Genomic DNA, 111,438 nt, shown 5'->3' with positions numbered 1-111,438 from the left:
GCCAATACGGCCGAGTTCGATGCTTTCCGTGGGCAGGTCACGCGCAATATCAACACCCTGCAGAGCCAGATCCAGAACCTGCAGGATCAGATCAGCGCACGGCCTTGAGCCTGCACGATCAACTGTGGGAGCCGGCTTGCCGGCGATGGCGGCCAGGCAGACGATGCAAGACTCACCGGCCTCATCGCCGGCAAGCCGGCTCCCACAGGGTTGGCGGAATTTTTCCTGTCGATAGCGACAGGAAATTTTTGCCTTCAGGGCACTCGTCGAGGGTTTTGCGGTCTGATCAGGTGTAGGCGGGCGATTGGCCCGCCTACGTCGGTCAGCGTCGCTGTCCGATGCCTTTTCGCGGTCCGGGAGGCCGCCATGCACCCTCGAATCCTTCTCGCTGCAAGCCTGTCCCTGGCGCTGTCCGCGTGCGTGCCCTACTACGATGAAGGGCCTACCTACTACCGTTCCGATGTCTACACCGCACCGGCACCGGCCTATTACTACGGCGGCGGTTCCTACTACCGCCGTGACTACTATGTGCCCGGACCACGCTATTACGCGCCGGCCTACCGCCCTTATCCGCACCGGGGTTGGGAGCGGCATGAGCATCGGTGGCGCGGTGACGACGATGATGGCGGTCACGGTCGCCACGGCCGCGGTCATGATCATGGCGGTCGGGAGGACTAGCGGGACAACGCGAGGCGCTGCTCAGTAGTCTGACAAGTCCGCCAGCGGATGGCGTCCCTCCCAGGCCTTGTGGAAATGCGCCTCGACCACCGCTTCCGGCACGGCGCCGATATCCGGCCAGTGCCAGCGCGGTTCGCCGTCCTTGTCGATCAGTCGCGCCCGCACGCCTTCACTGAATTCCGGGTGACGGCAGCAGTTGAGGCTCAGGGTGTATTCCATCTGGAACACCTGCGCCAGGGACAGGTGCCGGGCGCGAGCGATCTGTTCCCACACCAGGTGCGCGGTCAGCGGGCAGCCTTCCTTGAGCTGCCTGGCTGCCCGGCCCAGGCGTTTGTCGGCGTCTTCGACCAGCTGCGCAATGGCCTTCCAGGCACAGCGCACATCGCCGACATCCAGCAGCGCATCGATGCGTTCGCGCAGCGGCAGCCACTGGGCCGCCGGCTGTTGCTCCCGGGCCTGATGTTCCAGTGCCTTGAGCAGGCTGTTGAGTTGTATCGCCGTCTGTTCCTGCCAATTGAGCCGCAACAGCCCTTCGATCAGTTCTTCCTGCTGGTCGTCGGCCAGTAGCCGGTCGGCCAGTCCCAGGTCGATGGCGTCGCGACCGTTCATCTGCGCGCCGGTGAGGCCGAGGAACAGCCCCAGCTTGCCAGGCAGGCGCGACAGAAACCAACTGGCGCCGACATCCGGGTACAAGCCGATGCCGATCTCGGGCATTGCCAGACGGCTGCTCGGGGTGACGATGCGGATGCGCGCGCCTTGCAGCAGGCCCATGCCGCCGCCGAGGACATAACCATGGGCCCAGCACAGCACGGGTTTGGGATAGGTATGCAGGCGATAGTCGAGTCGATACTCCGAGGCAAAGAACACGCTGGCCAGCGGCGGCACCGCCCCGGGATGCGCCTGGCACGCCTGCGCCAGGCTGCGCACCTCGCCCCCGGCGCAGAAGGCCCTGGTGCCGTTGCCGCGCAGCAGCACACAGACAATGTTCGGATCCCGCGCCCAGGTCTCCAGGCGTTCGTCCAGATCCTGGATCATCGGCAGTGAAAGCGCATTGAGGGTGTGTTCGGCGTCCAGTGTGGCGATGCCCAGGCAGGCGCCGTCGATACCGGTGAGTTCTTCGAAATGCAGGTTCATCGTGACCTCGCTACTCGTTGAATACACAGTATGATCCTTGTGTGGGAAAGTGCCGGTTCTGTGTCGGATCAATTGACAAGCGTGATGGGCTTTCCTAGTGTCCGCCCCATTGTTATTTCCGGACACGATAATGACCGACGACGACCGCATCAAACTCGAGCCCAGCTGGAAGCAGGCCCTGCGTGAGGAGTTCGACAAGCCCTACATGAGCGAGTTGCGAGAATTCCTGCGCCAGGAGTATGCCGCCGGCAAGGAGATCTACCCGCCGGGCCCGCTGATCTTCAATGCCATGAACAGCACGCCGCTGGACAAGGTGAAAGTGGTGATCATCGGTCAGGACCCCTACCACGGTCCCGGCCAGGCCCACGGCCTGTGCTTTTCGGTGCAACCGGGTGTCCCGGCGCCACCGTCGCTGGTCAATATCTATAAAGAGCTGCAGCGCGACCTGAACATCGACATCCCCAACCACGGCTACCTGCAAAGCTGGGCCGAGCAGGGGGTGTTGCTGCTCAACACCACCATGACCGTGGAACGCGGCAATGCCGCGTCACACGCCAATCGTGGCTGGCAATTGTTTACTGACCGGATCATCGAGGTGGTCAGCGAGCGCCAGGACAAACTGGTGTTCCTGTTGTGGGGCGCCCATGCCCAGGGCAAGCAGAAGCTGATCGATGCGACCAAGCACCTGGTGTTGAAGTCGGTGCATCCGTCGCCGTTGTCGGCCTATCGCGGTTTTATCGGCTGCGGGCATTTCAGCCGGACCAACAAGTTCCTGGAACAGAACGGCTTGACGCCGATTCAGTGGGCATTGCCGCCGCTCTGAGCCCAGATCACTGGATCAGGCCGAACTCCTTGGCCAGCACCTTGTAGTCGGCGACCTGTTTCTTCACGTAGGTGTCGAGTTCCGGGCCGGTCATGGCGAAGGGGAACAGCGCGCGTTGGTCGCGCAGCTTGGCGAACTCTTGCGAGGCCAGGAGTTTGTCGAAGGCGGCTTTCCACCAGGCGTAGTCTTCGTCGCTGACCTTGGGCCCCAGGTAGAAACCGCGCACCACCGGCCAGACGATGTCGTAGCCTTGCTCCTTGGCGGTGGGGATGTTCTTCATTTCCGGCCTGTCCAGGCGTTGTTCGGCGAACACCGCCAGCAGGCGCATGTCGCCGCTCTGGATGTACGGCATGGAGTCGGAAGTGTCGGTACTGCCGACCTGGGTTTGCCCGCCCAGCAAGGCCGTGATGATTTCGCCACCCCCTTCGAGGGCCACGTAACGCAGGTTGCGCGGGTTGATCCCGGCAATCTTGGCGATCAGCGCGGCCTGCATCCAGTCTTGGCCACCAATGGTGCCGCTGAAACCGATGACCACCTTGCTCGGGTCGGCCTTCAGTGCCTTGACCAGGTCGGCGAGGGTTTTATACGGTGAGTCGCTTTTCACCGCGATGGCGCCGTAGCTGGTACCAACGGTGGCCAGCCAGCGCACGGCGCCTTCATCGAAACGGCCGAACTTGCCTTGCGCCAGGTTCAGCAGCGAACCGCTGGACCAGGCCACCAGGGTGTTGGCATCGGCCGGGTGCTGGGTGATCACGGCGTTGTAGGCCACGGCTCCGACGCCACCGGGCATATAGGTGACGCGCATGGGCGTGCTGAGGATTTGTTCGTTGAGGAGCGCGCTTTGCGCCAGCTTGCAGCTCAGGTCGAACCCACCGCCGGGGGCGGCTGGGGCGATGCATTCGGGGTGTTTGGGTTCGGCGGCGAAGAGCTGTCCGGCAAGCAGTAAACACCCGGCGGCGAGGGCGAAGGTGCGTAATGGCGGCATGGTGGAGTACTCCGTTATTGTTCTTGTGCGGGCGCCACCACGTTGAAGTGCTTTCGGCTTCAGGGGGGGGTAGCTGGCAGTGCTCGTAACTTCCCGTTAAGGGATTATAACGGTTCAACCTTTCACTATGCTTTCAGTGTGATAGGCCCTGTAAACAGAGGCGGTGATGGCTAGCGGTGGTTTGTTTATCCGGTAGACTCCGGCCCCGGAAGGGCGTTTGACGTCACCCTTGTCGAGGTAGGAAAACCATGCGTGTGCTTCTGGTCGAAGACCATCCCCAATTGGCTGAAAGTGTGGCCCAGGCGCTCAAGAGCGCGGGGTTGACCGTGGATGTGCTGCACGATGGGGTGGCCGCTGACCTGGCATTGAGCAGTCAGGAATACGCCGTGGCGATTCTTGACGTGGGCCTGCCGCGGCTGGACGGGTTCGAGGTGCTGGCCCGTTTGCGTGCACGGGGCAAGAACCTGCCGGTACTGATGCTGACCGCGCGCAGTGATGTGAAGGACCGCGTCCATGGGCTGAACCTGGGGGCGGACGATTACCTGGCCAAGCCGTTCGAGCTCAGCGAGCTGGAGGCGCGGGTCAAGGCGTTGTTACGGCGCAGCGTTCTGGGCGGTGAGCGTCAGCAGCGTTGCGGTGCGTTGGTCTACGACCTGGACACCCGGCGTTTTACCCTCGGCGACGAACTGTTGACCCTGACGTCTCGTGAACAGGCGGTGCTCGAAGCGCTGATTGCCCGACCCGGTCGGGTGATGAGCAAGGAGCAGTTGGCCGCGCAGGTCTTCGGACTGGACGAGGAGGCCAGCACCGATGCCATCGAAATCTACGTGCATCGTCTGCGCAAGAAGCTCGACGGCCAGGCGGTGGCCATCGTCACCTTTCGCGGTCTCGGCTATCTGCTCGAGCATCGCGATGCATAAGGCCGGCAGCCTGCGCTGGCGGCTGCTGCGCAACCTGATGCTGTTGCTGGTGGTGTTGATGCTCGCCAGCGGTTGGAGTGCCTACTACAATGGTCGCGAGGCGGCGGACACGGCTTATGACCGCACCCTGCTGGCCTCGGCGCGAACCATTGCCGCGGGCCTGTCGCAACACGACGGCAGCCTGAGCGCCGATGTACCGTATGTCGCTCTGGACACTTTTGCCTATGACAGCGCCGGGCGGATCTACTATCAGGTCAACGACATCCACCGGCAGTTGATTTCCGGTTACGTAAACCTCCCTGCACCACCGCCCGGCACGCCGCGCACCGATGACTATCCGGCGCTGGCGCGGTTCTACAATGGCCAATATCGGGGGCAGAAGGTGCGGGTGGTGAGCCTGCTCAAGGTGGTCAGCGAGCCGAATATGAACGGCACGGCGGAAATTCGCGTGGCCGAGACCGTTGAGGCCCGGGAGCACATGGCCCGCAGCCTGATGGCCGACACGCTGTTGCGCGTGGGGATGCTGGCGCTGGGGGCGCTATTGATGGTGGGGTTTGCCGTGAGCGCGGCGTTGCGTCCGCTGGAACGTTTGCGCGCGGCTGTGGAGGAGCGTCAGCCGGATGATCTGCGGCCCTTGCCGCTGGTGGAGGTGCAGCATGAGCTCCAGCCGTTGGTGCGCTCGCTCAATCACTTCACCGAGCGCCTGCGTCGACAGTTCGAGCGCCAGGGGCAGTTTATCGCCGACGCCGCCCATGAGTTGCGCACGCCGCTGGCCGCGCTCAAGGCGCGTCTTGAGCTGGGCTTGCGAGCGACGGAACCGACGACCTGGCGCGAGACCCTGGAGATCGCGACTCAAGGCACGGATCGCCTGACCCATCTGGCCAACCAGTTGCTGTCGCTGGCGCGGATCGAGAATGGCGCACGGGCGATTGCCGAGGGCGGCGCGCAATTGCTCGATCTCAGTCAGCTTGCACGGGAGCTGGGCATGGCGATGGCGCCCCTGGCTCATGCGCGGGGCGTGGCGTTGGCGCTGGAGGCCGATGAGCCCGTGTGGCTACGAGGGGAGCCGACCTTGCTCAACGAACTGTTGAGTAACCTGGTGGACAACGCCCTGGCCCATACGCCGTCGGGCGGCAACGTGATCCTGCGGGTCGGCTTGCCGGCGGTGCTGGAAGTGGAGGACGACGGACCGGGGATTCCCCAGCCGGAACGTGAGCGGGTGTTCGAGCGTTTTTACCGGCGCCATCAGCAGGGCGTCGGCGCGGGGCTGGGACTGGCGATTGTCGGCGAGATCTGCCGGGCGCACCTGGCGCAGATCAGCTTGCATGATGCCCGGCCACACGGCTTGAAGGTTCGTGTGAGCTTTATCGCCGCTTCCTGAGCGCACCACCGAACCTACCTGTAGGAGCCGGCTTGCTGCGGGCGGCGTTCCGACGATGGCGGCCGCAAGATCGATGCAAGACTTACCGGCCTCATCGCCAGCAAGCCGGCTCCCACGGTCGTCCGTTGTCGACCGCAGATTTCGGTCTGGTGGTCTTTAGCGGAACATCTCCCGCGCTTCGTTGAGCTGTTCAGCGAGCGCGCTGCTCTCCGGGTCCAGCCCCAGCTTGATAAAGGCCTTCAGGTTGCCCAGCGCCATGTGCGCAAAAGGATGCGTCGTGCCCTGATGGCAGAACACACTGGCGATCTGCACCAGGTCGACATAGTCGATGCCCTGGCTGTCGCGCTCCAGGTTCAGGTACTGCCCGGGCAGCTTCGCCAGCATTTCCGGAAACTCCCAGACCTTCAGCAGCTCGTCGCCCAGCAACGGGTGAATGCTGTCGATCACGTGATCCAGGCTCAGCGGATCGGCCAGCAACTCGTAGTGGTCCTCGGCATAGGTCAGGATCGGCAGGACCCCGATCTGGTGCACCAGCCCGCCGAGCGCCGCCTGGTCCGGCTTGAGCAGGGTGAAGTTGCGGCACAGCACGTAGCTGACACCGGCGATCTCCAGGCTCTTGCGCCAGACCTCGCGCATTTTCTGTTCCACCACCTCGGAGCGGGCATGGAAAATCTGCTCCATGACCAGGCCGATGGCCAGGTTGCTGCTGTAGTTGACCCCCAGCCGGGTGATGGCGGTGTGCAAGTCGGTGACTTCCTGGCTGGCCCGCAGCAACGGACTGTTGACCACCTTGATCAGGCGCGCCGACAACGCGGTGTCGCCCCCGATCACTTTGCTCAAGGTGCTGACGCTGATCTCGGGATCTTCGGCCGCCTTGCGAATCTTCAGGGCCACTTCCGGGAGCGTCGGCAGAACCAGGTCATCGTTGTCGATAGCCTGAACCAAATCCCGTTGGACCTTTTCCGCCAGCTTGTTCATTTCAATTCTCTAGGGCGGTGCAGTTAACGCTGGATTTCGCTGTCGCGGTCCAGTTGATAGGGCAAGTCCAGCAGTGTCAGGGACGGACCTTGCAGATCGCCCAGGTGGAGATCGCCTTCCTCCGCCGCTTCGGCTTGCAGCACGGCCAGCAGTTCAATGCCATTCTCCGCCCGGGCGGAGATCACCACTTCACCGATGGCGCTGCCATGGGAAGGGGCGAACAGCTCGCTACCCGGCGCCGGCAGTTGCTCGGCCCCCAGGGCCAGGCGATACAGGCGGCGTTTGAGCTTGCCCAGGTACTGCATGCGGGCGACGATCTCTTGCCCGGTATAACAGCCTTTCTTGAAGCTTACGCCACCGACCGCCTGCAAGTTGAGCATTTGCGGGATAAACAGTTCGCGGGTCTGGGGCATGACCTGGCCGATACCGGCCCGCACCTGGCCCAGCAGCCAGGTGTTCAGATCGGCTTCGCGCAACCGGCCCGCCAGTTGCTCACGCACTCGGCCGGCCTGGTCCGCCGGGGCCCAGATTTCGCTGCGCCCGGGGGAAACCCGTACGGCGATCAGGCCGTCCGCGCGGACCATGGCGTCGGTCTGCGTCGGCAGCTCGAGGCCTAGGCCGCGCAAGGTGTCGTCGGCATCGCCAAGCCCGAAGCGGACCCAGCCGGCGCTTTCGTCGGTGAGTTTGGATTTGGAGAACACGGCGTATTTTTTCAGGTCCGCCAACTGCGGTTCCAGCAGCTCGGTGGCCATCGCCAGCAACACGCCGTCACTTTCGAGCAGGATGCGGAAGCTCGATTGCATGCGGCCTTTTTGCGTGCAGCGGGCACCGAGGCCGGCCTGGGTGTCACTCAGGTAGTTGAGGTTGCAGGTCAACTGGCCCTGGAGGAACTTGGCGGCGTCGGTGCCGCGGACGGCAAGAACGCCTTCGTGGGTCAGCGTACAGAAAAAAGCGGAATCGGCCATGGGTCATCGCAGCGGAAAAGGGATGGGAGACATCATAGTGGGGCGCCTGGCAAATGGGTAGTTCACAACAGCGCCGCCACCCCCGACCAAAGCCGGCTGTCCGCACGCGCGCAGGGCTGTATACTGGTGCGCAAATTTGAGGAGCGCTCCATGGTCGAAGATGTAGAACTCAATCGTCTCTATTGGCACAGCCGTCGCGGCATGCTGGAACTGGACGTGCTGCTGGTGCCGTTCGTCAAGGAGGTGTACCCGCATCTGAGCGAGGCCGACCGCGAGTGCTATCGCAACCTGCTCGAATGCGAGGACCAGGACATGTTCGGCTGGTTCATGGAGCGCTCCGAGTCGGAAGATCCGGAATTGCAGCGCATGGTTCGCATGATCCTGGATCGTGTCCAGCCCAAGTAATTCGTTCGAATGCCACTGGCGGGCCTCACGGCTGTTGTCGGCGGCGTATCTCGGGACCCAGGGCCTGGCGCTGGGTTCGCTTTGTCTGCTTGATATCCCGCTCTGGGCGAGCCTGCCCGGGGCTTTGCTGTGCCTGTTCCATGGCGCCTGGGTGCTGCCGCGACAGATACGGCTGAACCATCCGTCGGCTTTTACCGGATTGCGCCGCGACGAGCGGGGTTGGCAGCTGTGGAGCCAGTCCGGCGGCTGGCAGCCGGTGCGCTTGTGCCGTGACAGCCTGGCCTTGCCGTGGTTGGTGCTGCTGCGCTTTCGCCTGCCGGGCGAGCGTCGGGTGCGCGCGCTGTGCGTGCCCTTCGATGCGCAGGCGGCGGATGTGCACCGACGCCTGCGCGTGCGCTTGAAGTTCAGCCGGCGTAGGTGGGCGGCACCAGGATAGTGTCCAGCGCTTCGGGCAGCAGGTCCGGGTAGTCGAGGGTGTAGTGCAGGCCCCGGCTTTCCTTGCGCTCCATGGCCGAGCGAATCATCAGTTCGGCGACCTGGGCCAGGTTGCGCAACTCGATCAGGTCACGGCTGACCTTGTAGTTGCTGTAGAACTCATCGATCTCGTCCAGCAGCAGGCGCACCCGATGTTGCGCCCGCTGCAGGCGCTTGTTGGTGCGCACGATGCCGACGTAGTCCCACATGAAGCGCCGCAGTTCGTCCCAGTTGTGCGCGATGATCACGTCCTCGTCGGAGTCGGTCACCTGGCTGGCATCCCAGCTCGGCAGGGCGACCGGCAGCGTGACCTGCGGCAGTTGCTGGAGGATATCGGCCGCCGCCGAGCGGGCGTAGACGAAACACTCCAACAGCGAGTTGCTGGCCATGCGGTTGGCCCCGTGCAGGCCGGTGAAGCTGGTCTCGCCGATGGCGTACAGACCGGGCACATCGGTGCGTCCCTGCTGGTCGACCAGCACGCCGCCACAGGTGTAGTGGGCCGCGGGCACCACCGGGATCGGGCCTTTGGTGATGTCGATGGAGAACTCCAGGCAGCGCTCGTACACCGTCGGGAAATGCGTCTTGATAAAGGCTTCGGGCTTGTGGCTGATATCCAGGTACACGCAGTCGATACCCAGGCGCTTCATTTCATGGTCGATGGCCCGGGCGACGATGTCCCGTGGCGCCAGTTCGGCCCGAGGGTCGAAGCGCGGCATGAAGCGTTCGCCGTTGGGCAGCTTCAGGTGCGCGCCTTCGCCGCGCAGGGCCTCGGTGATGAGGAAGCTCTTGGCCTGCGGGTGATACAGGCAGGTGGGGTGGAACTGGTTGAACTCCAGGTTCGCCACCCGGCAGCCCGAGCGCCAGGCCATGGCGATACCGTCGCCGCAGGCACCGTCGGGGTTGCTGGTATAGAGATAGACCTTGGCCGCGCCACCCGAGGCGAGGACGGTGAAGCGCGCGGCGTAGGTGTCGACCTCGCCGGTGCCGCGATCGAGCACGTAGGCCCCCAGGCAGCGGTCGCCGGCCAGGCCCAGGCGTTTTTCGGTGATCAGGTCGATGGCAACCCGTTGCTCCAGCAACTCGATATTGGGGCGTTGGCGGGCTTGGTCCAGCAGGGTCTTGAAGATCGCCGCGCCGGTGGCATCGGCGGCATGGATGATGCGTCGATGGCTGTGGCCGCCTTCGCGGGTGAGGTGAAATTCGAAACCGCCGTCATCGGCGCGGGCGTCTTCGTCCCGGGTAAAGGGCACGCCCTGGTCGATCAGCCACTGGATGGCCTCGCGGCTGTGCTCGACGGTGAAACGTACGGCATCTTCGTGGCACAGGCCGCCGCCGGCGTTGAGGGTGTCCTCGACGTGGGACTGCACGGTGTCGGTGTCGTCCAGCACCGCGGCGACCCCGCCCTGGGCCCAGAAGGTCGAACCGTTGGCCAGGTTGCCCTTGCTCAGTACGGCAATGCGCAGGTGGCTGGGCAGGGTAAGCGCCAGGCTCAGGCCGGCGGCACCGCTGCCAATGACCAGCACATCGTGTTGAAAATGTCGGCTCATCTGAAACATCCGAAAAAAGCGCCCGGGACAACTGCCGGGATCCGCCCGAAAGGCCACTAGTATATGGCTGGGGGGACCGGCACAATAGCCGGGCCTTTGTGGCATTGTGAAAGGGCTGTGGGCGCTGAGTGTGCGCCAGTCCAGGCCGCCGTGCATGTGGTTTTGCAGGGTAAGGCGATGATTTTTCAGCTTATGACCCGGGCTCAGGCAGCCAGGGTCAGAACGGCTATCATAATGCTATTACCTGCAGGGGGTTCCGGGAACTTTTACGGTGCTCGGGGCTCCCATGCAGGGTGCCTGAAAGAAGGGGACAGCGTCGGCTTTATGCGGGGTTCGTGATACGGCCCGGGCATAGGAATTCGACGACCAGATTATTCACGCAGTCGGCGATGGCCGTGCTGCGTTTTTCGTGTGTGTCCGTTCGGCGGACCGCAGGAAACTTGCTTGAAGGGGGAGAACTTTTGCCAGAAGCCCGAGTCTATGTTTGCAAGCCTGGTCAATTAGCGATGCGCGCCTCCTTCAGGTCCTATGAGGAGTGTTCATGCTAACCCAGGAAGAGGATCAGCAGCTGGTCGAGCGCGTTCAACGCGGCGACAGGCGGGCATTTGATCTGCTGGTGCTGAAATATCAGCACAAAATTCTCGGGTTGATCGTGCGATTCGTGCACGACACCCATGAAGCCCAGGACGTTGCACAAGAAGCCTTTATCAAAGCCTACCGTGCATTGGGCAATTTTCGCGGTGACAGTGCCTTCTACACCTGGCTGTACCGCATCGCCATCAACACGGCGAAGAACTACCTGGTTTCCCGCGGTCGCAGGCCACCAGACAGCGATGTGAGTTCCGAGGATGCGGAGTTCTACGACGGCGATCATGGACTCAAGGATCTCGAGTCACCAGAGCGTGCATTGTTGCGGGATGAGATCGAAGGCACCGTCCATCGGACCATCCAGCAATTGCCAGAAGATTTGCGTACGGCGTTAACTTTACGTGAATTCGACGGTCTGAGTTATGAGGACATTGCCTCCGTGATGCAGTGTCCGGTGGGCACCGTGCGCTCCCGGATTTTCCGCGCCCGGGAGGCCATCGATAAAGCCCTGCAGCCGTTGTTGCAGGAATCCTGAGACAGCGGCGACAGCCCAAGCAAGAGAGGAACCGCCATGAGTCGTGAAGCCCTGCAGGAATCGCTGTCCGCGGTGATGGATAACGAAGCGGACGAACTGGAACTACGTCGGGTGCTCAATGCCCTTGACGATGCCGAGACCCGCGCCACGTGGTCTCGTTACCAGATCGCCCGGGCAGTGATGCACAAGGAACTGTTGGATCCGCGTCTGGATCTCGCCTCGGCCGTTTCCGCGGCGCTGGCCGGTGAAGATGTCCCGGCGAAAAGCACTCGTGGTCCCTGGCGTACCCTGGGTCGCCTGGCCGTGGCCGCTTCGGTCACCCTGGCCGTTCTGGCCGGTGTCCGCCTGTACAACCAGGATGACATTGTTGGCGCCCAACTGGCCCAGCAATCGACCCAGCCGGGCCTGGTTGCCCCGACTGCCAAAGGCCCTGCGGTATTGGCCTGCTACACTGAAAGCAGCGACCAGACGACCGGCCCTATGGCTAATGGCGTGCTGCAGCAAGGCCAGTCGGGTTGGCACGACCAGCGTCTGCCAGGCTACCTGCGCCAGCATGCCCAACAAGCCGCCCTCAAGGGGACTGAAGGTGCTCTGCCTTACGCCCGTGCAGCCAGTCTGGAAAACCGCTAAGGAGGATCATGCGCGCGCTACCTCTTCTAACGCTGCTGCTCAGTGGCTGGTGGATGCTTCCAGCCCAGGCCGATGAGGCCCAGGACTGGTTGAGTCGTCTTGGGCAAGCCGAGCAGCAGCAGAGCTTTCAGGGCACTTTCGTTTACGAGCGCAACGGTAGTTTTTCTACCCATGGCATCTGGCACCTGGTGCGAGAGGGCAAGGTTCGTGAGCGCTTGATCCAGCTCGATGGCTCGGCACAAGAGGTTGTTCGCGTCGATGGTCACACCCAGTGCGTCAGTGGTTCACTGGTGGCGGGGCTCGGCGATATGCCGGACTCCCATACCCGTTCGCTGGATCCGCAACTACTCAAGACCTGGTACGACATCGCCGTCATCGGCAAGTCACGCGTGGCCGGTCGTCCGGCCGTGGTGGTATCGCTGACCCCGCGTGATCAGCATCGCTATGGTTTCGAATTGCACCTGGACCGTGAGACCGGCCTGCCCTTGAAGTCATTGTTGCTCAATGACAAGGGGCAGTTGCTGGAGCGCTTCCAGTTCACCGAATTGAATACCGCCCAGCCCCCCGAGGAAAGCCAGGTACAGCCCGGTGCCGAGTGCAAGCCGGTGGTCCTGCTGAGCAATCAGGCCCAGGCCAAGGTGCAGGCGCTGGGGGCCGCGAACACCCAGCTGTGGCATTCGGACTGGCTGCCGCCGGGCTTCGAACTGGTCAGCAGCACGGCTCGCGTCGACCCGGCCACCAAGGTCCAGGTCAGCAGCCTGATGTATGACGATGGCCTGTCGCGTTTTTCGGTGTTCCTCGAGCCCCTGAACGGTGCCTCGGTAACGGACTCCCGTGCCCAGTTGGGGCCGACGGTGGCGGTTTCCCGGCACCTGACCACGCCTGGTGGCGATATCATGGTCACGGTGGTGGGGGAGATTCCCATCGGCACCGCCGAACGGATTGCACTGTCCATGCGCTCCGGCGACGCCCAGGTCAAGCAGTGAGTGACTGATGCAGGAGCGAGCTTGCTCGCGATGAACTCCAGGACGCTGCGGTTTACCAGGAGGTGTGCGTTATCGTTGACCTGCGCCGCAAGTGCAGGTGCAGGTGCGGGTGCGGGTGCAGAAATGTTTAGTGATCAAATTCATTTGCAAATATTCCCAAGTTTTCCTATAGGTCAGAGCCTCTCGGCTCTGGCCTTGTTTGTCGTTCCCGGTCCGGAAGTCCCGGCGCGTCATGCCCGGGGTTTGCAGGGGCCTATCGCTTAATCATGCTCGTTGTTCACGGGAGCCCTATGTCGATACCACGCTTGAAGTCTTATCTGTCCATTGTTGCCACCGTCCTGGTGTTGAGCCAGGCGGTGACCGCTCATGCCGTTGAGTTGCCCGACTTCACCCAACTGGCGGAGCAGACCTCGCCGGCGGTGGTCAACATCAGTACCACCCAGAAGCTGCCGGACCGCAAGGTCTCCGACATTCAGGGCCTCGAAGGCCTGCCGCCGGAAATCCAGCAATTCTTCCGCGGCTTTCCGCAGCCGCGCAGTCCGAAAGGCGGTGGTGGCGGTCGCCAGCGTGAAGCCCAGTCCCTGGGCTCGGGCTTCATCATCTCCAAGGACGGCTACATCCTGACCAACAACCACGTGGTCGCCGATGCGGACGAGATCCTGGTGCGCCTGGCCGATCGCAGCGAAATGAAGGCCAAGCTGGTGGGCACCGACCCACGTTCCGACGTGGCGCTGTTGAAGATCGACGGCAAGGACCTGCCGACCCTCAAGCTGGGCAAGTCCAAGGACCTGAAACCCGGCCAGTGGGTCGTGGCCATCGGTTCGCCCTTTGGCTTTGACCATACCGTGACCCAGGGCATCGTCAGTGCCGTGGGCCGCAGCCTGCCGAACGAAAACTACGTACCGTTCATCCAGACCGACGTGCCGATCAACCCGGGCAACTCCGGTGGCCCGCTGTTTAACCTCAACGGTGAAGTGGTCGGGATCAACTCGCAGATCTACACCCGCTCCGGCGGCTTCATGGGGGTTTCCTTCGCGATCCCGATCGACGTGGCCATGGATGTTTCCGATCAACTGAAGGCAGGCGGCAAGGTCAGCCGTGGCTGGTTGGGCGTGGTGATCCAGGAGGTCAACAAGGACCTGGCCGAGTCGTTCGGCCTGGAGAAACCGGCCGGCGCCCTGGTGGCCCAGGTGCAGGACGGTGGTCCGGCGGCCAAGGGTGGCTTGCAGGTCGGTGACGTGATCCTCAGCATGAACGGCCAGCCGATCGAGATGTCGGCCGACCTGCCGCATCTGGTCGGTGCGTTGAAGGCCGGCGAGAAGGCGTCCCTGGTGGTGATTCGTGAAGGCAAGCGCAAGACCGTGGACCTGACGGTCGGTGCGATTCCGGACGAAGGCAAGGAAATGGACATCGCCAAGGCTGATGGTGCCGAGCGCAGCAGCAACCGCCTGGGGATCTCCGTGGTCGAGCTGAGCGATGAGCAGAAGAAGGCCAACGACCTCAAGGGTGGCGTGGTCATCAAGGACGTCCAGGACGGTCCTGCCGCTCTGATCGGCCTGCAGCCGGGCGATGTGATCACCCACCTGAACAACCAGGCGATCACCAGCGCGGCGCAGTTCACCGAGATCGCCAAGGCCCTGCCGAAGAATCGTTCGGTGTCCATGCGCGTGCTGCGTCAGGGACGGGCCAGCTTCATTACCTTCAAGCTGGCCGAATAAGCTGGACTGAAGTGACTGTATGAAAAAGCCCCGACTGGTTCGGGGCTTTTTCATGTCCGATCACTGGGTGCGTTTGGGCAGTCGTACCAATTGGCTGTTGGAATAGATGTCGTGCCAGCTGCGCTTCTGCTTGTCGACCAGCGACCACAGGAAGCCCAGGCCGAACAGCCAGGAGGCAATGGAGACCATAAAGCGCAGCAGCGCCTGCCAGAGGCTGATGGCCGTACCGTCGGCGTTCTGTACGCGAATCCCCCAGACCTGCATGCCCAGGGTCTGGCCCTTGTAGGTCCAGAACTTGGCGAAGAAGCCGAACAGCACGAACAGCAGGATCGTTGACAGCAACGGGTCGCCATCCAGTGCGCCGGCATCGGACAGCTTCCTGAGTTGCGCCTCGCCGATGATCGACATCTGCACCAGCTTGTAGACAAAGCCGGTGACGATCAGCAGCGCCGTACACAGCAGGAAGTCATAGAACATCGCGGCCAGGCGACGGCCCAGGCCGGCAGCGGGGAAATCGCCCTGGGGGCTCAGCGCGTGTTTCGACATGACGGCTCTCTCGGAACTGAAAGCACCATTTTACGAAATTGCGCCCATAAAAAAGCCCCTGATATCAATATCAGGGGCTTTTCATTGCAAGAAGGTGAGTTCCCGACGGGATCAGGCTTCCGCAACCACTTCATCAGCCTGCATGCCTTTCTGGCCCTGCACGGCGACGAAGGTCACTTTCTGGCCTTCTTTCAGGCTCTTGAAGCCGCTGCCCTGAATAGCGCGGAAATGGACGAACAGATCCGGACCGCTTTCTGGAGTGATAAAACCAAAACCTTTCTCGTCGTTAAACCACTTGACGGTACCGCTCTGACGTTCAGCCATTTTCTTATTTCCTTGACGCTAAAATTAATGACAGCCCCTTTCATTGGAAAGAGTACTGGGCTGGGTTGCAGGAAAGTAAGAGACGTCGAACGGGTTGTAGCAAACTTCAGGCTACTGCCCAGGTCACGATTCCAAGCGACCCATGCAAACACAGTAGAGAAACTCTACGCCAACTCCGGGAGGAAAAACAAGCCCCGCGAAACCCGCCGGTTTACGCCTGTTCAGCGGTGTTTGTGCGGCCTTGCGGGGCGTCGCCGGCCCTTTGGGTGGGCTCGCTTATTTTCGCCCGTTATAAGGCAAGTTCATTGGCGAATATATGCACTGTTTTGTGGCGGTTACGTGACAAGGTAGTGCACTGTTTCAGCATTGCGTTAGTTGTTACTGTAGGTATCAACAGGGGGATCGCCCCCTGTTGATAGCGCTGTATTAGCCCCTGTAGTAACGCTGTGGAACAAAAGGCATTTTGCTGACCTTGAGGGGGACGCGTTTGCCCCGCACGATGGCCCAGACTTCGCTGTCCAGCGCGGCATGCGCGCTGTCTACATAGCCCATGGCCAGAGGGCCGGCCAGGGTCGGACCGAAGCCGCCGCTGCACACGCTGCCGATCACGCTGCCGTCCTGATCGACGATTTCCGCGCCTTCGCGCACCGGTGTGCGCTCCTGCGGTAACAGACCCACACGCTTGCGCGGTACGCCTTGTTGCTGCTGGGCGAAGACGGTTTCGGCGCCCGGGAAGCCGCCGGCCCGCGCACCGTCGGCGCGCCGCACCTTGGAGATCGCCCAGAGCAGGCTGGCCTCGACCGGGGTGGTCTGGGCGTTCATGTCGTGCCCGTACAGGCACAGGCCGGCTTCCAGGCGAAGGGAATCGCGGGCGCCCAGGCCGATGGCCTCGACTTCGGTTTCGGCCAGCAGGCTGCGGGCCAGGGATTCGGCGCTGGCCGCCGGTACGGAAATCTCGAAACCGTCTTCGCCGGTGTAGCCGGAGCGGCTGACATAGCAGTCCACCCCCAGCAGGCGCACGGCGGCGAACTGCATGAAGGTCATTTTCGTCACTTCAGGGGCCAGGCGCGCCAGCACGCTGACCGCCGCCGGGCCTTGCAGGGCGAGCAGGGCGCGCTCCTCGAACAGCGGCTGGACCTCGCACAGGTGGCCCAGGTGTTTTTGCAGGTGCGCCAGGTCCTGGTCCTTGCAGGCGGCGTTGACCACCAGGAACAGTTCGTCGTTGCCCAGGTTGGCGACCATCAGGTCATCGAGGATGCCGCCGGATTCGTTGGTGAACATCGCATAACGCTGCATGCCCACCGGCAGGTCGACGATGTCCACCGGCACCAGGGCTTCCAGGGCCTTGGCGGCACCGGCGCCCACCAGGCGGATCTGGCCCATGTGCGAGACATCGAACAACCCGGCTTGCTCGCGGGTGTGCTGGTGTTCTTTCATCACGCCCAGCGGGTATTGCACCGGCATGTCGTAGCCGGCGAACGGCACCATGCGCGCGCCGAGTTGCAGGTGCAGGGCGTGCAGCGGGGTTTGCTTCAGGGATTCGGTGGACATTGCAGCTCCTGGTAAGTGTGCAGGGGGCGGGCAGGCCCGGTCCCCCCTTGAGTGAGGATCAGCACTCGATGATGTTGACGGCCAGACCGCCGCGGGCGGTCTCCTTGTATTTGCTTTTCATGTCGGCGCCGGTCTGGCGCATGGTGCGAATCACCTTGTCGAGGGAGACGAAGTGCTGGCCGTCGCCGCGCAAGGCCATGCGCACGGCATTGATGGCTTTCACCGAACCCATGGCATTGCGTTCGATGCAGGGCACTTGCACCAGCCCTCCGATAGGGTCGCAGGTCAGGCCGAGGTTGTGTTCCATGCCGATTTCGGCGGCGTTCTCCACCTGTTGCACCGTGCCGCCGAGCACTTCGCACAAGGCCCCGGCGGCCATCGAGCAGGCCACGCCGACCTCGCCCTGGCAGCCGACTTCGGCGCCGGAGATCGAGGCGTTTTCCTTGTAGAGAATGCCGATGGCGGCGGCGGTGAGCAGGAAGCGCACCACACCGTCCTCGTTGGCACCGGGAATGAAGCGCATGTAGTAATGCAGCACGGCGGGGATGATCCCGGCCGCGCCGTTGGTGGGGGCGGTGACCACGCGACCGCCGCTGGCGTTTTCTTCATTGACCGCCAGGGCGTAGAGGTTGACCCAGTCCAGCACCGACAGAGAATCGCGCAGCGCCGCTTCCGGGTGCTTGCACAATTGCCGATGCAGCGCCGCGGCCCGGCGCTTGACCTTCAGCCCGCCGGGGAGGATGCCTTCATTGCGGCAACCGGCGTCGACGCAGTCCTGCATCACCTGCCAGATCTTCAGCAGGCCGGCGCGGGTTTCCGCTTCCGGGCGCCAGGCGCTTTCGTTGGTCAGCATCACCTGGCTGATGGACAGGCCGTAGGTGCTGCAATGGCCCAGCAGTTCCTTGGCGCTTTTGAACGGGAAGGTCAGCGGCGTGCTGTCTTCGACGATCCGGTCGGCGCCGGCGGCGTCTTCATCCACCACGAAACCGCCGCCCACCGAGTAGTACTCGCGGCTGCGGACCTGGATGCCGGCGGCATCGAAGGCGCGGAAGATCATGCCATTGGGGTGATAGGCCAGGGGTTTCCTGATCATCGCCAGGTGGAGTTTTTCATTGAATTCGATGGAGTGCTCGCCGAGCAGGTTCAGGCGTCCGCTGCTGCGAATGGCATGCAGGCGGGCGTTGACGGTTTCTGTATCGACGGTATCCGGGTGTTCGCCTTCCAGGCCCAGGAGCACGGCCTTGTCGCTGCCGTGGCCTTTGCCGGTGGCGCCGAGCGAGCCGTACAGCTCGACTTTGACGCAGGTGGTCTGTTCCAGCAGGTGCTCGCGCCGCAGGCCCTCGACGAAGCGCGCGGCTGCGCGCATCGGACCGACGGTATGGGAGCTGGAGGGACCGATGCCGATCTTGAACAGGTCGAACACGCTCAGGGACATGTTGGTTCTCCGGGGTCGTTCTTATTATGGTGATGGACGCGGTGTCCTGTAGGCGCCGGCAAGCCGGCTCCTACAGGGTTTGGTCGTTCCCACGCAGAGCATGGGAACGATCGACCCGGCTGGGTTATGCGTAGTTCTCGATCGACGGGCAGGCGCACACCAGGTTGCGGTCGCCGAACACGTTGTCGACACGCCCGACCGGCGGCCAGTACTTGCCTTCGATCAACGACGCCACAGGGTACACCGCCTGTTCGCGGCTGTACGGATGGAACCACTCGCCGACGATCTCCGCCGCGGTGTGCGGAGCGTTCTTCAGCGGGTTGTCGTCCTTGTCCAGGCTGCCGTTTTCCACCGCGCGGATTTCTTCGCGGATGTGGATCATGGCGTCGCAGAAGCGGTCCAGTTCTTCCTTGGATTCGCTTTCGGTCGGCTCGATCATCAGGGTGCCGGCCACCGGGAACGACATGGTCGGGGCGTGGAAACCGAAATCGATCAGGCGCTTGGCGACGTCATCGACACTGATGCCGCTGCTGTCTTTCAGCGGGCGCAGGTCGAGGATGCACTCGTGCGCCACCAGGCCGTTGCTGCCGCTGTAGAGCACCGGGTAGTGCTCTTCCAGGCGCCGGGCGATGTAGTTGGCATTGAGGATCGCCAGCTGCGAGGCGCGCTTGAGGCCTTCGCCACCCATCATGCGAATATACATCCAGGTGATCGGCAGGATGCTCGCGCTGCCGAACGGTGCCGCGCACACCGCACCTTCCTTGCGCTCCATGTTCGCGTGACCCGGCAGGAACGGCGCCAGGTGCGATTTCACGCCGATCGGGCCGACGCCCGGGCCGCCACCGCCGTGGGGGATGCAGAAGGTCTTGTGCAGGTTCAGGTGCGATACGTCGCCGCCGAACTTGCCCGGGGCGCAGAGGCCGACCATGGCGTTCATGTTGGCGCCGTCGATGTACACCTGGCCGCCGTTGTCATGAATGATCCCGCAGATCTCGCGGATGCCTTCCTCGAACACGCCGTGGGTCGACGGGTAGGTGATCATCAGCGCGGCGAGGTGCTCGCGGTGCTCGACGGCCTTGGCCCGCAGGTCTTCGATATCGACGTTGCCGCGGGCATCGCAGGCGGTGACGATGACGCGCATGCCGGCCATGTTGGCGGTGGCCGGGTTGGTACCGTGGGCCGACGACGGGATCAGGCAGATGTCGCGGCGCTCGTCGCCACGGCTCTGGTGGTAGGCACGGATCGCCAGCAGGCCGGCGTATTCGCCCTGGGAACCGGCGTTCGGTTGCAGGGAAATCGCGTCGTAGCCGGTGGCGGCGCAGAGCATCGCTTCCAGCTCATCGGTCAGTTGCTGGTAGCCGGCGCTCTGCTCGGCCGGGGCGAACGGGTGCAGGGCGCCGAATTCGGCCCAGGTCACCGGGATCATTTCGCTGGCGGCGTTGAGTTTCATGGTGCAGGAGCCCAGCGGGATCATGGTGCGATCCAGGGCCAGGTCCTTGTCGGCCAGCTTGCGCAAGTAGCGCATCAGCTCGGTTTCCGAGTGATAGCGGTTGAACACCGGGTGGCTGAGGATCGCCGATTGGCGCACCAGCTCGGCCGGGATACGGTTTTGCACCGACGCGGCCAGGGCGTTGAAGTCCGGCAGCGCCTTGCCACCGGCCAACAGGCCCCACAGGGTCTCGATGTCGGCCTGGCTGGTGGTTTCGTCCAGGGACAGGCCCAGGCGTTGGGCGTCGACGACGCGCAGGTTGATGCGCTGGGCACGGGCCTGCTCGTGCAGGGCGGCGGTCTGGGCACCGGTGTCGAGGGTCAGGGTGTCGAAGAAGTTCTTCTGCTCGACCGCCACACCCAGTGCCTCCAGGCCCTTGGCGAGGATCGCGGTGAAGCTGTGGATGCGCTGGGCGATCCGGGTCAGGCCCTTCGGACCGTGGTACACCGCGTACATGCTGGCGATGTTGGCCAGCAGGACCTGGGCGGTGCAGATGTTGCTGGTGGCCTTCTCGCGACGGATATGTTGCTCGCGGGTTTGCATGGCCAGGCGCAGGGCCGGCTTGCCGAAACGGTCCACCGAGACGCCGACCAGACGGCCGGGCATGTCGCGCTTGAACGCATCGCGGGTGGAGAAGTAGGCCGCGTGCGGGCCACCGAAGCCCAGCGGCACGCCGAAGCGCTGGGCGCTACCGATGGCGACATCGGCACCGAACTCGCCCGGAGGCGTCAGCAGGGTCAGGGCCAGCAGGTCGGCGGCGACGGCCACCAGGGCGTTGGCGGCGTGGAAGCGCTGGCTCAGTTCGCGGTAGTCGAACAGATCGCCGTTGCTGGCCGGGTATTGCAGCAGGGCGCCGAAGAACGGGCTGACGTCGGTCAGTTCACGTTCGTCGCCCACCACCACGTCGATGCCCAGGGGCTCGGCACGGGTGCGCAGCACGTCGAGGGTCTGCGGATGGCAGTGCACGGAGGCGAAGAAGGCGTTGCTGCCCTTGTTCTTGCTCAGGCGCTTGCAGAAGGTCATGGCTTCGGCTGCGGCGGTGGCTTCGTCGAGCAGCGAGGCGTTGGCGATCGGCAGGCCGGTGAGGTCGCTGATCAGGGTCTGGAAGTTCAGCAGCGCTTCCAGGCGGCCCTGGGAGATTTCCGGCTGGTACGGGGTGTAGGCGGTGTACCAGGCCGGGTTTTCCAGCAGGTTGCGCAGGATCGGCGCCGGTGTGTGGCAGTTGTAGTAGCCCTGGCCGATGTAGGTCTTGAACAGCTGGTTTTTCGCGGCGATGGCCTTGATCGACGCCAGGGCGTCGGCTTCGCTTTGCCCGGCCCCGAGGTCAAGGACGCTGGTGCCCTTGATGCTGTCGGGGATTACGCTGGCGCTCAGGGCTTGCAGGGAGTCGAAACCGAGGGTTTCGAGCATGGCCTGCTCGTCCGCCTGACGCGGGCCGATATGACGGGCGATGAATTCGTTGGCGGTGCTGAGATTGACAGTCATGACGGTTCCTCAGGCGTTGGCTTTGATCAGGCGGTCGTAGGCATCCTGATCCAGCAGTTTAGCGACTGCCGAGGCATCGGTTGGCTGGAAGCGGAAGAACCAGCCGGCGCCCAGCGGGTCTTCGTTGACCAGCTCGGGGCTGTCTGTCAGTTCCGGGTTGGATTCGAGCACTTCACCGTCCAGGGGCATGTACACGCCGCTGGCGGCCTTGACCGATTCCACGGTGGCGGCTTCGGCGCCTTTTTCGTAGTGCTGCAGTTCCGGCAGTTGCACAAACACCACGTCGCCCAGGGCGTTCTGGGCGAAAGCCGTGATGCCGACCGTGACACTGCCATCGGCTTCGATACGCAGCCATTCGTGGTCTTCAGTAAAACGCAACTCGCTCATGGAAACTCCTAGGGGGCCAGACTCGCAGGGGATGCGGGATCGACGTCCCGCTGAATGGGAGTTCCCATAGCAAGTTTGTGGCCAATATTGCGCAAGGCCTGTAAATCAAGGGGTTGAGGGGTTTTTACGGCGCGTGTGAGCCAGCCGCTGTAGCGAAATCGCTACAGCTGGGGAGGAGAAAAAAAGCCCAACAGGATCAAAGCCTTGTGGGATGGGGATTGGCTTGATGTGTAGCGAAATCGTTCCGCTGTAGCGCTTTCAGTACAGATGGAGGTCGTTTTTGGCCCGATCCGGCGGCGACGGGTGTTCTCAGGGCTTGCCGGGAATGCCGTATTTGCGCAGCCGATGGGCAATGGCCGTATGGGAGGTCTGCAAGCGGCTGGCCAGTTGCCGGGTCGAGGGGTACTGCACGTAGAGCTTTTCCAGCAGGGTCTTCTCGAAGTCCTCGACCGCCTGTTCCAGGCTATCGATCTCGGGGTCGTTCTCGCGCGCCACCGAGGTCCCGGCAATGTCCAGGTCGCCGATGTCCACCACGCTGCTCTCGCAGATCGCCGCCGCCCGGAAGATCACGTTCTGCAACTGCCGTACATTGCCCGGCCAGCGGTTGTCCAGCAGCGCCGGATAGGTCCCGGGCGCCAGCCGGCAGACCGGTCGCTGGATCTGCGTGCAGGCCTGCTGCATGAAGTAGCGCGCCAGCAGCAGGATGTCCTGGCCGCGTTCGCGCAAGGGCGGGACCTCGACATTGAGCACGTTCAGCCGGTAGAACAGGTCTTCGCGAAAGCTGCCTTCACTGACCATCTTCTCCAGGTTGCGGTGGGTGGCGCTGAGAATCCGCACGTTGACCTTGACCTCGCGGTCACCGCCCACGCGGCGGAAGCTGCCGTCGTTGAGAAACCGCAGCAGCTTGGCTTGCAGGTAGGGCGACATTTCGCCGATTTCGTCGAGAAACACCGTGCCCTGGTTCGCCAGTTCCATCAGCCCCGGCTTGCCGCCCCGCTGGGCGCCGGTAAAGGCCCCGGGGGCATAGCCGAACAGTTCGCTTTCGGCGAGGTTCTCCGGCAGTGCCGCGCAGTTCAGGGCCAGGAACGGTGCGCCGTGGCGCGCACTGATGGCATGGCAGGCCCGCGCCACCAGTTCCTTGCCGGTGCCGGTTTCACCCTGGATCAGCAGCGGTGCGTCGAGGGCCGCGACGCGCTGGGCGCGAGCCTTGAGGGTACGGATCGCCGGGGATTCGCCGAGCAGCGCGTCGAAGCCCTCGGCATGGTCGTGGTGCAGGGCTGACAGGCGCTCACCGATGCGGTTGGGCTGGTAGAGGGTCAGCAGCGCCCCGGCATCGGTGATGGGGGTGGCGTCCAGCAGCAGGGTCTGGCCGTTGACGGTGATTTCCCGCAGCGGCAGGCGAAAGCCGTTTTCCAGCAGGGCCTCCAGCAGGCCGGGGTCGGCAAACAGTTCGGCGACGCTTTCGCCGGCCGGCTCGCGCCCGTACAGGGCAATCAGCGCCGGGTTGGCCAGCAGCACATGGCCGGCGCTGTCCAGGGCCAGCACCGGGTCGGTCATGGCCGCGAGCAGGGCGTCGAGTTGCAGGTGCCGGCGCTGTCCCGGGAGGATGTCCACCACCGTCACTGCCTGGACGCCACGGACGCTGAACAGCGCCTCGCGCAACTCCTCCAGCACTTGCGGGCTGAGGGTCGGGGCGTCGATGTAGACGTTGGGCGGGACCATCTCCACCGCATCCAGGTTGAGATTGCGTCCACCGAGCAGGGCCAGGACTTCCTGGGTGATGCCGACGCGGTCGATGAAACTGACGTGGATACGCATGGGGCGATTCGGAGTTCTGGGCGCGAGGGTGGCAATTATGCCTTGGCCCGGGGCGTTACTCCAAATGCTCGGGTTTCACCGGGTCGCCGGATTTGGCGTGGAGTTGCGCGCGCACGTCTTCGAACATCTTGTCGTAGTAGCCGTGCATGGTGCGCAGGTCGGCGTTTTTCGGTATGCCGTGCTTCACCGCGAGGTGGAAGGCTTCGCTGGCGAAGTTGAACGCCAGGTCCTTGGGCAGCGTGAACACCTCGCTGAACGCCTTGTGGTTGATGTCGCCGTGCAGGGTGAACTGCATGGAGGTGCCTTCCTTCGGATCCTGCACCACCTCATAGTCGATCTTGAGGTCGTAGCTGAAATCGCCGGGCTGCAAGGCGGCACGCTGGATATGCAGGTGACCGGGCGCGAACGTGGCCATGGTGTTCTCCTTCAAGGCATGGAGTAGGGCAGGCCATGGGCCTGCCCGAGGGGTATCATGAGTAGGTGATGCCGGGTCTCGCCGTGCTGATCCGTGTCCCTGCCTTACCTTGGACTATCGCCTCGATATCCGCCAGTGATCCGATCACCGCAACCTTGCCCGTATGTCGGGCGAACTCGCACGCGGCCTGGACTTTCGGGCCCATGGAACCGGCGGCGAAACCGAGTTTTTCGATCGCGTCGGGGTGGGCCTGGGCGATGGCTTTCTGGCTCGGCTGGCCCCAGTCGACAAAGGCGGCGCTGACGTCGGTGGCGATCACCAGCAGGTCGGCGTCCAGCTGTTCGGCCAGCAACGACGAGCACAGGTCCTTGTCGATCACCGCTTCGATCCCCTTGAGCTTGCCGTCCTCGCCGTACAGCGTCGGGATGCCGCCGCCACCGGCACAGATCACGATGCTGCCTTTTTCCAGCAGCCATTTGATCGGACGGATCTCGAAGATGCGCTTGGGTTTGGGGCTGGCGACCACCCGGCGGAACGTGTCGCCGTCGGGGGCGATGCTCCAGCCTTTTTCGGCGGCCAGGCGTTCTGCCTCGGCCTTGGCATACACCGGGCCGATGGGTTTGCTCGGGTGTTGGAAGGCCGGGTCCCTGGGGTCGACTTCGACCTGGGTGAGCAAGGTGGCGAAAGGCACCTCGAAGTCCAGCAGGTTGCCCAGTTCCTGTTCGATGATGTAGCCGATCATGCCTTCGGTTTCGGCGCCGAGTACGTCCAGCGGGTAGGGCGAGACCTGGGTGTAGGCGGCGGCCTGCAACGACAGCAGGCCGACCTGCGGGCCGTTGCCGTGGGCGATGACCAATTGGTTGCCGGGGTAGACCTTGGCAATCTGTTCGGTGGCGATACGGATATTGGCGCGTTGGTTGTCCGCGGTCATGGGTTCACCACGACGCAGGAGGGCGTTGCCGCCCAGTGCTACGACGATACGCATGATGCAGTCCTCAGATATCCGCCAGCGCCGAGACCAGGATCGCCTTGATCGTGTGCATGCGGTTTTCCGCCTGCTCGAAGGCGATGTTGGCTGGCGACTCGAAGACCTCCTCGGTCACTTCAACGCCGTTGGCCAGGTGCGGGTAACGCGCCGCGATGTCCTTGCCGACCTTGGTTTCGCTGTTATGGAACGCCGGCAGGCAATGCATGAATTTCACCCGCGGATTGCCCGAGGCTTTCATCATTTTCGCATTGACCTGATACGGCAGCAGTTGCTCGATGCGTTCGTCCCAGGCTTCCACCGGCTCCCCCATGGACACCCAGACATCGGTGTGGATGAAGTCCACGCCCTTGACCGCTTCCCTCGGGTCTTCGGTGAGGGTGATGCGCGCGCCGCTCTCCTCGGCAAAGGCCTGGCACTGGGCGATGAAATCCTCGTGGGGCCACAGCGCCTTCGGTGCGCCGATGCGCACGTCCATGCCGAGCTTGGCACCGATCATCAGCAGCGAGTTGCCCATGTTGTAGCGGGCATCGCCGAGGTAGGCGTAGCTGATGTCATGCAGCGGCTTGTCGCTGTGCTCGCGCATGGTCAGGGTGTCGGCGATCATCTGCGTCGGGTGGAATTCGGCGGTCAGGCCGTTGAAGACCGGCACGCCGGCGAACTGGGCCAGCTCTTCGACGATGTCCTGCTCGAAGCCACGGTACTCGATGGCATCGAACATCCGCCCGAGCACGCGGGCGGTGTCCTTCATGCTTTCCTTGTGACCGATCTGCGACGACACCGGGTCGATATAGGTGACGTGGGCGCCCTGGTCATGGGCCGCGACTTCGAAGGCGCAGCGGGTGCGGGTCGAGGTCTTTTCGAAGATCAGCGCGATGTTCTTGCCCTTGAGGTGCGCTTGCTCGGTACCGGTGTACTTGGCGCGCTTGAGGTCGCGGGACAGGTCGAGCAGGTAGTGCAGTTCGCGGTTGGTGTGGTGCATCAAGCTCAGCAGGCTGCGATTACGCATGTTAAAAGCCATTTTGGATCTCCTTGGGTATCGGTTATCCGCCTGCCGTGGCCCTTCGTGGGGGCAAGGACAGGCTTGAATATCGGTCAGTAATCGATCGGGTCGCGGATGATCGGGCAGGTCATGCAGTGGCCACCGCCGCGGCCCCGGCCCAGTTCGCCGGCGCTGATGGTGATCACTTCCACGCCGGCCTTGCGCAGCAGGGTGTTGGTGTAGGTGTTGCGGTCGTAGCCGATCACCACGCCCGGCTCCACGGCCACCACGTTGTTGCCGTCGTCCCACTGCTCGCGTTCGGCGGCGAAGCTGTTGCCGCCGGTTTCCACCACGCGCAGGGCCTTGAGACCGAGGGCCTGGGCAACGGTGTCGAGGAAGTTGCTTTCTTCGCGACGGATGTCGATGCCGCCGGGCTTGCTCTCGTCAGGTCGCAGGCTGAAGGCGACGATCTGGTTCACCACTTCCGGGAAGATGGTCACCAGGTCGCGGTCGCAGAAGCTGAACACGGTGTCCAGGTGCATGGCCGCGCGGGACTTCGGCAGGCCGGCGACGATCACCCGTTCCACCGCCTTGTGCTTGAACAGGTTCAGCGCCAGTTGGCCGATGGCCTGGCGCGAGGAGCGCTCGCCCATGCCGATCAGCACCACGCCGTTGCCGAGGGGCATGACGTCGCCGCCTTCGAGGGTGGCGTTGCCGTGTTCCTGGTCCGGGTCGCCGTACCAGACCTGGAAGTCGGCGTTGACGAATTCCGGATGGAACTTGTAGATGGCGCTGGCCAACAGGGTTTCCTGGCGTCGCGCCGGCCAGTACATCGGGTTGAGGGTCACGCCACCGTAGATCCAGCAGGTGGTGTCGCGGGTGAACTGGGTGTTGGGCAGCGGCGGCAGGATAAAGCTGGAGTGGCCGAGGAAGTCGCGGAACATCTCGATAGTCTTGCCGCCGAAACTGCCGGGCAGGTCATCGGCCGAGACGCCACCGATCAGGAACTCGGCGATCTTGCGCGGTTCCAGGCTGCGCAGCCAGGCGCCGACTTCGTTGACCAGGCCCAGGCCGACCTGGTTGGCGGTGATCTTGCGCTCCAGGATCCAGTCCAGGGCTTCCTTCTGGCCGACGATGTCGGTCAGCAGGTTGTGCATTTCCAGCACGTCGATATCGCGTTCGCGCATCTTGGTGACGAAGTCGAAGTGATCGCGCTTGGCCTGGGCCACCCAGAGCACATCGTCGAACAGCAGTTCGTCGCAGTTGTTCGGGGTCAGCCGCTGGTGCGCCAGGCCCGGTGAGCAGACCATCACCTTGCGCAGCTTGCCGGCTTCGGAATGAACGCCGTACTTCACTTTTTCCGTGGTCATTGCAGATCCTCCAGAGGGCGGAACAAACAGGGTGCTACAGGGTCAGGAAGCCGTCGTAGAGGCCGTAGGCCGCCACCAGGGCGCCTATGACCACCGCGGCGAAAATCAGCTTCTCGACGGGGGTGAAAATTGGCTTGCCCAGCTCGTGCTTGGCCTTGGCGAACAGGATCACACCGGGGGCGTAGAGCAGGGCGGACAGCAGCAGGTACTTGACGCCGCCGGCGTACAGCAGCCAGATCGCATAGACCAGGGCGATGGCGCCGATGACCAGGTCCTTGCGGCGTTCGCCCAGGGCCTGTTCATAACTTTCGCCACGCACCGCCAGCAGCACGGCATAGGCCGCCGACCACAGGTAGGGCACCAGGATCATCGAGGTGGCGAGGTAGATCAGCGACAGGTAGGTGCTGGCGGAAAACAGCGTGATGACCAGGAAGACCTGGACCATGGCGTTGGTCAGCCACAGGGCGTTGGCCGGCACATGGTTGGCGTTTTCGCGGCGTAGGAACGCCGGCATGGTGTGGTCCTTGGCGGCGGCGAACATGATCTCCGCGCACAGCAGCACCCAGGACAGCAGGGCGCCGAGCAGCGAGATGACCAGGCCGACGCTGATCAGCACCGCACCCCAGTGACCGACCACGTGCTCGAGCACGGCGGCCATGGACGGGTTCTGCAGTTTCGCCAGGGCCGGCTGGGTCATGATCCCCAGGGACAGGACGTTCACCAGCACCAGGAACAGCAGCACGGTGATGAAGCCGATGACCGTGGCCTTGCCCACGTCCGAGCGTTTTTCCGCGCGGGCGGAGAAGATGCTCGCGCCCTCGATGCCGATGAACACCCAGACGGTGACCAGCATCATGTTGCGCACCTGGTTCATCACGCTGCCCAGGTCCGGGTTCTTCACGCCCCAGATGTCGGCGCTGAAGATCTCCAGCTTGAAGGCGAACAGCGCGATCAGCACGAACAGCAGCAGCGGCACCACCTTGGCTACGGTGGTGACCAGGTTGATGAAGGCCGCTTCCTTGATGCCGCGCAGTACCAGCCCATGCACGGCCCACAGCAGCACCGAGGCAGCGACCACCGCGGCCAGGGTATTGCCTTGACCGAAGACCGGGAAGAAGTAACCCAGGGTGCTGAACAGCAGGACGAAATAGCCGACGTTGCCCAGCCAGGCACTGATCCAGTAGCCCCAGGCCGACGAGAACCCCATGTAGTCGCCGAAACCGGCCTTGGCGTAGGCATAGACCCCGCCGTCCAGGTTTGGCTTGCGATTGGCTAGGGTCTGGAACACGAACGCCAGGGTCAACATGCCCACCGCGGTAATGGCCCAGCCGATCAGGATGGCGCCGACATCGGCACTGGCGGCCATGTTCTGCGGCAGGGAAAAGCGATCATCGAACCGACCACCAGGGCGACCAGCGCGCCTAATCGCAGTTTTCCGGGAGATTCAGACATTGCATGACTCCAATTCAGGAGAAGTGAGTCTGCAGAGTAGGGGCGGGAATAAAAGCGAGAGGTGATACAGATCAGTTCATGGGCACACAAACTGCGATGCGGCGCATTGGTCACGCGGGTGGTGGGGACAATGGCCGCTGGGGAGTTTCGAGTTCACCACCACTGTGGCGGATGGGCTCCCAGTTTCGTCGCCGCCAAGGTCCACTGCAACGGCACCGCCCCGACCTTCAGCGGCGCCAGCAAACGTTGCGCCGGGCCCCATGAGGTCGGTTCCAGCAGCGGGTTCCAGTCCTGTGCCTCTACGGGCGACAGTAGCTGTGTGCCATTGACCGCCCCCTGTTCCACCAGCAGTTTCGCGGTGCGGGCCAGGGACAAGCGCGCTGAGCCGCCCAGCCCGCTGTGCAAGCGCTCGGTCAGTGCGCGGATTGCCGCGGCCGCCATCAGGTAACCGGTGCCATGGTCCAGTGCCTGCACCGGTAGCGGGATGGGCTTGTCTGCCTGCTTCCAGAGCATGCCGGCCTGGGCGATACCGCTGCTCATCTGCACCAGGCTGTCGAAGCCCCGGCGATTGCGCCACGGGCCGCTCCAGCCGTAGGCGTTCAGGCTCACATCTATCAGGCCGGGGGCCAGGCGCTGACGGCGTCGGGCATCGTAGCCGAGCCCGTCCAGCGCATCGGCGCGGTAGCCGTGCAGGAGGATATCGGCGCCCCCCAGCAAGCCTTCGAAGATCTCGCGGTCAGCGGCGTCATGCAGGTTCAGGCGGGCACAGCGCTTGCCCAGGGTCACGTCCGGTGTCAGCGCGGGTTCGTCCCAGCTCGGTGGGTCGATACGCAGCACATCGGCGCCCAGTCCTGCGAGCAGGCGGCTGGCCACGGGGCCGGCGAGTACGCGGGTCAGGTCCAGGACCTTGATGCCCGCCAGCGGGCGCGCCTGCGAACCCAACCAGGTCCGCGGGCCATGGCTGTCGTGGGTGGTTCGCTGGACCAGGGCTTCGGCATTCACCACCAGCCCTTGAGGATGTTCCTTCCAGGCGGACCACGAGCGCATTTGCGCGGCGCAGCCCCCGGCCTCGACCACGGCCTGCTCCAGCTCGCCGGCGGACCATTGGGCAACCTTGTCGGCCATGGCGTTGCGATCGGTGGCCGGTCCCAGTACCCGCTCGGCGGCGCGGCGATGGTGCGGGGCGTTGGTGTGCAGGCGGATCCAGCCGTCGGCGCTGGCGTAGTCGCCGGCTATCGGGTCCCAGGGCGGTGGGATTTCCCAGCCCACCGGCTGCACGGCGGTACCGAACCAGAAGGAGGCCAGGCGCCGGTCGACTTCGACCTCGGGGCGTTGTCCGCGTTGTTGCTGCAGCAGTTCGGCCACGGCCTGGCCGGCGGCGGCGAGGGTGGCGCCGGCCAGTTCGGTGACGGCGAAGGCCGAGGGGAGAACGCCGCTGCCGGTGAAGACCGGGGGCGAAAGGGGCAGGTCGAGTGCGGCTTGAATGGACGTCAGTAGATCGGTCATCGAAGGCCCTCCGTGAGAAGGGGCATTGCACCTGAAATACAGCCGATTGTCGATGTCAGGTGCCGCCATGGACCGTAGGCACCGAATGGGTATCAGGACGCGTCGGGCAGGGCGAGCCGCTCCGGACGCGACCAGATCCACAGGTTGCCCAGGCTCATCCCGGCGATGGCCAGGTAGACCGGCCAGCCGTGTTCGAGCATCACCAGCATCAGCGTGGCGCAGAGCAGCATGCTGACGGTGGCGCTGACCTTGGCCCGGCGGGCGATGATCTTGCCGTTGCGCCAGTTGCTCAGGATCGGGCCGAACAGGCGATGGTTTTCCAGCCAGGCACTCAGGCGCGGCGAACTCCTGGTGGCGGCCCAGGCGGCCAGCAGGATGAACTCGGTGGTCGGCAGGCCAGGAACGACGATGGCGATCAGGCCGATGCCCAGGCTGACATAGGCAAGCAGGCCGAAGAGCACGCGGGCGAGTTTGGAAGAGGAGGGTTTTGGCTGGGTCATGGCGTCGATTGTGCGGCGATGGAGTGAGCGGCTCAAGCCCCCGGTTCCTGAAAAGGACGGGGGCGCCTGATCAGGCCAGTTCCGGCGCCGTGGCGTAGGCCTGTTCCAGCAACACGGTGAAACGCACGAACGCATCGATGGCAGCTTTTTCCGCCGCCGCCTCTTCCTCGGCACTGAACTCCAGCCCGTCGAGGGTCCTGGTAAAACGCTTCCAGCCTTCGGCACGGCCACCAGCCGGTTCACCCAGGTGGCGGGCGCCGAAGGTTTCGCCGAGGCCCAGGCCCACGGCGCGCTTGATCAGGAACGCGGCACCGAGCTTCGAACCCTCGGAGACAAAGAGCCAGCCCAGGGCCTCGGCCTTGCTCGGATGCTTCACGGCGCCGGCCACTGGCGCCGGCACTTCGGTGTCCAGGTCGGCGAGGTCGGCCTTGGCTGCTTCGGCCCGGCAGCGCTCGGGCAGATCCGCCACGAGGGCGATCAGTTCGGGATCGTTGTACAGCGACACCAGCTCCGACTGGAACAGGTACTGGGCCACTACGAAACGGGCGAAGTTCGCCCGGGTTTCGAACGGGGCGTGGGCCTTGACCAACTGATCGAGCCTGGCGTGCGGTTCGTGGGTGATCTGGTTCAGGCGTTGCGAGCGCAGGCTTGGGCGCTGGGTGGTGTCCGGGGTGGTCATGACGATGTCCTTGAGAATGAGAGGCGTTGTGTGACTAGACGAATCAGAAGGCGCGCGACAGTAAAAAAACCTCACCCTGGCGCCGCGAAATCCGGCCGGGTGAGGTGCGGTTCGATCAGATATCCCAGATCAGGTTGACCGAGAAATTGCGCCCCGGCGCGGTCAGGCGCTCGAGGTTGGCCGGGTTCAGCACGCCGGCTTCGCCGACGCTGTCGTAGCCGCGCACGTCATCCCAGTTCCAGTACTTCTTGTCGGTCAGGTTGTAGAGACCGGCGTTGACGGTGACGTCGTGGCTGACCTTGTAGTAACCGGTCAGGTCCAGCACGCCGTAGCCCGGGGTCTTGAACTGCTCGCCCTTGCCGTCGGGGGAGAAGAAGTTGCTGCTGTCTACCCCGTGCTTGCGTTGTACCAGGGTCCAGCTCAACAGACCGCCGTAGTTGTCCTGGTCGTAGCCCAGGCCCATGACGGCGGTGAGTGGGTTGACGCTGTTGAGCGGTTGCCCGGTGTCGTTGTTGCGGCCGTGCTCATAAGCCAGGGAGCCTTTGCTGTAGAGGCCTTGCGGTGCACCGAAAGTATCCAGGTCGAGGCGACCCTTGAGCTCGGCACCCTTGATGGTGGCGTGCTTGATGTTGTTGCTCCGGAAGGTCAGCTCGGTGTAGCCGGGAGCGATGGCGTCTTCGTTGATGAAGTCGCGGTACTGGTTGTAGAACACCGCCAGGTCAAAGGAGCCGGACTCGAACTTGCCGCGCAGGCCGGTCTCGTAGCTCTTGCTCTTTTCCGGCTGTAGGTTCGGGTTGGGCGCGACCCGGTAGCCGGTGTTCAGGTTCTGGAAGCGACCGTACAAGGCCTTGGCCGACGGGGTGCGGAAGCCTTCGGCGTACTGGCCGTACCAGGTGTACTGGTCGCTCAGGGCGTAGGTCAGGCCGAACTTGGGCGAGACGCGATGCCAGGTCTTGTTGGAACCGTCGACGGCACCGCCGCCCGCCGCGGCGATGGTGTTGAGGAATTCCTGGGTGATGTGCGGCTTGAGCTGGGTGTAGTCATAGCGCAGGCCCGGCAGGAAGGTCCATTTGTTCCAGCTGATCTGGTCCTGGGCGAACAGGCTGTAGCTGTCGATAGTCGGGTCCGGGAAGTCGCTGGACTTGACCAGACGGTCGGACGGGCTGTCGGCGCCTACGGCGGTGCAGCCCCGGCCCACGGCCAGGCAGGTCCCGGAACCGCTGCGCGAACCGGTGACTTTCTGCTGCTTGATCGTGGTGCCGTAGGTCAGCAGGTGATCGGTCGCACCGAGGTTGAAGGCCTTGTCGGCCTGGGCATCGAAGACCCACTGCTTTTCCTCGTAGACCGTATCGCGACTGCGCAGGACGTTACGGGTGAAGGGGAAGTAGTTTTCCAGGGTGCTCTGGTCGGTTTTCGCGATCTGGTAGTTCAGGCTCAGCTTGACGTGATCGGCCACGGCACTGTCCAGGCCGAAGCTGTTCTCGAGGCCGAAGCGTTCGCGACTGATGGTGTCGTTGCCGGTGCGCGAGTGGTACATGCCCAGTGGCTGGCCGAAGTTGAACGGGCCACCCACGGCGCTGCGCTGGTTGGTATCGATATCGTCCTTGTAGCGCTCGTAGGTCAGGCCCAGGCGCGAGTCGTCGTTGTAGTTCCACCCCAACTTGGCCAGTACGTTGGTAGCACGGGCTTTCTCCGGGTTCGCCGCGGTGCGGTTCAGACCGGTGCCGCCGGTATCACCATAGGACTCGGTCTCACGTCCGTTGCGCTGGCTCAGGTGCAGCAGGCCATCGAGATCGCCGCTGCGTGCGGCGACGGTGCCGGAGGTCAGCCAGCTGTTATCGGCGGAGCTGTAGCCACTCTTCAGGCGGGCGCCGACGTCCTGGCCCGGCTTGATGATGTCATCCGGGTCGAGGGTGTAGTAGCTCACCGCGCCACCGATGGCACTGCTGCCGTAGAGCACCGAGGCCGGACCGCGAAGGATCTCCACGCGCTTGACGATTTCCGGGTCGACGTAGTTGCGCCGGGTGTTGGCGTAAGGGCCGTTGAAGAAACTGTCGGGAATTTCGACGCCGTCGACCTGGGTCAGGATCCGGTCGCCGTCGATGCCACGGATGTTGTAGTTGCTGATGCCGCCACCACGCTGGCCGGTGCCGCCCACCGAGACACCGGGTTCGTCACGGACCAGTTGCTTGATGGTATTGACGTTCTGGCGATCGAGTTGCTGGCGGTCCTTCACCGTCACGGTGTTGGGCACCGAGCTGACGTCCTGCTCCTGGCGGGTGGCGCTGATGGTCACCTGCGCCAGGTTCAGGGCGCTGCCGCCGGCGCGCTTTTCCAGGACGATGCTGTTATCGCCGACTTTGCGGTAGCTCAGGTTGGTGCCGACCAGCAGGCGCTCCAGGGCCTTTTCCGGCGGCAGTGCGCCGCGCACGCCCGGCGACGCCACGTCCTGGCCGAGCTCGGCGGGCAAGCCGACCTGCCAGCCGGTGATCGAGGTGAAGGCGTTGAGCGCCGACACCAGGGGTTGTTGTGCGATGGAGAAACTGTAGTTGCCCAGGCTCCTGGCCGGCGGTTCGGCGGTACCGGCCGCCAGCACCGGCGTCGCTTGTGCGCCGGCCAGCAGGATGGCGGCGGTCAGCAAGGACAAGGTGCGGTGTTGCAGACCGCCGGTGCGGGTCTTGGAGGTGAAACGAGTGGGCATCGATAGCGCTCCCGGGTGGACGAATCGTTATAGGTAGTGCGTGATTCAAATGCGAATCACTTGCATTAGCTATAACGAGACGAATCACCGGTGGCTATCGCGTAAAAATAATTCTGCTCAGTTGAGAATGACCAGCGCCGGGTACTCCGAGAGCTTGGCGGAGGTGATCTGGGCCAGGGCGCGGACCACGTCCAGGGGCTTGTCCAGGCGGTAGTTGCCGGTGACGGCGACCTGGGCCAGGTGCTCGTTGTTGTTGACGATCCAGCCGGGGTAGTAGCGCCGCAGTTCGGCCAGCACCTGGTTCAGCGGGCAGTTTTCGAACACCAGCCGGCCCTGGACCCAGGCCAGGTCCTTCTGTGCATCGAGTTTTTCCGGGGGACCGAAGCCGTGGGGACCGACCCGCACGCTGTTGCCGGCGGACAGGCGCAGGCGGGCGCTGTCGTCGAGGGTGCGCAGGTCGACATCGCCGCGCTGGACCTGCACCTGCGCCTCGCCATCGAGGTAGCGCACGGCGAAGCTGGTATCGCTGACGCTGGCGCGGACTGGCCCGGCGTCGATCTCAAGGGGTTGTTCGCGCTCGGCGGCCACTTCGAAGAACGCCTCGCCCTTGTACAGCCGGGCCTTGTGCTGCCGCTCGTTGAAGGTGCTGGAGAACGCCGAGTTGGTGTTGAGCAGGACTTTCGAGCCGTCTTCGAGTTGCAGGTGCTGGCGTTCGCCGACCACGGTCAGGTGATCGGCTTGCAGGCGCAAGGGCAGGTTGCCATAGCTGCCGAGGGCGATCAGCAGCGCGGCGGCGGTGGCCAGGGGTTTCCAGTGTGGGCGCAGGCGCCGCAGCAGTGACGGGCGTCGCCGCTGTTGCAGGAGCTGTTGTTGCAGGAGTTGGGCGGTGGCGAACACCGGCTGGGCATTCCAGGCAGCGCTGGCCCGCGCATAGGCCTGGGCATGGCGCGGGTCGGCGGCGTGCCAGGTGTCGAAGGCGGCCTGCTGCTCGGCCGTCGGGCACTCCATGACGATCAGCCAGTCCAGTGCCTGATCCATGGCTGCGTCATGCGGCGCCTGCCCGGAGGCGGGCGGGCGCAGGTCTTGACTGTCTGTCACGGGTGTTCCTCGGCAACGTTTGCCACGGTTTGGTTCAACGATCTTGTGATTTTGAGCGATAGAGCCATAGGGCTTTCGAGCTGGCCGTCTACGCTGTCAGGCGCCAGAGCTTAGGAGCGATCCAAGCGTTCGGCCACTCCGACACAGATTGCCATGATCAGCTTGAGTTCCTTTTGCACGGTGCTCAGGGACACGTCGAGCCGTTCGGCGATCTCCTGGTAGCTGCAGCCGTGGAGGCGGCTGAGGATGAAAATCTGCTGCTGGCGCGCACTCAGTTGGCCGAGGCTGACGCTCAGGCGCTTGAGCATCTGCTCGGCGTGGGTGGCGTCTTCCGCCGTGCTCAGGGGGGCGGCGACGTTCTGCATGACATCAAGGGGCACGTCGTCCATCAGGGTGCGCGACTGGACACGCAGCGCGCGCAGATGGTCCAGCGCCAGGTTGCGGGCGGTCTGGAAGACGAAGGGTTCGAGGTGATCCACCGGGCGTTCGCTCAAGGCTCGGGTGACCCGCAGGTAGGTCTCCTGCAGCAGATCCTCGGCGGTACTGGGATTGTTGACCATACGCTGCAAGGTGCGCAGCAGCGTGACACGCTGGGCGAGGAAGACAGTATTGAAGTGGGACTGACTCACGGAAGCACCGGACCGATTGCAAGTAAATGATAATGCTTATCATATGTATTGTTGGTCAAGTCCCAATGTGTTTCGTCGTTGGCGTCTCGCCCCTACAGAAAGGTTAAATGGCCTTCTAAAATATCTAACATTTCCTACGAGCTTCGGGCGTGGGAGAATATTGCGCGCGCAAAAGGTGAACGCTAAGTTTGGCTGTCGCTGCAAACTCAGCGACGCGGGTTTTGCAGCCCGGAACAAACAAAGGCGCACAGCGCTGCGAAAGCGGTTTTTGTGCTCGTATTATGGCGAGCTGTGCGCAGGAGGCTTTGGCCTGCCGGGTTCCTTTGTTTCCGGTCTGCAAACCTGTGTACGGCTCGCCACCTTTCGTTTTGCAGCGTGGGTGATGGGCTCCCGATCTAACAAAGGAGCTTCACCATGATTAAGAAAATTACCCCTGATCCGCCGACTGTCCGCAAGATCCTCAGTACCGCTGACAAAGACCTGTATCTAAGCAAACACTCTGATACCTGCTCCAACGAGCCTGAGCCGCCTCCGGCAAACACGTCCCGTTTGCTCGATACCCTCGCATTCACTTGCGCCAAACCCGTTATCCCCGAGGCACCGTACAAGCCCACGCTGTTTGCCATCCAACCGGGCATCAACGCCCAGGACGCACTGACCTACGTTTCGAATCTGCTCGAGACGGCGGAACTCAATGGCGACGAAATCAGCCTGCATACCAACCCCGTCGAGCGGGCGCTGTTCTGGGGCATGCTGCATTCAGTGGAAGTGGCGCGTGCGGTGGTGGATGCGTTGCTGCAAGGTTCGCGCGTATCTGATCCCGCATCACCTTCATTCGACTGAAACCGATAGGCAAAAACGAAAAAATCCCGCCAAAGACGCAATGTTGTTCACTTAAAGGGGGGGGGGGAGAGCCGAACACGGTCCACTGTAGGAGCCAGCTTGCTCGCGATGGTAGCCCAGGCACCGTGGGGTATCAGATGCCCCGCGTTATCGTTGACGACCATCGCCAGCAAGCTGGCTCCTACAGTGACCGCGTTCAGTCTGGCCGGACGTTAACGCCTGCTTGAAAGATACGCGTTGTAATCCGGCACCCGATACTCATGCGCCTGCTCCATCAACGGACTGCTGAGCAGGTAGTCGGCGGTGCACTCGTTGCAGGCCACCGGGATGTTCCACACCGCCGCGACCCGCAGCAACGCCTTGATATCCGGGTCGTGGGGCTGCGGCTCGAACGGATCCCAGAAGAACACCAGCATATCCACCCGCTGCTCGGCAATGCGTGCGCCCAGTTGCTGGTCGCCGCCCAACGGGCCGCTGATCATACTTTCCACCGGCAGGCCCAGGCGTTTGTTCAACAACAAACCCGTTGTGCCGGTGGCCACCAGTTCATGCCGGGCCAGGCGCTCTTTCTGGCGCTCGGCCCAGTCCAGCAGAAACACTTTGCAATTGTCGTGGGCCACCAGGGCGATGCGCTTGCGCGCCGCCATGGTGGTATGGGTAAAGCTGATCCCTATCATCGGTGGCTCCACGCCTGTTCCTCGTTCCGCGGTTATTCAGCGTTGCACAGCGCCAGGCAGTTATCCAGCATGCGGTTGGAGAAGCCCCACTCGTTGTCGTACCAGGCCAGGACCTTGAGCAGCTTGCCGCTGACCTTGGTGTGGTTGGCGTCGAAGATCGACGACAGTGGGTTGTGATTGAAGTCGCTGGAAACCAGCGGCAGGGTGTTGTAGCCGAGGATCTTCGAATGCCGGCTGGCTTCCTTGAGCAGGGCGTTGACCTCATCGGCCGTGGCCTCGCGCTTGAGCTGCACGGTCAGGTCCACCAGGGAAACGTTGATCACCGGCACGCGCACGGCCATGCCGGTCAGCTTGCCCGCCAGTTCCGGCAGCACCAGGCCCACGGCTTCGGCGGCGCCGGTCTTGCTCGGGATCATGTTCTGGGTCGCCGAACGGGCGCGGTACGGGTCGGTGTGGTAGACGTCGGTCAGGTTCTGGTCGTTGGTGTAGGCATGGATGGTGGTCATCAGGCCGCTTTCGATGCCCAGTTCGCGGTGCAGCACCTGGGCCACCGGAGCCAGGCAGTTGGTGGTGCACGACGCGTTGGAAATGATCTGGTGCGATGAGCGCAGGATGTCATGGTTGACCCCGTACACCACAGTGGCATCGGCACCTTTGGCCGGTGCGGAAATAATCACTTTGCGGGCGCCGGCGCTCAGGTGCGCGGCGGCCTTGGCACGGTCGGTGAACAGACCGGTGCATTCGAAGACCACGTCGATCTTCTCGGCGGCCCAGGGCAGTTCGGCCGGGTTGCGGATCGCGCTGACGGCAATCCGGTCGCCGTTGACGGTCAGGCTTTCAGCGTCATGCTCTACGCTGGCATCAAAGGTGCCGTGAACCGTGTCGTACTTGAGCAGATGGGCATTGATGGCACTGTCGCCCAGGTCGTTGATGGCGACGACCTGCAGGTCCTGGCGGTAACCTTGGGTATAGAGTGCACGCAGTACGTTGCGGCCGATGCGGCCAAATCCGTTGATTGCGATTCGTAGAGTCATTTGGGGACGTGCCTGTCATAATTTTGTTGTTGGAATTACAAGATTATTCGCAAAAAAATAGAAAACAAGCCTTTTTAGTGGCAATATTTTGTTTTATCTACAACGAGTGACCTGGATCAACGGGTCCGAATGATTGCAAAGCCCCGCCGTACGAGGCTTTCGGTCAGCTTGGAACCACAGGTCGCCACATCCGTTAGCCTGGAGTTCAACACATGCATCCCCGCGTCCTTGAGGTCACCGAACGGCTTGTCGCCCGCAGCCGCGCCACTCGTCAGGCGTATCTGGCACTGATTCGCGGTGCTGCCAGTGACGGCCCGATGCGCGGCAAGCTGCAATGCGCGAACTTCGCCCACGGCGTGGCCGGGTGTGGCAGCGACGACAAGCAGAGCCTGCGCCTGATGAACGCCGCCAACGTGGCGATCGTTTCGTCATATAACGACATGCTCTCCGCGCACCAGCCCTACGAAACCTATCCGGAACAAATCAAGCAGGCGTTGCGCGAGATCGGCTCGGTCGGCCAGTTCGCCGGCGGCGTACCGGCCATGTGCGACGGCGTGACCCAGGGCGAGCCGGGCATGGAGCTGGGCATCGCCAGCCGCGAAGTGATCGCGATGTCCACCGCCGTGGCCCTGTCCCACAACATGTTCGACGCGGCGATGATGCTCGGCATCTGCGACAAGATCGTCCCCGGCCTGATGATGGGCGCCTTGCGCTTCGGTCACCTGCCGACGATCTTCGTGCCCGGCGGGCCGATGGTCTCGGGGATTTCCAACAAGGAAAAAGCCGACGTGCGCCAGCGCTATGCCGAAGGCAAGGCCAGCCGCGAGGAGCTGCTGGAGTCGGAGATGAAGTCCTACCACAGCCCGGGCACCTGCACCTTCTACGGCACCGCCAACACCAACCAGTTGCTGATGGAGGTGATGGGCCTGCACTTGCCGGGCGCGTCCTTCGTCAACCCCAATACCCCGCTGCGCGATGCCCTGACCCGTGAAGCGGCGCACCAGATCACCCGCCTGACCAAGCAGAGCGGCAGCTTCATGCCCCTGGGCGAGATCGTCGACGAGCGTTCGCTGGTCAACTCCATCGTGGCCCTGCATGCCACCGGCGGCTCCACCAACCACACCCTGCACATGCCGGCGATTGCCCAGGCGGCCGGTATCCAACTGACCTGGCAGGACATGGCCGACCTCTCCGAGGTGGTGCCGACCCTGTCCCACGTCTATCCGAACGGCAAGGCCGATATCAACCACTTCCAGGCGGCGGGCGGCATGGCCTTCCTGATCCGCGAGCTGCTGGAAGCCGGCCTGTTGCACGAAGACGTCAACACCGTGGCCGGTCACGGCCTGAGCCGCTACACCCAGGAACCGTTCCTGCAGGACGGTCAGCTGGTCTGGCGCGACGGGCCGATCGAAAGCCTCGATGAAAACATCCTGCGCCCGGTGGCCCGTGCCTTCTCCCCCGAAGGCGGTCTGCGGGTGATGGAAGGCAACCTCGGGCGCGGCGTGATGAAAGTCTCCGCCGTGGCGCCGGAACACCAGATCGTCGAAGCCCCGGCGGTGGTGTTCCAGGACCAGCAGGACCTGGCCGATGCGTTCAAGGCCGGCTTGCTGGAGAAGGATTTCGTCGCGGTGATGCGCTTCCAGGGCCCGCGCTCCAACGGCATGCCCGAACTGCACAAGATGACCCCGTTCCTCGGCGTGCTGCAGGACCGTGGCTTCAAGGTCGCGCTGGTCACCGACGGGCGCATGTCCGGGGCCTCGGGCAAGATCCCGGCGGCCATCCATGTCTGTCCCGAAGCCCATGTCGGCGGCGCGCTGGCGCGGGTCCGCGACGGCGACATGATTCGCGTGGACGGCGTCAAGGGCACTTTGCGGGTGCTGGTGGACGACGCCGAATTCGCCGCGCGCGAGCCTGCGGTCGGCCTGTTGGGTAATAATATCGGCTGTGGCCGTGAACTCTTCGGCTTCATGCGCATGGCCTTCAGCTCGGCGGAGCAGGGCGCCAGCGCGTTCACTTCGGCCCTGGAGCACCTTGAATGAAGTTGGCGTTGGTAGGGGATATCGGTGGGACCAATGCGCGGTTCGCGCTCTGGAAGGACAATGCCCTGGATTCGGTGAAGGTCCTGGCGACCGTCGATTACGCCAGTCCCGAGGAGGCCATCAAGGTCTACCTCGACGGCCTCGGCCTGGCGCCGGGCTCGGTCGGCGCCGTGTGCCTGTCGGTGGCGGGGCCCGTGGGTGGCGACGAGTTCCGTTTCACCAATAACCACTGGCGGCTGAGCCGCCGTGCCTTCTGCGAGACCTTGCAGGTCGACGAGCTGTTGCTGGTCAACGACTTTTCCGCCATGGCCCTGGGCATGACCCGGCTGGAGCCGGGGGATTACCGGGTGGTCTGCGAAGGCACGCCGGAGCCGCTGCGTCCGGCGGTGGTGATCGGGCCCGGCACCGGGCTGGGCGTGGGCACCTTGCTGGACCTGGGCGAGCAGCGCTTCATGGCCTTGCCGGGGGAGGGCGGGCATGTCGACCTGCCCCTGAGCAGTCCGCGCGAGACCCAGCTCTGGCAGCATATCCACAGTGAGATCGGCCATGTCAGCGCCGAGACCGCCTTGAGTGGTGGCGGCTTGCCACGGGTGTACCGGGCGATCTGCGCGGTGGATGGGCATGTGCCGGTGCTGGAAACCCCGGAGTCGATCACCGCGGCCGGTCTGGCCGGCGATCCGATTGCCCGGGAAGTGCTGGAACAGTTCAGTTGCTGGCTGGGCCGGGTGGCCGGCAACAACGTGCTGACCACGGGCGGGCGCGGCGGGGTGTACATCGTCGGCGGGGTGATCCCGCGGTTTGCCGATTTTTTCATCTACAGCGGTTTTGCCAGAAGCTTCGCCGACAAAGGTTGCATGAGCGATTACTTCAAGGGGATTCCGGTGTGGCTGGTGACGGCCCCCTATTCCGGGTTGATTGGCGCGGGGGTGGCGTTGCAGCAGGCCTTCACGGCTTAATCGATTAAGGCATAATCCGCATTTCTGTCCTCCCCACAACAACAAGGACGATTTTCGTGAGCGTATTCAGTAAGTCCATTCTCCTGGTCGACGACGACCAGGAAATCCGTGAATTGCTGGACACCTACCTCAGCCGTGCCGGTTTCCAGGTGCGTACCGTCGGCGATGGCGCCGGCTTTCGCCAGGCCCTCAACGATGCCCCCAGCGACCTGGTGATCCTCGACGTCATGCTGCCCGACGAGGACGGTTTCAGCCTGTGCCGCTGGGTGCGCCAGCATCCGCGCCAGGCCCAGGTGCCGATCATCATGCTCACCGCCAGCTCCGACGAGGCCGATCGGGTGATTGGCCTGGAGCTGGGCGCCGATGACTACCTGGGCAAGCCCTTCAGCCCCCGGGAGTTGCAGGCCCGGATCAAGGCCTTGTTGCGCCGTGCCCAGTTCGGCCAGGAGCGCGGCGGCAGCGAGGTACTGGCCTTCGACGAATGGCGCCTGGACACGGTCAGTCATCGACTGTTCCACCTCGACGGCGAAGAAGTGATCCTCTCCGGCGCGGACTTCGCCTTGCTTAAGCTGTTCCTCGATCATCCCCAGGAAATCCTCGACCGCGACACCATCGGCAATGCCACCCGTGGACGTGACCTGATGCCCCTGGACCGGATCGTCGACATGGCGGTCAGTCGCCTGCGCCAACGCCTGCGTGACACCGACAAGCCGCCGCGGCTGATTCGTACCGTGCGCGGCAGCGGCTATCAGCTGGCGGCCAACGTCACCCCGGCCAATGCTCTCTGAGCTGCGCCGGCGCCTGCCGGTTCCGCGCTCGCTGCTGGGGCGCATGCTGCTGCTGACCCTGCTGGCGGTGCTGATCGCCCAGGCGCTGTCCAGCGTGATCTGGCTCTCGCAGTTGCGCGCCACGCAGCTCGAAGGGCTGGTCACCAGTGCCCGCAGCCTGGCCCATTCGATGACCGCCAGTGTCAGCTACCTGCGCTCCCTGCCACTGGCCTATCGTCCCCTGGTGCTCGATCAATTGCGCAGCATGGGCGGCACGCGTTTTGTCGTCACCCTCAATGACAAACCCCTGGACATGCGCCTGCTGCCGGCCACGCCACGCAAGGCGGCGGTGCTCGAAGCCGTGCACGAGGTGCTGCGCCAGGCGCTGGGCAACGAGGTGGATATCTCGGTGCAATTCGTCAGCCCCGACGACCTGCGGATCTTCAACGGTGGCCTGAAACTGGATGAGCTGCCGCGTTCCTGGGCCCACTACGCGCTGACCCTGGAACCGGTCAATCCGCCGGTGCTGGTGACGCAGATCCAGATGGCCCCCGGCGAATGGCTGTATATCGCCTCCTTGCTGCCGGAGCCTTACACCAGCCTGGAAGAGGAAGGCCTGCCGTCCCAGCAGGTGTGGTTCATTGTCCTGACCAGCGGCTTTCTGCTGTTGTTCATCGGCCTGCTGGTGCATTGGCAGAGTCGGCCCCTCAAGCGCCTGGCGCGGGCGGCGCGGGACATGTCTCTGGGCGATGCGCAGGTGCGGCCGGTGGCCGAGGGCGGCGGCAGCGAAGTCGTGGAGGTGGGACGGGCCCTCAACGCCATGCGTGAGCGCATCAGCCGTTACCTGACCGAGCGCAGTCAACTGTTCAGCGCCATTTCCCACGACCTGCGCACCCCCATCACTCGCCTGCGGCTGCGGGTCGAGCTGCTGGAGGACGAGCAACTGCAGTACAAGTTCGGGCGTGATCTCGATGAGTTGGAGATGCTGGTCAAGGGCGCGCTGCAATGCGTGAAGGACACCGATATCCACGAGAACATCGAACCGGTGGACCTCAACCACGCCCTCGATTGCCTGATCGAACCCTACCTGCCGCCCAATGGCAACGGTCGGGTGACGCTCGACGGTCGTGCCCTCGCGGCCTTTCCCGGCAAGCCGCTGGCGTTGCGGCGCTGCATGGGCAACCTGATCGACAACGCCCTCAAGTACGGTGACAAGGCCCATCTGCGGGTCGAAGACGATGAGGTGGCCTTTGTGCTGCACGTCGATGACGAAGGTCCGGGCGTGCCCGAGCAGCGCCTGGAGCAGGTGTTCGAGCCGCATTTTCGCTTGTCCGGCCAGCAGCAGGGCTATGGCCTGGGGTTGGGGATTGCACGCAATATCGCCCACAGCCATGGCGGCGAAGTGAGCCTGCAGAACCTGCGCGAAGGCGGGCTGCGGGTTACTTTGTACTTGCCGCGAAATGCCGACTGATCGACAGGAGCGCCTGTTCCGGGCTGATGTTCAGCGTCGGCTCGGACGAGCCCGGCATGAGGATATCCGCTGAGACCCGAACCTCCCGCGGCCGTGCCATGGCGGCGCGGATGCGGTGCTCGCGCACGCGGCTGTTGCTCTGGCTGAAGTAGCGTTGCAAGGCTTCCATTGCCTGTTCATAGGGTTCGTTGCACAGGGCCAGCTGGCGTTCGCGCTCACGTAGCGCCAGGCGTTTGGCCTGTTCTTCGCCGTGGCGGCGGACACTGAAACTGCGGCTCAGGCAGTAGCCATGAATCCGCGTGCTGGCCCGCCAGTAGCCGGTATGGTTCGTCTCGACCCGGATCACCCCGGGATGACCGCTGGTGTTGTGGGGCATCAGCCGCTGGCGCTCGGCATAGCTCTGCGACGGCTGCATTTTCAGCACCAGGGCGTTGCGACAGGACTCGGCCATGCTCCGGGCCGGTCCCTCGCCGCCACACTCGGCGAAGCTGAAGACCCCACCCAACCGGGCGCCGCCGCGCATGACCTCGACCTTCCAGGCACACAGGCCCTGCTCGTTGTAGAGCGGGAAGATGCAGCATTGGCGGGGGTTGCGCAGATGGGGGGCAACCATGGAACACACCTCCTCGTGGGCGCTCGACCGGCGCATTTGGAATGAAGACGTGCAGCAGATTCGCCTAAGTAAAGGAGTGCTTCAACGTGGGAAAAGACGTTAGGGATCACTCCTACACGGGAAAGGGAAACGACTTATTCAGCAATTTTCCTACTTTCCGAAGCGCTGATTCGAAGCGCTCTTTCCTCTGTGCCTTTGTCACCAAGTGGTGACATTTGCGCGGGGCTTCGTGACCTGATGACGAAGGGCGGCTGGCTAGAATCGCCCGATAACGGTTTCGACCCTGATAACAAGAAAGGTACTCGGATGGACACCCTTGAACTGCCCTTCAGCAGTTGGCTCAACGCTCCTGCGCATCGTGCCTGGTTGCTGGCCGAAGGCCGGCGGCTGCTGGCGTTTGCCAGGGCCTCGCGCCTGGCCGAAGGCTTCGGCAATCTCGACGCGCACGGGCGCCTGGCGGACGGCGCCATGGCCGAAACCATGAACACCGCGCGCATGACCCACAGTTTCGCCATGGCCCATATCCAGGGGATTCCCGGTTGCCTGGCGCTGGTCGATCACGGTGTCGCCGCCCTCTGGGGCCCCTTGCGCGATGCGGTCCACGGTGGCTGGTATGCAGCGCCCGGGCATCGCGATGGCAACAGTGGCAAGGCTGCTTACCTGCATGCCTTTGTCGCCCTGGCCGCGAGTTCCGCGGTGGTGGCCGGCAGCGCCGATGCCCCAGGTCTGCTGGCCGAAGCGATCCGGGTGCTCGAAACGCATTTCTGGAGCGAGGAGGAGGGCGCCCTGCGTGAGTCCTTTGCCCGCGATTGGCAGCAGGAAGAGACCTACCGCGGCGCCAATAGCAACATGCACGGCACCGAGGCTTTTCTCGCCCTGGCGGATGTCACCGGCGACAGCCGCTGGCTGGACCGCGCGCTGCGTATCGTCGAGCGGGTGATCCACACTCACGCCGCCGCCAACGATTTCAGGGTCATCGAGCACTTCGACCGCCAGTGGCAACCGCTGCGCGAGTACAACCACGACAACCCGGCGGACGGCTTTCGTCCCTATGGCACAACGCCGGGTCACGGCTTCGAGTGGGCGCGCCTGGTGCTGCACCTGGAGGCCGCTCGCCGCCAAGCGGGCCTATTGACCCCCGATTGGTTGCTGGATGACGCCCGCGCTCTGTTCGACAGCGCCTGCCGTCACGGCTGGCAGGTCGATGGGGCCGCGGGCATTGTCTACACACTGGATTGGCACAACCGCCCGGTGGTCCGCCAGCGCCTGCACTGGACCCACGCCGAAGCCAGCGCCACGGCCGCCGCCCTGCTCCGGCGTACGGGCGAGGCGCAGTACGAAACCTGGTATCGACGCTTCTGGGATTTCATCGATGTGCATTTCATCGACCGGGAGCTGGGCAGTTGGCATCACGAGCTGGATGAGCACAACCGACCCGATGCGAAGATCTGGGGTGGCAAACCTGACCTCTATCATGCCTTTCAAGCGCTACTGCTGCCCGGCCTGCCACTGGCTCAAAGCCTCGCGAGCGCTCTGGCCCGGCAGTCTTCGGGTGATAATGGCAGCGCAACTCATGTCACCATGTCGTGACATTTGCACGTCCCTTCGTTACCTGCGAGGGGCCTTGCCTTGACTAAAATCCCATGCAGCGCAAGCACCAGACTTGCATGCATAACAACAAGAAAGGTACTACAGATGAATTCGATTTCCCGCCTCGCCGCTGTCGTTTCCCTCGCCTCGTTGTTTCCTCTCAGTGCTATGGCCGCTGACTCGAAAGGGTCCGTGGAAGTCGTTCACTGGTGGACTTCCGGTGGTGAGAAAGCCGCGGTCGATGTCCTCAAGGCCCAAGTTGAAAAAGACGGTTTCACCTGGAAAGACGGCGCTGTAGCCGGCGGCGGCGGTGCCACCGCCATGACCGTGCTCAAGAGCCGTGCCGTCGCCGGCAACCCACCGGCCATGGCACAGGTCAAGGGGCCGGACATCCAGGAATGGGCGTCTACCGGGCTGCTCGACACCGATGTCCTGAAGGGCGCTGCCCAGGAAGAGAAGTGGGACAGCCTGCTCGACAAAAAAGTCTCCGATACCGTGAAATACAACGGTAACTACGTGGCCGTGCCGGTGAACATCCACCGCGTAAACTGGCTGTGGATCAACCCTGAAGTCTTCAAGAAAGCCGGCATCGAAAAAGCGCCGACCACCCTCCAGGAATTCTACGCTGCCGGCGACAAGCTCAAGGCCGCGGGTTTCATTGCGCTCGCCCACGGCGGTCAGCCTTGGCAGGACAGCACCGTTTTCGAAGCCGTCGTACTCTCGGTCATGGGTGTCGATGGCTACAAGAAAGCCCTGGTCGACCTGGATAACGCCGCCCTGACCGGTCCTGAAATGGTCAAGGCGCTGACCGAGCTGAAGAAAGTCGCGACCTACATGGACGTCGACGGCAAAGGCCAGGACTGGAACCTGGAAGCGGCCAAGGTCATCAATGGCAAGGCCGGCATGCAGGTCATGGGTGACTGGGCCAAGAGCGAGTGGACGGCGGCCAAGAAAGTCGCCGGCAAGGACTACGAATGCGTAGCTTTCCCGGGCACCGAAAAAGCCTTCACCTACAACATCGACTCCCTGGTGGTGTTCAAGCAGAAAGACAAGGGCACCGCGGCGGGCCAGCAGGATATCGCCAAGGTCGTCCTGGGGGATAACTTCCAGAAAGTCTTCAGCATCAACAAGGGTTCGATCCCGGTTCGTAACGACATGCTGAGCGACATGGGCAAGTACGGTTTCGACTCCTGTGCCCAGGTCGCCGCCAAGGACTTCCTGGCGGATGCCAAGACCGGCGGCCTGCAGCCGAGCATGGCGCACAACATGGCGACCACGCTGGCCGTGCAAGGGGCGTTCTTTGATGTCGTGACCAACTACATCAACGACCCGAAAGCCGACCCTGTCGATGCCGCCAAGAAACTCGGCGCAGCGGTCAAGTCTGCCAAGTAATTCTTAGCTCCGCAGGCCCCCTGTAGGAGCTGGCTTGCCAGCGATAGCGCAATGTCAGTCAGCGGATTCACCCACTGATACACCGCAATCGCCAGCAAGCCGGCTCCTGCAAGGGATCCGCATGTAGTCCTTTTCCCTGTACTGGATGCTTCCCATGAGTTCTGTTGCTGTGTTCAGCAAGGCCTCGCCGTTCGATGCGTTGCAGCGCTGGCTACCCAAACTGGTGCTGGCGCCCAGCATGTTCATCGTCTTGGTGGGCTTCTATGGCTATATCCTGTGGACGTTCGTACTGTCGTTCACCAACTCGACTTTCCTGCCGACCTACCAATGGGTAGGCCTGGCGCAATACGCACGCTTGTTCGACAACGACCGCTGGTGGGTGGCGAGCAAGAACCTGGCGGTCTTCGGCGGGTTGTTCATTGCTGTCACCCTGGTGATCGGCGTGCTGCTGGCGGTGTTCCTCGACCAGCGCATCCGTCGCGAAGGTTTCATCCGCACCATTTACCTGTACCCGATGGCGCTCTCGATGATCGTCACCGGTACCGCCTGGAAATGGCTGCTCAACCCGGGCATGGGCCTGGATAAGCTGCTGCGTGACTGGGGCTGGGAAGGCTTCCGCCTGGACTGGCTGATCGACCCTGATCGCGTGGTGTATTGCCTGGTGATTGCCGCGGTCTGGCAGGCCTCGGGGTTCATCATGGCGATGTTCCTGGCCGGTCTGCGCGGTGTCGATCAATCGATCATTCGTGCCGCCCAGATCGATGGCGCGAGCATGCCCACGATCTACTGGAAAGTGGTGCTGCCCAGCCTGCGTCCGGTGTTCTTCAGTGCGGTGATGATCCTGGCGCACATCGCGATCAAGAGTTTCGACCTGGTAGCGGCGATGACGGCCGGTGGCCCGGGTTACTCGTCCGACCTGCCCGCCATGTTCATGTATTCGTTCACCTTCAGTCGCGGCCAGATGGGCATGGGCTCGGCCAGCGCGATCCTGATGCTCGGTGCGATTCTCTCGATCATCGTGCCTTACCTGTACTCCGAGCTGAGGGCCAAGCGTCATGACTAGTCTCGCCTACAAACCGTCCATCAGCCTGAGCCGCATCGCCATCTACGCGGTGCTGCTCCTCGCCGTGCTGCTCTATCTGGTACCGCTGGTGGTCATGTTGTTGACCAGCTTCAAGTCGCCGGAAGACATCAGCACCGGCAACCTGCTGAGCTGGCCAACGGTGGTCACCGACATCGGCTGGGTCAAGGCCTGGGGCACGGTCAACGGTTACTTCTGGAACTCGATCAAGATCACCGTTCCGGCGGTCCTGGTCTCCACCGCGATCGGTGCGTTGAACGGCTACGTGTTGTCGATGTGGCGCTTTCGCGGTTCGCAGCTGTTCTTCGGCCTGTTGCTGTTCGGCTGCTTCCTGCCGTTCCAGACCGTGCTGCTGCCGGCCTCGTTCACCCTCGGCAAGATGGGCCTGGCCAGCACCACCACCGGCCTGGTGTTCGTGCATATCGTCTACGGGCTGGCGTTCACCACGCTGTTCTTCCGTAACTACTACGTCAGCATTCCCGATGCGCTGGTGAAGGCGGCACGCCTGGATGGCGCGGGTTTCTTCACCATCTTCCGGCGGATCATTCTGCCGATGTCGACCCCTATCATCATGGTCTGCCTGATCTGGCAGTTCACCCAGATCTGGAACGACTTCCTGTTCGGCGTGGTGTTCTCCAGCGGCGATTCGCAACCGATCACGGTGGCGCTGAACAACCTGGTCAACACCAGTACCGGGGTCAAGGAATACAACGTTGATATGGCAGCGGCGATGATCGCCGGGCTGCCGACCCTGCTGGTCTATGTGGTGGCAGGCAAGTATTTCGTGCGCGGGCTGACGGCCGGCGCGGTCAAGGGGTAATCATGGCAACGCTCGAACTTCGCAATGTAAACAAGACCTACGGCGCCGGCCTGCCGGACACCCTGAAGAATATCGAACTGTCGATCTCGGACGGCGAGTTCCTGATCCTGGTGGGGCCTTCGGGCTGCGGCAAGTCAACGCTGATGAACTGCATCGCGGGCCTGGAGAACATCACCGGCGGTGCGATCATGATCGGTGACCAGGACGTCAGCGGCATGAGTCCGAAGGATCGTGACATCGCCATGGTGTTCCAGTCCTATGCGCTGTACCCGACCATGAGCGTGCGCGAGAACATCGAGTTCGGCCTGAAAATCCGCAAGATGAGCCAGTCGGCCATCGACGAGGAAGTCGCGCGGGTCGCCAAGCTGCTGCAGATCGAGCACTTGCTCAATCGCAAGCCCGGCCAGTTGTCCGGCGGCCAGCAGCAGCGTGTCGCCATGGGCCGTGCCCTGGCGCGGCGGCCGAAGATCTACCTGTTCGACGAACCGCTGTCCAACCTCGACGCCAAGCTGCGGGTCGAGATGCGCACCGAAATGAAACTGATGCACCAGCGCCTGAAAACCACCACGGTCTACGTGACCCACGACCAGATCGAAGCCATGACCCTGGGCGACAAGGTGGCGGTGATGAAGGACGGCATCATCCAGCAGTTCGGCACGCCCAAGCAGATCTACAACGATCCGGCGAACCTGTTCGTCGCCAGCTTCATCGGTTCGCCGCCGATGAACTTCATTCCTCTGCGCCTGCAGCGCAAGGACGGTCGCCTGCTGGCCTTGCTCGACAGCGGCCAGGCCCGTTGCGAGTTGCCGATGGGCATGACCGATGCCGGTCTGGAAGACCGTGAAGTGATCCTCGGCATGCGCCCGGAGCAGATCGGCCTGATGCAGGGCGAGTCCAACGGGCTGCCGAGCATCCGTGCCGAGGTGCAGGTCACCGAGCCGACCGGTCCCGACACCCTGGTGTTCGTCAACCTCAACGACACCAAGGTCTGCTGCCGACTGGCACCGGACGTGGCGCCGCAGGTGGGCGAAACCCTGACCCTGCAATTCGACCCGGCCAAGGTGTTGCTGTTCGACGCCCAGACCGGCGAACGCCTGGGGGTGGTGGGCAAGCCGCAGGCCCAGGTGCATGCCCACAACGTGGCGCAGTTCAAGGGCCACTGAAATTCGTGACGCGGGGTTCGCCCCGCGCTGCAGTCGATGTAACCGCGTTAGATAAAGCAGTTAATAACAATAAGACGAGGATGTAGGGATGAAAAAGCGACACGTCAATACCCGCCTGTTCTGCCAATTGTCGGCGGCGGCAACACTGGTCCTGGCTGGCAATGCCATGGCGGCCGACGCTTTCAGCGCCGACTCGAAGTGGATGACCGGCGACTGGGGTGGCGAGCGGACCAAGCTGATCGAGCAAGGTATCGACATCAAGGCGGATTACGTCGGTGAAGTGGGCGGCAACCTGGGCGGCGGCTTCAACCACGACAAGACGGCGCGCTACAGTGACCAGTTCGGCCTGGGGGCAGCGCTGGACCTGCAAAAACTGTGGGGCTGGGATAACACCCAGGCCAAGATCCAGCTGACCAACCGTAACGGTCAGAACATCTCCAATGACCGTGTCGGCGATCCGCGTGCCGGCACCTTGAGTTCCTCCATGGAAGTCTACGGTCGTGGCCATATGGTCCGTCTGACCCAATTGTGGATCCAGCACCAGTTCTTCGACAATAAACTGGACGTCAAGGCCGGTTACTTCGGCGAAGGCGAAGACTTCAACACCTTCCCTTGCGACTTCCAGAACCTGTCGTTCTGTGGCTCCCAGGTGGGTAACTATGTCAACACCTGGTTCAACTGGCCCGTCAGCCAGGCCGCCATTCGCGTGAAGTACAACATCACGCCTGAGCTGTATGCGCAGATCGGTGCGTACAACCAGAACCCGTCGCAACTGGAGCACGGCAACGGCTTCAAGCTCAGCGGTAGCGGCACCAAGGGCACCGTCTTGCCGGTCGAACTGGTCTGGTCGCCGAAGGTCAACGACCTGCCGGGCGAATACCGTGTCGGTTACTACAAAAGCGCGGCTCCGGCTAATGACGTGCTCAAGGACGCCAATGGCGGGAATGCCGCAACGACGGGGCAGCCCTATCGTGTCCACGACAGCAAGCACGGTTACTGGTTCGTTGCGCAGCAGCAACTCACCAGCCACAACGGCGACGCTTCCCGCGGTCTGAACATCGCGGCCAACGCGACCTTCCACGACAAGGCCACCAACCTCGTCGACAACTACCAGTCGCTGATGTTCGTGTACAAAGGGCCGTTCGATGCGCGTCCGAAGGATGACGTCGGGATCGGTTTCGCCCGTATCCATGTCAACGAGGACGTGAGGAAAAACGCCGAGTTGCAAAACGCCGCCCTTGGCGTCAGCGACTACAACGACCCGCTGTTCTCGCCACTGCGCAACACCGAGTACAACTACGAGATCAACTACGGCTTCCACGTCACCAACTGGCTGACCGTACGGCCGAACCTGCAGTACGTCACCCACCCGGGTGGCGTGAATCAAGTCGACAACGCTGTGGTTGCTGGCCTGAAAATTCAGTCGGTCTTCTAAGGCCTCGGCTGGTAAGCTCTCTCTCTATGTGCGCATCTTGCGGATGGTCCACCAGACCGTCCGCTTTTTTTTGGCGCGCGCACTACTGTAGGAGCAGCCGGTCGACGCTCGATTGCTCGCGATGGACGTCAACGATAACGCGGGGAGCCTGATACCCCACGGTGCCTGGACCACCATCGCGAGCAATCGAGCGTCGACCGGCTGCTCCTACAAGTGGAGAGATGCAAATAGTTTGGTGATTTCAGGATTCGCGGCACATGCACGAGCAACCGCTACAACGCTTTTTCAAATCCCGGCGCGAACAGCCGGTCTTCCAGTGGGAGCGCTTTCAACAGCGCGAGGTACTGGTGATCGACCATCCGCTGTGCCAGGCGGTGTTCAGTCGCCAGGGCGCGCAATTGCTGCACTTCCAGCCACGGGGGCAGAAGCCCTGGTTGTGGTGCGCGGCGAAGTGGCCGCAGGTCGGCGCGATTCGCGGTGGAGTGCCCGTGTGTTGGCCCTGGTACGGTCGCCACCCGAGCGAGAACGCCTGGCCGTCCCATGGTTGGGCGCGGTTGATCGACTGGAAACTGCTGGAAAGCAGCAGCGACGAGGAAGGTGTCAGCCTGCACTGGCGTTTGCAGCTGTGCGACTGGCAGGTTGATTTGCAGGCGCGGCTGGGCGAGAGCATGGACCTGCGCCTGAGCACTGAGCATCAGGACAGCGAACCGTGCCAGTTGAGCCATGCGCTGCACGCCTATTGGCGTATTGGCGACGTAGGCGAGATAGCGCTGTCTGGGCTTGAGGGTGCGGAGGGTTATGACCAGTTGAATCGCCAGGCCTGCCGGCAGGAAGGCGAGTTGCGGGTCGAGGGCGGTTGCCAGCGGGTGTTCCAGCATGAGGGGGAGCTGCACCTCAAGGATCATGCCTGGCAGCGGGAATTGTGCATCGACACCGGCGACAGCGCCGACACCGTGGTCTGGCATCCGGGGCACCGGCCGTTGCTGGGGGTGAGCTGGAGCGAAGTGATGGGCTTTGTATGTGTCGAGGCCGCCAGTGGCGGTACCGACAGCCTGTGCCTGGCGCCCGGGGAGCGGGCGCATCTGAGTTTGCAGGCACGGGCTTCGGCCTGAGCCTTGGGGCATGCGGTGTGGCAGATGACGCTATCGCCAGCAAGCCGGCTCCCACAAGTCGGCGTTTCGCCGCGCTTTATCGTCGAGCCCGGAATCTGTAGGAGCCGGCTTGCTGGCGATGAGGCCGGCCCGGCCGACCTCTATCCGGGCCAGGCCTCAGTTGAACTCGTCGCCCACCGGATAGCGGCTGGCGTTGAGGCTTTCCTTGATCTTGCGCAGGTGCGGCTGGAAATCCACGCCGCGGCGCAGGGTCATGCCGGTGGCCAGGACGTCCAGCACCGTCAACTGGATGATCCGCGAGGTCATCGGCATGTAGATGTCGGTGTCTTCCGGCAGCGGAATGTTCAGGCTCAGGGTACTGGCCTTGGCCAGGGGCGAGCCCGCTGCCGTCAGGCCCAGCACCGAGGCGCCGTTCTCCCGGGCGATGCGCGCCACTTCCACCAGTTCCCGAGTGCGCCCGGTGTAGGAAATGATCACGAACAGCTCGCCGGTGTGGGCCACCGAGGCGATCATCCGCTGCATCAGCACATCGGCATGGGCGGTGACCGCCAGGTTGAAGCGGAAGAACTTGTGCTGGGCATCCAGGGCCACCGGCGCCGAAGCGCCCAGGCCGAAGAAGTGGATCTGCCGGGCCTGGATCAACAGGTCGACGGCACGGCTGATCAGGTTCGGGTCCAGGGCCTGGCAGGCGCTGTCCAGGGAGGCGATGGCGCTGCCGAAGATCTTTTGCGTGTAGGCCTCGGGGTTGTCGTCGGCCTCCACCGCGCGGCTCACGTAGGCGGCGCCGCTGGCCAGGCTCTGGGCCAGTTGCAACTTGAGTTCGGGATAGCCGCTGACACCGAACGAGCGGCAGAAGCGATTGACCGTCGGCTCGCTCACCGAGGCCGCCTGGGCGAGGGCGGCGATGCTGAAGCGGGTCGCCTGCTGTGGGTTGAGCAGGATGACTTCGGCGACTTTGCGCTCGGCCTTGTTCAGGTCTTCGAGGCGGCTCTGGATCTGCTCCAGGAGATTTCGCACGCGGTCCATTTTGAGGGTCCTTGATTCGAGACAACTTGGGTTCTGCAAGGCCCGGAACCATGCCCTTGGGCGGTTCCCGGCGGTGGCCTATCCTACTGATGGCGTGTGATGACCACCACTCGGAATCATCATTTTGATAAAATGTTGTGGTTATTACTACATTTTTCCTTGAGTGATGCCTCGAAAAAAGGTATTTATCGCTTAACTTGATAAAAGAACAAACATCATGCCTTCGATAACGGTTGAACCGTGCACCTTTGCCTTGTTCGGCGCCCTGGGCGACCTGGCGCTTCGCAAGCTGTTTCCTGCCTTGTACCACCTTGATGGCGCCGGCCTGCTGCATGCGGACACGCGCATCCTGGCGTTGGCGCGCGAGCCCGGCAGCCCTGCCGAGCACCTGGCGACCATCGAAGAAGAACTGCGGGTCTTTGTCGAGGCCAAGGAAATCGACGAAGCGGTGCTCGAGCGCTTTCTTGCGCGCCTGAGCTATCTGCATGTGGACTTCCTCAAGGCCGACGACTATGTCGCCCTGGCCGAACAGGCCGGTACCCGCCAGTGCCTGATCGCCTATTTCGCCACACCGGCCTCGGTCTATGGTGCGATCTGCGAGAACCTGGCCAAGGTCGGCCTGGCGGAAAACACCCGGGTGGTGCTGGAGAAGCCCATCGGTTCGGACCTTGAGTCGTCGCGCAAGGTCAACGACGCCGTGGCGCGGTTCTTCCCGGAAAACCGCACCTATCGCATCGACCACTACCTGGGCAAGGAGACGGTGCAGAACCTGATCGCCCTGCGTTTCGCCAACAGCCTGTTCGAAACCCAGTGGAACCAGAACTACATCTCCCACGTGGAAATCACCGTGGCCGAGAAGGTCGGTATCGAAGGCCGCTGGGGTTACTTCGACAAGGCCGGCCAGCTGCGGGACATGATCCAGAACCACCTGCTGCAACTGCTCTGCCTGATCGCCATGGACCCGCCGGCGGACCTCTCGGCCGACAGCATCCGTGACGAGAAGGTCAAGGTGCTCAAGGCCCTGGCGCCGATCAGTCCGGAAGGTCTGACCACCCAGGTGGTGCGCGGCCAGTACATTGCCGGGCACAGCGAAGGCCATTCGGTGCCGGGTTACCTGGAGGAAGAAAACTCCAACACCCAGAGCGACACCGAAACCTTCGTCGCCCTGCGCGCCGATATCCGCAACTGGCGCTGGGCCGGCGTGCCGTTCTACCTGCGTACCGGCAAGCGCATGCCGCAGAAGCTGTCGCAGATCGTCATCCACTTCAAGGAACCGTCGCACTACATCTTCGCCCCCGAGCAGCGCCTGCAGATCAGCAACAAGCTGATCATCCGCCTGCAACCGGACGAAGGCATTTCCCTGCGGGTGATGACCAAGGAGCAAGGCCTGGACAAGGGCATGCAACTGCGCAGCGGACCGCTGCAACTGAATTTCTCCGACACCTACCGCAGTGCGCGGATTCCGGACGCCTACGAGCGTCTGTTGCTGGAAGTGATGCACGGCAACCAGAACCTGTTTGTCCGTAAAGATGAAATCGAAGCCGCGTGGAAGTGGTGCGACCAGTTGATCGCCGGCTGGAAGAAATCCGGCGATGCGCCCAAGCCGTACGCGGCGGGGTCCTGGGGACCGATGAGTTCCATTGCACTGATCACGCGGGATGGGAGGTCGTGGTATGGCGATATCTGAACTGAAACTGCCGCAGGGCGTGCAGGCGCATGAATTCCGCACCCCGACGTTGTTGGCCGAGGGCCAGGCCCGGGCGGTTGCCGAGCAACTGCGTGGCGCCATCGCCGCGCGTGGCGTGGCGACCCTGGTGGTGTCCGGCGGGCGCAGCCCGGTGGCGTTCTTCCAGAGCCTGGTGAAACAGGAGCTGGATTGGTCCAAGGTGGTCGTCAGCCTCGCCGACGAGCGCTGGGTGCCGGTGGAGCACGCCGACAGTAATGCCGGTCTGCTCCAGCGCTACCTGCTCCAAGGTCCGGCGGCCAAGGCCCGGTTTATTGGCTTGTACAACGCGGCGGCGAACCTGGAGGCGGCGGCGGAACAGGCCGATCGCTTGCTCGCCGAGCTGCCGGCGATCGACGTGCTGGTCCTGGGCATGGGCGATGACGGTCACACCGCGTCGCTGTTCCCTGGCAGCCCGAACCTGGCGGCGGCTCTGCAAGTGGATGGCAGCCGTCGGGTCTGGCCGATGATGGCACCGACCGTACCGCGCCAGCGCCTGAGCATGAGCCGGGCCCTGCTGGCTTCGGCAACCTTCACCGTACTGGCGATTTCCGGCCAGTCGAAACTCACCACCCTGAATGCCGCGTTGGCTGGCGACAGCCTCGCCACCATGCCAATTCGTGCCTTCCTGCAACCTACCCTGGATATTTACTGGTGCCCATGAGCCAAGGATCCGCTGCTATGACAAAAAATGTCCCGACCGTCTCCATGGTAGACAAGGTCGTCCTGATCGATGAGCTTTGCACCCGTGCACGGATTCTCCCGGTGATCACCATTGCCCGCGAGCAGGACGTGCTGCCGCTGGCCGACGCCCTGGCCGCCGGCGGCCTGACGGCGCTGGAAGTGACCCTGCGCTCGCAGTTCGGCCTCAAGGCCATCCAGATCCTGCGCGAGCAGCGCCCGGAGCTGGTGACCGGCGCCGGTACCGTGCTCGATCGGCAGATGCTGGCGGCGGCGGAGGCGGCGGGTTCGCAGTTCATCGTCACCCCGGGCATTACCCGTGACCTGCTGGAAGCCAGCGTCGACAGTCCGATTCCGTTGCTGCCTGGCATCAGCAATGCCTCGGGGATCATGGAGGGGTATGGCCTGGGCTATCGCCGCTTCAAGCTGTTCCCGGCGGAAGTCAGCGGCGGCGTGGCGGCGATCAAGGCGTTGGGCGGTCCGTTCGGCGAAGTGAAATTCTGCCCGACCGGCGGCGTCGGTCCGGCCAATATCAAGAGCTACATGGCGTTGAAGAACGTGATGTGCGTGGGCGGCAGCTGGATGCTCGATCCCGAGTGGATCAAGAACGGCGATTGGGCGCGGATCCAGGAGTGCACCGCCGAGGCGCTGGCCTTGCTGGACTGATTCATCGTTACCGAATTCGTTGTGTGTTCTACGGCTTTACGGTGCGCTTGGTCGGCGCACCGTTTTTTTTTGCCTGACGAAAAGTGCTGTCACACCGTTATCGTACGTACGATGCGACCTTTGTGGGAGCCGGCTTGCTGGCGATCCCGCGAAGCGGGCCATTCACCCGCTCAACTCGCCCAGCGCCCGCACCAGCACCTTCAGGTCCTGCGCCGAATTGGCCAACCCTGGCGTGACCCGGATGCAATTGCCATGGGCCGTGCCGTCGCGAGTCACGGTAAACAGGTTGTAGTCCGCCAGCAGCCGGTCGACCATCCGCTGCTGGTCCGGCTCATGCCGAAAACGCAACGAGGTGATGCCGCAATACAGCCTGGGATCATCCGGTGTCAGCACCTCGATGCCCGGCATCCGGCGCGCCTCGCTCACCCAAAGATCGCGCAGGTAATTGAGGCGTGCGCCCTTGGCCGCCGAACCGCCGAGTGCCCGATGCTCCTCGATGACCAGGGGCAAGGTCATCCAGGCCGGAATATTCGGCGTGCCATAGGGCGCGCGGGCGCGGATATCGTCGAGGGGGTAGCGTTCCTCCCCCATGTCCGGGTCGATATCCGCCAGGCGCTTGGGATCGATATAGAGAAAGCCCAGGCTCAGGGGCGCGCCCATCCACTTCTGCAGGTTGAAACCGGCAAACAGGATACCCAGTGCTTCAAGGTTGAAATCGATCTGGCCCAGGGCGTGGGCACCGTCGAGGATCACGTCGATCCCATGCTCCCGGGCCGCGCTCGCGATGGCCTGCACCGGCATCACCAGTCCGCTGCGATGGGTGACATAGGTCAGGGCCATCAGCTTCAGCCGGGGATAACGTTCGAAAGCCTCCTGATAGGTGGTCACCAGGCTGTCGAAACTCACCGGGAAGGGGTGGCTGATCTCGATCAGTTCGACGCCGCGGTTGCGCGCCAGCCAGCGCATGGCACCCAGTACGCTGGGGTATTCCTGGTCGCTGACCAGCAACTGATCGCCGGGCCGCAGGGCATTGTAGTTGCGGATCAGCGCGTGCAGGCTGTCGCTGGCGCAGCGGGTCAGGGCCACTGATTCCGGATAGGTGCCCAGCAGATCGGCCAGTTGCGCGCGAATCTCCAGGCTTTCGAGGCTGTCGAAGCGCTGGCGCACATGCACCGAGTTGCTGCGGTTGATGAATTCGATATGGCCTTGGTACGCCGCCACGACGCTGCGGGTCATGCGGCCGAAGTAGCCGTTTTCCAGGTTGATCGGGCCGGGCTCGACGTCGTAGCGCGCGGCCACGCCCTGCCAGAAGTGTTCGTCGCGGGCCTGCTCTTCATTCCTTGACATGGCGCTGCTTCTCTCGACAACGGGATCAATGGCGGGGTTTGGGTTTGCCGTGCTTGGCGCGCAACGGATCGAGCAGGTCGGACAAGCCGTTGTGGTCGATCTCCTGCATCAGCGCGAGCAGGCCGCCGAGCTCGCCGTGGGGGAAACCCTGGCGGGCGAACCAGTTCAGGTATGGGCCGGGCAGGTCGGCGATGATCCGCCCCTTGTATTTGCCGAACGGCATCTCGCGGGTGACCAGCAGTTCGAGTGTCTCGGGATTCATGGCAACCTTGTCTTGCGCTGTTCAAGCGTCTTGGAAAATACAGGCGTTCTGCAGGCAGGCCAATGGACAGTTCCTGCCAATGACCGGCATACAGATTTTGCCTGACAGGTTTTGTGCCTGAACAAAAAAACGCCGGTTGATCCGGCGTTTTTTATGCATCAACCGATGCTGATGGCGGGCAGGGTCGGCAGGGTCACCGTCTGTTGCTTGCGCGGGGCGAGGATCTCGGCTTCACCGTCGACCACCAGCTCATCGCGCTGGTTGAACACGCGGGTGGCGATGCGTACGCGGAATTTCGGCAACTTCTCGAGAATCTCCAGGCGCACGGTCAGGGTGTCGCCGATCTTCACCGGCTTCTGGAACGTCATCTGCTGGCCCAGGTAGATGGTGCCCGGCCCGGGCAGCTCGCAGGCCACCGCAGCGCTGATCAGCGCACCGCTGAACATGCCGTGGGCGATACGCTCCTTGAACATGCTCGCCGCCGCGAACTCGGGGTCCAGGTGCACCGGGTTGTGATCGCCGGACATGGCGGCGAACAACTGGATATCGCGCTCTTCAACGGTCTTGCTGTAGCTGGCGGTCTGGCCGACTTCAAGGGTTTCGTAAGGCGTGTTGGTAACCTGGGTCATCGCAAGGGTGTCCTGTAAGGGTGTTGTTTAAAATCAACCCATTGATTTTAAAGTAAAGAATTTGACTGGTGATCATTCCGAGCGCGAAGGTCGACGATGGGCCAGGGCCTGTTCCAGCCACAGGACCACGTCATGGGTGACTTCCTCGCGGTTGGTCTCGTTGAACACTTCATGCCGTGCCTGTGGGTAGACGTTCAATTGCAGGTTCTGGCTACCGGCGGCGCGCAAGGCGTCAGCCAGATTCTTGAGACGCTTGCCCTCGCTGACCGGATCACATTCACCGCCCATCACCAGCAGCGGCAGGCCCGGGTCGATCTGCGCCAGGTTCCTGGCCTTGCTGATCTGCTGCAGGCCGCCGAGCAGATCGATCCATAATTGGTTGGTGCAACGGAAGCCGCACAGCGGGTCGTTGACGTACTTGTCCACTTCATTCGGGTCGCGGCTCAGCCAGTCGAAGGCGGTGCGGTTGGGCTTGAAGGCCTTGTTGAACGAGCCGAACGACAGCCAGTTGATCAGCCCGCTGCGCCCGGCGGGGCCCTGGCGCCAGCGTTCGAAGCGGGCAATCGCGCCGGCCGCGCGGTACAGCGCTACCGGTTGGAAATTCGAGCCGCTGAGGATCGCGCCCTGCAAGCTGGCGCTGTGGTGCAGCAGGTAGGCCTGGGCGATGTAGCTGCCCATGCTGTGGCCGAGCAGGATGATCGGCACCCCCGGGTGTTGTGCGCCGATGCGCTGGTTGAGGCTGGCCAGGTCACTGACCACCGCGCACCAGCCGTCCTGGTCGGCATAGTGCCCGAGTATGCCGTGTTCGGCGGTCTTGCCGTGGCCGCGCTGATCGAGGGCGTACACGCCATGGCCGGCCTCGCACAGGGCATCGGCCAGGCGTTCATAGCGGCCGCTGTGCTCGGCCATGCCATGGGACAGCATGATCACGGCTTTCGGCGGGGCATCCGGCAACCAGCGATTGACGTACAGGCGGCTGTGGTCACTCACGGTCAGCCAGAAGGTGTCATGGATCATGGCGGTTCCTTTGCACGGGGGCGAGACGGACATCGGATGGGGCACGTTGTCGCCCCATTGTATAGCGCATCCTCGCACAGGAAGCAGACCCTGCTGCGCATTGGCAGCTAGATTCATGATGTTGATGACAGTGTTTGGCATATTTGCCTGATCCGCGTTAGCTGCTAACGTCCGCTAAGCACCGCTTTTTTCGCCTTGGCGCGCAGGCGGCCCCGCAGAGGCTCAGGTAAGAGGACAAAAACAATGCAACCTGATTTCTGGAATGACAAACGCCCCACCGGCGTCCCCCTGGATATCGACCGGGGCGCCTACAAGTCGGTGATCGAGGTGTTCGAGCGCTCCTGCAAGAAGTTCGCCGACCGTCCGGCCTTCAGCAACATGGGCGTGACCCTGACCTACGCCGAACTCGAGCGCTACAGCGCGGCCTTCGCCGGTTACCTGCAAAACCACACCGAGCTGCAACCGGGCGATCGGATCGCGGTGCAGTTGCCCAACGTCCTGCATTATCCGATTGCCGTGTTCGGGGCGCTGCGCGCGGGGCTGATCGTGGTCAACACCAATCCGCTGTACACCGTTCGCGAGATGCGCCATCAGTTCAAGGATTCCGGCGCCCGCGCGCTGGTGTACCTGAACCTGTTCGGCCAGCGGGTGCAGGAAGTGCTGCCCGATACGAAGATCGAGTACCTGATCGAAGCGAAGATGGGCGACCTGATGCCCGCCGCCAAGGGCTGGCTGACCAACCTGGTGGTGGACAAGGTGAAGAAGCTGGTCCCGGCCTACGACCTGCCCCAGGCGGCCTCGTTCAAGAGCGCCCTGCGCCTGGGCCGGGGGCACGGCATCCGGCCATTGAGCGTCGGCCTCGAGGATATCGCGGTGTTGCAATACACCGGCGGCACCACCGGCCTGGCCAAGGGCGCGATGCTGACCCACGGCAACCTGGTGGCGAACATGCAGCAGGCCCGCTGCTGCCTGTCCCAGCCGGGGCCCGACGGCCAGCCGCTGCTCAGGGAAGGCCAGGAGGTGATGATCGCGCCGCTGCCGCTGTACCACATCTATGCCTTCACCGCGAACTGCATGTGCATGATGGTCACCGGCAACCACAACGTGCTGATCAGCAATCCGCGGGACATCGGTGGCTTTATCAAGGAGCTGAAGAACTGGCGCTTTTCCGCGCTGCTGGGGCTCAACACCCTGTTCGTGGCCTTGATGGAGCATCCGGATTTCAAGACCCTGGATTTTTCCAGCCTGAAACTCACCAACTCCGGTGGTACCGCGCTGGTCAAGGCCACCGCCGAACGCTGGCAGCAGCTCACCGGCTGTCGCATCACCGAAGGCTACGGGCTGACCGAAACCTCGCCGATCGCCTGCACCAACCCCTATGGCGACAAGGGCCGGCTGGGCACGGTCGGCCTTCCGGTGCCCGGCACCGCCTTGAAGGTCATCGACGACAATGGGGTCGAGCAGCCGTTGGGCGAGCGCGGCGAGCTGTGCATCAAGGGGCCGCAGGTCATGAAGGGCTACTGGCAGCAGCCGGAGGCCACCGAACAGGTGCTGGACGCCGAGGGCTGGTTCAAGACCGGCGATGTCGCGGTGATCGATCCGGACGGCTTCGTGCGCATCGTCGATCGCAAGAAGGACATGATCATCGTCTCCGGTTTCAACGTGTATCCCAATGAAATCGAAGATGTGGTGATGGCCCATCCGAAGGTCGCCAATTGCGCGGTCATCGGTGTACCGGACGAGCGGTCCGGCGAGGCGGTGAAGTTGTTCGTGGTGGCGCGGGATTCGGGGGTCAGCCTCGAAGAGCTGAAGGCCTACTGCAAGGAAAACTTTACCGGCTACAAGGTGCCCAAGCACATCGTGCTGCGCGATTCGTTGCCGATGACGCCGGTAGGCAAGATCCTGCGGCGGGAGTTGCGCGATATCGCCTAGGCCGGACCTGATGTGGCGCCGCTGAAGGCCTCTTCGCGGCGGTGCGGCGTTCCGACAAGCTCCGCTCCCTCAGGAATCTATAGGGGAGCAGGGCTTGCCCGCGAAGCTTTTTTGGCCTGAAACAGCCGATCTAGAGCGGAATTCAAGAAAATAGAATTTTTGCTCTAAAAGTGACTATTGGCGTTTATTGAGTCATATTTATGACCGTAAGGGCCACATTTGGCTCTAGGCGACCCTCGGCAAAGCTGCTACTCTCGGCGCGCTTTGTGACTTCTCGGCATCGATAAAAGCCGGACTCACCCCATAAAAAACACAGATAAATAATAATCGCATCAAATGCGGTACTGAATTCGCGTTGCTGAGGAGTAGGCTTCCATGATCGAAGACTTTTGGAAGGATAAGTACCCGGCTGGGATTGCTGCCGAGATCAATCCTGACGAGTACCCGAATGTTCAGACGGTATTGAAACAGTCTTGCCAACGATTCGCCAGCAAGCCGGCCTTCAGTAACCTCGGCAAGACACTCACCTACGGTGAGCTGTACGAACTGTCGGGTGCTTTTGCCGCTTACCTGCAACAGAACACCGACCTGCAGCCGGGCGATCGCATCGCTGTGCAGTTGCCCAACGTGCTGCAATATCCCGTCGCCGTATTCGGTGCCATTCGCGCCGGGCTGATCGTGGTCAATACGAACCCGCTGTACACCGCGCGGGAAATGGAACACCAGTTCAACGACTCCGGTGCCAAGGCCCTGGTGTGCCTGGCGAACATGGCGCACCTGGCCGAGGCCGTGGTGCCCAAGACCGGCGTCAAGCACGTGATCGTCACCGAAGTCGCCGACCTGTTGCCGCCGCTCAAGCGTCTGCTGATCAACAGTGTCATCAAGTACGTGAAGAAAATGGTCCCGGCCTATCACCTGCCCAAGGCCGTCAAGTTCAACGATGTGCTGAGCAAGGGCCGTGGCCAGCCGGTCAAGGAAGCCAATCCGGCCAGCGGCGACGTCGCCGTGCTGCAATACACCGGCGGCACCACGGGCGTGGCCAAGGGCGCGATGCTGACCCACCGCAACCTGGTGGCGAATATGCTGCAGTGCAGGGCGCTGATGGGCTCGGACCTCAATGAAGGTGGCGAGATCATTATCACCCCGCTGCCGCTGTACCACATCTATGCGTTCACCTTTCATTGCATGGCGATGATGCTGAGCGGCAACCACAACATCCTGATCAGCAACCCGCGTGACCTGTCGTCGATGGTCAAGGAGCTGGCGAAGTGGAAGTTCAGCGCCTTTGTCGGCCTGAACACGCTGTTCGTGGCGCTGTGCAACAACGAGGCCTTCCGCAAGCTGGACTTCTCCGCGCTCAAGGTCACCTTGTCCGGCGGCATGGCCCTGCAACTGGCAGCGTCCGAACGCTGGAAGGCGGTGACCGGCTGTTCGATCTGCGAAGGTTACGGCATGACCGAAACCAGCCCGGTGGCGTCGGTGAACCCGAGCCAGAACATCCAGGCCGGCACGATCGGCATTCCGGTGCCCTCGACCCTGTGCAAGGTGGTCAACGATGCCGGGGAAGAACAGGCCCTGGGCGAAGTCGGCGAGTTATGCGTCAAGGGGCCGCAGGTGATGAAGGGCTACTGGCAGCGCCAGGACGCCACCGACGAGATCCTCGACAGCGAAGGTTGGTTGAAGACTGGCGATATCGCGGTGATCCAGCCGGACGGCTACATGCGTATCGTCGACCGCAAGAAGGACATGATCCTGGTGTCGGGCTTCAACGTTTATCCGAACGAGCTGGAGGACGTGCTGGCGACCTTGCCGGGCGTGCTGCAATGCGCGGCCATCGGCGTGCCGGACGAGAAGTCCGGGGAGGTCATCAAGATCTTCATCGTGGCCAAGCCGGGCGTGACCCTGACCAAGGACCAGGTGATGGAGCACATGCGCGCCAATGTCACCGGCTACAAGGTGCCCAGGTACGTCGAGTTCCGCGATGCGCTGCCGACCACCAACGTCGGCAAGATCCTGCGCCGCGAGCTGCGCGATGCCGAGCTCAAGAAGCTGGGCCTGAAAAAGACGGCCTGATCCCCTGAAACGACAAAGCCCCGCATTGCGGGGCTTTGTCGTTCATAAAGGGCTGGTTTGCGCCGAACCTGTGGCGAGCGGGCTTGCCCGCTCGCCACAAACTTACTGTTGGAACTGCGCGAACCCCACGCCGGTACCCGCCGGCCGCACGTCCTTGAGGAACGAGTCCTTGTCGGCGCTCAGCTCCAGGCTCAGGGTCGGTCGGCGTTTGCCGGCGTTGCGCACCACCAGGCCTTCCATCTTCTCGCGCAGGAACTGCGTCGTCACCTTCAGGTGCAACAACTGGTCGGTGCTCGGCGTGTACAGCAACAGATGCACCCATTCGTATTGCCCGATCGCCAGGCGAGCCACCGGGATATCGAACCACCAGATGTTCTTGTTACGGTTCAGTTCGGTGAAATGACAGTTGTTGACGCCCAGCACCGCGCCGCCCAGTTCCTGGTTCCGGCGGGCGATGGCCTGCTTTTTATCGAGTTTCATGACTTTCCTACCGTTATCGATCTTCAGCGCCAGAGCCTGAATCTGCCGCGCATTCTCAGGGGTTGGCGGGCAAACATAAAGGCAAACCTGAGTTCTTCGATGAAAAGCCGTGCTGAAACTTCAGGGCAACGGATACCGCAGCCATTCCCGGATGGCCGTTTTCCCGTGGCGGCTACACTGCTTGAGATCGAGAAACGCTTTGAGGGTCGCCAACCGCGTTGCTTTGCGATAGAAAGACCTTTATAGGAAAGCCCTTTGAGTCGCCTTGACTCGCTACCTTTATTTGCGGCGAAAGGAGACGCTATGATTTTCCCCGAATTGCGCGAGCTGCCCCTGCACCGCGTGATGATGCGCACGGTCACGGCATTCGTCGCCGACGAAATGTCGACCTATGCTTCGGCACTGGCCTACCAGATGCTGTTTTCGCTGTTTCCCTTCCTGTTGTTCCTGATCGCCCTGATCGGTTTCCTCCACCTGCCGGACTTCTTCACCTGGCTGCGCCTGCAGTCGGCGCTGGTATTGCCGCCCCAGGCGCTGGACCAGGTCAACCCGGTGATCGATCAGTTGCAGCAATCCAAGGGCGGCCTGCTCTCGGTGGGTATCGTCATTGCTCTGTGGACCGCCTCGGCCGGCGTGCGCCTGATGATGAGCGCGATGAACGCCGCCTACGATGTGGTCGAGGGGCGGCCGATCTGGAAGCGCTTCCCGCTGTCGGTCTTCTATACCGTCGGCATCGCCGTGATGCTGCTGGCCGCCGCCGCGCTGATGGTGCTCGGGCCGCAGGTAATGAGCTGGCTGGCGGGGCAGATCGGCATGGAGGAGTACGTCGTCACCCTCTGGACCTGGCTGCGTTGGCCGGTGGTGGTCCTGCTGCTGATGTTCGCCGTGGCCCTGATGTACTACGCGATGCCGGATGTGAAGCACAAATTCCGCTTTATCTCTCCGGGCTCCGTGCTGGCGGTGGTGGTGTGGATCGTCGCCTCCCTGGGCTTCGGCTACTACGTGAAAACCTTCGCCGACTACAATGCAATGTATGGCAGTATCGGAGCGATCATCGTGCTGCTGCTGTACTTCTATATCTCCGCGGCGGTCCTGCTGCTGGGGGCGGAAATGAATGCGGTGATCGATCACATGTCGTCCGAAGGCAAGCATCCCGGCGAAAAGGACCTCCAGGCGCACGACGACAAAATGCCCATCTCCGGACTGGGGCGGGACCACTCCCTCAAACCGACTACTGACGAAGCCTGATCATGATCCGTGAAATCCTGAAAATGGGCGATGAGCGCCTGTTGCGCGTCGCCCCGCCGGTGCCGCCGGAAATGTTCAACAGCAAGGCGTTGTGGGACCTGATCGACGACATGTTCCAGACCATGGAGCATGTCGGTGGCGTCGGGTTGGCCGCGCCGCAGATCGGCGTCGACCTGCAGCTGGTGATCTTCGGTTTCGAGCACAGCGAGCGCTACCCGGATGCCGAGGCGGTGCCGCAGACCATCCTGATCAACCCGCTGATCACGCCCCTGGGGCCGGAGCTGGAAGAGGGCTGGGAAGGCTGTCTCTCGGTGCCGGGCCTGCGTGGCATGGTGCCGCGCTACTCGCGTATCCGTTACGAAGGCTTCACGCCCAATGGCGCGCCGCTGGTGCGCTCCGCGGAGAGTTTCCACGCCCGCGTCGTGCAGCACGAATGCGACCACCTGATCGGGCGTCTGTACCCGTCGCGGATCAGCGACTTCAGTAAATTCGGTTTCACCGACGTGCTGTTCCCCGACCAGGCCCCGGCGGACGAGTGACCGTCCAGGCTTCGAGTCATGGGTAAAGGGGGGGTCGATCACAACGGTTCCATGCCCAGGGCGATCATCGGCTTGCTGCGTGAGTAGCGGGCCAGGCGCTCCGCCAGTGGCTGTGGCAGGGCCGGGGCGCCGTGGAATCCCAACCGTTCATAGAACCCGAGCAGGTCGGGATGGCAGAACAGCCAGACCGGGCCGTCGCAGTCGCCGAGGGCCTGTTGCAGCAACTGCGCGGCGATCCCCTGGCCGCGCCATTGCGGGGCGACGAACAGCCCGGTGAGCCAATGCCCCTGGGCGATAGGCGTCAGCGAGAGCCCGCCGATGATTTCCCCTTGCCTCGCGACCCACAGTTGCCCGTCGCTGGCCGAGCGCATCGGTGAATGGTGCGCTCGGTAGAACTTGTTCAGTAGTGGTCGCAGGGGTTGCGCGAGTCGCTCGTAGTTGGGATTGGGCATGGGATTTGTCGATGGAGGAGGCAGGCGCCGGATTATAAAGAGCCGAAGTGGCCGGATGGGTCTATACCTTAATTTACATCCACCGTGGAGTACTCATCATGAGCAAGAGTCTGGATGCAAAGAAAGCCGCCAAGAAGAAGCCGATCAGGAGCGCCGATGAAAAGCGCGCGGCAAAGAGAGCGAAAAAGGTGGACGTCTTCGGTCACTGAGGGTTCCAACGATATAACCAATCGATCTGCAAGATTTTTCCTCGGTAATGCACATCAGGAGAGAACGCCGGGGTTTATCCATCGGCTGAACCTGTGTGAAGCCGAACGATGCCCAATTACCTCGATATTGCTCAACGCGAAGAAATCCTGCAGTTGCACCAAACCTTCACCGGTCGTACCGAATGGCCAACCTGGCTATTGCTGATCGGCGTCTACCTGGGCTGGTTGGCCGTGGTGCTGGCCAGCCCCCGGCTGGGCCTGTGGCCGAGCACCGTCTTGCTGATCCCCATCGTCACGCTCTGGATGTCGGTGCAGCATGAACTGCTGCATGGTCATCCGACGCGTTTCGTCTGGCTGAACAAGCTCATGGGCTATGCGCCGTTCGCCGTCTGGTACCCCTACACCCTGTATCGCGACAGCCACCTGTTGCATCACCGCGACGAGGACCTGACCTTGCCGGGTGTCGATCCGGAAAGCCGCTACTTCGGCCAACAGGACTGGCAGCGCCGCTCAGCCCTGGAACGCGGCGTGCACTTTTTGAACAAGACGGTCCCGGGGCGCCTGTTGCTGGGGGCGCCGCTGGCGCTGTTCGGCCTGGCCAGGGAAGAAGGCCGGCGCCTGCGGCGCGGCGACCGCCAGGCCTGGCTGATGTGGCTGACCCACGGCACGCTGACCCTGCTGATGCTGGCGTTCATCGTTCACTACAGCATTATCCCGGCCTGGCATTACCTGCTGCTGATCAGCGTTCCGGCGCTGTCGGTGGGGGCGCTGCGGTCTTTCTATGAACACCGTCCGAGTGCCTTGCCGCACCAGCGCACGGTGCTCAACGAAGCGGGCTGGCCCTGGCGCTGGCTGTTCCTCAACCTGAACCTGCACCTGGTGCACCACGACCTGCCGAAGCTGCCCTGGTATTTCCTGCCACGGGTCTATCGCGCGCGGCGCGCGGCGTGGTTGGCGCGTAGCGGTGGCTACCTGGTAAAAGGCTATGGCGAGCTGGCGCGACGACATGCGCTGCAGGTTGTCGATAGCCCACGGCATCCGTTTGCCTGAGGAAGGTTCATGACTCATCGTTATGCCGAACTGCCGATGTACGTTGCCCCCGACGAAGTGCAGGAGGCCAACGAGCGCTGGATCGAACGGATTGTGGCAAGGCTCGGCGTCAGCCGTCGCTCGGCCCGGGGCCTGGACCTGATGCAACTCTGGCTGTCCCCGCAGTTGTTGTTCACCCAGACCTGCGGCTATCCGCTGATGACCCTTTTGCGGGGGCAGGTCAAGCTGATCGGACGTCCGCGTTATGAACTGGAGCACGCTTCGGGCGGCGATCATTGCAGCCTGTTGCTGAGCCGTGAGCGGGAAGGGCGTCGGACGCTGGAAGATTTCCATGGCAGCCGTGGGGTGATCAACGACGAAGGCTCCAACAGCGGGATGAACCTGCTGCGCCGGTGTCTGGCGCCCCTGCACCGGGACGGTCGGTTCTTCGCCAGTGTCGGGCAGAGCGGTGCTCACCGCGAAAGCCTGCGCTGGTTGCGCGAGGACCTGGCCGACCTGGCGGCGGTGGACAGCGTGACCTTTGCCTATCTCGCGCGTTTTGCGCCGCATGAGGTGGCCGGCTTGAGGGTGGTGGCGCACAGCGCCTTGAGTCCGTGCCTGCCTTACATTACCCCTGTCGAGTCGAGCGTCGAGGACATCGAGCGCATTCGTGCGGCAATGAACCAGGCGCTGCGCGAGCTTCCCGATGTCGTTGCCACGCTGGGGTTGAGCGAGGTGTTGCCGGCGAGCGAGGCGGACTATCAGGTCCTGCTGGATTATCGGGATCAGGCCCAGGCGCTGGGGTTTGCTCACTTGCGCTAGCGGCGACAGAAATGGCTGCATCGTGCCGCTGCCACGATCCCTGTAGGAGCCAGCTTGCTGGCGATGAGGCCAGTGAGTCTTGCAGTGATCTTGCGGACGCTATCGCCAGCAAGCCGGCTCCTACAGGGTCGGCGTCAATCCATTAAATAGCCAAGTGATATATAAAAATAGTTTTTAAGTATTATTAAAGAATAAGTCGTGTTGGTAGGATTCTGCCACCGGACCACCGGACATACAGCGCATCCCTCTTGAATTGGAGCCACTATGTCCGGCGCCGACACACCTCACCGCGATTACGTGGGCGGATTGTTCCGTAGTCATTACCCATGGCTGTGCACCCGTTTGCGCCGCCACCTGGACTCCAGCGCCAGCGCCGAAGACATCGCCGCCGACACCTTCGTCCAACTGCTGATGGCCCCCGACGTCGGGCCGATCCGCCAGCCGCGGGCCCTGCTGACCACCATCGCCCAGCGCCTGATCTACCAGCTCTGGCGTCGCCGCGATCTGGAACGCGCCCACCTCGATGCCTTGCAACAGCTCCCCGACGCCGAAGGGCCATCTCCCGAAGACCAGGCCCGGATGCTCGAAGCCCTGGAAAACATCGACAGCCTGCTCGACGGCCTGCCGGACAAGGTCAAGGCCACTTTCCTGCTGTCCCGGGTCAACGGCCTGACCTATCCCGAGATCGCCGCCGAGCTGGGCATTTCCCAGCGCTCGGTCAGCGACTACATGGTCCGGGCCGGCCACACCGCGACCTGTCACCGGCGGCGCCGCAGGGAGGGCCGTTGCCCCCGGCTGAGTGACAGCTTCTGACGGCCATGGGCCGGATGAATCCCAGTGGAACGCAATGACCCGACCTGAAATCCCAACCACCACGAGGTGAACATGAAATCCATCAAGACCCTGTTTGGCGGCTCCCTACTGGCCCTGAGCCTGTTGGTCCAGCCCGCACCCGCCGCCGAAAAGAACGCTCCGATCCACTTCGGTGACATCACCTGGGAAAGCGGCAGCCTGATCACCGAAGTCCTGCGGCTGATCGTCGAGAAAGGCTACGGCTATTCCACCGATACCTTGCCCGGCAGCACCGTGAGCCTGGAAGCCGCCCTGGCAAAAAACGATATCCAGGTTATCGGCGAAGAATGGGCCGGACGCAGCCCGGCCTGGGTCAAGGCCGAAAACGAAGGCAAGGTGTTCGGCCTCGGCGACACGGTCAAGGGCGCCACCGAAGGCTGGTGGGTGCCGGAATACGTGATCAAGGGCGACCCGGCGCGCGGCCTCAAGCCACTGGCGCCGGACCTCAGGTCGGTGGCCGACCTGCCACGCTACAAGGACGTGTTCCGCGACGCCGAAGACCCGTCCCGCGGACGCTTCCTCAACAGCCCCAGCGGCTGGACCTCGGAGATCGTCAACAGCCAGAAACTCAAGGCCTATGGCCTGAGCGACAGCTTCGTCAACTTCCGCACCGGCTCCGGCGCGGCGTTGGACGCGGAGGTCACGGCTTCGGTCAGGCGCGGCAAGCCGGTGCTCTTCTACTACTGGTCGCCGACCCCGCTGCTGGGCCGCTTCAACCTGGTGAAACTGGAAGAGCCGCCGTTCGACGCCGAGGCCTGGAAGACCCTGGCCGACGCCAGCAACCCGAACCCGCGGGGTACCCGTTCGATGCCGGCGCACCTGGCGATCGGCGTGTCCGCGCCGTTCAAGGCGCAGTACCCGGAACTGGTGGAGTTCTTTGCAAAAGTCGACCTGCCCATCGACCTGCTGAACCGCACCCTGGCCGAAATGGGCGAGAAACGCCTGCCGCCGCGCCAGGTCGCCGAAGCTTTCCTGCGTGAGCAGCCGCAGGTCTGGAACGCCTGGGTGCCCTCGACGGTGGCCCAGCGTGTGAGCACCAGCCTGTGAGGCTCAAGCGTCTGGGCCGGCTGCCGGGCTTGTCTGCGGTGTAGCGGGCGGCGGGGTGTTACGCCAGTTCCACCGCCAGCGCGGCGATCACCGCCGGGCGCTGGTCGATTCGCGCCATGAACCGCTGCAACGCCGGCCACGGCTCCAGATCCAGGCCAAGGAGGGCCGTCCAGCGCAGCACGGTGAACAGGTAGGCATCGGCCACGCCGAAGTGTTCGCCCAGCAGATAGTCATGCTGTTCCAGCGTGCGGCTCAGCAGGGCGAAACGCTTGTACAGCTTCTCCCGGAAAATCGTTTTCACTTCGTCCGGTATCGCACTGTTGAACAACGGCCCCATCCCGCCATGCACTTCGCCGGAAATGAAATTCAGCACTTCCTGCAAGCGCGAGCGCTCCCAACTGCCATTGAGCGGCGCCAGCCCGGCCTCGGGCTTGAGGTCGGCGAGAAACTGCACGATGGCGGTGCCTTCGGTGAGCACCCGGCCATCTTCCAGCTGGAGGGCGGCCACGTAGCCCTTGGGATTGATCTTGAGGAAGTCTTCGCCGTGTTCGGTGACTTTGCGCTGGTTGTCGACCCGCACCAGTTCGAAGGGCAGGCCGAGTTCACGCAGGACGATATGCGGTGACAGCGAGCAGGTTTGTGGGACGTAGTACAGCTTCATGGCAATCGGACTCCCTGAATAAGAACCATGTTCAGCCTTGACGGCTTTGGCGAGCGGCAGTGTCATCCTTGCCATCGACCTGGGTAAAATTAATTCTTGAGAAAACAGCCATAAGGTCAGCTACTGTCATGATGAATCTGCTGCATTGGCGCCTGCTGGTGGCGGTGCTCGATACCGGCACCCTGACCCGCGCCGCCGAACAGGTCGGCATGACGCAATCGGCGGCCAGCCAGGCGTTGGCGGCGATGGAGCAGACCCTGGGCGTCCAGCTGTTCACCCGTCACGCCCGCCAGTCATTGCCTACCGCCATCGGCCTGCAGGTACTCGAGCAGGCGCGGATAATGCTCACCGCCCTGGAAACCATCCGCCGGCAGGTCGACAGCGATAAAGGACTGGTCGGCGGCAGCATTCGCCTGGCGAGCTTTCCCATGGTCCTGAGCACCTTGCTGCCACCGCTGCTGCGTCAATTCCGCCAGCGTCATCCCGGTATCGAAGTCGTGGCCCTGGAGGTCAGCGACCATGAAGTGCAGGCCATGCTCGCCAATGACACCGTGGATGTCGGCGTGGTGCTCAACCCCGATATCGCCAGTGGCGCCCTGGAGTTGGGGCGCGATGCCTGGGTCGCGGTGGTCCCGATGGGCCATCGGCTGGCCGCCAGGGGCGTCGATGGCTGCGTGAGCCTGGCCGAGCTGGTCGTCGAACCCTTTGTGCTGGCGACCGGCGGTTGCGCGGTCAACGCCCGGAGCATTGCCGCCGAAATCGGCCTGTCGCTTCAGGACGTGCGCGTCGAGGTCCGCGAGTGGAGCAGCGCCTATGCCCTGGTGCGGGAAAACCTCGGCGTGACGCTGGTCCCCGAACTGGCCCTGCCCGCCGAACGCAGGGGCCTGCGGGTACTGCGCCTGGAGGCGACGATCGAGCGCCGCTTCGGCTTGCTGCCGTCAGCGGCGGGCGCGCGCTCGGCGGCGGTGCGGGCCTTGTTCGAGATGTTGCGCTGATTTGACGCTTGCCGGGACGACATCAGTCCCGGCGCCGATGGGTTACTTCGTGGCCAGGAAGGCGCCGGCCACCTGCTGGTCGACAGGGTTGGCCTGGTTATCCGCGGTCTTCGCATTGAACTCCAGCTTGAGGCGTTCGGCGATCTTGTCCTCGATGCCTTTCTGTTTTTCCGGCGACAGGCTTTTCAGGCTGTCCTCGGTCAGGCCCTGTTCCTTGAGGAGCTGTTCGCGGATGCGCTGGGCCACCGGCTTGTTCATGTAGTCCTTGAATTCCTTCGTCGCGTTGCTGTCGTTGCTCGCGATGGCGGCGGGGGCCGTGCGGGTCGTCGGCGCCGTGGCGGTCAGGGTCGCCGGGGCCGCGACATTCGGCACCGCGGCCTGCAGGTGCACACGGGTCTTGGCGAAGGCCGCGTTGAGGTTGTCGGCGATCTTGTCCGCGGCGTTCTGGGTACCGGGTGCGCTGGTGGCCGTGGCGGCCGCCTGGGCATTCTGGATAAAGCCACTGGACAGCGCGCTGGCGGCGGCGGTGGTCGGATCCAGGTCCGCACGATGGCTGGGTTGAATCACCGGGTTGTTACGGGCATTGACCAACATGGGATAAACACCTGAATGTGAGTACAGGGCCGATGCCAGCAATTTGTATGCCCGTCGGTACAAAGTCGGCCTTATCAAGGACTTCCGGATACATCATGGCCGAAAGCACCGTGGCAAGCGGAGAGGCCTTGCCGCATCGATTGCCGCTCCCGGCAGGGCGGTTCCGGGTTTCAGTGAAGCGGCAGGCCGAACTCGCGGAAAGCGTCGTCCACCGGTTGATAACCCAGTACCTGGGTGGTTTCGCTCAGGTCCAGGCGTTTGAAGCGGTTGTTGGAGATGGCGTGGGCCACCAGGTGCTGCACGCCTTCGACCTCGATCGCCCGCTGCAACAACTGCACGGCGTCGCGCGGGCTGAGCCAGGCACTCAGGTCGCGGCGGGTGCGCAGGTCATGATCATCGGGAAACTCGAAGGCACCGACGCGCAAGACAATGGTCGATAACCCGCGCTTGGCCGAATAGAACGCACACAGCGCTTCGCCATAACATTTACTCACCCCGTACAGATTGGCCGGCATCACCGGCATCCCCGGGGTGATCTGTCGATCCACCGGGTAACCCTCGATGGCCTGGGCGCTGCTGGCGAATACCACACGCTTGCACCGGGCGCGCGCGGCGGCCTCGAGCAGGTAGGTGGTGGCCAGGATATTGTTCGGCAGCAGTTCCTCGAAGGACGAATCCGCAAAAGGAATACCCGCCAGGTGCACCACCACGTCGATGCCCTCGACCAGGGTCGCCAATTCATCCTTGTCGGCCATGTCCAGGCGGATGAAGCGGTGATCGCCGATGGCAAAGTCCGGTTGGTGGCGGTCGGCGAGGACAAAATCGTAGCGGTGTTTTGCCGCCTGGAAAAACGTCTTGCCGATGCGGCCACAGGCACCGGTCAGCAACACCTTGAGTGGGTTCATTCTGACTTCCATGTTGTTTTTATGACGACCAGATGAATGATTCGTGACGATTCAAGATAGACCATGGCCACCAATCTGTCGGCTCGATAAATCTCTAGCCCGAGGTTCGCATGGCGTTTTAGGATAGTGGCCTGCTGCTTTAATCCAACGCTCAGAGGTCCCCGCTAGATGCACAAGGCATTGCGTAGATTCGGCTGCATGGCCGGGTTGTTGACGCCGTTCTGGTTAGTTGTGGGGGTGGCCCTGGCGGGTGCCCTGTATCCGGGCTACAGCCATCTCAATCAGGCCATGAGTGAGTTGGGCGCGCTGGGTGCGCCGACCCACGAGTTGTCGCCGTTGATCAACAACCTGCCGCTGGGGCTGTTGTTCTTCGCTTTCGGTGTGACGGTCTTCGCCTGTTTCGAAGGGCGCGGCCTGGCCCAGATCAGTGGTGTGCTGATTGCGCTGCATGGCATTGCCAGCCTGTTCACCGGTTACTTTTCCTGCGACGCGGGCTGTGGACTGCAGAACCCGTCCTTCAGCCAGACCGTGCACAACAGCGCAGGCCTGGTGATGTTTCTGACCCTGGTGATCGCCAACGCATTGTGGGTGTACCTCGCCGGTCGGTTGCTGGGCTCCAGGGCGTTCGCCTGGTTTTCCCTGGCGTGCACCCTGGTGGCCTTGGCGGCGTTGCCCTTGATGGGACTGGCGGTGGCGCAAGGGGAGGGGTTCGGCCTGTACCAGCGCCTGAACTACGGCGCTTCGGTGGTGTGGATCGGGGTGTTTGCCGGGTTGTTGCTGGCGCGGGAAAAGCGTCGGGCCGAGCAGGACTGATGTCGGGCATACCCCTGCGGACAGGGGCGTGATCCAGGCTCCTGCCGCGGGTCAACTGCTCTCGCGCACCATCAGTTCAAAGCCCATGTCCTGCACCGGCTGGGCGACCGGATTACCGGCCATCAAACTCAGCATCTGCTCCGCCGCCCGCCGGCCGACAGCCTCCCGAGGCGTGCGGATGCTGCTCAGGCGCGGCACCATGAAGGCCGAGCCGGGCAGGTCGTTGAAGCCCACCACCGCGACCTGTTCCGGCACCTTGATACCGCAGCGCATGGCCTCCAGCAGGGCGCCCTGGGCCAGGTCGTCGTTACCGAAGAAGATCCCGTCGACCTGCGGATGGCTGTGCATCAGTTGCAGGAACAGTTCTCCGCCCAGGCCCACCGACGAAGGGCGCGGCGTCAGCAGTTCCAGATCCGGGTGATACAGCCCCGCACCCTGCAGCGCGTGGCGAAAGCCTTCGCCGCGCAGCAGGGTGCGCTGGTCCAGCTGCGCGCCGATGTAGGCCAGGTGCTTGCGTCCTCGGGAGATCAGGTGCTCGGCCGCCGTGGCGCCGGCGCTCTGTTGCGAGAAGCCGACGCAGTTCACCCCGGCACCGGGGTCCAGGTCCATCATGTAGACGCAGGGCACGTTGCTCGCCTCGATCATCCGCCGCGCGCTTTCCGAACGATCGAAGCCGGTCAGCAACAGGCCCCGTGGCTGGTAGGCCATGTAGTTGCGCAGCAGGTTTTCTTCTTCGTCGCGGGAATAGTGATAGTTGCCGATCAGCACTTCGAAGCCCCGGGGCCGCAGCACCGAGTGAATGGCTTCCAGGGTGTCGATGAACAGCAGGTTGGACAGCGACGGCACCAGCACCACCACCGAATGGCTCTGGGCCGAGGCCAGGGCGCGGGCAGCCGGATTGACCACGTAGTTCAATTCCTCCGCCGCGTGTCGGACCTTTTCCACCAGTTCCGTGGCCACGCTGCTGATGCCGCGCAGGGCCCGCGACGCGGTGATGGGACTGACGCCGGCCAGGCGCGCGACTTCGCTGAGGGTAGGGCGTCCCGTGGTACGGGTATTCCTGTCGTTTTTTGTGGAGGTCATCGGACGGCTTGCCAAACAAAATTCAAGGCACTAAGGTAGCGCTGTCTCGGCGAGCCTGCAATTGCCTGAGCGTGATCGACCTGAATCGCGCCCGGCGTCGTCGGACGGTTGTTGCAACCCGTGGTACCGCACCACCCCATAAAAATGACAAGAAAGCGCCGGCAGTTTGCGTTTTGTGCTTTGCTTTCCCTGTAATGAAAGCTCTGACAAAGACAGCGCTGTCTGCGTGTCGAGGTGTTACATGAGTCAACCCATCACTGCCCTGGTCATCATGGGCGTCTCCGGTTGCGGCAAGTCCAGTGTGGGCGAGGCCCTGTGCCGGCTCAACGGCGCTACCCAGATCGAAGGCGACAGTTTTCACCCCGCCGCCAATATCGCCAAGATGAGTGCCGGCATTCCCCTGACCGATGAAGACCGTGCCGGCTGGCTCGACAGCCTGTGCGACGAGTTGCGGCGGGTCCTGGCGGCCGGCCAGCACCCGGTGCTGACCTGTTCGGCGCTCAAGCACAGTTACCGTGAACGCCTGCGCCGCGCCGCGCCGGGACTGGGCTTCGTGTTTCTCGAACTGAACCGCGAAGTCGCCGCCGAGCGGGTGGCGCATCGTCCGGGGCATTTCATGCCCTCGACCCTGATCGACAGCCAGTTCGCCACCCTTGAATCGCCGGTCGGCGAGCCCCTGACCCTGGCCCTGGACGCTTCCACCCAGAGCGTCGAACGCCTGGCGCAGTCGGCCCATCGCTGGTGGCAGGCACATGGGTTGGACCGCTCGGCCTGATTTTCGCCTGGAAAAGATAGCGCTGTCCCAGTCGGCTATCGTCAAACAACGCACCGCATAAAAACAACAAGCAGGAGACACCTTATGTTCGGACTGTCCCACGAGACCTATCTGTTGCTGGATGCAGTGGTCACGATTATCGGGCTGATCGTGTTGATCACCCGTTTCAAGATTCACCCCTTTATCGGCCTGATCATCGCCTCGGCGTTTCTCGGCCTGACCTCGGGCATGCCCGCGGACAAGATCATCAAGGCTTTCCAGGACGGCTTCGGCGGCGTGCTGGGCTTTGTCGGGATCATCCTGGCGCTAGGCACGATGCTCGGCAAGATGATGTCCGATTCCGGCGGCGCCGATCAGATCGCCCAGACCCTGATCCGTGCCTTCGGCAAGGAGCGGGTGCAGTGGGCGATGATGTGCTCGGCGTTCCTGGTGGGCATTCCGCTGTTCTTCGAGATCGGCTTCGTGCTGCTGATTCCGCTGGTGTTCATCGTCGCGCGGCGCACCGGTGTGCCGCTGATCAAGATCGGCATTCCGCTGCTGGCCGGGCTCTCGGCGGTGCACGGCCTGGTGCCGCCGCATCCGGGGCCGCTGCTGGCCATCGGGGTGTTCAACGCCGACATCGGCAAGACCATTTTCTACGGCCTGATCGTCGCCCTGCCGACCGCTATCATTGCCGGGCCGATCTTCGGCACCTTCATTGCCCGGTACATCCCGGGCAACCCGTCGCAGGAGCTGGTCGACCAGTTGGCCCGTGAGCCGCAAGTGGCGGCGCTGCCGAGCTTCGGCGTGACCCTGGTCACCGTGCTGCTGCCGGTGTTCCTGATGCTGCTCAAGACCTTCGCCGACATTGCCCTGCCGGACGGGCATTTCTTCCGGATCTGGATGGACATGATCGGTCACCCGATCAGTGCCTTGCTGCTGGCGCTGCTGTTGGCGCTGTACACCTTCGGCAAGCGCCAGGGCATGGACTCCAAGCGCGTGCTCAAGCTGCTGGACGCCAGCCTGGCGCCGACGGCGGCGATCATCCTGATCATCGGTGCCGGCGGTGGCTTCAAGCAGATGCTGGTGACCAGCGGCGTGGGCGATGTGATCGGGCATATCGCCGTGAACGCGCAGATTTCGCCGATCCTGCTGGCCTGGCTGGTGGCGGCGGTGATCCGCGTGGCCACGGGTTCGGCGACGGTGGCGACCATTACCGGGGCGGGCATCGTGATGCCGGTGGTGGACCTGATTCCCGGGGTGAACCGCGAGTTGCTGGTACTGGCGACGGGGGCGGGGTCGTTGATCCTGTCGCACGTCAACGATGCCGGGTTCTGGCTGGTCAAGCAGTACTTCAACATGACCGTGGCCGAGACGTTCAAGACCTGGACGGCCATGGAGACGATTCTGTCGGTGGTGGGGCTGGTGTTTATCCTGCTGTTGTCGCTGGTGGTCTGAACGATTCGGGGCCGACACCTGTGGCAGGTGTCGGCCCCGATCCTGTGGCAGACCCGTTCGCTACGCAGGTTATTCCGCAGCGGTTTTCTTCAGCAGGCCATCGGCCCGGAACATCCCGCGAATCCCGCGCACGGCCTGGCGGATGCGGTCCTGGTTTTCAATCAGGGCGAAACGCACATGATCGTCACCGTATTCGCCGAAGCCGACCCCCGGCGATACGCAGACCTTGGCTTCGGCCAGCAGTTTCTTGGCGAACTCCAGCGAGCCCAGATGGGCGTAGGCCTCGGGTATCTTCGCCCAGACGTACATCGAGGCCTTGGGGTTCTCGACCATCCAGCCCAGTTCGTGCAAGCCCTTGACCAGTACGTTGCGGCGTTGGCGATATTGCTCGGCGATGTCCCGGACACACTGCTGGTCGCCTTCCAGCGCGGCGATGGCCGCCACCTGCAAGGGGGTAAAGGTGCCGTAGTCGTGGTAGCTCTTGATCCGCGCCAGGGCGCTGACCAGTTCCGGATTGCCGACCATGAAACCGATGCGCCAGCCGGCCATGTTGTAGCTCTTGGACAGGGTGAAGAATTCCACCGCGATGTCCTTGGCGCCCGGCACCTGCATGATCGACGGGGCTTTCCAGCCGTCATAGACGATGTCGGCATACGCCAGGTCGTGGATCACCAGGACGTCGTACTGCTTGGCCAGGGCGATCACCCGCTCGAAGAAATCCAGTTCCACGCACTGCGCGGTGGGGTTCGAGGGGAAACCGAGAATCATCATCTTCGGCTTGGGGATGGAGCCACGAATGGCCCGTTCCAGTTCGGCGAAGAAGTCCACGCCTGGCACCAGCGGTACCGAACGGACCTGGGCGCCGGCGATCACCGCGCCGTAGATATGGATCGGGTAGCTGGGGTTGGGCACCAGCACCGTGTCACCCTGGTCGAGGGTGGCGAGCATCAGGTGGGCCAGGCCCTCTTTCGAACCGATGGTGACGATGGCTTCGCTTTCCGGGTCGATATCGACCTGGTAGCGATCCTTGTACCAGTGGGAAATCGCCCGACGCAGCCGTGGGATACCCTTGGACGTGGAGTAGCCGTGGGTGTCTTCGCGCTGTGCGACGGTGACCAGTTTTTCGACGATATGCAGCGGGGTGGCACCGTCGGGGTTGCCCATGCTCAGGTCGATGATGTCTTCGCCACGACGACGGGCGGCCATCTTCAGCTCGGCGGTGATATTGAATACGTAGGGGGGGAGTCGATCAATGCGCGCAAAGCGGCGCGGCGAACCTGGGGTTGCCATGTAAACCTCTGACACGTAAGCGCCCGGAACCGTCCGAGCGACGTTGGCCACTGCGGTGGCCTGCGGGGCTGACAATAAGGGGGATGCTGGCCATCTGTCCAGATGGCTTGCGGAAAATATTTCCGACGGCGGACAAGTGCCGGGTCGGTCAAACGGCACGGCCATTTGCTTCTATACTGCCTCCGGAGTCGTTCCCCATATGGAGTTTTCACCCATGGACGCAGCACATAACCTTGGCTACCTGTATACCTTGCCAGAGCCACGTTTCGAGCATGGCCATTTTCGATTGATCGCCGGCCTGGGGGCGCGTTTTACCGCCGAGACCTCGGGCTCCATCCCCGACCTGTGGGATGCTTTTGTGCCGCACATCGGAAAAGTCCCCAGCCAAGTGGGTGAAGTGACGTACGGTATCTGTTGCAATCCGGACGGCCAGGGCGGCTTCGAGTACATCGCCGGGGTGCAGATCAGCAAGCTCGACGACCTGCCCGAGCTGTACCGCTGGGTGGAGTTGCAGGACCAGCACTACGCAGTCTTCGAACATCAAGGCTCGCTGGAAACCCTCAAGCAGACATTCGAGTTCATCTGGAACGACTGGTTGCCGCAGTCCGGTTACCAGGCGGCGGATGCGCCGGAGTTCGAACGCTACAGCGCCGATTTCAATCCGGAAAAAGGCACCGGCACGGTGGAGATCTGGGTGCCGATCAAGGCCTGAGCCCGCGCGACCTACGTTCTCCTTTGGCATAGGGGAGCGGGCTTCCCTATGCCCTTTCAATGTCCCTCCTTGTTGTCCTTTTGCGTTTTGGTTGCACGCCAGAAGTCGAGGTAGAGGGTGATCATACCGAACACGCTGATGCCCGACAGCATGAGCAGGCCGATCTGGGTATGGGTCATGACAAGTCTCCGGAAAACACCGCATCAGGCGGCGACCTGCAGAGAAATAGTCGAAACCGCGGGCAAATGACATCGACTATATGAAAGCTTTACGGGGTGTTCGCGCAACAATATGGGGCGAATACGAAGTGGGCTGAAATCGCCGTTCCGATGCCGCCAACCACTCTCTCGACCCCGTCGTCGGCTTTCGATCAACGGGACGTTCGGCTGCGCGCTACCCATTGAACCGCCGGTACTTTTGCGTATTCCAGCAAGGAATGTATTGCATTAAAAACATGAATTTTCTTTATTTTTGCAGGGCGACTACCTTGGGCTGAAGTCCCCGCCAAGAGAGAAAGCCCATGTCGTCCGAACACCTGGATTCTGCTCGGAAATTCGATGTGTCCCGTGCCGGTGAATACGCCGAGCAAAGCCGTATCGCCCTGGCTGGTTATGATGCCTGTCACGAGTTGGTCGCCTGCATGCTGGCGGCCAGCCTGGGCAGTGGGCGCGAGGCGAGGATTCTGGTGGTGGGTGCCGGCGGTACTGCCCAGGAAATCCTGACGGCGGCGGCGCTTGAGCCGCTTTGGCGGTTCACTGCGGTCGACCCCTCGGCCCCGATGCTTGAGTTGGCTCAGGCCAGCCTTCAGGCGCAGGGGCTGCTGGCGCGCACGCGGGTATTCCTGGGTACGGTCGAGGAACTGACCGACGAGCCGCCCTATGATGCCGCGACCCTGATCGGTGTGTTGCATCACCTGCCCGGCGATCAAGCCAAGCACGATATCCTCAAGGCGATTGCCACCCGGCTCAAACCGGGAGCCCCGTTGATTGTGGCGGGCAACCATCAGGCCTATGCCAGCCAGCCGTTGTTGTTGGCGGCCTGGGGCGAGCGCTGGCGTCAGCAGGGCGCGAGTGCTGACGCCGTTCGCGCCAAGCTCGGCAAGATTCTCCAGGGAGCCGATCCGCCACACTCTGAGGCGGCGGTTCAGCACCTGCTCCAGGAGGCCGGATTCGGCACCGCGACGCGGTTCTTTTCCAGCCTGTTCTGGGGCGCCTGGGTGGCATCGAGGAGCGCCGTATAACCGACATGACGTTGCCTTTCCCCAGGCGCTACGTGCTCAGTTGCCGTAACAGCGAATCAACGCCGAATGGGTGGCGTAACGTCCGGAGACCAGGATCTTGCCATCCGGCTGCAACTCCAGGTTGGAGAGGTAGCTGGTGGAGTCGCCGATGTAGATCAGGCGGCTGATCCCGTTATCGCCAAAATCAGGATCCAGTTCGCCGTTGCTCAAGTGGCGCATCAACCAGCAGCGGCTGCCGCTGTTGATATGACCGGCACTGACGATTTTCCCGTCTTCCTGCACCGCCAGGGCGAAGGATATATCCAGTTCCGGCAGCTCCCAGGGCACCCCGGAATTGAAGGTATCGTCCAGCTTGCCGTCGGCGCTGACGCGGGTGAGCAGGGCGATGTTGTGGGTGAGATCCGCGGAGCCGGTGACGACGATTTTCTGATCGGGCTGTACGGCGATATCGAAAAACGCGGCGTTGCCGTCGCGGGCCGGCTCCAGCTCCAGATAGCCGGCGCACCCGAAGGTCTTGTCCGGCAGGCCGGTGGCCCCGTAGCGCATCAGCATGGCCTTGCGGCCGCGTCGGCCGGCCACGATCAGCTTGCCATCGGCCTGGACCTGAACCGCCTCGAAGGCGATGTTCGGTTCCGGTGCCGTGACCACGCCGCAGGTGCCGAAGCGCGGGTCGAAACTGCCGCTGCGGTCGAGACGCACGATAACGTCGCGTGCCGGCTCGCCCACGGCGCTGTTCCTCAGGGCCAGGACGATAAAGCCGTCCTGGGGCTGCACGGTGAGTCGGCGGCCATAGCCGGTCCAGGGCGCCGTGTAAGGCAGGGTGACCTGACCGTTATCGCCGAAGTCGGGGTCCGGGGCGCCGGTTTCGGTGATACGAGCGCAGAAGACCTGTTCACCGGAGCGGAAGTGGCCGAGCAAGAGGAACTTGTCGTCTTCGTCGACGACAGCCTTGATCAGTCTTCGGCTGGAACTTCCGAGTGATTGGTTGAAGTCATGATAGTAAAGGCCGTCTTCGCTGAAGTCGGCCTGGGTGATACTTTCCGGGCGGTCTTCATGTACGCCGATAAACCGATGACGGCCGTCGGGTCGCAATAAAGAGGGACCGACAAAGCCAGGGCCTCTTTCTGAAAAAATAACCAGGCCGTCGCGGTGTTCACCAAATCCCAGATCAAATCTTCCGGCGCTGCCGGGGCGTTCGATGACCGCGGAGGGCGAGGTTTTGGGGGCGTTGTTCGAGATTCGACTTTGTGCATCCATGGGTATTGAGTCCTTTCAGTTTATTAAATGGCCACTTGAGTTAAATAACGGCTTATCAAGTAGCGGCACGTCGGCTTCCCGATGAAGTGGCGACGTGATCGATTTAATAACTGGAAGGTGAGTTTGCCCAGCGATCAAGTTTTACTGTAAATGACCAACTGATCTCATAGTTATGGCCACCCACAACTTCAAAGTGCCAAGGCCAATCTTCGTTCGCCGCGATAGGCTTCGCCGGTATCGACCCAACCCTGTTTCAGGTAAAGGTTCATTGCTGCTTTGTTATTCGTTCCTACCGACAGCAGTAACTGACGGATCTGGGGCCAGGCCCGGCGTGCCGCTTCGGGCAGGGCTTGCAGGCAGGCCACGCCGAAACCCCGGCCTTGAACCTGTTTGTCGACTTGCAGGGCATGCAGGGTGGCGCTGCCTGCGCCGGCCCAGTGCGGCACGAAAGGGTGGCGCTTGAGCAGCAGGAAGGCCACCGGCATGTCCTCGTCGAGCAGGACCAGACCCAGCACGCCGTCATGGGGCTCGCGCGGCAGGGAGTGCAGGGCCGACCGGATGTCGCCGCAAAACTGCAGTTGTTCAGGATGGACTTCGAGGCCCTCGAGCTGCTCTCGCTGAAGGGCGGTCAGATCGGCGTAGTGGGCCAGTCGGGCGTTCATGGTGTCCCCTCAGAGTGGCAAGGCCAGCCTGCGCTCTTCACCGACCCGGCCGTGAAAGGTCTCGCCGCTGTCGACAAATCCCTGTTTCAGGTAGAGCCCGCGGGCGGTGTCGTTGTCGGCGTCCACCATCAGCATCAGATGGGTGGTGGCCGGCCAGGCGGCGAGGGCGGCGGCTGGCAGGGCTTGCATGCAGGCGCGCCCCAGGCCGCGGCCCTGGTAGCTTTTATCCACTTGCAGGCCATGCAATGTACACACGTTGCCGGTGGCCCAGGTCGGTGACGCGGGGGGGCGCTTGAGCAACAGGAAACCCACCGGCAGTTCGTCGGCCAGCAGTACGAAGCCCTTCACGTCATTTCCCGTGTGGGCATGCAGCACCGCCAGACCTTGGGCGATATCGCTGGAAAACTCCTTCTGCGCCGCGTCGACCTGGATCAATCCCAACTGCTCGCGTTGGGTGGGGGTCAGCGTGACGTAGTCGACAAGATCGGTTCTCACAGCGGCATATCCTATTTCCGGCAGTAGGGGACGCGGATTCTATCGGCTTTGTCGGGCTTGATATTATTTTTCCCGCAACTTTTCACACCTGTCGATTTCGCTCGCCCCCAGGCGACTATTCGTACCCCTGCTGATCGTCGATGGCCTTCGCCAAAGCTCGAAACAGCAGCCATAGTTGCTCGACCGCCCTGGAGACACTCCATGAAATACCTATGCCTGATCTACAGTAACGAAGAGCTGATGCATTCCCACCCCGACAGTCCCCAGGACCCCGAATGCCTGGCCTATGCCCAGTCGATCCAGGCCAGTGGCCGAATGCTTGCCGCCGAGCCGCTGGAGTCGGTGAGCACCGCCACCACGGTGCGCATGCGCAGCGGCAAGCTGTCCATCGTCGACGGGCCGTTTGCCGAAACCAAGGAGCAACTGGCCGGGTTCTATCTGGTGGAGGCCCGCGACCTCAACGAAGCCTTGCAGATTGCCGGTCATATCCCGGCCGCCCGGGTGGGCAGTGTGGAAGTGCGGCCGGTGCGGGCGCTCAACCTGGGGTTGCCGGATTGACCCTCGACGCCGATAGCGTCAAGCAGCAGGTCGAGGCGGTTTATCGACAGGAGTCACGGCGGATCCTGGCGACCCTGATCCGTTTGCTCGGGGATTTCGACCTGGCGGAGGAGGCCTTGCACGAAGCCTTCTTCATCGCCGTCGAACGCTGGCAGCGCGATGGCGTGCCGGCCAATCCCCGTGCCTGGCTGGTCTCCACCGGGCGTTTCAAGGCCATCGATGTGCTGCGCCGACGGGCACGCTTTGCCGCGTCCCGGGAGCAGTTGATCGCCCAGGCCGAAGCGCTGGAGCAAGGTGAATGGTGCGACGAGGATGTCGAGGACGATCGGCTGCGGCTGATTTTTACCTGCTGCCACCCGGCGCTGTCGGCGGATGCCCAGGTGCCACTGACGTTGCGCGAAGTCTGCGACCTGACCACGGAAGAAATTGCCCGGGCCTTTCTTTCCAGCCCCTCGACCATCGCCCAGCGCATCGTCCGGGCCAAGACCAAGATTCGCGATGCGAAGATTCCTTACCAGGTGCCTTCCCGGGCGGAGTTGCCTGAGCGCCTGGACAGTGTGTTGCGGGTTATCTACCTGGTGTTCAACGAGGGCTACTCGGCGTCCCTGGGGGCCAACCTGACCCGCGATGACCTGACGGCGGAAGCCATTCGTCTTGGGCGCCTGTTGCTGGAGTTGTTGCCCGATCCCGAGGTCATGGGCTTGCTGGCGTTGATGCTGCTGCATGAGTCGCGGCGCCAGGCGCGGGTCTCCGGGAACGGGGAACTGGTGCTGCTCGATGCCCAGGATCGCTCGTGCTGGGACCCGGTGCTGATTGCCGAAGGCTGTGCCCTGGTGGAACGGGCTCTGGCCACGGGACGTTTCGGGCCCTACGGCTTGCAGGCCGCGATAGCCGCCGTACATGCCGAATCGGCGACGGCCGAGGACACCGACTGGCGGCAGATCGTCGGGCTCTATGACCTGTTGCTGCGGGTGGTGCCCTCGGCGGTGATAGAACTCAACCGGGCGGTGGCGGTGGCCATGCGCGATGGCCCCTTGGCGGGGCTTGAGCTGGTGGAGGGCATCCTCGGGCGCGGCGAATTGCTGGACTATCATCTGGCGCATTCGGCGCGGGCGGATTTCTGCCGGCGGCTGGGGCGGGTGGAACAGGCGCGCGAGGCTTACCAGCGTGCGCTGGAATTGACGCAGCAGGCGCCGGAGCGGCGTTTTATCGAGCGCCGGCTGGAGGAGTTGAAAGGCGCCGAGGGCGTACCGCGAAACCTGTAGGCGTCTACCGACAGCGGCGGTGAATGTGACATCGCTATCGCCAGCAAGCCGGCTCCCACAAGTCGGCGTCTCACTGCAAAGTATCGTGTTGCCACAACCCCAGTGGGAGCTGGCTTGTCGGGACGCCGCACCGCAGCGATGGCGTCAGTCCAGGCACCGCCCGCCGTCTTTACAGGAACATGCCACCCGAGGCCTCGATCCGCTGCCCGGTGATCCACTGGCCAGCGTCGCCCAGCAGCAGCGCGATGGCCCCGCCGATATCGTCCGGCAAGCCGGCACGGCCCAGCGCGGTGTTGGCCGCGACATAGGTATTCAGGTCCTGGTTATCGCGCACGGCGCCGCCCCCGAAATCGGTCTCGATGGCACCGGGGGCCAGGCAGTTCACACTGATCCCGCGCGCTCCGAGTTCCTTGGCCTGGTAACGGGTCAAGGTTTCCATTGCCCCCTTCATCGCCGCATAGGCACCGTATCCCGGCAGGCTGAAGCGCGCCAGGCCGCTGGAAATATTGACGATACGGCCGCCGTCGGCCAGCAGCGGCAAGAGTTTCTGGGTCAGGAAAAACGGCCCCTTGAAGTGCACGTTCAGCAATTGGTCGAACTGCTCTTCACTGGTCTCGGCGAACAGGGCATGCACCCCGACCCCAGCGTTGTTGACCAGGAAATCAAAGCGCTCGCGAGCAAAGACAGTGGCCAGCACCTTGGCCACGGCCTCGCTGAAAGCCTTGAAACCGTCGATCCGGCCCACGTCCAGTTGCAGCATGGCGGCGCGGCCACCGAGTTTTTCGATTTCGGCCGCCACGGCCTGGGCGTCGTCGGCCCGGCTGTTGTAGGTGCCGATGATATCGACACCTTGGGCGGCCAGGTGCAGCGCGGTGCTTTTGCCCAGGCCGCGACTGGCTCCGGTGATCAGGGCGATTTTGCGAGTCATGTGGTGTTCCTCGAGGGGTGATGACGTGAGGAGAGTGTATTTATCCGGTCTGGATTGGATAAATGGTGCTGAATCGGAAACACTGATCGCCTATGCCGAACAATAGGGAAGCGCCGTCATGAACAAGCTGGACCTGTTGCGGACCTTTATCCGGGTCACCGAACTGTCGAGTTTCACCCAGGCGGGGGAAAGTCTCGGCTTGCCCAGGTCCAGTGTGTCCGAGCACGTCCAGGCGCTGGAGGAGCTGGTGGGCACGCGCCTGTTGCAGCGCACCACGCGCAAGGTCCAGGCGACCCAGGACGGCCTGGTGCTGTATGAACGCAGCAAGGACCTGCTGGCGCAGATGGATGAGCTGCAAGGCCTGTTTCGTCAGGATGCGGCCCTGCTCGCCGGGCGTATTCGGTTCGACATGCCCAGTGTCATGGCCCGTCGTGTGATCATGTCGCGCCTGCCGGAGTTCATGGCCCGTCATCCGCTGATCGAGCTGGAGATCAGCGGCACCGACCGCCGCGTCGACCTGCTGAGTGAAGGGTTCGATTGTGTGCTGCGGGTCGGCGCGCAACCCGATCAATCGGTGGTGGCTCGGCATTTGTGCGCGCTACGAATGGTCAACTGCGTCAGTCCCGCCTATCTGCAGCGTTATGGCCGACCGGAGTCCGTCGCCGATCTGGCCAACCATCGGTTGGTGCACTATGTCGGCGTGCTGGGCGCCCGCTCCTCGGGGTTCGAGTACCTGCACAACGGCAAGCTGCAACAGGTGCCGATGGCCGGCAGTGTCACGGTGAACAATATCGATTGCTATGAAGCGGCTTGCCTGGGCGGGTTCGGCCTGATCCAGGCGCCGTACTCCGGCATGCGCAAGCATCTGGACAGCGGTGCATTGGTCGAGGTGTTGCCCGACTGTCTGCCGGCGCCGCTGGAGGTGTCGCTGCTGTATGCCCAGCAACGCCATTTGCCCCGGCGGGTGCGGGTGTTCATGGCGTGGTTGGGGCAGGTGATGCAGGAGGATCTGGCTGACGCTTGAAGCAGACCGCATGCCATGGGCATGCGGTCCCGGGGCAGGGCTCAGAACAGCTTCGTGAACAACCAGTACAGGCTGCCCGACAACAGGATCGCCGCCGGCAGGGTCAGGACCCAGGCCATGACCAGGTTGCGGATGGTGCGCATCTGCAGGCCACCGCCGTTGGCGACCATGGTCCCGGCCACGCCCGAGGACAGGACGTGGGTGGTGGACACCGGCAAGCCGTACATGTCCGCCGCGCCGATGGTCAGCATGGCGACCATTTCCGCCGAGGCGCCCTGGGCGTAGGTCAGGTGGCTCTTGCCGATCTTCTCGCCCACGGTGACCACGATACGCTTCCAGCCGACCATGGTGCCCAGGCCCAGGGCGATGGCCACGGCAATCTTCACCCACAGCGGAATGAAGCGGGTGGCGCCGTCGATCTGCTGCTTGAACAGCTGCAGCTTGCCCTGGGTGTCGGCATCGAAGTTGCCGACCTTGTCCTTGTCCATCAGGCGGATGGTTTCGCTGCTCAGGTACATGTCGTTGCGCACGTTACCCATGGCTTCAGCCGGGACCTTGGCCAGCGAGCCGTAACCTTTGACTTCGGTACCGATGTCGCCGGCCAGGGCGGCCAGTGACGGGATCAGTTCCGGTGTCGCCTGTTTGCTGCGCACATACTCCGAGAGCGTCTGGCGCGGGTCGGCCGGGGCCGGTTGCGGCGCACTGCGCACCAGCGCCTGCTGGGTGACTTCGGCAACCGCGGCGAATTGCAGCGCCTGGTCGGCCGGCATGGTGCGGTTCAGGGCGTAGGCCATTGGCAGGGTGCCGACCAGGATCAGCATGATCAGGCCCATGCCCTTCTGACCGTCGTTGGAACCGTGGGCGAAGGACACACCGGTACAGGTCAGGATCAGCAGGCCGCGAATCCACCACGGGGGTGGCGCCTTGCCCTTGGGCGCTTTGTACAGTGCACGGTTCTTGACCAGCAGGCGCAGGGCCAGCAACAGCAGGGCGGCGCAGAAGAAACCCACCAGCGGCGACACCAGCAGGGCGTAACCGATCTTGATCGCCTGGCTCCAGTCCACGCCGCTGGTGCCGTCGCGCCCGTGCATCAGCGCGTTGGCCACGCCCACGCCGATGATCGAGCCGATCAGGGTGTGGGACGAGGAGGCCGGCAGGCCCAGCCACCAGGTGCCGAGGTTCCACAGAATGGCGGCGATCAGCAGGGCGAAGATCATCGCGAAGCCGGCCGAGGAGCCTACTTGCAGGATCAGTTCCACCGGCAGCAGGGCAATGATTCCGAAGGCCACAGCACCGCTGGAGAGCAGCACGCCGAGGAAGTTGAAGCAGCCGGACCAGACCACCGCGAAATGCGGCGGCAGGGAATGGGTGTAGATCACCGTGGCCACCGCGTTGGCGGTGTCGTGGAAACCGTTGACGAACTCGAAGCCCAGGGCGATCAACAGCGCCACGCCGAGCAGCAGGAAGGGCGTCCAGGTGGTGACCACGGTGCCGAAGTCGTGCATGTCGTGCATCAGGCTGTAGGCGGTGAACAGCAGCCCCATGGCCAGCATCGCGAAAAAGATCACGGCGGTGAGGACGCGGGGTTTGCTTTCGAGCTGGGGTTTGCCTGTGTCCTGGGCGGGCGAGGCGGCAGTCAATGACGGGGTGGCCATGCCGTAAATCCTTTTTGAGAACGGATGCCAGACATGATCGTTGCAAAATGTTACAGACAGACTGCTCCAGGTCAGTAATCCTGGCGCTTGCGAAACGTCCGGCGTCGCCAGGATCCGGGAGCCCTCCGGGTCACCCGCCAGCGGGTTTGCGTGGACGTGAGGGGGTGGCACTTTTTTCACCGGACGACGGATATGATGCGCGCCATTGACCGATGGTCGGCTCAATTCAAGCGCCGCACTGGCGTGCCGATGGTAGTGATGTAACCCACTGAACTGCTTGGCCATGTGCCCGGTTGTCGCTGACAGGGATGTTCGACTGCTTGCGTTTCCCACAGGGAACGCTCAATCCTTGTCCAGAGATTCTCCCGATGTTGCAGAAATCCTTGAGAGCCCAAATTCTCACGCTCCTGAGCGGCAGCCTGATCGCCATGTTGCTGATCGCGCTGACCTGTTTCCACTTCCTGTCCAATGGCGTCCAGGCGTATCGCGACCTGATCGAAGGCCCCTTGCACACCTCGCACCTGATCGACGAGGCCAACGTGCAATTCAAGGCCCAGGTGCAGGAGTGGAAGGACGTCCTGCTGCGTGGCAAGCAACCCCAGGATCTGAACCGGTACTGGTCGCAGTTTGAAGCTCGCCAGCGCGATGTGCAGGATATTCTCGGTCGTCTGGCCGCCCAGCCGGGCATGGATGCACGGCTCAAGTCACAGATCGAGCAACTGCGTGAAGAACACCGTTTGCTGGGCAGCGCCTACTTGAAAGGTCGCGAGGCCTACCTGGCTGCCGGGGCCGACCCGAGTGCCGGTGACCAGGCGGTCAAGGGCATGGACCGCGCCGCCAGCGAGCAGATGAGTACGTTGGTCGCCCAGTTGCGCAAGCAGGGTGATGAACAGTCGATGGCCATCAGTGCCGAGGCCGAACGGACCATCTGGATCGGTATCCTGGTGTTGCTGGCGTCGGGGCTGTTGATCGGCCTGTTGAGCCTGTGGCTGATCAACCGCAATCTGGTGGCCCCGATCCGCCGCCTGATTGCCTATGTGGCGCAATTGAGCCATGGCAAGTTCGATGATCGCGTGAGTGCCAATCGCCAGGACGAGTTGGGTCACCTGGCGGTGGCGGCCAATACCCTGCGCGACTTCCTGGCGGAGACGTTCAGTCACCTCAAGCGCAGCACCTCGGACCTGGACGGCGCCAGCGGCGAGCTGAAGTCGATTGCCGGCCTGATGGCCCAAGGCACCCACGAACAGTTCGAGCGCACCGACCAGGTGGCCACCGCCATGACCGAAATGTCCGCCACCGCCCAGGAGGTCGCCCGCCATGCCGGGGATGCCGCGACGGCGGCGGATGATGCCGATCGCTCGGCCCAGCAGGGTGAGTTGGTGATGCAATCGACCATCGAGACCATTACCCGCATGCGTGGCGAGATCACCACCACCGCCACGGTCATTCGACGCCTGGAAGCCGACAGTGGGCGGATCGGCAAGGTGCTGGAAGTGATTCGTGGGATTGCCGAGCAGACCAACCTGCTGGCTCTCAACGCCGCCATCGAGGCTGCCCGTGCCGGGGAAGCCGGACGCGGATTTGCAGTGGTCGCCGATGAGGTGCGCAGCCTGGCCCAGCGTACGGCGGACTCCATCGCCGAGATCAACCAGATCATCCACTCGGTACAGACCGGCGCGGTGGATGCGGCGCAGGCCATCGAGGGCGGCCAGGCCCGCAGTGAAGAGAGCGTCGAGCAGGTGACCGAGGCCGGCGCCATGCTCGAGCGCATCACCACTGCCGTGGAAGCGATCCGCGACATGAACCGGCAGATCGCCACCGCCGCCGAAGAGCAGACCTCGGTGGCCGAGGACATTTCGCGCAACCTGACCGAGATCACCGCCATCGCCAGTACCAATCTGGACAACGTCAAGCGCACCGAAGCCGCCAGCCAGAACCTGCACGGCTTGTCGGGGCAGTTGAATGATGTGACGGCCCGCCTCGGGGCCTGACCCGCAGCCACAAGGATGTGGGCTTGTATCGGGGCGCTGACACGTGTGATACAGAATCACTCTCAATCATGCTGTAAAGCTGTCGATCATAAGACTGCCTATAACTGAATCGGGAGATCCTCCATGGTCGGCATCACTTCGGTCAACATTGCTTCAAGCGTTTCCACCACCAGCACCAACAAGACCACCGGCACCACCAGCAGTGACACCAGCAGCACCAGCACCACAGGGGCCGCCAGTGGCACCACCAAGGTCGACACCAGCCAAGTGACGGGCTCTGGCGGCGCGTCCGGCAGCGGCGGCAGTTCGAGCTCCAGCTCCTCTTCCTCCTCCGAGACGGTCAAGGAGCTGCAAAAGCAACTGGCCGATCTGCAAAAGCAGTTGCAGCAAGCGGAGCTGCAGATGCAGAAGGCCCAGTCGAGCAATGACAGCCCGGACGCCAAGGCCACTGCGCTATCGTCCGCGGAGTCGCAGGTGTCTTCCATTGCCGGTTCCATTGCGACGGTCACCGCCGCCCTGACCAACGCCTTGCAGGAAGAGGGCAGCAGCACCTCGGGCACTTCGGTGAACACCACCGCCTGAGTCAAAGGCTGTGATTGTGCAGATCGCTCACCAGCATGCAGCCCGGCGCGTGGGTGATGCACAACGGTGGGCGTGACGCCTGCACCACCGCTTGCGGGGTCACCCCGCAGGCCCAGAACACCGGCAGTTCATCGTCGGCCAGCGGCACGGCGTCACCGTAGTCCGGTGCGCCGAGATCATGGATACCGATCAGCCGCGGGTCGCCGATGTGCACCGGTGCGCCATGCACGTTGGGCATGCGCCCGGTGATCTGGATCGCCCGGATCGCATCGGCGGCCTTCAGTGGCCGCATGCTCACCACCAGCTTGCCTTGCAGGCGTTCGGTGGGGCGGGTGTCGATATCGGTCTGGTACATCGCCACGTTGCGGCCCAATTTGACATGGCGCAGATCGATGCCGGCCTCCAGCAAGGGTTGTTCGAAGGAGAATGAGCAACCGATGGCGAAGGCCACCAGGTCGTCACGCCAGAGGTGCTTGATGTTCTGCGGCTGCTCCGTCAACTCGCCCTGGCGATAGACCCGGTAGCGGGGCACGTCGTGGCGGATGTCGACGTGTTCGCCCAGGTGACGGAACAGCGGGTCCCCGGGTCGGGTGATGTCCAGTATCGGGCAGGCCTGGCGATTGAGGGTGCAGAAGCGCAGGAACTCGTCGGCCCAGTCCCCGGGCAGGATCACGATATTGGCTTGCACCCGGCCCTGGCCCAGGCCGCTGGTGTGGCCTTGATACTGGTCGGTAGCGATGTGTCGGCGCAAGGCGCGCGGCGCCAGGTGGCGCAACTGGTCGAAGGACAGCGCAGGCAGGTTCATCGGACGTCTCTCTTGTGTTGGGTCGAGGCCTTTTTAGGGCGCCGCGACAGCCTCGTCCAACGAGAAAATCTGTCATTGCGAACAAGAAAAACTGATCCTCGGTCCCGGACTGCGATCCCGGATTTCGCCAGGCGTCCCTGAGAGGGGCATCAACTTTTCTTATGCATTGACCGGCTTTTTTCCCGTTTGACGCTGTACCGCTCCGGCGCGAAGAATCCACTCCACGACGCAGCTCACCGCGTCGGCTCTCCACGACAACGCCTTCACAAAAAAACAATGAGGCATGTCCGTCATCTTCCCTTGCTGCCGCAGGAACCCTCCATGGAACACACCACGACTGACCACGTGCCTTCAGGGGCGAGCCGTGCCGGACCGTTCAGTTGGTACGGCCCACTGAGCAAAAATGAAAAACGCACCTTCTGGAGCTGCAAGATCGGCTATGCCCTGGACGGCATGGACACCCAGATGCTGAGTTTCGTGATCCCCACCCTGATTGCCACCTGGGGCATTTCCAAGGGCGATGCCGGGCTGATCGGCACCTCGACCTTGCTGGCCTCGGCGGCCGGCGGCTGGATCGCCGGGATCCTGTCCGACCGCATCGGTCGGGTGCGCACCCTGCAACTGACGGTGCTCTGGTTTGCCTTCTTCACCTTCCTGTGCGGGCTGGCGCAGAACTATAACCAACTGCTGGTGGCGCGCACGCTCATGGGCTTCGGTTTTGGCGGAGAGTGGACCGCCGGCGCGGTGCTGATCGGCGAGGTGATCCGTTCCCAGGATCGCGGCAAGGCGGTGGGCATGGTGCAGGCCGGCTGGGCACTGGGCTGGGGACTGACGGCCTTGCTCTATGCCGGCTTGTTCAGCTTTCTGCCGGCGGAGCAGGCTTGGCGGGCGCTGTTCATGATCGGCCTGATACCCGCGCTGTTCGTGCTGCTGATCCGCCGCTTGGTCAAGGAGTCCGACACTTTCGAGCAGGCCCGGGACGAGCGTCTGGGCCAGTCTGAAAAGCCCTCGCCCTGGGCTTTCTTCGAGATCTTCGCGCCACGCATGCTCAGCACCACCTTGCGTGCGTCGTTGCTGACCACCGGCGCGCTGGGCGGTTACTACGCCATCACCACCTGGTTGCCGACCTACCTGAAAACCGAGCGCGGCCTGAGCGTGCTGGGCACCGGCGGTTACCTGGCGATGGTGATCGTCGGCTCCTATGTCGGCTATGTCAGCAGCGCGTTGCTGACCGACGCCGTTGGCCGCAAGAAGAACTTCATCCTCTTTGCCCTCGGCTCCATGAGCATCGTCCTGGCCTACACCCAACTACCCATCGATAACACCTGGATGCTCTGGCTGGGATTTCCCCTGGGGTTCTTCGCCTCGGGCATTTTCGCCGGCATGGGCGCATTCCTGACCGAGCTGTTTCCCACCCGCATGCGCGGTTCGGGACAGGGCTTCTGCTACAACGCCGGGCGCTCCATCGCCGCGTTGTTCCCACTGCTGATCGGCGCGCTGAGTGAAACCCTGCCGATCGGCGTCGGCATCGGGGTGTTTGCCGCCGGTGCCTATGCGGTGGTGATCCTGGCGGCCCTGAGCCTGCCGGAAACCCGCGGTCGCCAGCTCGCGAGCTGAGTCCCGACGCACCCGGGCCACGTGGGCCCGGGCACTCCTGATCCTGACGTTTCAACCACATCGGTCGCGATCCCAACGCCCCCGAGAGGGTCGGCTCGCGCCCGCAACAAAGGAGCACAGCATGAAACCGTTCGATTATTTCTCGCGTTTGTCGGTACCGGCGGGCACGTTACTGGGCTTGGGCCTGCTCTGTGCGCCGGGTGCCCGGGCGGACTTCCTCGCCGACAGCAAGGGCAGCCTGGAGGCGCGCAACTTCTACTTCAACCGGGATTTTCGCCAGCCGGGATCGCGGGAAAAGGCCGATGAATGGGCCCAGGGTTTCCTGTTGCGCATGGAGTCCGGCTACACCGAAGGAACCCTGGGTTTCGGCCTCGATGCCCTGGGCATGGTTGGTTACAAACTGGACTCGGGGCGCGGCACGGCGGGCACCGGCCTGCTGCCGGCGGACACCCGGCACGGCGGCTCCCAGGACAGCTACGGCAAGCTGGCGGTGGCGGCCAAGGTGCGTTTTTCCAAGAGCACCTTGAAAGTGGGGAACATGCAGATAAAGGACCCGGTGATCATTTCCAACGACACCCGTCTGCTGCCGAGCACCTTCCAGGGCGGTTTGTTGAACGTGCAGGAAATTGACCACTTGAAGTTGACTGGGGGCTCGTTCAACCAGATCAAGTATGTCGACTCCACCGACAATCAGAAAATGACCGCCAACCGCATTGGCGGTTCGAGCGACAAGTTCCAGTTCGCCGGGGCGGATTATCAGTGGTCGCCCAGCCTGCTGACCCAGTACCGCTATGGCAAGTTGGAGAATATCTACCAGCAGAACTTCCTCGGCCTGGTGCATAACTGGGACCTGGGCCAGGGCCAGAACCTGAAGAGCGACCTGCGTTACGCCCGTAGTACCGAGGACGGTAACTTCCGTCCGCTGGATAACCGGGCACTGGGGGGCATGTTCACCTACAGCCTCAAGGGGCATGCCCTGGGGTTCGGCTATCAGCGCATGAGCGGCAAGGACCCGTACCCTTACATCGGGCACAGCGATCCGTACCTGGTGAACTTCGTGCAGATCGGCGACTTCGCCAATATCGACGAGCGTTCCTGGCAGGTGCGCTATGACTACGACTTTGCGCAGTTGGGCCTGCCGGGTCTGACCTTCATGACCCGCTACGTGTCCGGCGACAATGTGCAGCGCACGATTCCGGGTGAAGGCAAGGAGTGGGAGCGCAACACCGACATCGGCTATGTGTTCCAGGACGGCACGCTCAAGGGGCTGGGCGTGAAGTGGCGCAATGCGACGGTGCGTTCGAACTTCGGCAACGACCTGGACGAGAACCGCCTGATCATCAGCTATACCTTGGCGCTCTGGTAACGGTTATCGCTGGCAAGCCGGCTCCTTCAGGTTTGGCGGCGTCCTCCAAGGAGTACGCCGCCTCTTGCTCAGTAGCCGTTGGCCTCGAGGATCTGCGGCACGGTTTTCGGTGACGGGCGCTTGAAGTACTTCAGCAACTCGGACGAGCGGTTGGTGAAGATGCCATCCACTCCGGCGTCCAGCACCTTCTTGAAGTCCGTAGGCGTGTCGATGGTGTAGGCATGCACCAGCATGCCCTTGTCGTGGGTGTACTGGTTCATCCAGGGTTTGACCAGGTCCGAATAGCTCTGGTCGCCACCCTGGGTCAGCTCCGCCGACGGGCCGGTACCGATGGCGCCCTGGGCCTTGGCGTAGTCGACCCACTTCTCGAACTCGGCCTTGTCCTTGGGTTCCTGCTTGGCGTAGTAGGCGGCCTTGGTCTTCTCGCCGGAGTCGGCAAAGCTCACCTTCGACTTGGGCTCGATGCTGCCTTCACCGACCCACAGCAGCAGGATTTTCGGCGTGTCCGGCATTTCCTTTTGCAGCAGTTCCAGGCTGCTCTTCTCGAACGTCTGCAGGATCACCTTGCCTTTGGCCTGGCCGACCTGGGGCTGTTCCTTGGACACCACCGACGTTTGGCTCAGCAGGCCGCGTTCCTGCAACTTGTTCTTCAGCTCATGCTCGATACCGGGGAACTGCTTGGGCTCCTTGGTCTCGATGTACAGCCCCGGCTGGTGTTTCGGATTGGCCTGGGCGATGTCGATGATCTGGTCCAGGCTGAGGATTTTCAGGCCGACATAGGACGGGCGCGCGCGCTCGGGGTAGGCCTTGTTGAACCAGCTGCCGGCGTCCAGGGTCTGCAGTTCGGCCCAGGTGAAGGCGTTGGCCGGGCTGTCCTTGCGCTCCGGGAACTTGCTGGCCACGTCGGTGGTGCGTGACAGGTTGTTGTCGTGCAGGGCGAAGATCACCCCATCCTTGCTGCGTTGCAGGTCCATCTCCAGGTAGTCGGCACCCAGGTCGCGGGCCAGGGTGTAGGAGGCCGCGGTGGATTCCGGGGCGTCGAAGGACGCGCCACGGTGGGCGATCACGGCGGGATGGGGAATACCGGCTACGGCTGCGAGGTCGCTGGAGGCGCTGTTGGCCTGGGCGGTGCCGAGGCCCAGCAACAGGCTCAGCATCAGGGCGCTTTGGGTGAAGTTGACGGGCATGCTCGAATTCCTTTCGCGGAGGGTGAAGACTTCCTTTTAACAACGGATTGCTACAGCGGCTACCGCGAAACCGCCACAAACGTGCGCCAGATCCGGTTTTCGGCAGGTTCATCGGGTATTGTGTTTCAGGACTTGTCGCCTATTTCCCCGCCAGAGGGACAGGCATGCCCTGCGTGTAAACCATCCATCATGAGCCGTGCGGCTCTTCAGTGAGGTTTACCATGCGTATCACGTCCGAGCTCATCTGCCAGGCGGCCGACCAACTCAAGGGGTTTGTCGGCTTCAATCGCAAGACCGGTCAGTACATCGTCCGCTTCAGTGAGGACGCCTTCGGCATGGATGTGGCGGATGACGCCATCTTTCCGGCCTGCGAGTTTGTCTGGCGGCCGATCGCGGAAGAGGCCATGAGCCTCAGTCGCGAACGGATTCAGCTATTGCTGGCACAGAATATCGATGAGCGGATCAACATCAGCGAACCGTTGCGGGTGTACCAGCGGCGCGTGGACGTTCCCGAGATCGTGGCGCTGCGCCGGGCGATGAAGACTACGGAGTAAGCGGCGGTTGCGGGGTCTGGGCAATCATTGCCGCTGACTCGCGCAGGCCGCCAGGAATGCGCTGGCCAGTGCCGGGGTACGACCTTCCAGCGCCGCGCGTTCGGGTTGGAACAGGGTGGCGACGAAGAAGGGATGTCCCTTGAGCTCGATCGCCCGCAGATCGCCCTGGGCGTCGTGGCCGCTGGCGCGCAGGTCGCCGTCGAGCAAGGCGCTTTCGAACTCGGGGTTGATGCCGTAGCGGCAGTGGTAACCCTCATGGGTTTCCAGTGCCCCGTAGGCCTTGGCAATCAGCGTGCCGTCGACAAACCGGATGCGGTCGTGGGCTTCGACCAGGGAGCAGCTCAGCGGCGAAATCACCGCGCGCGGCGAGTCGGGCGCGGTTTCGCCATGCTCGGCGTCCGTCCAGCCCAGCACATGGCGCGCATATTCCAGGATGGCGTGTTGGAAACCGGCACAGGTGCCCAGGTACGGGCGTCGTTGTTCGCGGGCATGGGTAATCGCCAGCAGTGCGCCTTCCAGGCTGCGGTAGGGGCTGCCCGGGGTGCACCAGAAACCGTCGAAAAGACTCAGGTCGGTCTGCGGCGTGAGGCTGTCGGTAGCCAGCCATTGGGCTTGCACGTTCAGGCCGGCGGTCTCGGCCGCCCGTTGCAGGGCCTCGGAAATGGCGCGGTGAGCGGTGATCTGCGGGTCGTGATCGCCGATCAGGGCGATGTTCAGGACGGTGTGTGGCGAGCGTGGCTCCATGGATATTTCCCCCAGGCTTGTTGATTCCCTGAGCGAACTATAAGGTGGCGACGACGCATTCAATATAGGCATTTACCCAAGTGATCAATGCACCAATGCACTATCGGCTCGAGCATGCCGACCTGTCGCTGATACTCGCGCTGGTCCGTGGACGCTCCCTGGCGCGAGCGGCAGGGTTGCTCAAGGTCGATGTGTCGACGGTGTTCCGTTCGGTGCGTCGGCTGGAGGCGGCGCTGGGCCGGCAGTTGTTCGAGAAGAGTCGCGCCGGTTACCTGCCCACCAGCCTGGCCCAATCCCTGGCTGAACAGGCGGAGCGCGCCGAGCAGGCGTTGGAGGCGGCGTGCGTCAGCCTCGAACAGGGCGGCGAGGTGATCAGCGGCACGGTGCGCCTGACCTGCACCGCCTCGGTCCTGCATGTGCTGTTGTTACCGGCGCTGGCGCGGTTCATGCCGGCTTATCCGGCCCTGACCCTGGAGCTCAGTACCTCCAACGATTTTGCCAACCTGAACCGGCGTGATGCCGATATCGCCTTGCGCTTGACCGACTCGCCGCCGGAACATCTGGTGGGGCGCTGCCTGGGCACGGTGTCCTACCGGGTCTGTGCCAGCCCGGCGTATCTGTCGACGGCCGCTCTCGGGGATCTGGAGCGACTGGCCTGGATCGCCCCGGATGATTTTCTCCCCGATCATCCGAGCGTGAGCTGGCGCCGCCAGCGCTTTCCCGGGGTGGTGCCGAACTACCGTTGCAACAGCATGTTGTCGGTGGCGGAGCTGGCGCGGGCCGGGCTGGGGATCGCGGTGCTGCCGGACTTCATGTCGGGCGAGCAGCAGGGCTTGCAGTCGTTGGCGGATGTGCCGCCGAGCTACGACACGGCGTTATGGTTGCTGACCCGCCCCGACTGCCGGGCGTTGCGCTCGGTGGTGACCTTGTTCGACGAACTGGCCCGGGCCATTCGCCTCGGGCACGCTGGCGGAATACCCGCTTGAAAATGCGTAGGCCCTTGTAGGAGCCCGGCTTGCCGGCGATAGCGTCCGCAAGGTCGATGCGGGGCTCGCGGGCCTCATCGCCAGAAAGCTGGCTCCTACAGGGGGAGCGGTGTTCTTGAACTAGCGTTTATCAGGTCTTGCGCACGAAATGCTCGTGCATCTCCAGCGTCAGGCCCTCGATGCGTTCGGTCAGTTGCTTGGTCATTTCGGTCAGTTGGGTGTTCTGTTCGAGCAGCGCCAGCAGTTGTTCGCTGGTTTTCGCCGCCGCTGCCTGACGCTCGCTATTGGCGATCGCCAGGGCTTCACGGTGTTGCGCGTCCGCGTCGGCATGGGCCTTGTCGCGTGCGGCCTGGCGGGTCTGGGCCAGCAGGATCAGGGGGGCGGCATAGGCCGCCTGCAGGCTGAACGCCAGGTTGAGCAGGATGAACGGGTAGACGTCGAACTGGGTCACACCCGCGACGTTGAGGATGATCCAGGCCCCGACGATCACCGTCTGGGCGCCGAGAAACATCGGCGTACCAAAAAAACGCGCGAAGGCTTCGGCCTTCAGCGCAAAGGTGTCGTTGCCGAAGGTGCTGGACAAATGTGCGTGGGGGCGATGGAAACGCAGGTGGTCGACGCTTTTCGAGGAGGCTTCAGGGCTTTTGGTTTCGAGGTTTTCCGAGGTCATGGCGAACTCTGCAAGGCTTGGGAATCAGGGCTCACTATAGACCCATCCCGTGTTGCGCGACGCCCTCCCTGGCGTGCTTGCCCGGCCTGTCGGGTGTCAGCTCCTGTCGCCGGCGAACCTGCTCACCGCCTGCACCGCGTTACTGGCGCCGTCGCGAATCTGCAGGATCACCGTGCCGGCCTGGTCCGCCAGGTCGACCCCCTTGGCCGCCCGGTCGCGGGTGCCGGTCATGCTGTCGATGGCTTGCTGGGTTTCGCTCTGGATCATGCCGATCATCTCGGAGATCTCGGCCGTCGAGCCGCTGGTACGCGCCGCCAGCAGCCGCACCTCGTCGGCGACCACCGCGAAGCCACGTCCCTGTTCGCCGGCCCGGGCGGCTTCAATGGCCGCGTTCAGCGCCAGCAGGTTGGTCTGCTCGGCAATCCCGCGAATGGTATTGACGATGGCGGTGATTTGTTCAGAGCGCTCGCCCAGCTTGGCGATCAACGCTGAAGAACCTTCGATGTTCGAGGCGATTTCGCGCATTTCGGTGGCTGCCTGCTGGATCACGCCGGTGCCGTGCTCGGCGACTTTTCTCGTCTCGATCGAGATGTGGTAGGCGTCGCTCGCACTCCTGGCATCCTGTTCGTGTTTCTCCACGCGGCCAGTGACGTCCGTGGCGAACTTGACCACCTTGCACAGGCGACCGCTGGCGTCGTACACCGGGTTGTAGCTGGCCTCGAGCCACAGGGTCTGGCCACGCTTGCCGACACGTTCGAACTGGCCGCTGAAGAACTCGCCCTGGTTCAGCCGTCGCCAGAAATCCTGGTACTCGCTGCTGTGGGTGGTGTCCGGCCTGCAGAACATCTTGTGGTGCTTGCCCTGGATTTCCGCGAGGGTGTAGCCCATCAGGCCGAGAAAATTCTGGTTCGCGGCGATAACGCTGCCGTCGGGATTGAATTCGATCATTGCCATGGCCCGGTCGATGGCCTGCAACTTGCTGTTGGTCTCACTCTCGCATTGCACCCTGGCCGTGACGTCCAGACCATATTTGACGATCTTGCACACGCGGCCCCCGTCATCCTTGATCGGGTTGTAGCTGGCTTCCAGCCAGACGGAGCGGCCGTCGGCCGTCACCCGCTCGAATGTCCCGGCTTCGAACTGGCCGGACTTCAGCCTCGCCCAGAGCTGCGTGTACTCGGCACTGCGGGCGTAGGCGGGTGTGCAGAACATCCGGTGCGGCTGGCCCACCACCTGTTCCTGGCGATAGCCGGTGGCCTTGAGGAAATTGTCGTTGGCGCGCAGGACCGTGCCATTGAGGTCGAACTCGATCACGATCATGGACCGGTCGATGGCGCTGAGCTGGTTGGCTTGTTCTGTCAGGGATTGTTGGAGGGCACTGATGGTTTTTTTATAGGTATTGAATAGCATGGCATTTGCTCGGAGAGGGATACAACGTGAGAGTCAGTCCCTGGTCATGCGGCTTGCGGCTTGTCCGAGAAAGGGCAAGGGAAGCGACAGCCCGATGCCAGCGCTCCATGGCTGGCAATTCACTGCGGCGTATGCGGCCGCAAACCATTTTCGATCCAGAGCACTGCACTGCCGCACCCATGAAAACGCCTGGGTTGTGCACATGTCCCTATCAAGGTGATCGTTCAGGAAAGTCCTGGCTGAATAGTGGCCTTGTGATGTCTTTTTCTTATACAAGGCAGCGTGAAATTGTACAACTGACTGAAGTGCCTCTCAGACCGGCGGAATCGGCTCAGGCCGGGTTGGCCAGGCTGCAACAAGCGTTGTCCGCATCCGCGCTGTTGACCTTGTTGCGCCCGGTGTTCTTGGCGACATAGAGCGCTTTGTCGGCTTCGTTCAGCCAGGCTCCGGCATCGTTGAAATCCTTGCGGCAGGAGGCCAGGCCGATACTCAGGCTGACCCGCAATTCCGGGACATCGGCATTGCGATAGTTACCGAACGCTTCCCGCAGGCGCTCCATCACTTCATTGGCCCGTTCCAGTGACATCTCCGGCAGGATCACGCAGAACTCATCGCCACCATAGCGCCCGGCCAGGTCATCTTCGCGCAGGTTGTCGCGCAGGTCCTTGCTCAATTGACGCAGCACACTGTCGCCGACCAGATGACCGTAGGTGTCGTTGATGGCCTTGAAGTGGTCGATGTCGATCAAGGCAATCACCGCCCGGCACTGACTGTAGCGGCATTTGTGGAACTTGAGGTGCAGCAGGTCTTTCCAGGAACCGTGATTGAGCAGCCCGGTAAGGCTGTCGGTACGACTCAGGGCGCTGAGGATGCGTTTGTGTTCGGCCAGCTTGATCGCCAGTTGGTAGCAGCCCATGCCGATCACCAGGGGGTAGAGGATCAGCACCGGCAGAACGCTATAGATCTGCACCGACGTGGTCAGCGGGTTGAAGGCCGGGGCGAAGATCAGCCAGGACACCAGGATGCCGATGGCCTGGGCGACCAGCCCCTGGGCCATCAACCGTGGTCCGCCGGCTGCAACGTTGTGCATGGCCATCAAGGCCAGCATGTTGATCGTGGTCAGTGGCGTGAACTGGATAGTGGCGGCCCAGAATCCCCCCATCAGTGAATCGATCAGGATATTGCGGCGTTCGGCCCGGTAGGGAAAGGGCGAGCGCTTGGCGACCTGGTAGGCCAGGTGCGGCCAGGCCACGGCATTGATCGCCATCAATATCCAGATCCACATCGGCATGGCCAACGGGTAGAGCGCGGCGATGACGCTGAAACAGCCGACACCAACGCCTACCGTGCGCGGTAGGTAAATGCGCCTGGCAAACGATAACCCTTTGCCTCGTTGGATTTGCATAGGTTTTTTGCGCCACTGTTTAATCTGAACACCAGGGTGGTGTTCTGCACGGAACGGCCGTTCATCGGATAAGGAGGATGAATATTGTCGAGCATTCCGTAAAGAATAATCAGTGTCCTTCCAGGCCATTTCGAGGGGCATGGGGCGGGTTTGGCAGTATTCGCCGGTTATTTGACGATTTCGTAGCCGGCGAGAAACAGATCCAGCGACGACTCTATGACACGGGCCTGTGTCGGCGGGTCCAGGGGGGGCTGGCCGAGGCTGATCTGTGGCCAGAAGGCGAAGGTCTTGAGCAGGCCGTGCAACTGGGCGGCCGCGAAGGCCGGGTCCACGGGCTTGAAGGTGCCGTCGGCCTGGGCATCGCGAATCCACTGATTGAAGGCTTCTTCCCGTTCCGCCAGGCGCGCGACCATGCCTTGGGCTCGTTCGGGCGCATGGATGGTGGCGGCGATCGCGACCCGTGCCAGGTCGAGGAAGCTGCTTTCGCTGAGGAGGCGCAGTTTCAAGGTCAGCAATTCGCGCAATTGCTCGCGCAAGGTCCGATCCGGGTGGTAGGACATGTCCACTTGTGCCGCACTGCTGGCCCACAGGTGGTGCATGATTTCCGCGAACAACTCTTCCTTGCTGGGGAAGTGGTTGTACACCGTGCGCTTGGACACCCCGGCCTTGGCGGCGATCTTGTCCATGCTGGTGACCTCGAAACCGTCGGCGCGAAAGGCCTCGATGGCCGCCTGGATAATGGCTTCTCGTTTGCGGTCGGTGAGGCGTAGGGGAGCGGTCATGGGGCGGCTTCGGCAGGAGAAGAAAAGTTACACTCGGTAGTTTACTTATTGGCGGCGTTGTTGCAAGCTTGAAACTACACTGTGTAGTGTAGTTGTTCCACTCCAGTATTTCATTCGATCAAGGCTTGCGTGCAGCGGCTCTCGATCATCCAGCAGAAGAACGTGGGAACCCTTTGCGGTTTCCGGGAGTCACCCCGTTATGGCCACTCGTTCGCTTACCCGCGTCAAACCATCGTCCTTGCAGGAGCAGGGGCAGTACCGAAACCACGTGCCGACACCCCGGGGTGGGTTCGGCAAGATGCTGGGTATCTTCTGGAAAGCGCTGTTTCACAAACCCCGCAATACCCGCCCGGCCGGCAGCGTCCCGGTCCTGGAGCTGACCCGCGAGCAACTGCTGGCGGCGGACAACTTCAGTGTGTTCCGTCTCGGCCACTCGACCTTGTTGCTCAAGCTGCAGGGGCAGTTCTGGTTGACCGACCCGGTGTTCGCCGAACGTGCGTCGCCGGTGCAATGGGCCGGTCCCAAGCGCTTTCATCAACCGCCCATCAGCCTTGAAGCATTGCCGCCCATCGAGGGCGTGATTCTTTCTCACAATCATTACGACCATCTTGACTATAAGACGGTCCTGCAACTTGCCGCCAAGACGCGACATTTCCTCGCGCCCCTGGGGGTCGGCGACCAGTTGATCAAGTGGGGCATCCCGGCCGAGAAGGTGCGGCAACTGGACTGGTGGGAAGAGACCCAGGTGGGCGGTATTCGCTTTGCCGCCACCCCGGCGCAGCATTTTTCCGGTCGCACGCTGTTCGACAGCAACCAGACGCTGTGGGCCTCCTGGGTGATGATGGTGGGGGAGCAGCGGATTTTCTTCAGCGGCGACAGTGGCTACTTCGAGGGCTTCAAGCGGATCGGTGAACATTACGGCCCCTTCGATCTGACCCTGATGGAAACCGGTGCCTACAACGTCGACTGGCCGCATGTGCACATGCAACCGGAGCAGAGCCTGCAGGCTCACCTTGACCTCCAGGGGCGTTGGTTGCTGCCGATCCACAACGGCACGTTCGATCTGTCCTTCCATGCCTGGCATGAACCCTTCGACCGGATCCTGGCCCTGGCCTGGGAACGCAATGTATCCATCACCACACCGCGGATGGGCGAGGCCTTCAACCTGCTGCAACCGCATCGCGGCTATGCCTGGTGGCTGGAAGTTGAGCATCCGGAAGCGGCTGAAACGCCGATTGCGGCTCGCTAGGGTGTCCCACGGCTTGCATTGATTTTTCGCTCAGCCTGCAACCGATTGTGTCCGGCGCTTCTGACGGAAGCGCCCATTAGGATGACCGCCGCCCGTGATATGGATCACGGGCGTTTGGTTTTATCAGGACACGAAGTCATGAATCGAATGCTCAGAAAGCACGCCAGGGTGCTCACCCGCTTGGCGTTTTTGCACGCCCTTTGTCTGACCCCGCTGGGCAGTCAAGCGAACACCCCCGACCAACCCGTGTTCCCGGCGCAGGCCAGCGTTAAAAACACCGTGTTGGCGCAGATGATCTATGCCAGTGCCGGGGAGATGGCGCTGGCGTTGGCCGAAGGACACTTCACTTCGCAGGAACTGGTGAGTTATCTCGTCTCCCGTGCGGTCGATCTGGATTCGTTCGGGCCGGCCATTGAAGCGGTGATCGAGTTCAATCCCGAAGCGTTGTCGATTGCCCGGACGCTGGACGAGGAGCGCCAAGGGGGCAATGTGCGTGGTCCCTTGCATGGCATCCCGGTGCTGCTCAAGGACAATATCCACACCGCCGACCAGATGCAGACGGCGGCGGGATCATTGGCCATGGTCGGGGCCGCGGCGGCTGACGATGCCTTTATCGTGCAGAAACTCCGCGAGCAGGGGGCGATCATCCTGGGCAAGACCAACATGAGCGAGTGGGCGAATTTTCGCGGTGACCAATTGCCGGATGGTTGGAGCGGTCGAGGGGGGCTGACGAAGAATCCCCATGCGCTGGCTGGCGACGTCTGTGGCTCCAGCTCAGGCTCCGCTGCCGCAATCGCTGCGGGGTATGCGCCGCTGTCGTTGGGGACCGACACCTTCGGTTCGGTGATTTGTCCGGCGTCGAAGAACGGCGTCGTCGGCCTGAGGCCTTCGGTAGGGTTGTTGAGCCGCACGGGCATCATTCCCGCTTCTCGTGAACTCGACAGCGCGGGGCCGATCACGCGTACGGTGCGCGATGCGGCATTGCTCCTCAATGCCATGGTGGCACTCGATCCGCGTGATCTGGCCACCGCGCAAGTGCCTGTCAGGAAGGACTACACGCAAAAGCTGAAAGCCGATGCGCTGCAAGGAAAAGTCATCGGCTATCCCAGTCGCTTCAAGCCCGGCAGCGCCGACTTGAACGAGCATCCGCAGTTTGCCCGGGCGCTGGATACCCTGCGCCGGGCCGGTGCGCAACTGGTTCCGGTCGACTTGAAGGGGACCGATTGGAGTGACAACGATTGGTCGCGGGTGAGCCGCCTGTTCGAGATGACGATCAAGCGGGTGTTGCCCGGCTATCTGGCCAGTCGTTCAGGTTTGCAAGTCTCGACCCTTCAGGCACTGGTGGATTACAACGAAAGCCATCCCGCTGAGGGAAACTACAACCAGGACCTGCTCAAGCGAGCCAATGCGCTGGCGTTTGACGAGGCTGAATACCTGAAACTGTCAGATGGATTGGGCGATGAGGCGCGCAGCAACGTCGATAAGTTGCTGGCGGATAACGGGCTGGATGCGGCACTGGGGGATCCCCATCCGTTCGCGATTCTTGAGCTGGGAAGCGCAACCTTTGCCGGGTATCCGGGGATTACCGTGCCTTCGGGGATGGACGCCGACGGTATGCCCACTTCGGTGTATTTCTACGGTGCGCGTTGGAGCGAGGCCGAACTGCTGGCGATTGCCTATGGCTACGAGCAGGCTTCGAATGCGCGACAGAACCCGGACTTTGAATAAGCCCGGGTAGCTTGCCGGCCTGCCGCCGGGTCGGGTGGCAGGTCGCAGGATCAGCCTTTTACGGCATAACGAGCAGCGGGTGCCTTGTGTGAAAGATTGGGTTTGAGTGCCTGGCGAGCCTGTTCGAACGCCTGCCAATCGGCAATGTCCGGTAGCGAAGGGATAGTGACCGGTTCGCCGAGGGCCAGGCCGGCGAGTGCCGCATCCACCATCTGCCCGGAACTCATCACGATCTCGCTGGGCAGGTGCTGGACCGGCAAACCGGCGATATCCCAGAACTCGGTGCTGGTGGCACCCGGTAATACGGCCTGGACCTTGACGCCTTTTTCGCTCAGTTCGTGATGCAGGGATTGAGTGAATGCAAGCACGAAAGCCTTGGTCCCGCCATACACACCGTTGAGCAACTCGGGCGCCAGGGCGACGATGGAGGCGATGTTGATGATCGTCCCTTCAGCGCGGGCCACGAAGTTGGTTGCCGCCGCTTTGGCCAGGCGGGTCAGCACCACGACGTTCAAGTGAATCATCGCATCCATTTTCGCTTGTTCGGATTCCAGCAGCGAGGCGGATGCCCCGACGCCGGCGTTGTTCACCAGCACATTGATCCGCTGGTCCTGCTCGAGGATTTGCGCGATCCGTGCCAGATCGCCCGAGTCATTCAAATCGGCCTGGACCACTTCGACGGTCCGTTGGGTGGCGTTGCCCAGTCGCGTGGCCAGTTGCTCCAGGCGTTCGCGGTTGCGTGCAACCAGAATCAGGTCGTAGCCGCTGTGTGCCAGACGGTCGGCGTAGACGGCACCGATACCGGAAGAGGCGCCGGTGATCAGGGCAAAACCTTTCGAGGATGATTGGGTCATGGCAATTCTCCAGAGTGGCCGGCGAGATGTCGGCGTTGCTGGCGATAAGATTATGGAGCTAATCTATTGTCATCAATGTCATATATCCCACCTTTCAGGACATCAGGAGCTCGCCGTCCATGATCAGCATTGGCATCATCCTGTTTCCGGGCTTCCAGGCCTTGAGCTTGGCCACCGGAACGGTCTTCGAGTACGCCAACCTGGAGGTGGAGCGTCAGGTCTATCGGGTGGATCTGATTTCCGAGCACGGCGGACCGGTCAGCAGCTCCCTGGGTTTTGCGGTCCAGACGCGACCTTTTGGGAGCGAACGCTACGACACGCTGCTGGTGGTGGGAGACAACGACCTGGCAGTGGGATCTGTCGGCCTGATCGACTACCTGCGCAGGGCGCCGGATTTCGCTCGACGAGTGGCGTCGGCCTGCACCGGCTCGTTTCATCTGGCCGCCGCCGGCTTGCTGGACGGTCGCCGCGCGACCACCCACTGGTATCACGCCAGGGAATTCAAACAGCGTTACCCGCAGGTACCCCTGGACGAGGATCGGATCTTCACCCTCGATGGCCCGATCTGGACATCGGCCGGCATGACCGCCTCCATTGACCTGGCCCTGGCATTGGTCGAACAGGACCTGGGGGTCGAGGTGACCCGTCAGGTCGCCCGTTCGCTGGTGGTTTATCACCGTCGGGCAGGCGGTCAGTCGCAGTTCTCGGCCTTGCTGGAACTCGACCCTAAATCCGACCGCATTCAGACCGCCCTGGCCTTTGCCCGGCAAAACCTGCGACAACCTTTGTCGGTTGAACAACTGGCGCAGGCTGCTCACCTCAGTCCTCGGCAGTTCAGCCGGTTGTTTCGGGCCGAGACCGGCCAGTCGCCGGCCAAGGCCATTGAACACCTGCGCCTGGAAGCGGCACGGTTGATGATGGAGTCAGGCTGGCACTCCATCGATATCGTCGCCCGCGACACCGGTTTCGCCGATCCGGAGCGCATGCGTCGTGCCTTTTTGCGTGCTTATGGCCAGCCGCCGCAGGTTATCCGGCGGTCGCTGCAATTGCAGAGCTAGGTGCTGTACGAAAACGCCGGATCGCCAGCCGAAAGTTTTCGTACAGACTCCAGTAAGGCACAGGTTTACCATGGCGCTCGAGACTGGAAGCAGAGCGTCAGGAACGACCATGGCTCATCGAATTCATCTCTTCGGCGCGTCGGGCTCCGGCACCACAACGCTGGGAGCTGCACTGGCCGAGCACTTCGGAATTGCGCATTTCGACTCGGACAATTTCTATTGGCAGCCCGCCGACAAGCCCTTCAGTTGCAAGCGCCCTCGTGAGCAGCGGGTGCAGTTACTGAGTGAGCAACTGGCCCGGCAGGACAACTGGGTGCTCTCCGGTTCGCTCTGTGGCTGGGGCGATGCGCTGATTCCGACGTTCACCCTGGCGATCTTCATGCGCCTCGATCCCGAGGTCCGTTTGCGGCGTTTGCGCGCCCGCGAATTCCAGCGCTACGGCGCGCAGATTCATGAAGGGGGAGAGCGTTTTATCGCGACTCGCACCTTCCTGGAGTGGGCGGCGGGCTACGACGCCGGCGACCATGGCACGCGCAGCCTCAAACGCCATGAAACCTGGATCAGGAGCCTGCCGTGTCCGGTGTTGCGGTTGGACTCCACCGAGCATGCGGTGGGGGTGCTGGTTGATCAGGTGACGCGAGCGCTGGAGAGTCCGGCAGCATCGCTGTGAGCCGATTATTCGATCAGTTCGTAATCCTTGCGTTCAATTGGGTCCGGTGTGGTTCCACGGATATTCATCCCGCGTCCGGGGGCAAACCCGGGGAAGAACACCAGGCCTTCTGCCTCGAAGCGAAAGGCCAGGGCCAGGCGGGTGACATCCTTGAGTGGTTCGCCGGTTTCGAAGCGCTGGATGGCCGCGACCGAGACGCCGGACTCCCGGCTCAACTGCTCATGGCTCCAACCCAGCATGGCGCGAGCCTGCACGCAGTGTCGGGGCGTGAATTGATGCAAAACGATGCGTTCAACGGTGGTCCTCATCACATGGCTGGCGGCTTGGCTGGACATGGGGCTCTCCGGGCTTGATCGGTTGTTTTGAGAATACTGTGTTTTTGTACAGTTGTTTTCAGTCCTGATCAAACGTTTTTTTAGCATTCCGATTATCGGTATCGGCTCACTGCGCGCAGGGATTGCATCAGTCCAGGTACAGGCATCAGCCGTGCGACATGCTTTGTCACGGCCTTTCTTTGCTTGGCAAAAACAATGTTGTGTAGGGTGTGTATTTTCAGCTTGATGTAAAACAGGCGCGTGTGTACCTTACACAACAGAGCTCAAGGAGTGAGCATGCGAAGCAGAGAGGTCATTGAACTGATCGAGGCCGATGGTTGGTATGAGGTGGCGGTGAAGGGAAGTCACCATCAGTTTCGGCATCCGAGAAAGACAGGCCGCGTCACTGTTCCCCATCCCAAGGCGGAAGTTCCCAGGGGAACACTCCATAACATATTGAAGTCGGCTGGCCTGAAGGGCGCAGCGTATAGCGATGGAAACAGTCACGACGTGTTTCCATGTGGGCGAGGTATCCAATGAAATTTCCAGTCGTATTGCATAAAGAGGCGGAATCGGACTACGGCGTGACCGTGCCGGATGTGCCGGGTTGTTTTTCTGCCGGAAGCACTTTTTCCGAAGCCCTGGAGAATGTGCACGAGGCCTTGGCCTTGCACTTCGAGGGGTTGCTGGCGGATGGCGAGCCGTTGCCCCATGCGCAGGAGGCCGATGTCTATCTGGACAATCCGGACTATGCCGGCGGTCTCTGGGCCATCGTCGACTTCGATGTGACGCCTTACCTGGGCAAGTCGGTGAGATTCAACGCCTCGCTGCCCGAGCATCTGCTTGAGCGGATTGACGAGCGTGTGCAGAAGGATCATCGCTACGCATCGCGCTCCGGGTTTCTGGCGACGGCGGCTTTGCGCGAGTTGTATGCCTGATGGGGTGAATACGGAGAGGCTCAGGGCGTTTGAGTCGCGCCCTTTGTCGCCGCTTGGGGCGCTTCGATTCCTGCAATCGCTAATGCCATAGCCTGAGCATGGGTTGCAAAGTGGTGCGGGCATTATCCGAGGAGTACGCTGCCAATCCCGATGTGGTCGAGCAGGTTTATCGGGCGATGATTGCGGCGTTTATCGAGCAGGAGCTGCAAGAGCATGGAAAGGCTCGCCACTTGTCGTTGCCCACCTAGCGTCAAATCGATGCCAGGGCGCTCGTTGCTGATTGATGGACAACATCGCTGATCGAAACGCGAGGGCTGGAAGCGAAGCACATGGTTTCATAACGCAGTGCCCAGACACAAACAAAAAAGCCCTGAACAAGTTCAGGGCTTTTCGGTGTTCCAGTCTATTCACCCAAGGTGAACAGCGGCATCAATCCCAGCTCAACGCCCCGCCAGTCTGATACTCGATCACGCGGGTCTCGAAGAAGTTCTTCTCCTTCTTCAAGTCCATGATCTCGCTCATCCACGGGAACGGGTTGGTGGTGCCCGGGTACTCTTCCTTCAGGCCGATCTGGCTCAGGCGACGGTTGGCGATGAACTTGAGGTAGTCCTCCATCATCGCTGCGTTCATGCCCAATACCCCACGCGGCATGGTGTCACGGGCGTATTCGATTTCCAGCTGGGTGCCCTGCAGGATCATCTGGGTGGCTTCTTCCTTCATCTCGGCATCCCACAGGTGCGGGTTCTCGATCTTGATCTGGTTGATCACGTCGATGCCGAAGTTCAGGTGCATGGATTCGTCACGCAGGATGTACTGGAACTGCTCGGCCACGCCGGTCATCTTGTTGCGCCGGCCCATGGACAGGATCTGGGTGAAGCCGCAGTAGAAGAAGATGCCCTCCAGCACGCAGTAGTAGGCGATCAGGTTGCGCAGCAGTTCCTTGTCGGTCTCGACGGTGCCGGTCTTGAATTCCGGGTCGGAGATCGAACGGGTGTACTTCAGGCCCCAGGTGGCCTTTTTCGCCACCGAAGGAATCTCGTGGTACATGTTGAA

Annotated in this window: 108 protein-coding genes and 3 pseudogenes (1 of these 111 only partly in view); 57 read left to right on the top strand and 54 right to left on the bottom strand. The window is 62.9% G+C overall.

Annotation, left to right across the window (positions count from 1 at the left end; genetic code table 11):
• Together UCMB321_RS20785 and UCMB321_RS20780 are read left to right on the top strand one after the other, a co-directional pair.
• Positions 1-108 carry the end of a hypothetical protein gene (locus UCMB321_RS20785; protein WP_040070311.1) on the top strand. 735 nt of this gene lie to the left of the window's left edge, so the window shows 108 of its 843 coding nt (coding positions 736-843); its start codon lies off the left edge, out of view; it ends in the stop codon at positions 106-108.
• A 258-nt stretch (positions 109-366) separates the two neighbouring features.
• The gene (locus UCMB321_RS20780) at positions 367-678 is read left to right on the top strand and encodes a hypothetical protein (protein WP_040070310.1); all 312 of its coding nucleotides are present in this window, start codon (positions 367-369) and stop codon (positions 676-678) included.
• A 21-nt stretch (positions 679-699) separates the two neighbouring features.
• On the opposite strand, the gene UCMB321_RS20775 is transcribed toward UCMB321_RS20780, so the two are convergent.
• Entirely contained in the window at positions 700-1,812 is a 1,113-nt protein-coding gene (locus UCMB321_RS20775; protein WP_040070309.1) for an enoyl-CoA hydratase/isomerase family protein, read from the bottom strand.
• A 130-nt stretch (positions 1,813-1,942) separates the two neighbouring features.
• Between UCMB321_RS20775 and ung the strand changes: the two genes are divergently transcribed.
• Entirely contained in the window at positions 1,943-2,635 is a 693-nt protein-coding gene (gene ung, locus UCMB321_RS20770) for a uracil-DNA glycosylase (protein WP_040070308.1), read from the top strand.
• Between the two features lie 7 nt (positions 2,636-2,642).
• Here ung and UCMB321_RS20765 read toward each other — a convergent pair whose 3' ends face one another.
• The gene (locus UCMB321_RS20765) at positions 2,643-3,620 is read right to left on the bottom strand and encodes a Bug family tripartite tricarboxylate transporter substrate binding protein (protein WP_040070307.1); all 978 of its coding nucleotides are present in this window, start codon (positions 3,618-3,620) and stop codon (positions 2,643-2,645) included.
• Between the two features lie 248 nt (positions 3,621-3,868).
• On the opposite strand from UCMB321_RS20765, the gene UCMB321_RS20760 reads away from it, so the two are divergent.
• Both UCMB321_RS20760 and UCMB321_RS20755 read left to right on the top strand, forming a co-directional pair.
• Positions 3,869-4,540, top strand: coding sequence for a response regulator (locus UCMB321_RS20760; protein WP_040070306.1), 672 nt, complete (start codon positions 3,869-3,871; stop codon positions 4,538-4,540).
• Positions 4,533-5,921 (top strand): sensor histidine kinase, encoded by a 1,389-nt coding sequence (locus UCMB321_RS20755; protein WP_040070305.1) that lies wholly within the window; start codon positions 4,533-4,535, stop codon positions 5,919-5,921. The genes UCMB321_RS20760 and UCMB321_RS20755 overlap by 8 nt, the downstream gene beginning before the upstream one ends.
• Before the next feature lie 156 nt (positions 5,922-6,077).
• Here UCMB321_RS20755 and UCMB321_RS20750 read toward each other — a convergent pair whose 3' ends face one another.
• Positions 6,078-6,899 (bottom strand): HDOD domain-containing protein, encoded by an 822-nt coding sequence (locus tag UCMB321_RS20750; protein WP_040070304.1) that lies wholly within the window; start codon positions 6,897-6,899, stop codon positions 6,078-6,080.
• 23 nt (positions 6,900-6,922) lie between these two features.
• Positions 6,923-7,864 carry a CAF17-like 4Fe-4S cluster assembly/insertion protein YgfZ gene (gene ygfZ, locus UCMB321_RS20745; RefSeq protein WP_040070303.1) on the bottom strand — a complete coding sequence of 314 codons (942 nt, stop codon included), beginning with the start codon at positions 7,862-7,864 and terminating at the stop codon, positions 6,923-6,925.
• Between the two features lie 150 nt (positions 7,865-8,014).
• Here ygfZ and UCMB321_RS20740 point away from each other — a divergent pair, with 150 nt between their 5' ends.
• A complete protein-coding gene (locus tag UCMB321_RS20740; RefSeq protein WP_040070302.1) occupies positions 8,015-8,269 on the top strand; it encodes an FAD assembly factor SdhE in 255 nt (84 codons plus the stop codon).
• Complete coding sequence (locus tag UCMB321_RS20735) at positions 8,253-8,705, top strand: protein YgfX (RefSeq protein WP_040070301.1); 453 nt, start codon at positions 8,253-8,255, stop codon at positions 8,703-8,705. Before UCMB321_RS20740 ends, UCMB321_RS20735 begins: the two co-directional genes overlap by 17 nt.
• On the opposite strand, the gene nadB is transcribed toward UCMB321_RS20735, so the two are convergent.
• Positions 8,674-10,290, bottom strand: a complete 1,617-nt coding sequence (gene nadB, locus UCMB321_RS20730) for an L-aspartate oxidase (RefSeq protein ID WP_040070300.1) — start codon at positions 10,288-10,290, stop codon at positions 8,674-8,676. The genes UCMB321_RS20735 and nadB overlap by 32 nt on opposite strands.
• 541 nt (positions 10,291-10,831) lie before the next feature.
• On the opposite strand from nadB, the gene rpoE reads away from it, so the two are divergent.
• The 4 genes from rpoE to UCMB321_RS20710 all read left to right on the top strand — a co-directional run bounded on the left by rpoE (position 10,832) and on the right by UCMB321_RS20710 (position 14,747).
• On the top strand, positions 10,832-11,413 hold the full coding sequence (gene rpoE / locus UCMB321_RS20725) for an RNA polymerase sigma factor RpoE/AlgU (RefSeq protein ID WP_040070299.1): 582 nt from the start codon (positions 10,832-10,834) through the stop codon (positions 11,411-11,413).
• 36 nt (positions 11,414-11,449) lie between these two features.
• The gene (locus UCMB321_RS20720; protein WP_040070298.1) at positions 11,450-12,043 is read left to right on the top strand and encodes a sigma-E factor negative regulatory protein; all 594 of its coding nucleotides are present in this window, start codon (positions 11,450-11,452) and stop codon (positions 12,041-12,043) included.
• A gap of 8 nt (positions 12,044-12,051) precedes the next feature.
• Positions 12,052-13,029, top strand: coding sequence for a MucB/RseB C-terminal domain-containing protein (locus UCMB321_RS20715; protein WP_040070297.1), 978 nt, complete (start codon positions 12,052-12,054; stop codon positions 13,027-13,029).
• A 290-nt stretch (positions 13,030-13,319) separates the two neighbouring features.
• Positions 13,320-14,747, top strand: coding sequence for a DegQ family serine endoprotease (locus UCMB321_RS20710; RefSeq protein WP_040070296.1), 1,428 nt, complete (start codon positions 13,320-13,322; stop codon positions 14,745-14,747).
• A gap of 60 nt (positions 14,748-14,807) precedes the next feature.
• Here UCMB321_RS20710 and UCMB321_RS20705 read toward each other — a convergent pair whose 3' ends face one another.
• The 18 genes and pseudogenes from UCMB321_RS20705 to UCMB321_RS20620 all read right to left on the bottom strand — a co-directional run bounded on the left by UCMB321_RS20705 (position 14,808) and on the right by UCMB321_RS20620 (position 36,099).
• Entirely contained in the window at positions 14,808-15,293 is a 486-nt protein-coding gene (locus UCMB321_RS20705; protein ID WP_040070295.1) for an RDD family protein, read from the bottom strand.
• Between the two features lie 111 nt (positions 15,294-15,404).
• Positions 15,405-15,617, bottom strand: a complete 213-nt coding sequence (locus tag UCMB321_RS20700; RefSeq protein ID WP_040070294.1) for a cold-shock protein — start codon at positions 15,615-15,617, stop codon at positions 15,405-15,407.
• A gap of 426 nt (positions 15,618-16,043) precedes the next feature.
• On the bottom strand, positions 16,044-17,168 hold the full coding sequence (gene gcvT, locus UCMB321_RS20695) for a glycine cleavage system aminomethyltransferase GcvT (protein ID WP_040070293.1): 1,125 nt from the start codon (positions 17,166-17,168) through the stop codon (positions 16,044-16,046).
• 58 nt (positions 17,169-17,226) lie between these two features.
• The gene (locus UCMB321_RS20690) at positions 17,227-18,603 is read right to left on the bottom strand and encodes an L-serine ammonia-lyase (RefSeq protein ID WP_040070292.1); all 1,377 of its coding nucleotides are present in this window, start codon (positions 18,601-18,603) and stop codon (positions 17,227-17,229) included.
• A 124-nt stretch (positions 18,604-18,727) separates the two neighbouring features.
• Positions 18,728-21,577, bottom strand: a complete 2,850-nt coding sequence (gene gcvP, locus UCMB321_RS20685; RefSeq protein WP_040070291.1) for an aminomethyl-transferring glycine dehydrogenase — start codon at positions 21,575-21,577, stop codon at positions 18,728-18,730.
• A 9-nt stretch (positions 21,578-21,586) separates the two neighbouring features.
• Positions 21,587-21,964, bottom strand: coding sequence for a glycine cleavage system protein GcvH (gene gcvH / locus UCMB321_RS20680; protein ID WP_040070290.1), 378 nt, complete (start codon positions 21,962-21,964; stop codon positions 21,587-21,589).
• A gap of 309 nt (positions 21,965-22,273) precedes the next feature.
• Positions 22,274-23,782: a sigma-54-dependent transcriptional regulator gene (locus UCMB321_RS20675; RefSeq protein ID WP_040070289.1), complete on the bottom strand. Its 1,509-nt coding sequence runs from the start codon at positions 23,780-23,782 to the stop codon at positions 22,274-22,276.
• 55 nt (positions 23,783-23,837) lie between these two features.
• Entirely contained in the window at positions 23,838-24,197 is a 360-nt protein-coding gene (locus UCMB321_RS20670; RefSeq protein ID WP_040070288.1) for a DUF5064 family protein, read from the bottom strand.
• Positions 24,198-24,252: 55 nt separating this feature from the next.
• Positions 24,253-25,182, bottom strand: coding sequence for a carbamate kinase (gene arcC / locus UCMB321_RS20665; RefSeq protein ID WP_040070287.1), 930 nt, complete (start codon positions 25,180-25,182; stop codon positions 24,253-24,255).
• A 10-nt stretch (positions 25,183-25,192) separates the two neighbouring features.
• On the bottom strand, positions 25,193-26,203 hold the full coding sequence (locus UCMB321_RS20660) for an ornithine carbamoyltransferase (protein WP_040070286.1): 1,011 nt from the start codon (positions 26,201-26,203) through the stop codon (positions 25,193-25,195).
• Between the two features lie 74 nt (positions 26,204-26,277).
• On the bottom strand, positions 26,278-27,534 hold the full coding sequence (arcA, locus tag UCMB321_RS20655; RefSeq protein WP_040070285.1) for an arginine deiminase: 1,257 nt from the start codon (positions 27,532-27,534) through the stop codon (positions 26,278-26,280).
• 34 nt (positions 27,535-27,568) lie between these two features.
• Positions 27,569-28,986: pseudogene (gene arcD, locus UCMB321_RS20650) on the bottom strand (arginine-ornithine antiporter).
• 153 nt (positions 28,987-29,139) lie between these two features.
• A complete protein-coding gene (locus UCMB321_RS20645; protein WP_040070283.1) occupies positions 29,140-30,492 on the bottom strand; it encodes a CoA transferase in 1,353 nt (450 codons plus the stop codon).
• Between the two features lie 92 nt (positions 30,493-30,584).
• Complete coding sequence (locus tag UCMB321_RS20640) at positions 30,585-30,992, bottom strand: YbaN family protein (protein ID WP_040070282.1); 408 nt, start codon at positions 30,990-30,992, stop codon at positions 30,585-30,587.
• A 70-nt stretch (positions 30,993-31,062) separates the two neighbouring features.
• Positions 31,063-31,671: a biliverdin-producing heme oxygenase gene (locus tag UCMB321_RS20635; RefSeq protein ID WP_040070281.1), complete on the bottom strand. Its 609-nt coding sequence runs from the start codon at positions 31,669-31,671 to the stop codon at positions 31,063-31,065.
• 115 nt (positions 31,672-31,786) lie between these two features.
• Entirely contained in the window at positions 31,787-34,372 is a 2,586-nt protein-coding gene (locus tag UCMB321_RS20630) for a TonB-dependent receptor (protein ID WP_040070280.1), read from the bottom strand.
• Positions 34,373-34,489: 117 nt separating this feature from the next.
• Positions 34,490-35,470 (bottom strand): FecR family protein, encoded by a 981-nt coding sequence (locus UCMB321_RS20625; RefSeq protein ID WP_040070279.1) that lies wholly within the window; start codon positions 35,468-35,470, stop codon positions 34,490-34,492.
• A gap of 110 nt (positions 35,471-35,580) precedes the next feature.
• Positions 35,581-36,099 (bottom strand): RNA polymerase sigma factor, encoded by a 519-nt coding sequence (locus UCMB321_RS20620; RefSeq protein ID WP_040070278.1) that lies wholly within the window; start codon positions 36,097-36,099, stop codon positions 35,581-35,583.
• A 414-nt stretch (positions 36,100-36,513) separates the two neighbouring features.
• Here UCMB321_RS20620 and UCMB321_RS20615 point away from each other — a divergent pair, with 414 nt between their 5' ends.
• Positions 36,514-36,942 carry a hypothetical protein gene (locus UCMB321_RS20615; RefSeq protein WP_084615119.1) on the top strand — a complete coding sequence of 143 codons (429 nt, stop codon included), beginning with the start codon at positions 36,514-36,516 and terminating at the stop codon, positions 36,940-36,942.
• Positions 36,943-37,154: 212 nt separating this feature from the next.
• On the opposite strand, the gene UCMB321_RS20610 is transcribed toward UCMB321_RS20615, so the two are convergent.
• Together UCMB321_RS20610 and gap are read right to left on the bottom strand one after the other, a co-directional pair.
• The gene (locus UCMB321_RS20610) at positions 37,155-37,619 is read right to left on the bottom strand and encodes a methylglyoxal synthase (protein WP_040070277.1); all 465 of its coding nucleotides are present in this window, start codon (positions 37,617-37,619) and stop codon (positions 37,155-37,157) included.
• Positions 37,620-37,651: 32 nt separating this feature from the next.
• Positions 37,652-38,653 carry a type I glyceraldehyde-3-phosphate dehydrogenase gene (gap, locus tag UCMB321_RS20605; RefSeq protein WP_040070276.1) on the bottom strand — a complete coding sequence of 334 codons (1,002 nt, stop codon included), beginning with the start codon at positions 38,651-38,653 and terminating at the stop codon, positions 37,652-37,654.
• A 212-nt stretch (positions 38,654-38,865) separates the two neighbouring features.
• Between gap and edd the strand changes: the two genes are divergently transcribed.
• Genes edd through UCMB321_RS20585 form a run of 4 tightly spaced genes read left to right on the top strand, consistent with a single transcriptional unit; the run spans position 38,866 to position 43,886 of the window.
• Complete coding sequence (edd, locus tag UCMB321_RS20600) at positions 38,866-40,692, top strand: phosphogluconate dehydratase (protein ID WP_040070275.1); 1,827 nt, start codon at positions 38,866-38,868, stop codon at positions 40,690-40,692.
• A complete protein-coding gene (locus UCMB321_RS20595) occupies positions 40,689-41,648 on the top strand; it encodes a glucokinase (protein ID WP_040070274.1) in 960 nt (319 codons plus the stop codon). The genes edd and UCMB321_RS20595 overlap by 4 nt, the downstream gene beginning before the upstream one ends.
• 56 nt (positions 41,649-41,704) lie before the next feature.
• Entirely contained in the window at positions 41,705-42,436 is a 732-nt protein-coding gene (locus UCMB321_RS20590) for a response regulator (RefSeq protein WP_040070273.1), read from the top strand.
• Positions 42,426-43,886 carry a HAMP domain-containing sensor histidine kinase gene (locus tag UCMB321_RS20585; RefSeq protein ID WP_040070272.1) on the top strand — a complete coding sequence of 487 codons (1,461 nt, stop codon included), beginning with the start codon at positions 42,426-42,428 and terminating at the stop codon, positions 43,884-43,886. Before UCMB321_RS20590 ends, UCMB321_RS20585 begins: the two co-directional genes overlap by 11 nt.
• On the opposite strand, the gene UCMB321_RS20580 is transcribed toward UCMB321_RS20585, so the two are convergent.
• Positions 43,855-44,499: an AP2/ERF family transcription factor gene (locus UCMB321_RS20580; RefSeq protein ID WP_040070271.1), complete on the bottom strand. Its 645-nt coding sequence runs from the start codon at positions 44,497-44,499 to the stop codon at positions 43,855-43,857. The genes UCMB321_RS20585 and UCMB321_RS20580 overlap by 32 nt on opposite strands.
• 306 nt (positions 44,500-44,805) lie before the next feature.
• Here UCMB321_RS20580 and UCMB321_RS20575 point away from each other — a divergent pair, with 306 nt between their 5' ends.
• The 7 genes from UCMB321_RS20575 (at position 44,806) to UCMB321_RS20545 (ending at position 53,092) form a co-directional block, all read left to right on the top strand.
• Entirely contained in the window at positions 44,806-46,089 is a 1,284-nt protein-coding gene (locus tag UCMB321_RS20575) for a D-mannose isomerase (protein ID WP_040070270.1), read from the top strand.
• 105 nt (positions 46,090-46,194) lie between these two features.
• On the top strand, positions 46,195-47,481 hold the full coding sequence (locus UCMB321_RS20570) for an ABC transporter substrate-binding protein (protein WP_040070269.1): 1,287 nt from the start codon (positions 46,195-46,197) through the stop codon (positions 47,479-47,481).
• Positions 47,482-47,635: 154 nt separating this feature from the next.
• Positions 47,636-48,544, top strand: coding sequence for a carbohydrate ABC transporter permease (locus tag UCMB321_RS20565; RefSeq protein WP_040070268.1), 909 nt, complete (start codon positions 47,636-47,638; stop codon positions 48,542-48,544).
• Positions 48,537-49,382, top strand: coding sequence for a carbohydrate ABC transporter permease (locus UCMB321_RS20560; protein WP_040070267.1), 846 nt, complete (start codon positions 48,537-48,539; stop codon positions 49,380-49,382). The genes UCMB321_RS20565 and UCMB321_RS20560 overlap by 8 nt, the downstream gene beginning before the upstream one ends.
• Positions 49,383-49,384: 2 nt before the next feature.
• Positions 49,385-50,545 (top strand): ABC transporter ATP-binding protein, encoded by a 1,161-nt coding sequence (locus UCMB321_RS20555; RefSeq protein WP_040070266.1) that lies wholly within the window; start codon positions 49,385-49,387, stop codon positions 50,543-50,545.
• 88 nt (positions 50,546-50,633) lie between these two features.
• Entirely contained in the window at positions 50,634-51,980 is a 1,347-nt protein-coding gene (locus UCMB321_RS20550) for a carbohydrate porin (RefSeq protein ID WP_040070265.1), read from the top strand.
• A gap of 257 nt (positions 51,981-52,237) precedes the next feature.
• Positions 52,238-53,092, top strand: coding sequence for a D-hexose-6-phosphate mutarotase (locus UCMB321_RS20545; protein WP_040070264.1), 855 nt, complete (start codon positions 52,238-52,240; stop codon positions 53,090-53,092).
• Positions 53,093-53,248: 156 nt separating this feature from the next.
• On the opposite strand, the gene UCMB321_RS20540 is transcribed toward UCMB321_RS20545, so the two are convergent.
• Positions 53,249-54,109: a MurR/RpiR family transcriptional regulator gene (locus UCMB321_RS20540; protein ID WP_177096979.1), complete on the bottom strand. Its 861-nt coding sequence runs from the start codon at positions 54,107-54,109 to the stop codon at positions 53,249-53,251.
• A gap of 226 nt (positions 54,110-54,335) precedes the next feature.
• Here UCMB321_RS20540 and zwf point away from each other — a divergent pair, with 226 nt between their 5' ends.
• The 3 genes from zwf to UCMB321_RS20525 are packed head-to-tail and all read left to right on the top strand — an operon-like array spanning position 54,336 to position 57,188.
• Positions 54,336-55,805, top strand: a complete 1,470-nt coding sequence (zwf, locus tag UCMB321_RS20535) for a glucose-6-phosphate dehydrogenase (RefSeq protein WP_040070262.1) — start codon at positions 54,336-54,338, stop codon at positions 55,803-55,805.
• A complete protein-coding gene (gene pgl / locus UCMB321_RS20530; protein WP_040070261.1) occupies positions 55,792-56,505 on the top strand; it encodes a 6-phosphogluconolactonase in 714 nt (237 codons plus the stop codon). The genes zwf and pgl overlap by 14 nt, the downstream gene beginning before the upstream one ends.
• Before the next feature lie 17 nt (positions 56,506-56,522).
• Positions 56,523-57,188: a bifunctional 4-hydroxy-2-oxoglutarate aldolase/2-dehydro-3-deoxy-phosphogluconate aldolase gene (locus tag UCMB321_RS20525; protein ID WP_040070260.1), complete on the top strand. Its 666-nt coding sequence runs from the start codon at positions 56,523-56,525 to the stop codon at positions 57,186-57,188.
• Positions 57,189-57,350: 162 nt separating this feature from the next.
• Here the strand turns inward: UCMB321_RS20525 and UCMB321_RS20520 are convergent, their stop codons facing one another.
• The 4 genes from UCMB321_RS20520 to UCMB321_RS20505 form a co-directional block, all read right to left on the bottom strand.
• Positions 57,351-58,535 (bottom strand): aminotransferase class V-fold PLP-dependent enzyme, encoded by a 1,185-nt coding sequence (locus tag UCMB321_RS20520; RefSeq protein ID WP_040070259.1) that lies wholly within the window; start codon positions 58,533-58,535, stop codon positions 57,351-57,353.
• A gap of 25 nt (positions 58,536-58,560) precedes the next feature.
• The gene (locus tag UCMB321_RS20515) at positions 58,561-58,797 is read right to left on the bottom strand and encodes a DUF3820 family protein (protein WP_040070258.1); all 237 of its coding nucleotides are present in this window, start codon (positions 58,795-58,797) and stop codon (positions 58,561-58,563) included.
• 158 nt (positions 58,798-58,955) lie between these two features.
• Complete coding sequence (locus UCMB321_RS20510; protein ID WP_040070257.1) at positions 58,956-59,426, bottom strand: MaoC family dehydratase; 471 nt, start codon at positions 59,424-59,426, stop codon at positions 58,956-58,958.
• A 72-nt stretch (positions 59,427-59,498) separates the two neighbouring features.
• A complete protein-coding gene (locus UCMB321_RS20505) occupies positions 59,499-60,443 on the bottom strand; it encodes an alpha/beta hydrolase (RefSeq protein ID WP_040070256.1) in 945 nt (314 codons plus the stop codon).
• 243 nt (positions 60,444-60,686) lie between these two features.
• On the opposite strand from UCMB321_RS20505, the gene fadD2 reads away from it, so the two are divergent.
• The gene (gene fadD2, locus UCMB321_RS20500) at positions 60,687-62,375 is read left to right on the top strand and encodes a long-chain-fatty-acid--CoA ligase FadD2 (RefSeq protein ID WP_040070255.1); all 1,689 of its coding nucleotides are present in this window, start codon (positions 60,687-60,689) and stop codon (positions 62,373-62,375) included.
• 375 nt (positions 62,376-62,750) lie between these two features.
• Entirely contained in the window at positions 62,751-64,448 is a 1,698-nt protein-coding gene (gene fadD1 / locus UCMB321_RS20495) for a long-chain-fatty-acid--CoA ligase FadD1 (protein ID WP_040070254.1), read from the top strand.
• Positions 64,449-64,550: 102 nt separating this feature from the next.
• On the opposite strand, the gene UCMB321_RS20490 is transcribed toward fadD1, so the two are convergent.
• Positions 64,551-64,928, bottom strand: coding sequence for a hypothetical protein (locus tag UCMB321_RS20490; protein WP_040070253.1), 378 nt, complete (start codon positions 64,926-64,928; stop codon positions 64,551-64,553).
• A gap of 303 nt (positions 64,929-65,231) precedes the next feature.
• Between UCMB321_RS20490 and UCMB321_RS20485 the strand changes: the two genes are divergently transcribed.
• Positions 65,232-66,176, top strand: a complete 945-nt coding sequence (locus tag UCMB321_RS20485; RefSeq protein WP_040070252.1) for a YihY/virulence factor BrkB family protein — start codon at positions 65,232-65,234, stop codon at positions 66,174-66,176.
• Between the two features lie 2 nt (positions 66,177-66,178).
• Positions 66,179-66,715, top strand: coding sequence for a peptide deformylase (gene def / locus UCMB321_RS20480; protein WP_040070251.1), 537 nt, complete (start codon positions 66,179-66,181; stop codon positions 66,713-66,715).
• Between the two features lie 38 nt (positions 66,716-66,753).
• Here the strand turns inward: def and UCMB321_RS20475 are convergent, their stop codons facing one another.
• The gene (locus UCMB321_RS20475) at positions 66,754-67,167 is read right to left on the bottom strand and encodes a GNAT family N-acetyltransferase (protein ID WP_040070250.1); all 414 of its coding nucleotides are present in this window, start codon (positions 67,165-67,167) and stop codon (positions 66,754-66,756) included.
• A 317-nt stretch (positions 67,168-67,484) separates the two neighbouring features.
• Between UCMB321_RS20475 and UCMB321_RS20470 the strand changes: the two genes are divergently transcribed.
• From UCMB321_RS20470 to UCMB321_RS20455, 4 genes are all read left to right on the top strand, one after another.
• Complete coding sequence (locus tag UCMB321_RS20470; protein WP_040070249.1) at positions 67,485-68,426, top strand: fatty acid desaturase; 942 nt, start codon at positions 67,485-67,487, stop codon at positions 68,424-68,426.
• Positions 68,427-68,435: 9 nt separating this feature from the next.
• Positions 68,436-69,227: a phosphate/phosphite/phosphonate ABC transporter substrate-binding protein gene (locus UCMB321_RS20465; RefSeq protein WP_040070248.1), complete on the top strand. Its 792-nt coding sequence runs from the start codon at positions 68,436-68,438 to the stop codon at positions 69,225-69,227.
• A gap of 264 nt (positions 69,228-69,491) precedes the next feature.
• On the top strand, positions 69,492-70,040 hold the full coding sequence (locus tag UCMB321_RS20460; protein ID WP_052451326.1) for a sigma-70 family RNA polymerase sigma factor: 549 nt from the start codon (positions 69,492-69,494) through the stop codon (positions 70,038-70,040).
• A gap of 72 nt (positions 70,041-70,112) precedes the next feature.
• Positions 70,113-71,126, top strand: coding sequence for an ABC transporter substrate-binding protein (locus UCMB321_RS20455; protein ID WP_040070247.1), 1,014 nt, complete (start codon positions 70,113-70,115; stop codon positions 71,124-71,126).
• A gap of 58 nt (positions 71,127-71,184) precedes the next feature.
• Here the strand turns inward: UCMB321_RS20455 and gstA are convergent, their stop codons facing one another.
• The gene (gene gstA / locus UCMB321_RS20450) at positions 71,185-71,787 is read right to left on the bottom strand and encodes a glutathione transferase GstA (protein ID WP_040070246.1); all 603 of its coding nucleotides are present in this window, start codon (positions 71,785-71,787) and stop codon (positions 71,185-71,187) included.
• A gap of 128 nt (positions 71,788-71,915) precedes the next feature.
• Between gstA and UCMB321_RS20445 the strand changes: the two genes are divergently transcribed.
• The gene (locus UCMB321_RS20445; RefSeq protein WP_040070245.1) at positions 71,916-72,782 is read left to right on the top strand and encodes a LysR family transcriptional regulator; all 867 of its coding nucleotides are present in this window, start codon (positions 71,916-71,918) and stop codon (positions 72,780-72,782) included.
• Positions 72,783-72,824: 42 nt separating this feature from the next.
• On the opposite strand, the gene UCMB321_RS20440 is transcribed toward UCMB321_RS20445, so the two are convergent.
• Complete coding sequence (locus tag UCMB321_RS20440; RefSeq protein ID WP_040070244.1) at positions 72,825-73,376, bottom strand: hypothetical protein; 552 nt, start codon at positions 73,374-73,376, stop codon at positions 72,825-72,827.
• A gap of 170 nt (positions 73,377-73,546) precedes the next feature.
• Positions 73,547-74,281, bottom strand: coding sequence for an NAD-dependent epimerase/dehydratase family protein (locus tag UCMB321_RS20435; RefSeq protein WP_040070243.1), 735 nt, complete (start codon positions 74,279-74,281; stop codon positions 73,547-73,549).
• A 168-nt stretch (positions 74,282-74,449) separates the two neighbouring features.
• Between UCMB321_RS20435 and UCMB321_RS20430 the strand changes: the two genes are divergently transcribed.
• Complete coding sequence (locus UCMB321_RS20430; RefSeq protein ID WP_052451325.1) at positions 74,450-75,094, top strand: DUF998 domain-containing protein; 645 nt, start codon at positions 74,450-74,452, stop codon at positions 75,092-75,094.
• Positions 75,095-75,145: 51 nt separating this feature from the next.
• Here UCMB321_RS20430 and gntR read toward each other — a convergent pair whose 3' ends face one another.
• Entirely contained in the window at positions 75,146-76,177 is a 1,032-nt protein-coding gene (gene gntR / locus UCMB321_RS20425; protein WP_040070241.1) for an HTH-type transcriptional regulator GntR, read from the bottom strand.
• 241 nt (positions 76,178-76,418) lie between these two features.
• Here gntR and UCMB321_RS20420 point away from each other — a divergent pair, with 241 nt between their 5' ends.
• Together UCMB321_RS20420 and UCMB321_RS20415 are read left to right on the top strand one after the other, a co-directional pair.
• A complete protein-coding gene (locus UCMB321_RS20420) occupies positions 76,419-76,952 on the top strand; it encodes a gluconokinase (protein WP_040070240.1) in 534 nt (177 codons plus the stop codon).
• An 84-nt stretch (positions 76,953-77,036) separates the two neighbouring features.
• A complete protein-coding gene (locus UCMB321_RS20415) occupies positions 77,037-78,389 on the top strand; it encodes a GntP family permease (RefSeq protein ID WP_040070239.1) in 1,353 nt (450 codons plus the stop codon).
• Positions 78,390-78,458: 69 nt separating this feature from the next.
• On the opposite strand, the gene alaC is transcribed toward UCMB321_RS20415, so the two are convergent.
• Positions 78,459-79,679: an alanine transaminase gene (alaC, locus tag UCMB321_RS20410; RefSeq protein ID WP_040070238.1), complete on the bottom strand. Its 1,221-nt coding sequence runs from the start codon at positions 79,677-79,679 to the stop codon at positions 78,459-78,461.
• A 214-nt stretch (positions 79,680-79,893) separates the two neighbouring features.
• Here alaC and UCMB321_RS20405 point away from each other — a divergent pair, with 214 nt between their 5' ends.
• Entirely contained in the window at positions 79,894-80,391 is a 498-nt protein-coding gene (locus tag UCMB321_RS20405; protein WP_040070237.1) for a GyrI-like domain-containing protein, read from the top strand.
• A gap of 56 nt (positions 80,392-80,447) precedes the next feature.
• Here UCMB321_RS20405 and UCMB321_RS31620 read toward each other — a convergent pair whose 3' ends face one another.
• Positions 80,448-80,570, bottom strand: coding sequence for a hypothetical protein (locus UCMB321_RS31620; protein ID WP_280806661.1), 123 nt, complete (start codon positions 80,568-80,570; stop codon positions 80,448-80,450).
• 341 nt (positions 80,571-80,911) lie between these two features.
• Here UCMB321_RS31620 and UCMB321_RS20400 point away from each other — a divergent pair, with 341 nt between their 5' ends.
• The gene (locus UCMB321_RS20400; protein ID WP_040070236.1) at positions 80,912-81,631 is read left to right on the top strand and encodes an SAM-dependent methyltransferase; all 720 of its coding nucleotides are present in this window, start codon (positions 80,912-80,914) and stop codon (positions 81,629-81,631) included.
• A gap of 36 nt (positions 81,632-81,667) precedes the next feature.
• On the opposite strand, the gene UCMB321_RS20395 is transcribed toward UCMB321_RS20400, so the two are convergent.
• The 3 genes from UCMB321_RS20395 to UCMB321_RS20385 form a co-directional block, all read right to left on the bottom strand.
• Positions 81,668-82,888 (bottom strand): NHL repeat-containing protein, encoded by a 1,221-nt coding sequence (locus UCMB321_RS20395; protein ID WP_040070235.1) that lies wholly within the window; start codon positions 82,886-82,888, stop codon positions 81,668-81,670.
• Positions 82,889-83,076: 188 nt separating this feature from the next.
• On the bottom strand, positions 83,077-83,550 hold the full coding sequence (locus UCMB321_RS20390) for a GNAT family N-acetyltransferase (RefSeq protein WP_040070234.1): 474 nt from the start codon (positions 83,548-83,550) through the stop codon (positions 83,077-83,079).
• A 9-nt stretch (positions 83,551-83,559) separates the two neighbouring features.
• Positions 83,560-84,045, bottom strand: a complete 486-nt coding sequence (locus tag UCMB321_RS20385; protein WP_040070233.1) for a GNAT family N-acetyltransferase — start codon at positions 84,043-84,045, stop codon at positions 83,560-83,562.
• A 201-nt stretch (positions 84,046-84,246) separates the two neighbouring features.
• Between UCMB321_RS20385 and UCMB321_RS20380 the strand changes: the two genes are divergently transcribed.
• Positions 84,247-84,603, top strand: a complete 357-nt coding sequence (locus tag UCMB321_RS20380) for a YciI family protein (RefSeq protein ID WP_040070232.1) — start codon at positions 84,247-84,249, stop codon at positions 84,601-84,603.
• Positions 84,600-85,868: an RNA polymerase sigma factor gene (locus tag UCMB321_RS20375; RefSeq protein WP_040070231.1), complete on the top strand. Its 1,269-nt coding sequence runs from the start codon at positions 84,600-84,602 to the stop codon at positions 85,866-85,868. Before UCMB321_RS20380 ends, UCMB321_RS20375 begins: the two co-directional genes overlap by 4 nt.
• A 169-nt stretch (positions 85,869-86,037) precedes the next feature.
• Here UCMB321_RS20375 and UCMB321_RS20370 read toward each other — a convergent pair whose 3' ends face one another.
• Positions 86,038-86,796, bottom strand: coding sequence for an SDR family NAD(P)-dependent oxidoreductase (locus tag UCMB321_RS20370; protein ID WP_040070230.1), 759 nt, complete (start codon positions 86,794-86,796; stop codon positions 86,038-86,040).
• A 118-nt stretch (positions 86,797-86,914) separates the two neighbouring features.
• Here UCMB321_RS20370 and UCMB321_RS20365 point away from each other — a divergent pair, with 118 nt between their 5' ends.
• Positions 86,915-87,820, top strand: coding sequence for a LysR family transcriptional regulator (locus UCMB321_RS20365; RefSeq protein WP_040070229.1), 906 nt, complete (start codon positions 86,915-86,917; stop codon positions 87,818-87,820).
• A 41-nt stretch (positions 87,821-87,861) separates the two neighbouring features.
• Here the strand turns inward: UCMB321_RS20365 and UCMB321_RS20360 are convergent, their stop codons facing one another.
• Positions 87,862-89,475, bottom strand: coding sequence for an inorganic phosphate transporter (locus UCMB321_RS20360; protein ID WP_040070228.1), 1,614 nt, complete (start codon positions 89,473-89,475; stop codon positions 87,862-87,864).
• 308 nt (positions 89,476-89,783) lie between these two features.
• Here UCMB321_RS20360 and UCMB321_RS31835 point away from each other — a divergent pair.
• From UCMB321_RS31835 to UCMB321_RS20350, 3 genes and pseudogenes are all read left to right on the top strand, one after another.
• Positions 89,784-90,533: pseudogene (locus tag UCMB321_RS31835) on the top strand (methyl-accepting chemotaxis protein); the annotation flags it as partial.
• Between the two features lie 165 nt (positions 90,534-90,698).
• Positions 90,699-91,466 carry a methyl-accepting chemotaxis protein gene (locus UCMB321_RS31830; RefSeq protein WP_425338591.1) on the top strand — a complete coding sequence of 256 codons (768 nt, stop codon included), beginning with the start codon at positions 90,699-90,701 and terminating at the stop codon, positions 91,464-91,466.
• A 123-nt stretch (positions 91,467-91,589) separates the two neighbouring features.
• Entirely contained in the window at positions 91,590-92,048 is a 459-nt protein-coding gene (locus tag UCMB321_RS20350; RefSeq protein ID WP_040070226.1) for a hypothetical protein, read from the top strand.
• A 1-nt stretch (position 92,049) separates the two neighbouring features.
• On the opposite strand, the gene UCMB321_RS20345 is transcribed toward UCMB321_RS20350, so the two are convergent.
• On the bottom strand, positions 92,050-92,853 hold the full coding sequence (locus UCMB321_RS20345; protein WP_040070225.1) for a putative hydro-lyase: 804 nt from the start codon (positions 92,851-92,853) through the stop codon (positions 92,050-92,052).
• A 321-nt stretch (positions 92,854-93,174) separates the two neighbouring features.
• Here UCMB321_RS20345 and UCMB321_RS20340 point away from each other — a divergent pair, with 321 nt between their 5' ends.
• Together UCMB321_RS20340 and UCMB321_RS20335 are read left to right on the top strand one after the other, a co-directional pair.
• Positions 93,175-94,470 (top strand): MFS transporter, encoded by a 1,296-nt coding sequence (locus UCMB321_RS20340; protein ID WP_040070224.1) that lies wholly within the window; start codon positions 93,175-93,177, stop codon positions 94,468-94,470.
• Positions 94,471-94,591: 121 nt separating this feature from the next.
• Positions 94,592-95,836 carry an OprD family porin gene (locus UCMB321_RS20335; protein ID WP_040070223.1) on the top strand — a complete coding sequence of 415 codons (1,245 nt, stop codon included), beginning with the start codon at positions 94,592-94,594 and terminating at the stop codon, positions 95,834-95,836.
• Between the two features lie 68 nt (positions 95,837-95,904).
• On the opposite strand, the gene UCMB321_RS20330 is transcribed toward UCMB321_RS20335, so the two are convergent.
• A complete protein-coding gene (locus UCMB321_RS20330) occupies positions 95,905-97,023 on the bottom strand; it encodes a glycerophosphodiester phosphodiesterase (RefSeq protein ID WP_040070222.1) in 1,119 nt (372 codons plus the stop codon).
• A gap of 221 nt (positions 97,024-97,244) precedes the next feature.
• On the opposite strand from UCMB321_RS20330, the gene UCMB321_RS20325 reads away from it, so the two are divergent.
• On the top strand, positions 97,245-97,577 hold the full coding sequence (locus UCMB321_RS20325; RefSeq protein WP_040070221.1) for a DUF2025 family protein: 333 nt from the start codon (positions 97,245-97,247) through the stop codon (positions 97,575-97,577).
• 24 nt (positions 97,578-97,601) lie between these two features.
• On the opposite strand, the gene UCMB321_RS20320 is transcribed toward UCMB321_RS20325, so the two are convergent.
• The gene (locus tag UCMB321_RS20320; protein WP_040070220.1) at positions 97,602-98,321 is read right to left on the bottom strand and encodes a CTP synthase C-terminal region-related (seleno)protein; all 720 of its coding nucleotides are present in this window, start codon (positions 98,319-98,321) and stop codon (positions 97,602-97,604) included.
• 95 nt (positions 98,322-98,416) lie between these two features.
• On the opposite strand from UCMB321_RS20320, the gene UCMB321_RS20315 reads away from it, so the two are divergent.
• Positions 98,417-99,307 carry a LysR family transcriptional regulator gene (locus UCMB321_RS20315; RefSeq protein WP_245220834.1) on the top strand — a complete coding sequence of 297 codons (891 nt, stop codon included), beginning with the start codon at positions 98,417-98,419 and terminating at the stop codon, positions 99,305-99,307.
• 130 nt (positions 99,308-99,437) lie between these two features.
• Here UCMB321_RS20315 and UCMB321_RS20310 read toward each other — a convergent pair whose 3' ends face one another.
• The 4 genes from UCMB321_RS20310 to UCMB321_RS20295 form a co-directional block, all read right to left on the bottom strand.
• Positions 99,438-99,977 carry a DUF1003 domain-containing protein gene (locus tag UCMB321_RS20310; RefSeq protein ID WP_040070218.1) on the bottom strand — a complete coding sequence of 180 codons (540 nt, stop codon included), beginning with the start codon at positions 99,975-99,977 and terminating at the stop codon, positions 99,438-99,440.
• A 96-nt stretch (positions 99,978-100,073) separates the two neighbouring features.
• Positions 100,074-101,387 carry a methyl-accepting chemotaxis protein gene (locus UCMB321_RS20305; protein WP_040070217.1) on the bottom strand — a complete coding sequence of 438 codons (1,314 nt, stop codon included), beginning with the start codon at positions 101,385-101,387 and terminating at the stop codon, positions 100,074-100,076.
• A 331-nt stretch (positions 101,388-101,718) separates the two neighbouring features.
• Positions 101,719-102,792 (bottom strand): diguanylate cyclase, encoded by a 1,074-nt coding sequence (locus tag UCMB321_RS20300; RefSeq protein WP_040070216.1) that lies wholly within the window; start codon positions 102,790-102,792, stop codon positions 101,719-101,721.
• A 167-nt stretch (positions 102,793-102,959) separates the two neighbouring features.
• On the bottom strand, positions 102,960-103,574 hold the full coding sequence (locus tag UCMB321_RS20295) for a TetR/AcrR family transcriptional regulator (RefSeq protein ID WP_040070215.1): 615 nt from the start codon (positions 103,572-103,574) through the stop codon (positions 102,960-102,962).
• A 199-nt stretch (positions 103,575-103,773) separates the two neighbouring features.
• On the opposite strand from UCMB321_RS20295, the gene UCMB321_RS20290 reads away from it, so the two are divergent.
• Positions 103,774-104,823: an MBL fold metallo-hydrolase gene (locus tag UCMB321_RS20290; protein ID WP_040070214.1), complete on the top strand. Its 1,050-nt coding sequence runs from the start codon at positions 103,774-103,776 to the stop codon at positions 104,821-104,823.
• A 138-nt stretch (positions 104,824-104,961) separates the two neighbouring features.
• The gene (locus UCMB321_RS20285; RefSeq protein ID WP_245220833.1) at positions 104,962-106,551 is read left to right on the top strand and encodes an amidase family protein; all 1,590 of its coding nucleotides are present in this window, start codon (positions 104,962-104,964) and stop codon (positions 106,549-106,551) included.
• 50 nt (positions 106,552-106,601) lie between these two features.
• Here UCMB321_RS20285 and UCMB321_RS20280 read toward each other — a convergent pair whose 3' ends face one another.
• A complete protein-coding gene (locus tag UCMB321_RS20280) occupies positions 106,602-107,405 on the bottom strand; it encodes an SDR family NAD(P)-dependent oxidoreductase (protein ID WP_040070212.1) in 804 nt (267 codons plus the stop codon).
• 119 nt (positions 107,406-107,524) lie between these two features.
• On the opposite strand from UCMB321_RS20280, the gene UCMB321_RS20275 reads away from it, so the two are divergent.
• Positions 107,525-108,463: a GlxA family transcriptional regulator gene (locus UCMB321_RS20275; RefSeq protein ID WP_040070211.1), complete on the top strand. Its 939-nt coding sequence runs from the start codon at positions 107,525-107,527 to the stop codon at positions 108,461-108,463.
• Positions 108,464-108,572: 109 nt separating this feature from the next.
• Positions 108,573-109,133, top strand: coding sequence for an AAA family ATPase (locus tag UCMB321_RS20270; protein WP_040070210.1), 561 nt, complete (start codon positions 108,573-108,575; stop codon positions 109,131-109,133).
• A 5-nt stretch (positions 109,134-109,138) separates the two neighbouring features.
• On the opposite strand, the gene UCMB321_RS20265 is transcribed toward UCMB321_RS20270, so the two are convergent.
• The gene (locus UCMB321_RS20265; protein WP_040070209.1) at positions 109,139-109,468 is read right to left on the bottom strand and encodes a helix-turn-helix domain-containing protein; all 330 of its coding nucleotides are present in this window, start codon (positions 109,466-109,468) and stop codon (positions 109,139-109,141) included.
• Positions 109,469-109,744: 276 nt separating this feature from the next.
• On the opposite strand from UCMB321_RS20265, the gene UCMB321_RS30280 reads away from it, so the two are divergent.
• The 3 genes and pseudogenes from UCMB321_RS30280 to UCMB321_RS30810 all read left to right on the top strand — a co-directional run.
• Positions 109,745-109,987, top strand: coding sequence for a type II toxin-antitoxin system HicA family toxin (locus UCMB321_RS30280; RefSeq protein WP_084615118.1), 243 nt, complete (start codon positions 109,745-109,747; stop codon positions 109,985-109,987).
• Positions 109,984-110,385 carry a type II toxin-antitoxin system HicB family antitoxin gene (locus tag UCMB321_RS20260; RefSeq protein ID WP_040070208.1) on the top strand — a complete coding sequence of 134 codons (402 nt, stop codon included), beginning with the start codon at positions 109,984-109,986 and terminating at the stop codon, positions 110,383-110,385. Before UCMB321_RS30280 ends, UCMB321_RS20260 begins: the two co-directional genes overlap by 4 nt.
• Positions 110,386-110,498: 113 nt before the next feature.
• Positions 110,499-110,633, top strand: a pseudogene (locus UCMB321_RS30810) (chorismate mutase); the annotation flags it as partial.
• 181 nt (positions 110,634-110,814) lie between these two features.
• Here the strand turns inward: UCMB321_RS30810 and UCMB321_RS20250 are convergent.
• On the bottom strand, positions 110,815-111,438 hold a 624-nt coding region (locus UCMB321_RS20250; protein ID WP_040070207.1), incomplete at its 5' end, for a ribonucleotide-diphosphate reductase subunit beta.

Origin of the sequence: Pseudomonas batumici (genome assembly GCF_000820515.1) — a bacterium.
GTDB lineage: Bacteria > Pseudomonadota > Gammaproteobacteria > Pseudomonadales > Pseudomonadaceae > Aquipseudomonas > Aquipseudomonas batumici.
This window is presented reverse-complemented; position numbering and strand designations above follow the sequence as displayed.

Bases quoted from the DNA above. Each gene is read 5' to 3' on its own strand.
- ygfZ (WP_040070303.1), bottom strand. From the start codon at position 7,864: ATGGCCGATTCCGCTTTTTTCTGTACGCTGACCCACGAAGGCGTTCTT.
- UCMB321_RS31830 (WP_425338591.1), top strand. From the start codon at position 90,699: ATGGCCCAAGGCACCCACGAACAGTTCGAGCGCACCGACCAGGTGGCC.
- UCMB321_RS20760 (WP_040070306.1), top strand. From the start codon at position 3,869: ATGCGTGTGCTTCTGGTCGAAGACCATCCCCAATTGGCTGAAAGTGTG.
- UCMB321_RS20260 (WP_040070208.1), top strand. From the start codon at position 109,984: ATGAAATTTCCAGTCGTATTGCATAAAGAGGCGGAATCGGACTACGGC.
- UCMB321_RS20720 (WP_040070298.1), top strand. From the start codon at position 11,450: ATGAGTCGTGAAGCCCTGCAGGAATCGCTGTCCGCGGTGATGGATAAC.
- UCMB321_RS20325 (WP_040070221.1), top strand. From the start codon at position 97,245: ATGCGTATCACGTCCGAGCTCATCTGCCAGGCGGCCGACCAACTCAAG.
- UCMB321_RS30280 (WP_084615118.1), top strand. From the start codon at position 109,745: ATGCGAAGCAGAGAGGTCATTGAACTGATCGAGGCCGATGGTTGGTAT.
- fadD1 (WP_040070254.1), top strand. From the start codon at position 62,751: ATGATCGAAGACTTTTGGAAGGATAAGTACCCGGCTGGGATTGCTGCC.
- UCMB321_RS20615 (WP_084615119.1), top strand. From the start codon at position 36,514: ATGATTAAGAAAATTACCCCTGATCCGCCGACTGTCCGCAAGATCCTC.
- UCMB321_RS20675 (WP_040070289.1), bottom strand. From the start codon at position 23,782: ATGCGTATCCACGTCAGTTTCATCGACCGCGTCGGCATCACCCAGGAA.
- UCMB321_RS20560 (WP_040070267.1), top strand. From the start codon at position 48,537: ATGACTAGTCTCGCCTACAAACCGTCCATCAGCCTGAGCCGCATCGCC.
- UCMB321_RS20345 (WP_040070225.1), bottom strand. From the start codon at position 92,853: ATGAACCTGCCTGCGCTGTCCTTCGACCAGTTGCGCCACCTGGCGCCG.
- arcC (WP_040070287.1), bottom strand. From the start codon at position 25,182: ATGCGTATCGTCGTAGCACTGGGCGGCAACGCCCTCCTGCGTCGTGGT.
- UCMB321_RS20715 (WP_040070297.1), top strand. From the start codon at position 12,052: ATGCGCGCGCTACCTCTTCTAACGCTGCTGCTCAGTGGCTGGTGGATG.
- arcA (WP_040070285.1), bottom strand. From the start codon at position 27,534: ATGACCACGGAAAAAGTGAAGTACGGCGTTCATTCCGAAGCCGGCAAG.
- UCMB321_RS20455 (WP_040070247.1), top strand. From the start codon at position 70,113: ATGAAATCCATCAAGACCCTGTTTGGCGGCTCCCTACTGGCCCTGAGC.
- zwf (WP_040070262.1), top strand. From the start codon at position 54,336: ATGCCTTCGATAACGGTTGAACCGTGCACCTTTGCCTTGTTCGGCGCC.
- UCMB321_RS20670 (WP_040070288.1), bottom strand. From the start codon at position 24,197: ATGGCCACGTTCGCGCCCGGTCACCTGCATATCCAGCGTGCCGCCTTG.
- UCMB321_RS20740 (WP_040070302.1), top strand. From the start codon at position 8,015: ATGGTCGAAGATGTAGAACTCAATCGTCTCTATTGGCACAGCCGTCGC.
- UCMB321_RS20445 (WP_040070245.1), top strand. From the start codon at position 71,916: ATGATGAATCTGCTGCATTGGCGCCTGCTGGTGGCGGTGCTCGATACC.
- alaC (WP_040070238.1), bottom strand. From the start codon at position 79,679: ATGGCAACCCCAGGTTCGCCGCGCCGCTTTGCGCGCATTGATCGACTC.
- UCMB321_RS20545 (WP_040070264.1), top strand. From the start codon at position 52,238: ATGCACGAGCAACCGCTACAACGCTTTTTCAAATCCCGGCGCGAACAG.
- UCMB321_RS20400 (WP_040070236.1), top strand. From the start codon at position 80,912: ATGTCGTCCGAACACCTGGATTCTGCTCGGAAATTCGATGTGTCCCGT.
- UCMB321_RS20490 (WP_040070253.1), bottom strand. From the start codon at position 64,928: ATGAAACTCGATAAAAAGCAGGCCATCGCCCGCCGGAACCAGGAACTG.
- pgl (WP_040070261.1), top strand. From the start codon at position 55,792: ATGGCGATATCTGAACTGAAACTGCCGCAGGGCGTGCAGGCGCATGAA.
- gstA (WP_040070246.1), bottom strand. From the start codon at position 71,787: ATGAAGCTGTACTACGTCCCACAAACCTGCTCGCTGTCACCGCATATC.
- UCMB321_RS20555 (WP_040070266.1), top strand. From the start codon at position 49,385: ATGGCAACGCTCGAACTTCGCAATGTAAACAAGACCTACGGCGCCGGC.
- UCMB321_RS20750 (WP_040070304.1), bottom strand. From the start codon at position 6,899: ATGAACAAGCTGGCGGAAAAGGTCCAACGGGATTTGGTTCAGGCTATC.
- UCMB321_RS20290 (WP_040070214.1), top strand. From the start codon at position 103,774: ATGGCCACTCGTTCGCTTACCCGCGTCAAACCATCGTCCTTGCAGGAG.
- UCMB321_RS20335 (WP_040070223.1), top strand. From the start codon at position 94,592: ATGAAACCGTTCGATTATTTCTCGCGTTTGTCGGTACCGGCGGGCACG.
- UCMB321_RS20340 (WP_040070224.1), top strand. From the start codon at position 93,175: ATGGAACACACCACGACTGACCACGTGCCTTCAGGGGCGAGCCGTGCC.
- UCMB321_RS20270 (WP_040070210.1), top strand. From the start codon at position 108,573: ATGGCTCATCGAATTCATCTCTTCGGCGCGTCGGGCTCCGGCACCACA.
- UCMB321_RS20595 (WP_040070274.1), top strand. From the start codon at position 40,689: ATGAAGTTGGCGTTGGTAGGGGATATCGGTGGGACCAATGCGCGGTTC.
- UCMB321_RS20475 (WP_040070250.1), bottom strand. From the start codon at position 67,167: ATGCCCAATCCCAACTACGAGCGACTCGCGCAACCCCTGCGACCACTA.
- UCMB321_RS20550 (WP_040070265.1), top strand. From the start codon at position 50,634: ATGAAAAAGCGACACGTCAATACCCGCCTGTTCTGCCAATTGTCGGCG.
- UCMB321_RS20370 (WP_040070230.1), bottom strand. From the start codon at position 86,796: ATGACTCGCAAAATCGCCCTGATCACCGGAGCCAGTCGCGGCCTGGGC.
- UCMB321_RS20510 (WP_040070257.1), bottom strand. From the start codon at position 59,426: ATGACCCAGGTTACCAACACGCCTTACGAAACCCTTGAAGTCGGCCAG.
- def (WP_040070251.1), top strand. From the start codon at position 66,179: ATGATCCGTGAAATCCTGAAAATGGGCGATGAGCGCCTGTTGCGCGTC.
- nadB (WP_040070300.1), bottom strand. From the start codon at position 10,290: ATGAGCCGACATTTTCAACACGATGTGCTGGTCATTGGCAGCGGTGCC.
- gcvT (WP_040070293.1), bottom strand. From the start codon at position 17,168: ATGTCCACCGAATCCCTGAAGCAAACCCCGCTGCACGCCCTGCACCTG.
- UCMB321_RS20330 (WP_040070222.1), bottom strand. From the start codon at position 97,023: ATGCCCGTCAACTTCACCCAAAGCGCCCTGATGCTGAGCCTGTTGCTG.
- UCMB321_RS20365 (WP_040070229.1), top strand. From the start codon at position 86,915: ATGAACAAGCTGGACCTGTTGCGGACCTTTATCCGGGTCACCGAACTG.
- UCMB321_RS20320 (WP_040070220.1), bottom strand. From the start codon at position 98,321: ATGGAGCCACGCTCGCCACACACCGTCCTGAACATCGCCCTGATCGGC.
- UCMB321_RS20285 (WP_245220833.1), top strand. From the start codon at position 104,962: ATGAATCGAATGCTCAGAAAGCACGCCAGGGTGCTCACCCGCTTGGCG.
- UCMB321_RS20515 (WP_040070258.1), bottom strand. From the start codon at position 58,797: ATGAATCCCGAGACACTCGAACTGCTGGTCACCCGCGAGATGCCGTTC.
- fadD2 (WP_040070255.1), top strand. From the start codon at position 60,687: ATGCAACCTGATTTCTGGAATGACAAACGCCCCACCGGCGTCCCCCTG.
- gntR (WP_040070241.1), bottom strand. From the start codon at position 76,177: ATGACCTCCACAAAAAACGACAGGAATACCCGTACCACGGGACGCCCT.
- UCMB321_RS20315 (WP_245220834.1), top strand. From the start codon at position 98,417: ATGCACTATCGGCTCGAGCATGCCGACCTGTCGCTGATACTCGCGCTG.
- UCMB321_RS20465 (WP_040070248.1), top strand. From the start codon at position 68,436: ATGACTCATCGTTATGCCGAACTGCCGATGTACGTTGCCCCCGACGAA.
- UCMB321_RS20350 (WP_040070226.1), top strand. From the start codon at position 91,590: ATGGTCGGCATCACTTCGGTCAACATTGCTTCAAGCGTTTCCACCACC.
- UCMB321_RS20300 (WP_040070216.1), bottom strand. From the start codon at position 102,792: ATGCAAATCCAACGAGGCAAAGGGTTATCGTTTGCCAGGCGCATTTAC.
- UCMB321_RS20710 (WP_040070296.1), top strand. From the start codon at position 13,320: ATGTCGATACCACGCTTGAAGTCTTATCTGTCCATTGTTGCCACCGTC.
- UCMB321_RS20295 (WP_040070215.1), bottom strand. From the start codon at position 103,574: ATGACCGCTCCCCTACGCCTCACCGACCGCAAACGAGAAGCCATTATC.
- UCMB321_RS20700 (WP_040070294.1), bottom strand. From the start codon at position 15,617: ATGGCTGAACGTCAGAGCGGTACCGTCAAGTGGTTTAACGACGAGAAA.
- edd (WP_040070275.1), top strand. From the start codon at position 38,866: ATGCATCCCCGCGTCCTTGAGGTCACCGAACGGCTTGTCGCCCGCAGC.
- UCMB321_RS20390 (WP_040070234.1), bottom strand. From the start codon at position 83,550: ATGAACGCCCGACTGGCCCACTACGCCGATCTGACCGCCCTTCAGCGA.
- UCMB321_RS20380 (WP_040070232.1), top strand. From the start codon at position 84,247: ATGAAATACCTATGCCTGATCTACAGTAACGAAGAGCTGATGCATTCC.
- rpoE (WP_040070299.1), top strand. From the start codon at position 10,832: ATGCTAACCCAGGAAGAGGATCAGCAGCTGGTCGAGCGCGTTCAACGC.
- gap (WP_040070276.1), bottom strand. From the start codon at position 38,653: ATGACTCTACGAATCGCAATCAACGGATTTGGCCGCATCGGCCGCAAC.
- UCMB321_RS20575 (WP_040070270.1), top strand. From the start codon at position 44,806: ATGGACACCCTTGAACTGCCCTTCAGCAGTTGGCTCAACGCTCCTGCG.
- UCMB321_RS20755 (WP_040070305.1), top strand. From the start codon at position 4,533: ATGCATAAGGCCGGCAGCCTGCGCTGGCGGCTGCTGCGCAACCTGATG.
- UCMB321_RS20360 (WP_040070228.1), bottom strand. From the start codon at position 89,475: ATGGCCACCCCGTCATTGACTGCCGCCTCGCCCGCCCAGGACACAGGC.
- UCMB321_RS31620 (WP_280806661.1), bottom strand. From the start codon at position 80,570: ATGACCCATACCCAGATCGGCCTGCTCATGCTGTCGGGCATCAGCGTG.
- UCMB321_RS20635 (WP_040070281.1), bottom strand. From the start codon at position 31,671: ATGACCACCCCGGACACCACCCAGCGCCCAAGCCTGCGCTCGCAACGC.
- UCMB321_RS20460 (WP_052451326.1), top strand. From the start codon at position 69,492: ATGTCCGGCGCCGACACACCTCACCGCGATTACGTGGGCGGATTGTTC.
- UCMB321_RS20690 (WP_040070292.1), bottom strand. From the start codon at position 18,603: ATGTCCCTGAGCGTGTTCGACCTGTTCAAGATCGGCATCGGTCCCTCC.
- UCMB321_RS20630 (WP_040070280.1), bottom strand. From the start codon at position 34,372: ATGCCCACTCGTTTCACCTCCAAGACCCGCACCGGCGGTCTGCAACAC.
- gcvP (WP_040070291.1), bottom strand. From the start codon at position 21,577: ATGACTGTCAATCTCAGCACCGCCAACGAATTCATCGCCCGTCATATC.
- gcvH (WP_040070290.1), bottom strand. From the start codon at position 21,964: ATGAGCGAGTTGCGTTTTACTGAAGACCACGAATGGCTGCGTATCGAA.
- UCMB321_RS20405 (WP_040070237.1), top strand. From the start codon at position 79,894: ATGGACGCAGCACATAACCTTGGCTACCTGTATACCTTGCCAGAGCCA.
- UCMB321_RS20415 (WP_040070239.1), top strand. From the start codon at position 77,037: ATGTTCGGACTGTCCCACGAGACCTATCTGTTGCTGGATGCAGTGGTC.
- UCMB321_RS20585 (WP_040070272.1), top strand. From the start codon at position 42,426: ATGCTCTCTGAGCTGCGCCGGCGCCTGCCGGTTCCGCGCTCGCTGCTG.
- UCMB321_RS20570 (WP_040070269.1), top strand. From the start codon at position 46,195: ATGAATTCGATTTCCCGCCTCGCCGCTGTCGTTTCCCTCGCCTCGTTG.
- UCMB321_RS20640 (WP_040070282.1), bottom strand. From the start codon at position 30,992: ATGACCCAGCCAAAACCCTCCTCTTCCAAACTCGCCCGCGTGCTCTTC.
- ung (WP_040070308.1), top strand. From the start codon at position 1,943: ATGACCGACGACGACCGCATCAAACTCGAGCCCAGCTGGAAGCAGGCC.
- UCMB321_RS20470 (WP_040070249.1), top strand. From the start codon at position 67,485: ATGCCCAATTACCTCGATATTGCTCAACGCGAAGAAATCCTGCAGTTG.
- UCMB321_RS20520 (WP_040070259.1), bottom strand. From the start codon at position 58,535: ATGTCAAGGAATGAAGAGCAGGCCCGCGACGAACACTTCTGGCAGGGC.
- UCMB321_RS20420 (WP_040070240.1), top strand. From the start codon at position 76,419: ATGAGTCAACCCATCACTGCCCTGGTCATCATGGGCGTCTCCGGTTGC.
- UCMB321_RS20275 (WP_040070211.1), top strand. From the start codon at position 107,525: ATGATCAGCATTGGCATCATCCTGTTTCCGGGCTTCCAGGCCTTGAGC.
- UCMB321_RS20765 (WP_040070307.1), bottom strand. From the start codon at position 3,620: ATGCCGCCATTACGCACCTTCGCCCTCGCCGCCGGGTGTTTACTGCTT.
- UCMB321_RS20775 (WP_040070309.1), bottom strand. From the start codon at position 1,812: ATGAACCTGCATTTCGAAGAACTCACCGGTATCGACGGCGCCTGCCTG.
- UCMB321_RS20580 (WP_040070271.1), bottom strand. From the start codon at position 44,499: ATGGTTGCCCCCCATCTGCGCAACCCCCGCCAATGCTGCATCTTCCCG.
- UCMB321_RS20395 (WP_040070235.1), bottom strand. From the start codon at position 82,888: ATGGATGCACAAAGTCGAATCTCGAACAACGCCCCCAAAACCTCGCCC.
- UCMB321_RS20280 (WP_040070212.1), bottom strand. From the start codon at position 107,405: ATGACCCAATCATCCTCGAAAGGTTTTGCCCTGATCACCGGCGCCTCT.
- UCMB321_RS20780 (WP_040070310.1), top strand. From the start codon at position 367: ATGCACCCTCGAATCCTTCTCGCTGCAAGCCTGTCCCTGGCGCTGTCC.
- UCMB321_RS20265 (WP_040070209.1), bottom strand. From the start codon at position 109,468: ATGTCCAGCCAAGCCGCCAGCCATGTGATGAGGACCACCGTTGAACGC.
- UCMB321_RS20485 (WP_040070252.1), top strand. From the start codon at position 65,232: ATGATTTTCCCCGAATTGCGCGAGCTGCCCCTGCACCGCGTGATGATG.
- UCMB321_RS20440 (WP_040070244.1), bottom strand. From the start codon at position 73,376: ATGTTGGTCAATGCCCGTAACAACCCGGTGATTCAACCCAGCCATCGT.
- UCMB321_RS20435 (WP_040070243.1), bottom strand. From the start codon at position 74,281: ATGAACCCACTCAAGGTGTTGCTGACCGGTGCCTGTGGCCGCATCGGC.
- UCMB321_RS20660 (WP_040070286.1), bottom strand. From the start codon at position 26,203: ATGGCTTTTAACATGCGTAATCGCAGCCTGCTGAGCTTGATGCACCAC.
- UCMB321_RS20505 (WP_040070256.1), bottom strand. From the start codon at position 60,443: ATGATCCATGACACCTTCTGGCTGACCGTGAGTGACCACAGCCGCCTG.
- UCMB321_RS20525 (WP_040070260.1), top strand. From the start codon at position 56,523: ATGACAAAAAATGTCCCGACCGTCTCCATGGTAGACAAGGTCGTCCTG.
- UCMB321_RS20705 (WP_040070295.1), bottom strand. From the start codon at position 15,293: ATGTCGAAACACGCGCTGAGCCCCCAGGGCGATTTCCCCGCTGCCGGC.
- UCMB321_RS20565 (WP_040070268.1), top strand. From the start codon at position 47,636: ATGAGTTCTGTTGCTGTGTTCAGCAAGGCCTCGCCGTTCGATGCGTTG.
- UCMB321_RS20305 (WP_040070217.1), bottom strand. From the start codon at position 101,387: ATGCTATTCAATACCTATAAAAAAACCATCAGTGCCCTCCAACAATCC.
- UCMB321_RS20610 (WP_040070277.1), bottom strand. From the start codon at position 37,619: ATGATAGGGATCAGCTTTACCCATACCACCATGGCGGCGCGCAAGCGC.
- UCMB321_RS20430 (WP_052451325.1), top strand. From the start codon at position 74,450: ATGCACAAGGCATTGCGTAGATTCGGCTGCATGGCCGGGTTGTTGACG.
- UCMB321_RS20310 (WP_040070218.1), bottom strand. From the start codon at position 99,977: ATGACCTCGGAAAACCTCGAAACCAAAAGCCCTGAAGCCTCCTCGAAA.
- UCMB321_RS20645 (WP_040070283.1), bottom strand. From the start codon at position 30,492: ATGACCGATCTACTGACGTCCATTCAAGCCGCACTCGACCTGCCCCTT.